General features: G+C 37.0%; 75 protein-coding genes, 5 pseudogenes and 1 riboswitch. Of the genes and pseudogenes, 24 read left to right on the forward strand and 56 right to left on the reverse strand.

The genetic code is table 11. The features are described from left to right. Nucleotides 1–272: 272 nt before the first annotated feature. On the reverse strand, nucleotides 273–914 hold the full coding sequence (locus tag AC1DVB_RS05195; protein ID WP_264639524.1) for an HAD hydrolase-like protein: 642 nt from the start codon (nucleotides 912–914) through the stop codon (nucleotides 273–275). Nucleotides 915–1,025: 111 nt separating this feature from the next. Beyond that, on the reverse strand, nucleotides 1,026–1,193 hold the full coding sequence (locus AC1DVB_RS05200) for a hypothetical protein (protein WP_156404357.1): 168 nt from the start codon (nucleotides 1,191–1,193) through the stop codon (nucleotides 1,026–1,028). Between the two features lie 370 nt (nucleotides 1,194–1,563). Here AC1DVB_RS05200 and AC1DVB_RS05205 point away from each other — a divergent pair, with 370 nt between their 5' ends. Continuing rightward, nucleotides 1,564–2,019, forward strand: a complete 456-nt coding sequence (locus AC1DVB_RS05205; RefSeq protein ID WP_063577605.1) for a YfmQ family protein — start codon at nucleotides 1,564–1,566, stop codon at nucleotides 2,017–2,019. A 304-nt stretch (nucleotides 2,020–2,323) separates the two neighbouring features. Here AC1DVB_RS05205 and AC1DVB_RS05210 read toward each other — a convergent pair whose 3' ends face one another. From AC1DVB_RS05210 to AC1DVB_RS05225, 4 genes are all read right to left on the reverse strand, one after another. Next, the gene (locus AC1DVB_RS05210) at nucleotides 2,324–3,292 is read right to left on the reverse strand and encodes a hypothetical protein (RefSeq protein WP_328098143.1); all 969 of its coding nucleotides are present in this window, start codon (nucleotides 3,290–3,292) and stop codon (nucleotides 2,324–2,326) included. A gap of 511 nt (nucleotides 3,293–3,803) precedes the next feature. Then, nucleotides 3,804–4,169 (reverse strand): cupin domain-containing protein, encoded by a 366-nt coding sequence (locus tag AC1DVB_RS05215; protein WP_477588481.1) that lies wholly within the window; start codon nucleotides 4,167–4,169, stop codon nucleotides 3,804–3,806. Nucleotides 4,170–5,228: 1,059 nt separating this feature from the next. Then, nucleotides 5,229–5,666, reverse strand: coding sequence for a VOC family protein (locus AC1DVB_RS05220; protein WP_063590018.1), 438 nt, complete (start codon nucleotides 5,664–5,666; stop codon nucleotides 5,229–5,231). 289 nt (nucleotides 5,667–5,955) lie between these two features. Next, nucleotides 5,956–6,315 (reverse strand): winged helix-turn-helix transcriptional regulator, encoded by a 360-nt coding sequence (locus AC1DVB_RS05225; protein WP_095680074.1) that lies wholly within the window; start codon nucleotides 6,313–6,315, stop codon nucleotides 5,956–5,958. A 244-nt stretch (nucleotides 6,316–6,559) separates the two neighbouring features. Here AC1DVB_RS05225 and AC1DVB_RS05230 point away from each other — a divergent pair, with 244 nt between their 5' ends. Further along, a complete protein-coding gene (locus tag AC1DVB_RS05230; RefSeq protein WP_095680073.1) occupies nucleotides 6,560–7,291 on the forward strand; it encodes an NADPH-dependent F420 reductase in 732 nt (243 codons plus the stop codon). Nucleotides 7,292–7,518: 227 nt separating this feature from the next. Here the strand turns inward: AC1DVB_RS05230 and AC1DVB_RS05235 are convergent, their stop codons facing one another. The 4 genes from AC1DVB_RS05235 to bla all read right to left on the reverse strand — a co-directional run bounded on the left by AC1DVB_RS05235 (nucleotide 7,519) and on the right by bla (nucleotide 10,084). Beyond that, the gene (locus AC1DVB_RS05235; protein WP_477588432.1) at nucleotides 7,519–7,725 is read right to left on the reverse strand and encodes a DUF6366 family protein; all 207 of its coding nucleotides are present in this window, start codon (nucleotides 7,723–7,725) and stop codon (nucleotides 7,519–7,521) included. A 219-nt stretch (nucleotides 7,726–7,944) separates the two neighbouring features. Further along, nucleotides 7,945–8,370 carry a hypothetical protein gene (locus AC1DVB_RS05240; RefSeq protein WP_239859381.1) on the reverse strand — a complete coding sequence of 142 codons (426 nt, stop codon included), beginning with the start codon at nucleotides 8,368–8,370 and terminating at the stop codon, nucleotides 7,945–7,947. Between the two features lie 142 nt (nucleotides 8,371–8,512). Next, a complete protein-coding gene (locus tag AC1DVB_RS05245) occupies nucleotides 8,513–8,914 on the reverse strand; it encodes a DUF6157 family protein (RefSeq protein ID WP_095680071.1) in 402 nt (133 codons plus the stop codon). 222 nt (nucleotides 8,915–9,136) lie between these two features. Beyond that, complete coding sequence (gene bla, locus AC1DVB_RS05250; RefSeq protein WP_440439944.1) at nucleotides 9,137–10,084, reverse strand: class A beta-lactamase; 948 nt, start codon at nucleotides 10,082–10,084, stop codon at nucleotides 9,137–9,139. 230 nt (nucleotides 10,085–10,314) lie between these two features. Between bla and AC1DVB_RS05255 the strand changes: the two genes are divergently transcribed. Both AC1DVB_RS05255 and blaI read left to right on the forward strand, forming a co-directional pair. Continuing rightward, nucleotides 10,315–12,126, forward strand: a complete 1,812-nt coding sequence (locus AC1DVB_RS05255) for a BlaR1 family beta-lactam sensor/signal transducer (RefSeq protein WP_477588435.1) — start codon at nucleotides 10,315–10,317, stop codon at nucleotides 12,124–12,126. Further along, nucleotides 12,107–12,487 (forward strand): penicillinase repressor BlaI, encoded by a 381-nt coding sequence (gene blaI / locus AC1DVB_RS05260; RefSeq protein ID WP_034304552.1) that lies wholly within the window; start codon nucleotides 12,107–12,109, stop codon nucleotides 12,485–12,487. Before AC1DVB_RS05255 ends, blaI begins: the two co-directional genes overlap by 20 nt. Nucleotides 12,488–12,601: 114 nt before the next feature. Here blaI and AC1DVB_RS05265 read toward each other — a convergent pair whose 3' ends face one another. From AC1DVB_RS05265 to AC1DVB_RS05285, 5 genes are all read right to left on the reverse strand, one after another. Then, nucleotides 12,602–12,982, reverse strand: coding sequence for a hypothetical protein (locus tag AC1DVB_RS05265; protein ID WP_477588437.1), 381 nt, complete (start codon nucleotides 12,980–12,982; stop codon nucleotides 12,602–12,604). Further along, complete coding sequence (locus tag AC1DVB_RS05270) at nucleotides 12,979–13,470, reverse strand: helix-turn-helix domain-containing protein (RefSeq protein ID WP_057277242.1); 492 nt, start codon at nucleotides 13,468–13,470, stop codon at nucleotides 12,979–12,981. Before AC1DVB_RS05270 ends, AC1DVB_RS05265 begins: the two co-directional genes overlap by 4 nt. 554 nt (nucleotides 13,471–14,024) lie before the next feature. Continuing rightward, on the reverse strand, nucleotides 14,025–14,339 hold the full coding sequence (locus AC1DVB_RS05275; RefSeq protein WP_098186656.1) for a hypothetical protein: 315 nt from the start codon (nucleotides 14,337–14,339) through the stop codon (nucleotides 14,025–14,027). A 241-nt stretch (nucleotides 14,340–14,580) separates the two neighbouring features. Then, a complete protein-coding gene (locus AC1DVB_RS05280) occupies nucleotides 14,581–15,327 on the reverse strand; it encodes a polysaccharide deacetylase family protein (protein ID WP_057277237.1) in 747 nt (248 codons plus the stop codon). A 234-nt stretch (nucleotides 15,328–15,561) separates the two neighbouring features. Beyond that, nucleotides 15,562–15,858: a hypothetical protein gene (locus AC1DVB_RS05285; protein ID WP_057277236.1), complete on the reverse strand. Its 297-nt coding sequence runs from the start codon at nucleotides 15,856–15,858 to the stop codon at nucleotides 15,562–15,564. A 772-nt stretch (nucleotides 15,859–16,630) separates the two neighbouring features. Between AC1DVB_RS05285 and AC1DVB_RS05290 the strand changes: the two genes are divergently transcribed. Beyond that, complete coding sequence (locus tag AC1DVB_RS05290; RefSeq protein WP_235568255.1) at nucleotides 16,631–17,638, forward strand: SMI1/KNR4 family protein; 1,008 nt, start codon at nucleotides 16,631–16,633, stop codon at nucleotides 17,636–17,638. A 540-nt stretch (nucleotides 17,639–18,178) separates the two neighbouring features. Here AC1DVB_RS05290 and AC1DVB_RS05295 read toward each other — a convergent pair. The 7 genes and pseudogenes from AC1DVB_RS05295 to AC1DVB_RS05325 form a co-directional block, all read right to left on the reverse strand. Next, nucleotides 18,179–19,144, reverse strand: coding sequence for a carbohydrate kinase family protein (locus tag AC1DVB_RS05295; protein WP_095679806.1), 966 nt, complete (start codon nucleotides 19,142–19,144; stop codon nucleotides 18,179–18,181). Between the two features lie 116 nt (nucleotides 19,145–19,260). Beyond that, complete coding sequence (locus tag AC1DVB_RS05300; RefSeq protein WP_477588483.1) at nucleotides 19,261–21,645, reverse strand: glycoside hydrolase family 32 protein; 2,385 nt, start codon at nucleotides 21,643–21,645, stop codon at nucleotides 19,261–19,263. 36 nt (nucleotides 21,646–21,681) lie between these two features. Further along, nucleotides 21,682–22,317, reverse strand: a pseudogene (locus tag AC1DVB_RS05305) (glycoside hydrolase family 32 protein); the annotation flags it as partial. A gap of 47 nt (nucleotides 22,318–22,364) precedes the next feature. Further along, the gene (locus AC1DVB_RS05310; protein ID WP_225988884.1) at nucleotides 22,365–23,267 is read right to left on the reverse strand and encodes an ABC transporter permease; all 903 of its coding nucleotides are present in this window, start codon (nucleotides 23,265–23,267) and stop codon (nucleotides 22,365–22,367) included. An 80-nt stretch (nucleotides 23,268–23,347) separates the two neighbouring features. After that, complete coding sequence (locus AC1DVB_RS05315) at nucleotides 23,348–24,913, reverse strand: sugar ABC transporter ATP-binding protein (RefSeq protein WP_057277232.1); 1,566 nt, start codon at nucleotides 24,911–24,913, stop codon at nucleotides 23,348–23,350. Nucleotides 24,914–24,993: 80 nt separating this feature from the next. Further along, nucleotides 24,994–25,974 (reverse strand): substrate-binding domain-containing protein, encoded by a 981-nt coding sequence (locus AC1DVB_RS05320; RefSeq protein ID WP_230134628.1) that lies wholly within the window; start codon nucleotides 25,972–25,974, stop codon nucleotides 24,994–24,996. A gap of 551 nt (nucleotides 25,975–26,525) precedes the next feature. Continuing rightward, on the reverse strand, nucleotides 26,526–27,278 hold the full coding sequence (locus tag AC1DVB_RS05325; protein ID WP_063575067.1) for a DeoR/GlpR family DNA-binding transcription regulator: 753 nt from the start codon (nucleotides 27,276–27,278) through the stop codon (nucleotides 26,526–26,528). A gap of 988 nt (nucleotides 27,279–28,266) precedes the next feature. Here AC1DVB_RS05325 and AC1DVB_RS05330 point away from each other — a divergent pair. Continuing rightward, nucleotides 28,267–28,758, forward strand: coding sequence for a hypothetical protein (locus AC1DVB_RS05330; RefSeq protein WP_057277227.1), 492 nt, complete (start codon nucleotides 28,267–28,269; stop codon nucleotides 28,756–28,758). Between the two features lie 222 nt (nucleotides 28,759–28,980). On the opposite strand, the gene AC1DVB_RS05335 is transcribed toward AC1DVB_RS05330, so the two are convergent. The 4 genes from AC1DVB_RS05335 to AC1DVB_RS05350 form a co-directional block, all read right to left on the reverse strand. Further along, nucleotides 28,981–29,655 carry a hypothetical protein gene (locus AC1DVB_RS05335; RefSeq protein ID WP_477588443.1) on the reverse strand — a complete coding sequence of 225 codons (675 nt, stop codon included), beginning with the start codon at nucleotides 29,653–29,655 and terminating at the stop codon, nucleotides 28,981–28,983. A 217-nt stretch (nucleotides 29,656–29,872) separates the two neighbouring features. Next, the gene (locus tag AC1DVB_RS05340) at nucleotides 29,873–30,121 is read right to left on the reverse strand and encodes a hypothetical protein (RefSeq protein ID WP_328129988.1); all 249 of its coding nucleotides are present in this window, start codon (nucleotides 30,119–30,121) and stop codon (nucleotides 29,873–29,875) included. Nucleotides 30,122–30,168: 47 nt separating this feature from the next. Next, the gene (locus AC1DVB_RS05345) at nucleotides 30,169–30,840 is read right to left on the reverse strand and encodes a hypothetical protein (protein WP_477588445.1); all 672 of its coding nucleotides are present in this window, start codon (nucleotides 30,838–30,840) and stop codon (nucleotides 30,169–30,171) included. 454 nt (nucleotides 30,841–31,294) lie between these two features. Then, on the reverse strand, nucleotides 31,295–31,828 hold the full coding sequence (locus tag AC1DVB_RS05350; RefSeq protein WP_057277133.1) for a DinB family protein: 534 nt from the start codon (nucleotides 31,826–31,828) through the stop codon (nucleotides 31,295–31,297). A gap of 294 nt (nucleotides 31,829–32,122) precedes the next feature. On the opposite strand from AC1DVB_RS05350, the gene AC1DVB_RS05355 reads away from it, so the two are divergent. Genes AC1DVB_RS05355 through AC1DVB_RS05365 form a run of 3 tightly spaced genes read left to right on the forward strand, consistent with a single transcriptional unit; the run spans nucleotide 32,123 to nucleotide 34,345 of the window. Further along, entirely contained in the window at nucleotides 32,123–32,665 is a 543-nt protein-coding gene (locus AC1DVB_RS05355; RefSeq protein WP_063575061.1) for a sigma-70 family RNA polymerase sigma factor, read from the forward strand. Then, on the forward strand, nucleotides 32,655–33,074 hold the full coding sequence (locus tag AC1DVB_RS05360; protein WP_413005295.1) for a PadR family transcriptional regulator: 420 nt from the start codon (nucleotides 32,655–32,657) through the stop codon (nucleotides 33,072–33,074). Before AC1DVB_RS05355 ends, AC1DVB_RS05360 begins: the two co-directional genes overlap by 11 nt. Next, nucleotides 33,071–34,345 carry an FtsW/RodA/SpoVE family cell cycle protein gene (locus AC1DVB_RS05365; RefSeq protein WP_454861798.1) on the forward strand — a complete coding sequence of 425 codons (1,275 nt, stop codon included), beginning with the start codon at nucleotides 33,071–33,073 and terminating at the stop codon, nucleotides 34,343–34,345. The genes AC1DVB_RS05360 and AC1DVB_RS05365 overlap by 4 nt, the downstream gene beginning before the upstream one ends. 356 nt (nucleotides 34,346–34,701) lie before the next feature. Here the strand turns inward: AC1DVB_RS05365 and AC1DVB_RS05370 are convergent, their stop codons facing one another. Beyond that, nucleotides 34,702–35,493: a phosphotransferase gene (locus AC1DVB_RS05370; protein ID WP_239859407.1), complete on the reverse strand. Its 792-nt coding sequence runs from the start codon at nucleotides 35,491–35,493 to the stop codon at nucleotides 34,702–34,704. A 200-nt stretch (nucleotides 35,494–35,693) separates the two neighbouring features. Here AC1DVB_RS05370 and AC1DVB_RS05375 point away from each other — a divergent pair, with 200 nt between their 5' ends. Then, nucleotides 35,694–36,113, forward strand: coding sequence for a hypothetical protein (locus AC1DVB_RS05375; RefSeq protein ID WP_141242763.1), 420 nt, complete (start codon nucleotides 35,694–35,696; stop codon nucleotides 36,111–36,113). Between the two features lie 740 nt (nucleotides 36,114–36,853). Here AC1DVB_RS05375 and AC1DVB_RS05380 read toward each other — a convergent pair. Genes AC1DVB_RS05380 through AC1DVB_RS05390 form a run of 3 tightly spaced genes read right to left on the reverse strand, consistent with a single transcriptional unit; the run spans nucleotide 36,854 to nucleotide 40,521 of the window. Next, nucleotides 36,854–37,942 (reverse strand): Ger(x)C family spore germination protein, encoded by a 1,089-nt coding sequence (locus tag AC1DVB_RS05380; RefSeq protein ID WP_095679800.1) that lies wholly within the window; start codon nucleotides 37,940–37,942, stop codon nucleotides 36,854–36,856. Next, nucleotides 37,939–39,024: a GerAB/ArcD/ProY family transporter gene (locus AC1DVB_RS05385; protein WP_239859413.1), complete on the reverse strand. Its 1,086-nt coding sequence runs from the start codon at nucleotides 39,022–39,024 to the stop codon at nucleotides 37,939–37,941. Before AC1DVB_RS05385 ends, AC1DVB_RS05380 begins: the two co-directional genes overlap by 4 nt. Nucleotides 39,025–39,045: 21 nt before the next feature. Further along, the gene (locus tag AC1DVB_RS05390) at nucleotides 39,046–40,521 is read right to left on the reverse strand and encodes a spore germination protein (protein WP_082609306.1); all 1,476 of its coding nucleotides are present in this window, start codon (nucleotides 40,519–40,521) and stop codon (nucleotides 39,046–39,048) included. A gap of 379 nt (nucleotides 40,522–40,900) precedes the next feature. Continuing rightward, nucleotides 40,901–41,079, forward strand: a riboswitch (Lysine riboswitch). Nucleotides 41,080–41,212: 133 nt separating this feature from the next. Between AC1DVB_RS05390 and dapA the strand changes: the two genes are divergently transcribed. Together dapA and AC1DVB_RS05400 are read left to right on the forward strand one after the other, a co-directional pair. Next, nucleotides 41,213–42,109, forward strand: a complete 897-nt coding sequence (gene dapA, locus AC1DVB_RS05395) for a 4-hydroxy-tetrahydrodipicolinate synthase (protein WP_095679798.1) — start codon at nucleotides 41,213–41,215, stop codon at nucleotides 42,107–42,109. A gap of 128 nt (nucleotides 42,110–42,237) precedes the next feature. Continuing rightward, nucleotides 42,238–43,200, forward strand: coding sequence for a D-2-hydroxyacid dehydrogenase (locus AC1DVB_RS05400; protein ID WP_477588450.1), 963 nt, complete (start codon nucleotides 42,238–42,240; stop codon nucleotides 43,198–43,200). A gap of 309 nt (nucleotides 43,201–43,509) precedes the next feature. On the opposite strand, the gene AC1DVB_RS05405 is transcribed toward AC1DVB_RS05400, so the two are convergent. From AC1DVB_RS05405 to uraD, 8 genes are all read right to left on the reverse strand, one after another. Next, nucleotides 43,510–44,268: a carbon-nitrogen hydrolase family protein gene (locus AC1DVB_RS05405; protein WP_477588452.1), complete on the reverse strand. Its 759-nt coding sequence runs from the start codon at nucleotides 44,266–44,268 to the stop codon at nucleotides 43,510–43,512. Nucleotides 44,269–44,491: 223 nt separating this feature from the next. Next, nucleotides 44,492–45,403, reverse strand: coding sequence for a VanW family protein (locus AC1DVB_RS05410; RefSeq protein WP_328118539.1), 912 nt, complete (start codon nucleotides 45,401–45,403; stop codon nucleotides 44,492–44,494). A 43-nt stretch (nucleotides 45,404–45,446) separates the two neighbouring features. Beyond that, nucleotides 45,447–46,301, reverse strand: a complete 855-nt coding sequence (locus tag AC1DVB_RS05415) for a hypothetical protein (protein ID WP_477588454.1) — start codon at nucleotides 46,299–46,301, stop codon at nucleotides 45,447–45,449. Nucleotides 46,302–46,578: 277 nt separating this feature from the next. Continuing rightward, complete coding sequence (locus AC1DVB_RS05420) at nucleotides 46,579–46,986, reverse strand: DUF1259 domain-containing protein (protein WP_377331581.1); 408 nt, start codon at nucleotides 46,984–46,986, stop codon at nucleotides 46,579–46,581. 613 nt (nucleotides 46,987–47,599) lie between these two features. After that, nucleotides 47,600–48,139 carry a thiol peroxidase gene (tpx, locus tag AC1DVB_RS05425; protein ID WP_063575047.1) on the reverse strand — a complete coding sequence of 180 codons (540 nt, stop codon included), beginning with the start codon at nucleotides 48,137–48,139 and terminating at the stop codon, nucleotides 47,600–47,602. A 30-nt stretch (nucleotides 48,140–48,169) separates the two neighbouring features. Next, on the reverse strand, nucleotides 48,170–48,529 hold the full coding sequence (gene uraH, locus AC1DVB_RS05430; protein ID WP_239859417.1) for a hydroxyisourate hydrolase: 360 nt from the start codon (nucleotides 48,527–48,529) through the stop codon (nucleotides 48,170–48,172). Next, entirely contained in the window at nucleotides 48,529–49,512 is a 984-nt protein-coding gene (gene pucL / locus AC1DVB_RS05435) for a factor-independent urate hydroxylase (RefSeq protein WP_053536436.1), read from the reverse strand. Before pucL ends, uraH begins: the two co-directional genes overlap by 1 nt. 13 nt (nucleotides 49,513–49,525) lie before the next feature. Further along, nucleotides 49,526–50,023, reverse strand: coding sequence for a 2-oxo-4-hydroxy-4-carboxy-5-ureidoimidazoline decarboxylase (uraD, locus tag AC1DVB_RS05440; protein WP_477588458.1), 498 nt, complete (start codon nucleotides 50,021–50,023; stop codon nucleotides 49,526–49,528). Between the two features lie 239 nt (nucleotides 50,024–50,262). On the opposite strand from uraD, the gene AC1DVB_RS05445 reads away from it, so the two are divergent. Beyond that, the gene (locus AC1DVB_RS05445) at nucleotides 50,263–51,453 is read left to right on the forward strand and encodes a PucR family transcriptional regulator (RefSeq protein ID WP_477588460.1); all 1,191 of its coding nucleotides are present in this window, start codon (nucleotides 50,263–50,265) and stop codon (nucleotides 51,451–51,453) included. Between the two features lie 96 nt (nucleotides 51,454–51,549). Here AC1DVB_RS05445 and AC1DVB_RS05450 read toward each other — a convergent pair whose 3' ends face one another. Further along, entirely contained in the window at nucleotides 51,550–52,737 is a 1,188-nt protein-coding gene (locus tag AC1DVB_RS05450; RefSeq protein WP_477588462.1) for a PucR family transcriptional regulator, read from the reverse strand. Between the two features lie 246 nt (nucleotides 52,738–52,983). Between AC1DVB_RS05450 and AC1DVB_RS05455 the strand changes: the two genes are divergently transcribed. Further along, the gene (locus tag AC1DVB_RS05455) at nucleotides 52,984–54,324 is read left to right on the forward strand and encodes a nucleobase:cation symporter-2 family protein (protein ID WP_057277118.1); all 1,341 of its coding nucleotides are present in this window, start codon (nucleotides 52,984–52,986) and stop codon (nucleotides 54,322–54,324) included. A 549-nt stretch (nucleotides 54,325–54,873) separates the two neighbouring features. Here AC1DVB_RS05455 and AC1DVB_RS05460 read toward each other — a convergent pair. After that, nucleotides 54,874–56,007: pseudogene (locus AC1DVB_RS05460) on the reverse strand (glycosyltransferase family 4 protein); the annotation flags it as partial. Then, on the reverse strand, nucleotides 56,004–57,104 hold the full coding sequence (locus tag AC1DVB_RS05465; protein ID WP_377331587.1) for a CotS family spore coat protein: 1,101 nt from the start codon (nucleotides 57,102–57,104) through the stop codon (nucleotides 56,004–56,006). The pseudogene AC1DVB_RS05460 and the gene AC1DVB_RS05465, both read right to left, overlap by 4 nt. 421 nt (nucleotides 57,105–57,525) lie before the next feature. On the opposite strand from AC1DVB_RS05465, the gene AC1DVB_RS05470 reads away from it, so the two are divergent. From AC1DVB_RS05470 to AC1DVB_RS05480, 3 genes are all read left to right on the forward strand, one after another. Continuing rightward, nucleotides 57,526–58,413, forward strand: coding sequence for a Vgb family protein (locus AC1DVB_RS05470; protein ID WP_290368918.1), 888 nt, complete (start codon nucleotides 57,526–57,528; stop codon nucleotides 58,411–58,413). A gap of 25 nt (nucleotides 58,414–58,438) precedes the next feature. After that, nucleotides 58,439–59,092 (forward strand): Vat family streptogramin A O-acetyltransferase, encoded by a 654-nt coding sequence (locus tag AC1DVB_RS05475; protein ID WP_230134696.1) that lies wholly within the window; start codon nucleotides 58,439–58,441, stop codon nucleotides 59,090–59,092. Nucleotides 59,093–59,528: 436 nt separating this feature from the next. After that, nucleotides 59,529–59,684: a hypothetical protein gene (locus AC1DVB_RS05480; RefSeq protein WP_477588465.1), complete on the forward strand. Its 156-nt coding sequence runs from the start codon at nucleotides 59,529–59,531 to the stop codon at nucleotides 59,682–59,684. A gap of 162 nt (nucleotides 59,685–59,846) precedes the next feature. Here AC1DVB_RS05480 and AC1DVB_RS05485 read toward each other — a convergent pair whose 3' ends face one another. Together AC1DVB_RS05485 and AC1DVB_RS05490 are read right to left on the reverse strand one after the other, a co-directional pair. Beyond that, nucleotides 59,847–60,230 carry a YkvA family protein gene (locus tag AC1DVB_RS05485; protein WP_239859423.1) on the reverse strand — a complete coding sequence of 128 codons (384 nt, stop codon included), beginning with the start codon at nucleotides 60,228–60,230 and terminating at the stop codon, nucleotides 59,847–59,849. Nucleotides 60,231–60,404: 174 nt separating this feature from the next. Then, the gene (locus AC1DVB_RS05490) at nucleotides 60,405–61,223 is read right to left on the reverse strand and encodes an alpha/beta fold hydrolase (RefSeq protein ID WP_454861808.1); all 819 of its coding nucleotides are present in this window, start codon (nucleotides 61,221–61,223) and stop codon (nucleotides 60,405–60,407) included. 274 nt (nucleotides 61,224–61,497) lie between these two features. Between AC1DVB_RS05490 and AC1DVB_RS05495 the strand changes: the two genes are divergently transcribed. Further along, nucleotides 61,498–62,007 carry a DoxX family membrane protein gene (locus tag AC1DVB_RS05495; RefSeq protein WP_057277111.1) on the forward strand — a complete coding sequence of 170 codons (510 nt, stop codon included), beginning with the start codon at nucleotides 61,498–61,500 and terminating at the stop codon, nucleotides 62,005–62,007. Between the two features lie 276 nt (nucleotides 62,008–62,283). On the opposite strand, the gene AC1DVB_RS05500 is transcribed toward AC1DVB_RS05495, so the two are convergent. The 5 genes from AC1DVB_RS05500 to AC1DVB_RS05520 form a co-directional block, all read right to left on the reverse strand. Continuing rightward, a complete protein-coding gene (locus AC1DVB_RS05500; protein ID WP_057277110.1) occupies nucleotides 62,284–62,766 on the reverse strand; it encodes a DinB family protein in 483 nt (160 codons plus the stop codon). Between the two features lie 441 nt (nucleotides 62,767–63,207). After that, on the reverse strand, nucleotides 63,208–63,774 hold the full coding sequence (locus AC1DVB_RS05505) for a hypothetical protein (RefSeq protein WP_057277109.1): 567 nt from the start codon (nucleotides 63,772–63,774) through the stop codon (nucleotides 63,208–63,210). Nucleotides 63,775–64,055: 281 nt separating this feature from the next. Beyond that, nucleotides 64,056–65,327 carry an MFS transporter gene (locus AC1DVB_RS05510; RefSeq protein WP_057277108.1) on the reverse strand — a complete coding sequence of 424 codons (1,272 nt, stop codon included), beginning with the start codon at nucleotides 65,325–65,327 and terminating at the stop codon, nucleotides 64,056–64,058. Nucleotides 65,328–65,412: 85 nt separating this feature from the next. Continuing rightward, on the reverse strand, nucleotides 65,413–66,168 hold the full coding sequence (locus AC1DVB_RS05515) for a class I SAM-dependent methyltransferase (RefSeq protein WP_477588469.1): 756 nt from the start codon (nucleotides 66,166–66,168) through the stop codon (nucleotides 65,413–65,415). Nucleotides 66,169–66,271: 103 nt separating this feature from the next. Continuing rightward, nucleotides 66,272–66,568 (reverse strand): TIGR04104 family putative zinc finger protein, encoded by a 297-nt coding sequence (locus tag AC1DVB_RS05520; protein WP_377331596.1) that lies wholly within the window; start codon nucleotides 66,566–66,568, stop codon nucleotides 66,272–66,274. A gap of 464 nt (nucleotides 66,569–67,032) precedes the next feature. Between AC1DVB_RS05520 and proC the strand changes: the two genes are divergently transcribed. From proC to AC1DVB_RS05535, 3 genes are all read left to right on the forward strand, one after another. Next, entirely contained in the window at nucleotides 67,033–67,932 is a 900-nt protein-coding gene (proC, locus tag AC1DVB_RS05525; RefSeq protein ID WP_477588471.1) for a pyrroline-5-carboxylate reductase, read from the forward strand. Nucleotides 67,933–68,059: 127 nt separating this feature from the next. Next, entirely contained in the window at nucleotides 68,060–69,118 is a 1,059-nt protein-coding gene (locus AC1DVB_RS05530) for a YkvI family membrane protein (protein ID WP_239859435.1), read from the forward strand. A 787-nt stretch (nucleotides 69,119–69,905) separates the two neighbouring features. Further along, nucleotides 69,906–71,180 carry an IS110 family RNA-guided transposase gene (locus AC1DVB_RS05535; protein ID WP_477588473.1) on the forward strand — a complete coding sequence of 425 codons (1,275 nt, stop codon included), beginning with the start codon at nucleotides 69,906–69,908 and terminating at the stop codon, nucleotides 71,178–71,180. 613 nt (nucleotides 71,181–71,793) lie between these two features. On the opposite strand, the pseudogene AC1DVB_RS05540 reads toward AC1DVB_RS05535, so the two are convergent. The 4 genes and pseudogenes from AC1DVB_RS05540 to AC1DVB_RS05555 all read right to left on the reverse strand — a co-directional run. Next, a pseudogene (locus tag AC1DVB_RS05540) lies at nucleotides 71,794–72,085 on the reverse strand (hypothetical protein); the annotation flags it as partial. A gap of 404 nt (nucleotides 72,086–72,489) precedes the next feature. Continuing rightward, on the reverse strand, nucleotides 72,490–73,599 hold the full coding sequence (locus AC1DVB_RS05545; RefSeq protein WP_477588475.1) for a Ger(x)C family spore germination protein: 1,110 nt from the start codon (nucleotides 73,597–73,599) through the stop codon (nucleotides 72,490–72,492). Next, nucleotides 73,596–74,696, reverse strand: coding sequence for a GerAB/ArcD/ProY family transporter (locus AC1DVB_RS05550; RefSeq protein ID WP_477588477.1), 1,101 nt, complete (start codon nucleotides 74,694–74,696; stop codon nucleotides 73,596–73,598). Before AC1DVB_RS05550 ends, AC1DVB_RS05545 begins: the two co-directional genes overlap by 4 nt. A 10-nt stretch (nucleotides 74,697–74,706) precedes the next feature. Beyond that, entirely contained in the window at nucleotides 74,707–76,281 is a 1,575-nt protein-coding gene (locus AC1DVB_RS05555) for a spore germination protein (RefSeq protein ID WP_328118561.1), read from the reverse strand. 690 nt (nucleotides 76,282–76,971) lie between these two features. Between AC1DVB_RS05555 and AC1DVB_RS05560 the strand changes: the two are divergent. After that, a pseudogene (locus AC1DVB_RS05560) lies at nucleotides 76,972–77,655 on the forward strand (MBL fold metallo-hydrolase). Nucleotides 77,656–77,692: 37 nt separating this feature from the next. After that, complete coding sequence (locus tag AC1DVB_RS05565; RefSeq protein WP_230137276.1) at nucleotides 77,693–77,881, forward strand: nuclear transport factor 2-like protein; 189 nt, start codon at nucleotides 77,693–77,695, stop codon at nucleotides 77,879–77,881. Nucleotides 77,882–78,814: 933 nt separating this feature from the next. Here the strand turns inward: AC1DVB_RS05565 and AC1DVB_RS05570 are convergent. From AC1DVB_RS05570 to AC1DVB_RS05585, 4 genes and pseudogenes are all read right to left on the reverse strand, one after another. Beyond that, nucleotides 78,815–79,021 (reverse strand): hypothetical protein, encoded by a 207-nt coding sequence (locus AC1DVB_RS05570; protein WP_057277101.1) that lies wholly within the window; start codon nucleotides 79,019–79,021, stop codon nucleotides 78,815–78,817. 49 nt (nucleotides 79,022–79,070) lie between these two features. Continuing rightward, nucleotides 79,071–79,274, reverse strand: a complete 204-nt coding sequence (locus AC1DVB_RS05575) for a helix-turn-helix transcriptional regulator (protein ID WP_034306678.1) — start codon at nucleotides 79,272–79,274, stop codon at nucleotides 79,071–79,073. A 12-nt stretch (nucleotides 79,275–79,286) separates the two neighbouring features. Beyond that, a complete protein-coding gene (locus tag AC1DVB_RS05580; RefSeq protein WP_057277100.1) occupies nucleotides 79,287–79,685 on the reverse strand; it encodes a hypothetical protein in 399 nt (132 codons plus the stop codon). Between the two features lie 193 nt (nucleotides 79,686–79,878). Next, a pseudogene (locus AC1DVB_RS05585) lies at nucleotides 79,879–80,447 on the reverse strand (recombinase family protein). 112 nt (nucleotides 80,448–80,559) lie between these two features. Here AC1DVB_RS05585 and AC1DVB_RS05590 point away from each other — a divergent pair. Further along, the gene (locus AC1DVB_RS05590) at nucleotides 80,560–80,817 is read left to right on the forward strand and encodes a DUF2533 family protein (RefSeq protein ID WP_057277283.1); all 258 of its coding nucleotides are present in this window, start codon (nucleotides 80,560–80,562) and stop codon (nucleotides 80,815–80,817) included. The last annotated feature ends 682 nt before the right edge of the window (nucleotides 80,818–81,499 follow it).

Genomic DNA, 81,499 nt, shown 5'->3' on the forward strand with positions numbered 1-81,499 from the left:
CTATTACACCACCATCCGGTTCTATTTTCCCACTTGTTAAAGCACAACTTAAACATTCGACTTCAACTGTTTTTCCATTAGACAAAGTAATTTCCCTCATAATTCCCTCCAATATATAAAATTATCTCTCTTAAAAAGATAAAAATAAACAAACCCTTGTTGAGCTATCCTGCCCCCGTTAGTTCATTAAAGGTAGTTTTTCACTGAATATGAAAGTATGATAATACTAAGAATAGTTTTTCAAAAGGCCTCCAATTGCACCCTTTTAGAATTTAAACTAACTCTAAGATTTCTTTGAAGTTATTCACTACAAAATCTGCTTGTTTTAATTCATCTTCTTGAGCAAAGTCAAAGTTCACACCAACTGCAATAAGTTCATTATCCTTAGCAGCAGATATATCTGAAGACCGGTCTCCGACAACGTAACCTTTTCCAATTTGATTTTTATTTTTCACCATTTGCACTAAATCTGATTTATTCCCAGATTTAATTAGTTGGATACTATATGTATCTTGTATAAACCTATCCAAATTATAAGTTTCTACAATTGCTTGTAAATATTCTATCTGACCATTGCTGGCAATAAATAAGGGATACTTTTTACTTAACTCATTTAATGTGCTTTCCACACCAGCATATAATGCACCTTTTTGTGCTTGGATTAGTTCTATAAGCTTTTTATGAAAAATCTCATTGCTCTTTACTCGTATTTCCAGTGAGTGGTTTGGGCAAAGTGTTTCCCATACAACCGGTAGTGGCACACCCATAATTCCCCTATATTGTTCAATCGGTGTTTTTTTATCCCATAAATTTTCTTTTCGTAGTACTTCAAATGTTGCTTCTAGGGCAGGTTCTAAAATTAAATTTGTTTGAAATAAGGTTCCATCCATATCAAAAATGATTGCTTTACTCATTGAAAATTCCCCCTCAAATTATCTCTCATTAAAACATTTTTAAAAAGCGCTGTCTTAAAGACAGTTCTGACCTTCAGCTAACGTCACCTGTTAGTTCATTAAAGCTAGTTTTTATTTGTGATTTTTTAATATTTGAACCTCTTCTTCTAGTTTTTCGATTTTTTGTTGAAGTTCTTTCTTAGGTTTTAAAATTCTTCGACCTAATATAACGAGGAATCCGGTAATAGCAATAACTCCCCCAGCTGAAGCTATAAACAAAATCAAGGCAATGTCAAACATAAAAACAACTCCTATTTTATTTTCTATACTGCAGGTAAGCCACTTAATCACTATAACCAGGTTAATTTTACCATTAAAAACCCATTCGTTCTTAAACGATCGTGCCCCGTTAGTGCCATAAAAAAAAGGCTGCCGCAGCAACCCTTGTAATTGAAATAAAGCACCCGTTATGAATACACTAATCTTCCCTTTTCAATATGAAAGGAGCTGCGGAAGCAACCCCCCTGACCGTTAGTTTATACCGCACGCCCCAAAAGGAAAACGTTGCGAGAATGGACATATTTTCGAAAGAAAAAATGGCCATTCTTTTGGTAATATAGAGGCAGCTACTTATCATGAGGCATTTATAACATACGGAGATGATGAAAAAATGACAGGACCCGTTTTGATTTTGACCATTATTATGACGATATTTAAACTAGTTGTTACCTGCCTTCCAACCGATGTCGTCAATTGGCTTTTGAATAAATTTAAGATGCATCCAACACTTAGTGACGAGAATACCGTGATCACGATGGACGGAAAACGATTGGAAGGGGAAGAGAAGAACCAAGTGATTCAGGATGTTAACCACGCGATGATTTTGAAGAAAAATCATATATTTCCTGGAAACGATTCCTTGTTTTTACATCCAGAGAGCGGTGTTAAGCCATTGGTCATCGATACGAAAAAAGGCAAAAAGGATATTCGGTTATTGGTGTTCGTGTACGGTGACCATGTGGATGTCGTAAAACAGGACAAGAAGAAGCTCGTGGCATATAGCATGCGTTCCGAAAGCCTCCAAGACCGTTCGATGATGAAGGGAATGGATGTAAAAGAAGCATAAAAGGAAGAAAAATGAAAACCACACCATGATGTGTGGTTTTTTGATTGGGAATTATTTATTTTCTGACACGACTTCTTCTCCTCTTATAAGGATGCCTTCATTTTTTGGCTCGCTCACCTAGATTGCGGTCTCATCAGTGACCATTTTCTAGTACGACGCACACTTTAGCTGAACAAGGGAATTTTTTTCTTGATTTTAATGTATGATAATGTAAAGAAACGTACATTTAAAAGGCCCTAAAATTGGGGGCCTTTTCATTTAATTTATTTTCTTTTTATAAATATATAAATCAATATTAGGAACGTTAGTTACTTCTAAAACTACGCATTGCTCTCCGGCGGTCGTGCAGTACCATCAGGATGATTATTCCCATCATCACTCCCAAGACGCTACCTAACTCGGTGGTTAGTACATATGCAAGCGGGTTCTCTAGAGCAGGTTGTGCATCGGGGCGAGTGGCGGCCAAGCGGTTAAAGAGGTTATAAGAGAACAGCATTCCCGACGAGATCCATGCTGCTGCCATAGGAGGGAGGAACCGCTTCGACCCGCGGCGAGTGGTCAATACCAACAAACCCCACGCCCCCGCTAAGGCCCACACACCGGTACTCAACGACAATAGGTGCCACCATAAATCGCGGTTATCCAACATGGCTGGGTTGATGCCAATAGTTCCGCCAACCGCCCAGAATAGCTTAATAAATCCAAGCAGGATACAGCCAGCCGCGACAAGCCTAGCCAAGGTGATATGCAGTTTCTGGCTGTTGCCCGGGAGTAATTCAATGTCGATTGGATCAGCAAATGCCTCTGGCCAACGCGCTTTAGCGTATCCAGCTAAGGCGAAAGGTAGGCAGATGCCGACTCCAACCAGTGAGACCATTACGAAGATCTGCTCATATACCCAAACGTTAGCAGCACCTGCCTTCTGATCGCGTATCATAGCAGCAGGACCAAGCACAGGTGCCAGCAACAGCATGGGAATAAGTAAACCAGTACCTACCCAGACGGGCAAGGCAACCAACCAGGCGGGCAGTCGCTCACCCCATGTCATGCTAAATGCCAATGCTAACAGGATACCAACTGCAGCTAGAACCATTGTTACTGCGTTTGCAGTGCGCCAACTTGGGTCGCCCATTTGTTCGGTCGGCATGAAGAGACCGAACGTCCAGGCTATTTTGATTAACAGATAAGGCATTACCGCTATAGCGGCACCATAACCCCAAAATCTACGCTTCTTCATCAAATGTGAAATTGGCTGCTTTTTCATTTCTGTCATGAGGTCACCTCGGCAGCCTGACCAGTGAGTTCGTAAATCTCTATCTCTACAATGAACAGAGCACTCCCAATTAAACTCTCATGTTTATTTCTATTTATAACTATAAATAAACACCCCTTAAGAATTATCATTTAAACTGTTTTAGTTTTAATGAATCATAGGACTTTTCTCGAAGATAATCATTTCCCCCATTTCGCTCACCATCAATATCCTGAAAACTGCTCTGCCCGCTTCAACTTTAACATAATATTCCAATTAGGAATCCCTTATTCTAAAAAAAATTGACACAAGAAGATTGTCTTCATTGACGACCTTCTTGTGTTAATTCTTCTATCCCGCCTCGATAGTTCAAGAAGAAAAAGCTGACTTAAAGACAGCTCCGATCTTCTGCTAACGCACCCATTAGTTCATTAAGAAAAGCGATTCTTATTAAGGAATCGCTCCCGTTGCGGAAAATATGTAACTTCCTTTTATATGTTGATCCAAAGATAGTAACTGGAAAATTATCGGGTTAAATCCATATATTATTTTCAGCAGTTAGTTTAAAATTAGTTTCACCAGTGTTGACTACACCTTTAGGCTCTACCAGCATTATATGGCATTCCTTTTCAGCATAAGGCTTATGCTCCACACCTTTTGGTATCACATACATTTCTCCTTTGGAAAGTTTAACCTCTCCATCGCGGAATGCGATGGACATCTCGCCGTCTATCACGATGAATGCCTCATCGGTGTCTTTATGATCGTGCCATACAAAATCCCCCAGAATCTTAACTAACTTAAACTGATATTCATTCATTTCACCAATGACTTTGGGCGACCAGTGTTCACTGAATTTGGACAGTTTCTCACTAAAATTAATAGCATTATAATTGATATAAATCCCCCCAGAACTATTCTTACCTTTATTTTACAACTTCCATAGATTAATTACTATTTTGATTAAGCCCACAAAAGTTTCTGCTGATTTTCCACAAAATGGTCCAATTGTTGAACAAAGACCAAACAACACTCTTGAATCAACCTGCCCCGTTAGTTCATTAAAAAAAAGAGTTGCAGCAGCAACCTACCTTATTTGCACCTAGTTAAAGATTGATATACTTGATGATGAATGATTCCTGCCAATGTCAAAGATAGGACTCAAACTTCCACTTTTTGCCTATCCGTAAAAAAATTTACAAAAAAAGACTTCCATACACAGTATGAAGTCTTTTTGAAGGCTCTTTTCGTAAAGATTGATGTTTTTAAAACGAAACTATTTAAGGTTGATTGGAGCGGAAGTGCGAGACTCCTGCGGGAGCAGCGGGACAGGTGAGACCCCACAGGCGTTTACGTCGAGGAGGCTCACCGCCCGCCCCGCGGAAAGCGAGCATCTGGAGGGGAAATCAACCACAACTCACTACCTGGTAAATAGCAACAAAGTATGTGAAAACAGCCTTTTGGAAAGAGAAGAGTATTACGGTTTTAAAACGACTTTTATACATTCATCCTCACGATTATTAAAAATTCGATAACCATGACTTGCTTCTTCAAGGGACGTATTGCAGAACAGAGCTTGAAGATACTTGAGTATGATGCCCACTATAAAACTAATGAAGAATCTTTTCTTTGCAATCCAACTATCCTGCCCTATAGTTCAACAAGAGAAATGAACAAAAAAAAGAACCCCTTTGCAATAAAGAAGTCCTTATTTATTCATTCAATTTCAGCTGCAAATTGAAACAATTCCGGGTGCTCTGCCAAGTCTTGCATCGCTTTTTCTCTTTGTTTTTTGGCTGTTTCAATGTCATCTTCATCTTTTTGAGGGTGGCTTTTTTATATCCAGTAAACAAAGTAATGTATAGCCCTTATTTTTCCAGCTGAAAAGTTTGGCATCTATTCGTTTTACCATTTATACATGATTTTATAAGCCCAACAACCATTAATTGCCCATAATTTATTTGATTTGCTCCGCCAACTCTAAAATAATTCCCTCTGGTCCACGACAGTAGCATAACTTATAACTATCTTCATATTGTTGTATCTCACTAAAGATTTCCGTACCTTTCTTTTTCAATTTGGCAACAAGGGCTTCAATATCTTCAACAGCAAATGCAATATGCCGGATGCCCAGCGTATTTGCAAAAGGTTGCTGACTATCTTTTTCATCTGACGGCGTATAAAATTTAATTAGCTCTATCCATGCCTGACCGTCTGGCTTCCCCAATCCTACACATGCTACTTTAACGTCATTAAGCCCACTCATCCGATCCATCAAATCTCCTTCCATTTCCCATTCCCCTTGCACTTCAAGTCCAAAATCGAGAAAAAACTCTTTAGCAGCAGAGAGATCATTTACGATTACACCTACATGATCTATTCTGTGGATCTTCATATTTCATACCTCCTTTGTTCCTGTTATTTTGCAATATCCTGTATTCTTACATTCTAATTCTCTAAAAACAGAAAATATCCTTCTTGTTGAAGAAAGGCAAAGAGCACTCTTCAATATCCTGCCCCGTTAGTGGTGCCATAAGAAAAAGAGCTTCTGATCAGCTATTTTTAGTCAAATTTTTATGGTAAAAGAAAAAGCTGCGTTAGAACGCTTTCCCTCCCGCAACTTTTACTTTATCTACCATTTCGTTTTTGAATTCTGGGGTTAACGATGGATGTGTTAGCTTTGGTTAGTCTACCTGCTCCCCAAACTTCTTCCCGAATTCTTCCATTAAATCAATAATAGGAATGAGTTCTTCCCCTTTTGAGGATAATGAATACTCAACACGAGGAGGAACCTCTGGATAAATTTTGCGATTAATTAAACCAGCTGTTTCTAGTTCTCGAAGTTGCTTTGTAAGAGAGCCTTGTGAAATATCCCCTAAAAAAGCTTTGATTTCACTATAACGGCGCACTTTGGACTTTATAAACCAAAGAATGAGATATTTCCAACGTCCAGATAGTATGTTTTGGGTATAGGCAATGCCATATACTTCTCTCTGTTCCTTTATACACTTTTTGTCAAATCCATCCTTGCATATTCTAGACACCCATTCACCTGCTTTCTACTGTTAGGTACAAAAAAATGTACTATGGCAATTTTTATTGCCTTCTTCAAAGAAATGAAAATTGGTTATATTCTAGTATATGTAATAAAAACAATCAATATTTTTAATATCTAATGAGATATGTTTACGGATTGATAAAGTGATGATATTGATTCAGATAAAAATATCATTGTTAACTTTAAGCAGAACAACTCTTTGATATACAAATTCTTTAGGAGGAGAAATGATGAAATTTGGAATTATAGGTGCTGGAACAATCGGGTCGATCATTTCTAAAAAATTAGTTAAGAATGGACATGATGTAAAAATTGCAGATGCACGAGGAATTGAACATTTAGAAGGAAAAGAGCTTGCTGGAACACCTGTCCTTATAGAAGATGTAATTACCAATATTGAAGTTCTTATAATATCTCTCCCTTTAACAGCACTGCCAAGCATTCGGAACATTATCGAGCAAGTTGGGGAGGAAGCAATCGTCGTAGATACTTCAAATTATTACCCTGGCAGAGACCAAAAAATTGCAGAAATTGAGAACGGGATGGTTGAAAGTGATTGGGTTTCCAATCAATTAGGTAAACCTATCATCAAAGCTTTCAACAACTTGTTAGCCCATACTTTAGAAAATGAGGGAACCCCCGAAGGTACTAGTGGACGCATTGCCATGGCGATTGCTGGTAATGACGTATCACAAAAACAAATAATCATGGACATAGTAAACCAGCTAGGCTTCGACACAGTGGATAGTGGTTCTTTAAGTGATTCGTGGAGACAACAGCCGGGAACTCCTGCATACTGCACAGAACTAACAAAAGAAGAACTAACAAAAGCATTGGAAAAAGCAAATAAAGAAAAAGCCCCATTCCTGCGGGATAAGGTAATAGAGAAGTTATCAGCTTCTAACTTCCCCCTCGCAAATAAAGATATCGTGAATATGAACAGAGAAATATATAATTCATAAAACAAAAAGGTGCACTCAGTTTAAAGTGTACCTTTTTGTATATTGCCACCAAACAATCCACAAAAGCCTTTCCAGTCCGATCTCGATTTTTCTAAAAACAGAATATTGTGTTTTAATTCCCTCTTCCCTATCCTGCCCCTTTGGTTCCATAAAAAAAGGAGCTGCTGATCAGCTCCTGATAATTGAAGTAAGCACCCGTTAGTTGAAGGAGGTTAAGTAAATTCTTTTTAAAAAAACAGTTTATAAATAAAATATCCAACTATTAAAACAACAATTAATATTCCCGTCCCTTTCCAACCTAAACTGCCAACTAAGTCTGCTAAATTTCCATTTCCATTAAATCCATCTTTTAATGTGCCTATCGGATTTTTTTTAAGCTCTTCTTGTCTTAACCTTTCTCTTTTTTCCTCAGGCGTTTCATGGTCATTGTTCAAACTAAGCACCCCCTACGAATTTACTGTATCTTGTAGTATTATTACCCGTACCCTTTGTTGCGTTTGTGAACGTGCTAGTCAATTCAGTTAGCTTCACTTCTTTTCTGAAAAAAAGGCAGCGGTGGAGCTCCATTTTAATGAATTATACAAAAATACCCATTTTAAAAGTTTCTTCATGATAAAAAGCTACCCATTAAGAGTGGGTAGCTTTTTATCATGTTATTTGAAAACAATTTGCAGTTTTCCAGATACTCTTCCAGAAGAGTATCCATCTTTAACATCTACATAAAATTTACCAATTCTCATATCTGTGAATATTGTCTTTCCACCAGCTAAGCTATGATAGCTTGTGCACTTTCCAGTACTGGCATTGCAGAGACGGGACCATAAGTTACTATAATTAGTCAACAACTTACTTCCAGAAGAAGTCTTTAAATAGATTGGGGAAACCAGTTCTACCTGTAAGTCACTACCTCTGTTAGGATTTCCAACTTCACCATCCCATTTTCCATCTTCTGTTTGAAAAGAATACTGAGGAACACTTGCTTGTGCAGAAGAATTGCCTAATACCATTCCACCTACCAGAACTAACACAAACATACTTAAGATTGAAAATAAGTTTTTTATGTTATTTCCTCCTCCCATTTTATCCCTTTTATAATATCAGAATAAACTGATTATTAAAATGATTAAAAATGACTATACCTTCTTAGCTTCAAACATGTTTTCGTTTCGTCATCTTCATCGCTTTACAGTTCCAGTCACTACGTTTTGAACGATCCTACATCTATTTTCTTTTGGAGCGCATGCCTTTAAGTTTTGTAATGTCATCTTGCTTAAGCAACTGGTTATACATTTCACTGTTAACATCATATATGGCAATTTTCCCTTGATTATTATAATGAATTCCCCAACCATAATTTTTCACTAAAGGAGAAGCCCTGAAACAAGCCTTGGATTTTGAAAAGAACTGTTCTCGAAGTTCAGCTGCATTTTCCGCTTCCATTTGATTTTTGATTAAATATGTTTTGAATTGTACGTCTTCTTGTGTAAATTTATAGGGGTTATTGTTAATCAAATCATGCTCGATATAAGCAATGGTCGGTTTTTCGTTTCTGATGACAGGGACCTTTGCTGAAGAAACTTTTGAATCCTCTGAAATGGTAATAAGTGTGTTCTTATAACTCATATAACAACCTCCTTAGTCTACATACCATATCATACCATTATTTCCCTCCTCCATCCTGCCCCTTTGGCTCTATAAAAAAGCGTCGCTTCGTTATGGCTTCATAGCAATACAGATGATGAAAGGCTTTCGTTCATTAAAGGGAGTTGAAGAAGGGCAATCATTATAGGAATTAATCCACCAAAAAAGGCTACTTAACGTAACCTTTTTTAGTACAATCTTATTCTATTTACCTTTGACTTTAAGGGCCTTAATTACTTCTTCTGTCGCCTCAGCAATAAGCTCGTCGTTATAATCAGCCTCTTTTTCATCACGACTTGAAAGTACAGCAAGAACAATAGGATCTCCTTTTGATGGCCAAATGATCGCAATATCATTTCGCGTACCATATGATCCTGCTCCAGTCTTATCAGCCACTGCCCAACCTTTCGGCACTCCAGCACGAATTAAAGCATCTCCAGTAGTATTTCTCTTCATCCAATCTATTAAAAGTTCACGTTTCTCAGTTGGAAGTGCATCTCCCAATGTAAAAGCCTGAAGACTAGTAGCAAGTGCTATTGGTGTACTCGTATCATGCGTTTCACCAGGATTAACTACATTTAAATCTGGCTCAATTCGCTCAGGGTTGGTAACATTATCTCCAATTCCCTCCAGTACTTTTTTAAATCCAGCCGGTCCCCCCAGTTGTTCAAGGATAAGGTTTCCAGCAGTATTGTCACTGTATCGAAGCGAAGCATCAGCAAGCTCCTTAAGGGTCATCCCCGTATCAACATGCTTTTCGGTAATCGGATTATAATTAACAAGATCCTCACTTGTATAGGTAATTCTTTGATTAAGGTCTTCTATTGATTTCTGGTGTAAAAGTGCCCCTACAGCCAGAGCCTTATGAGTAGATGTAAACGCAAATCGTTCGTTCTCATGAAATTCCACGGTTTTTTTCGTTCCTGTATCAATGGCATAGACCCCAAGCTTTGCATCATATTCCTTCTCAAGTTGTTCAAATTTCTTGATTGTGGCTTCTTTTGCCGTATTATTTTCCGATGTTTGGTTAGTTCCCCCGGTTTGTTCTGTTTCCGACTGTTGTACAACCTGTTTTTCCTCATCTGAGCAGCCTGCAACCATAAGCACCAAGCCTATTGGTGCCAGTATTTGATAAAACCATCTTTTGTTCATCATGTAAACCTCCTAATTATTTGATTAGACTCTTATGTACGAAATGAAAAAACAACCTCATGCAAGGAGTTTTAACAGATTACATTTGTAGTCTGATTACATCTGTAGTATAGTATTACATATGTAATCAAAGAAAGTCAATTCTTTATTTTTTTACCATCAAGCCACTATAAATTTGCTATAAACCTGTTTTATAAATTTAAAAGTCAAGAGAGGTGGTATTGAAGGGCATGTTTTTAACCTACTTTATAATAGGTCTATTGGTGTCTTCATTTTCCGTTACTGTTATCCTCCTTATACGAAAATGGTTTGGAAGACAATTAACAGCAAAATGGCACTATCATTTGTGGATGTTTCTTTTCATGGCTTTAGCACTTCCTTTCATACCTACTGATTTATATAATTTTAGTTCTCTCTTTAGCAGCGGGGATATAAATCAGATTAATGCACCCAGCTCTAATATGGAAAAAACCGGGACCGATATGATGCAGGGCCTACACCTCATACAAGACTTTTCTGTATCGGTCAATCGGCCGGACCTGTCCTTACTTAATAGGGGAGTGATGGGTTTATGGTTGTCAGGGATGCTTTTATTTACCTTTACTATGGTTCGTGGATGGCTCACAATCAGAAGGATTAAGAATTATTCTTCTCCGTTTTCCAATCAAGAAGTCCTCGTGCTTTTCGAAGAATGCAAGAAAAGACTGCAGATAAGAAAACCAATAGAGATTGTTATTTCGAATAAAGTCCAATCTCCAATGATATTCGGGCTTTTTCAAACATATATCGTCTTACCTTCTCAGCATGAAAACTGGCTTAGCTTGAAAAATTACGAGTACATCTTTCTTCATGAACTGAATCACTATAAAAACAAGGATTTGCTGACAAATTACGTGATATTGTTCTATCAAATCATTTATTGGTTTAATCCCCTTGTTTGGCTTGCTTTTAGAGAAATGAGATTGGATCGGGAAATAGCATGTGATACATCTGTTTTAAAGTTACTGGATGATCATTCCATTAGTGAATATGGAAATACTATCATTAATTTTTTGGATCTTTCAAAACGGTCAAGTAATCTACAGTTGGTGACACAACTAAACGGTTCGAAGCTTCAAATCAAAAAACGAATTGAACAAATTTCTGCCTATAAGCATTCCGCAAAAAAATCATTAAGAAAAAGCGTCTTCATTTATGTGTTGGCCAGTATCATTTTGACAATCCAATTACCTTTCGTTTCCGCATTTGCGACGGAAAACGACCGATACTATTTTAAAAATGACGGAGTAGTTTATGAGGATTTACAGCAATTCTTTAAAGGGTATGATGGAAGCTTTGTTTTATATGATCATAACGCACAGCAATATCGCATTTTTAATGAAGAGAAAAGCACTTTGCGGGTATCACCTGATTCCACATACAAAATCTATAGTGCCTTATTTGCTCTAGAATCAAATGTGATATCACCCGAAGAATCCAAACTTTCATGGGATGGGACGGAGCAACCCTATGAAGCTTGGAATATGGATCAGGATGTCTCATCTGCTTTACAAAAATCTGTAAACTGGTATTTCCAAGAATTAGATCGTCGAACAGGATTTGAAACAATTCAATCCAATCTACAAGAGATAAACTATGGGAATTCCGATGTATCTGGGGAATTTAGTGAATTCTGGAACGAATCCTCATTAAAAATTTCTCCAGTCGAACAAGTCCAACTGCTGCAAGCCTTTTATAACAATCAATTTGGATATAAGGAAAGGCATATCCAAGCCGTGAAGGAAGCACTGCTCTTAGAAAAGAATGAAGAAGCTCGCCTATCAGGAAAAACAGGCACAGGAGCAGTGAATGGAAAAAACATCAATGGTTGGTTTATCGGGTATGTAGAGACGAGGAACAACACTTATTTCTTTGCTACCAATATACAAAATGAAGATGATTCATCCGGAAGCAAAGCGGGAGAAATCACTTTATCAATTTTAAAAGATTTAGGAATCTATAATGAAAATGAAGGGGAGAAATATGGAGAAAAACATTCCTAGTATATCAGAATCAGAATGGGAAATCATGAACGTACTTTGGGATAAAGCCCCTCAAACAGCGAATGACATCATACTTTCCTTACAGGAAAGTACCGATTGGAAACCGAAAACCATAAGGACCCTTCTTGATCGATTGGTTCAAAAAGATGTAGTAGGTGTCAATAAAGATCAAAGAGTTTACACCTTTTACCCGCTTTATTCACAGGAAGAATGCCAGCGTGCCGAGACCGAATCATTTATCAAACGTATCTATGGAGGGACCATGAAATCCATGCTTGTCCAATTCATTCACGAAGATACCCTATCTGATGATGATATCAATGAACTGCGCACTATTTTAAATAAAAAACCTAAAAAGTAATCCTATTAAAAAAGTCGATATGGAAATTAAACACCTATAAGAATAAAGAAAGCCTACGATCCTTGTTATGTAAGGAAGGGGGCTTTCTTTTATTTCAGTTATTTTGACTTTTCTCTATTTTTCAAATGGAACTCGGGGACCTTCGTCTTTATATCGAGAATAGGTCGTGCCTGCGCTTTCCATTTCTGAGCATTGTTCATTACTGCAAGCAAACAGATAAGTTTGTATGTCAGTACGGACACTTACTCCAAAATAGTAGGGGAACTTTCCACCTTTATTTTTATCCATGTTTGCATCAATAGCGATAATATTCTCTTTTTCTGCTAACTTTTTATACTCTTTACTCTCAACTGTTTTCAGCACCATTTCACTTAAAATGACCTGTTCACTTTCGGACGGTTCATACGCTTGTTCAAAAATAAACCATCTGCCAAATAAAAACAAATTAAACCCTATACTGATTATCAATATTGTTATTAAAATCTTATTCTTCATATATCCATCCCTGTACCTTTGTCTATCTCGATAGTCCCCGCCTCCTGTAATTCATTTAAACGACTTAAACTCTCTTCTTTATTAAAAGAACTATGCCAACGATAATCATATTGATCCAATATACGGTAATGGTTACTAATCAAATTTTGTTGCAAACGAAAATCCTCTCTATACTCGATCTCTTTCCACCATATCTTACCGCCCATTGTTTTTTCTTTAGGCGTACCACCATTTTTGCTAGCAATTAACTGAACAAAATCTACTGGATTGTCACCTATCGATGATATCAACAATTCGCTATGATTAAACAAAGCACAAAATGCAACAACGGTGGTCCAATTGGCTTCTGTTCTTCTTTTTTCAATTTGAACTAGTGTTTTTTTTGAAATCCCTAGAATTTCAGACATCTTATCTTGAGAAAAACCTTGTTCAGTTCGGACAAGTTTCATTTTTTCTGATATTAAATGGATGAACTCTTCTTTTTCCATATACTAAATACTCCTTTTTAGTGTAATTTTACACTAAAAGTATTATTTTTCAATAAAAAATACCCTTTTTGAATAAAAAGCAACTTTAAAACACAAAGAAAAAAGCAAGAAATAACCTTGCTCTAACTAAGTTTGAAATGGAAATGCTTCTTAATTTAGGCTTGTTGAACTAAACTGCACCTATAGTGCCATAAGAAAAAGCTGCCTTAAAGACAGCTCCGATCTTCAGCTAACGCACCCGTTACTTGAATTAGAAATTTAATTAGCTTTTCTTGGTCCTCTTTAAAAATAAATAACCTAAAACACCTAAAATTAATGCTATACCTCCGAAAACAATAACTTGAAATATAATATCCCCTATAAACATAACCTGTTCCTCCTGTTTCTAAAAACCATTTTCCTAAATCTGTATACGAGATTTTTCCTAAAAAGGTTTCATCTGATAGTTTGATTCTAAAAGTCTTAAACTAAACTGCACCTTTAGTTCATTAAGAAGAAGAGCTCCAAAAGAAACACCATTATTGAAGTAAAACACCTGATACTTTAAGAATTTATTAGGCACTAATAATACTGTTTTTATTTTTCAAGTAAATAAACAAATTAAATATGCTTAACCCTAAAATTATAAGAAACATATATGAGGAAATAACGTCTCCTGCTAAATTTAATTCATCAGCTATGTACCCCATAATAATAAGATTAATACCAGAAACAATTATTGAAATTATCGAAGTAATACTAACTGTGAATCCATTAACTAGGTTACTTCGTTTCTTTTGAACCAATAAAATAATAGAAATTACAATTAAACTAATTATAAAAGTAATAAAAACTAATCTTAAAAAATCGTATATTTCCAACCCCTCCATAGTCACCCTCCCAATTATCCTTTTACTACTTATTTTACCACAAAAAACCATTAATCTTATTAAACTATCCTGCCCCGATAGTTGCATAAAGAAAAAGCCGTCTTAAAGACAGCTCCGAACTTCAACTATAGCACCCGATAGTTTAAGTAAAAAACTTCACATACTTTTTGCAGTTAAATAAACCCCATTGCTTATAAACAATATTAAGTACTTTTCCCTTGGTTCCAAAAAGAAAAAGCGTTTACCTGGTATAGGAACCGCCTTCAACTATCTTTGCAAAGTCATCAAGAGTAGTTGAATACTTGATATAAATTCGTGGTAAAAGATAAAGTTCGTCTTTAATGCCCTTCTCAGAAAATAGTTCAGGAGTTGTTGTAAGTCCAAATAAATAATATTTCTTCGTTTCTTCTACGACTTTGTCATTGAAATTTCCGTATGGATACGCAAGAGCATTAACTGGTTGGCCTGTTATTTTTTGAATTTTATCTTTGGACCCTTTCAGTTCATATTCATAATTTTTTATTTCCGTCAAATCAGGATGTGTAGCAGTATGAGACTGGATTGAGATTATACCCGAATCAGCCATCATTTTTAAATCCGATTTCGATAATCGGTTTGAACGTCCGATAAAGTCAGAAATAACAAAAATGGTACCACTTGGTTTAAAACGTTCGTTTTCAAGTTTTTGAAAGATAGCAAATGCATTCAGATTGTTTTTGTATCCGTCATCAAAGGTAATGAAAATGGGTTTATTTTCTTTATAAATGTCTTGCCAACGATCAAAAGTTAATAATGTGTAGCCATGGTCTTTTAAATAAATCATTTGTTTCTGGAAATTATCAGGAGTTACATATAGCTCCTTAGAACCCTGCCCAGTAAACTCGTCAATCGAATGATAAATTAAAATAGGTACTTTTCGTTGAGCAAAAACTTGTGATGGAAGAATTAAGATAAGAAGACATAGGAAAAACATTACAACCTTTTTCATAAAATTCCTCGCTTTGCATCCTTTTTATATCTTTTCAATTTATTGTGCCTCAAAAGCATAGTTCTATTATGATTTCTCCCATATTTGAATGGTGACTTTGATAATCCCAAATGAAAAACTAATTTCTTAAACACTAAGGAATCGGACAAACTGCCACATTAGCTCTATAAGAAAAAGAGCTGCCAAAGCAACTCCCTTAATGAAGTAAAGCGCCCTTTAGTGCAACAAGGATAATCACTTATTTGTTCTTAAAGGTAGTAAGTTAGAATGAACCCATTTAATGAATTTTTCTGTACACTCCTCGTCCGTTTGAGCATTAAAGAGAAAAACTCCTCCAACTTCATCTTTATAGTATTCTTTTGTTCCGAAGAGTAAGCCAAATTCTTCTTGACTCTGGAAATCATAAAACATAACATCCCAGCTTCCGTCTAACCGTTCCCAAGCAATCGCCTCTGCCCAAAAAGGTTCCCAATTATCTATATGAATATGGGGACCTTTGTAATTTTCTAGTTCAAAGTATCTTTTATCCATAAAAGTCGTCCTTTATAAGATATTTTGACTCTATCTTATCATAGTCCTTATTGAACTATCCTACCCCGATAGTTCCATAAGAAAAAGCTGCCTTAAAGACAGCTCCGATCTTCAGCTAACGCACTTGTTACTTCAATAAGGAAAAAGGGTATATCTTGTTAATGTATCACAATCAGTTCATTTATTTAATTTCATCTTAGACTTTAAATTTAAGATAAACTCGCACACAAAAGCTACTAACAATCCAGTCCAAAAAATTACAACGGAAGTAAATGGCTCAATTCCATATATTAGAAAGTAAATATAGTTTATAAATAATAGCAACATATATGTGTAAAAACCAAGTATTGCTCCTTTTTTCCAATTAATTGACTCTATTTTAGACATACTTCTGAAGAATTTCATTTAAACCTCCACAATATAAATTTACCCTTGCTGTTCCATTAATGCCCTTTAGTCACTCTACTAAATCTGAACATAATACCATTATTTTACCATAAAAATTATGATACCTTGATCAACTAACCTGCCCCGATAGTTCCATTAGGAAAGGGGTTGCTGCAACTCCTGTAATGAAGTAGAGAGCCTTTTAGCTAAAAAAGAGGCATTGGGAAGATTAATTGAAGGCTGTTTTCGAAAAAACTGTTGAAGAAAAAATAGGCTATTTATTTTTGTAGTATGATGTAAGAACGGTTTTTCAACAACCGAGGAAGTTTGTACAAGAAAGAGCCGGTAGATCAAATAATAATTAAACATTTATGAGGTGAACTTTTTGGTAAAAAGTATATGGGAAGAAAGTAATGACGAGTATATGTTACAACCATTAACAGACGAAATTGTAAAAAAGGCAGAAGAGTTATTTAATGTAACGTTACCAGACTCCTACATTGCTATTCTTAAGCAACAAAATGGTGGACAACCAATCTGTAATGCTCATCCGTCTCCTGTTCCTACCGTCTGGGGTGAATCTTTTGTTATAGTGGAACACATTAAAGGGATTGGTTCCGGAAACGGAATTCTTGAAAATGATTATTACATAAAAGAGTGGGAAGTGCCGGAAGGACTTATTTTATTCAATGGAGACGGTCATACTTGGCTCGCATTTGATTACCGCGATGCCACGTCTGCTCCCCCCATTGTTTATGTAGACGTTGATTTGGAACAAACCATACAAATCGCAGATAGCTTTGATGAATTTCTAAAAAACCTATACCTTGAAAATGAGGAATTTGATTTTGAGGGAATGGAGGTAAAGGTATACAGTAAACAGGACTTTGAAACGTTTATACAAGAAGATAATGTAGAGGAATTAACTTATGCTATACCGGACCTAGCACAAGGCGATGTGGATTTGAAGTGGTTTGGTAATCAACTTTTAACTTTAAGTAAGTATCACGACAGATTTATTAGATGTTGTGTTGCTAACAGTGTTTGGAATTCTCTTACACATAGATTAGATGAGGATATTCTACATTCATTGATAGAAAATTTTAAGAAGGATGTCGATAATGAAGTTCAAATGTATGCTGAACTTGCTCTTGAAAAAATGAACTATTCCTTCGAACAATTTAAAGAGGATGTATATAACGGTGAAAGGGTCAGTCTTGCTTTTCAAGATAAACTTTATCACGTTAGTGAAGAATCCAATCAATGGCATCTAGCGGACTATGAAACAGATACACAACAGTCGTTTGATTCAGCAGATGAATTATTAGAGAAATCCAGAATCGATGGGGAATCTTTACAAGAAGGATGGAGCCATATTAAAAAAGCTTATTAGGCTATTCGTTATCTGTTGGCTAAGTCTCTCTATCGAATTAGTCTTAAGTCACTGTGGTAAATGTTGATACTTGATCAAACAAAAAAGCTGTCCGGTTCCGGAGAGCTTTTTCTTATGGTTTATAATAAGTACATAATCATTAATAGAGCTTAAGAAATTGACCGAAATAAACAATTATTTTTGTAAGTCTTAATGAACTAAAGCACCGTTAGTTTAAGTACATTCCTTCACAATCTTTGTAAATTGAAGAAAATATCACTCCATTTAAATTAACCTTTTATTATCTAACAATTCCTCCTCATCACATTTTATATTGATGAATTTAATTAAAGACGCAGTTACATACTTACCTTTTCGGTAAATGAATACTGTTTTGACTTTTCCGTATAGATTCGGTATTGAATGTTGTCTAATGATTCCGTCTTGTATATGCTTTGTAATCACATGAGCATCAGTTCCTCTCCGAATACCTCTAAAAATCGCTATGCACCTAGACCTACTACCGCGATTTTTTCACAATCCGAAACAATACGATGTAGACTAAACCTTATATATATCTTCTTCGTTTGGTAGAGAAGAAATCGCTCCTACCTTCGTACACACGACGGCACCTACTTTATTTGCAAAAAGAATGATCTCTTTAAGTTTACTAAAATCACTAAGAATTGTGTCATAGGACTCAAGGTTTGCAAATTGAAATAAAGCAGCACCGACAAATGCATCACCAGCACCAGTTGAGTCAATTGAATTTACTTCGACACTGTTTATTACACTCATTCCACTTCCATTTGAAAGAAGAGTGCCTTCCCATCCAAGGGTAACAGCCACTATTTTTGCCCCTAAATGATGGAGCATTGCTATTCCATCATATTTATCCATTTTTCCCGTGATTAGTTCAAGCTCTACTTCGCTTACTTTTACAAAGTCAGCCATTGATATACCCTTTCTGGCTAAACTAATAAATTCAGCCACTCTATCTTTCCATAAATCCTGTCGGAAGTTAGGGTCAAACGATAGAAATATCCCCCTATTTTGTGCAAATTCCATTGCCTTTAAATAAGTTGTTTTAAAAGGGTTTTCCAGAAATGCAGTTGCAGATCCAAAGTGAATGATCTTTGCACCACTTAATCTATCTAGGTATAAGTTATCCTCCGTTAAATTTCGATCCGCTCCTCTATTGAATACAAAATCCCTTTCACCATTTGCTTGTAAAGAAACAAATGCTAAAGTAGTTGGTGCCAAATCATCAGTAACAATCATCGATGTATCAACCCCCACCTCTTTTATCGTTTCTATTAAAAATAATCCAAATGGGTCATTTCCTACTTTTCCAATAAGGCTTGCTTCCCCACCTAGCTTTGAAATAGCAGCTGCGACATTCGCTGGTGCACCCCCGGCTTTCTTTAGAAAATGATTACCTTCCATTAAATTAACATCAATATCTGTACAATAAAAATCGATCAAAAGCTCCCCAACGCATATGACTGCGCGGTTTGTTTTATTCATTTACATTACATCTCCATTCTTGTGATTTAGGTAAAATGAAAGGCTATCGATTATTTTCGACAGCCTTCATAAACTCTCACTATCAACCCATCTTTAATAAGATTGAAATGTAGTCTTTATCTTTTCCATATACTCTTTAAAGGGTATATTTTCAAAGACTTTAATGTAACTTCTCCACCCTTGCTATAAATTTGTAATCCTTTACTTGATGGATCCGGGAAAATTTGATCAGAAATAACCGTTTCACCTTTGTTTCCAAACACTTCTACAGCAGATCGGTCAATGAAAATATGCATTTTCACAGTCCCATTTAATGTATTTAACGGTCCGTCATGCTTACCGACTACATTGTTCCCATAATCAAAGCTTCCTGAATTTGAACGGTCTACGAATAATTGTTTGGTGGCAACATCATAGCCAATAGTCGTATATTCAGTTGCTCCTTTACGAACTTGAAAGCCGAATTCAGTTGCTTTTATATCATCTACATCAAACTCAGCTATCATTTCAAATGTATCTTCTGATAGTTTAGATAGGAGATTACTTTCACCAGATATGACTTTATTTTTATATGAAATTTTTTCACTCTTATCTCGAATGGTTTTTAAAGAAACTGGTGTTTGTTTTAAACGTAAACCTTCTTCTGTCTGAGTTAGCTCCATCTTTCTTGGCAATGTCGTTGAACTTCTCCAAGTCGAAGTTGGTGTATGATTTGCATATAGCCAATTACTCATCCAGCCAATCCAATATTTTTCGCCATTCTTCCCTTCAATTCCGCTCCAATCAACTGCGGCATAATAATCTGCCCCGTAGTCAGTCCATAACACTTGATCGGAAGGGTTTTCATTTTTAAACGTTTTCCCGTCAAAGGTACCTACAAAATATTGCATACCTGACCCGCCTGCAGGAGCGCCATCATTAATGCTTACCTGTAGTACCCATTTTGTTTTTGAAGGGTCACCATCAATTGGTAATTCGATGAGAGTAGGACATTCCCAAATCCCTCCGTTACTACCATGAGTAGAAGGTATCCACTCTCCAGAAACAGCAGACCAGTCTGTAAGGATGCCGCTTTCTTTCGAATCGCCTTTCTCAGGCTCTTTGGCAACTTGGTCTACTTCATTTGGCATGGCCCCTTCATTATAAACATTAACATCATCCATGTTTATATGACCCCAACCACCTGTAGCTTGGTCTGCAGCTTTAATATATAACACTTCTCCAATGTATTTAGACGCATCCCAGACGTATTTTTGATATTTTTCTTCTTTAAATTTGGTATTGGCTTGTCGAATTAATTCTTGATCATCAGAGGCTCTCACTAACGAAACATAGCGGGTGTTGATATCATTACCACCGCCCAACAGAAAGTTGATTTCTCCAGAACCACCTAGTTTAAAATATGAGGAGTGCAGTTCACCTGTTGCGTCATCTCCCTTTTGTAGATCAGTAAACCCCCATAGGTGGTAGTTTCCTTGGTGGCCGAAATCCCCTCCCCAGTAAGATGGTACATTTGTCACATGATCTTTTGTGAAAGCATTACCTTCGATTGTACTCCACCCAGTTAGATCACCTGTCTCAAAATCATGATTAGTAACTTCCTTCTCATTTGTCATGATGTTCTTACCAACTTGAACATCTTGGAATAACGTGGATGAATTCCAAACATTTAAGCCAAAATGTCCTGACGAAAAAGTTGAATCATTTACATCATGAATGAGATTACCATCTAAAAAAATTTTAATATTTTTTCCATGGGTGCTTGCTTTTAAATGGTACCTTTTATCTGTATCTAGATTTATTGTTTTTTCAGCTAGAATGGATATGTCTCCATTTTCGATTTTCATGATTTTTATTGTATCGTTTAAAGCATCGATATTCGCCATATAACCGTTTGTTGCATGAGGATCTGCACGAAAAACGAGCGAGCCAGCTCCATTGCCGCCCTTTTCCCCAGATATCTCAATGTTTGCTTCATAAAGAAAGTTATCCCCTGTTTGACCGCTCATTACAAAAGCATCCTCCGTAGAGGTTCCACTTTTTCCATCCATCGTGTTCTCCCAGCTGCCGTTTACATCTGTCCATTTTGATAAATTGGTTTCAAAGTTAGATGTATTCTTGAACTCCACATTTCGAAAGGCTGCCGTTGAATTCCTCGCTGACAATCCATAGTATCCATAATCGAATTCTATATCTGTTTTTTTTATAACGGATTGATCGTTTACAGAGACTTGAATTTGATCCCCATCTGTTTCTACCTTCACATGGTAGGTAGTTGAGGTTTTGAGGGTAAAAGGTTTTCTCGTAATTTCCTCGTTTGTTCCATCTACATTCTTACTTAATGTTATGACATCGTTTTTGGCATCTAAGCTAGCAACATAGCCGTTCTTTGCACTCCTGTCTGACCGAAAAACTAAACCGCCTGCCCCTTCTCTCCCATTCTTCTCATTAAGCGTAATATTTCCCTCATAGCTAAATGATTCACCTGTCTGGGATGACATGGCATAAGAAGTTCTGTCTAAGCTATTTGCTTGTATTCCACCATCTTCGCCGAATTCACTTGCATACTCCCACTCTTTTAAATTAGGTGAGGTATAAAACATGATCTTATCCTTAGCCGCTAACGACATAACCCATTGGTTTGATTCTACATGCCAAAATACTTTAGGATCGCGCCAATCTTGTAAAGGAGGGTCTGGCATTACGGGATTCCCTTTATACTTTTCCCAAGTTCTACCTTTATCTAAGCTATACGCTATACTTTGGACTTGCTTATCCCCTGAATGCGTAAAGATGGCAACCATTGCTTCTTTTCCAAAGCCAGCTGTATTGTTCCAATCAATAACAGCACTCCCCGAGAAAATCTGACCGTTTTCATCCGGCGATAAAGCAATCGGCAAATGCTCCCAATTAACAAGATCTTTACTGACAGCATGCCCCCAATGCATCGGTCCCCATGTCGTTCCATACGGATGATATTGATAAAACAAATGATATTCACCTTTATAAAAAACCATACCATTCGGATCATTCATCCAGTTGGCTTCAGGAGAAAAATGAAATTGATTACGGTATGGTTCATTATAATACCCAGGGTCTTCTGCATATGCACTATTAAGTGGTAAACAAGTGACAGTTGAACATATTAGTAAAGTACCAATAATCCTCTTCACCTTTATTTCACATCCCTTTTTTTAAAATCTAAAATGACATGTGATCGTTATGCTGGACTATTTCCGCGCAATCGATCTAATAGAACGGCTGCTACAATAACTCCACCTTTTACAACTAACTGCCAATAATAGTTGACATCCATTAGAGTTAACCCATTACTGATTACCCCCATAATTAAAACCCCAATAATTGTTCCTATTATTTTCCCTTTTCCACCTGTTAAACTTGTTCCTCCTAGAATAACAGCAGCAATTGCGTCTAACTCATACATTTGACCAGCAGTTGGCTGTCCAGAAAACAACCTTCCCGCTAAAACGACTCCTCCTAAACCAGCTAGTAAACCACTAATCGAATACACATTGATTAAAGACTTTTCAACCTTAATTCCAGTTAACCGAGCTGCCTCTTCATTGCCACCAATCGCATAAATATGACGACCGAACATCGTATATTTAAGAACAAAAAACATCACGACATATACTAAAGACATGATATAAATAGGAGTGGGGATTCCGAAAATACTTCCACCACCGATGAATTTAAATGTTTCGTTTTGTAAAACAATTGGATAACCGCCACTAATGACATAAGCGAGTCCACGAACATATGTGAAGCTGCCTAGTGTAACAATAAATGCTGGTAACTTTGCTTTGGCTGTAAGAAACCCATTAATCAGTCCTACTGCATACCCTACTAGTACGCCTGATAACATCGCAATTATAGGATTAACTCCTGCAGAAGAGACCATGACTGAGATAACGCCAGATAGAGCAACTGTTGCACCAACTGATAAATCAATACCACCAGTTAAAATAACGATTGTCATCCCAGCAGCTAAAATAGCAATAATGGAAACTTGTTTTAATACATTCAATAAATTGGCTGTATCTAAAAAATTTGGTGCTGTAAATGAAAGTACTACACACAATAATAATAAAATCATGATCATGCCAAGCCTATTCCATAAAGAATAAAGGACATTTCCAATATTTAGGCGTTGTGAATGTGTAATAGTTTGCGTATTCCCTCTCATTTCTCTCTTCCCCCTATGGTAGCTAATCGCATAATAGTTTCCTGTGTAGCTTCTTCCTTCGAAAGCTCGCCTGTTAACCTTCCTTCACTCATGACAAGTATTCGATCACTTACCCCCAATACTTCAGGAAGTTCAGATGATATCATTAAAACGGCCAATCCTTCATCTGCAAGCTTTGAAACAATCTTGTGGATTTCAGTCTTGGCACCTATATCAACCCCTCGTGTTGGCTCATCCAGTAGTAATACCTTTGGTGCAATTGATAGCCACCTAGCGATCACTACCTTTTGTTGATTCCCACCACTTAAGTTTGATACTTGCTGTTCTGGGGAAGCTATTTTTATATTTAAGTCTTCAATATATTGGTTAGCGCTTTCATTTGCTTGCTTCCAACTAACAATTCCTGCTTTAGCGTGTTTTTTCAATTCAGCCATTATGATGTTTTCTTTTACGGACATTGATAAAAATAACCCTTGTTCTTTCCTGCTTTCAGGTACATGTGCAATCCTATTAGCAATAGCATCTATTGAGGATTTGATTTTAACAGATTGACCATCAACCAATATTTCGCCACTTTTCAACTCGGACAAACCGAAAATGGCCCTAACCAATTCTGTTCTGCCAGCACCAACAAGCCCCGCTAAACCAACAATTTCACCTGGGTAAATTTTCAAAGATACATTCTTTACAATTGTGTTATCAGAAACATTTTTCAATTCAAGTACAGGTGAAACTTCCTTTGGATTTTTTGTGCCAAAGGCTTTTGACCGATTAAACAAGTCCTTTAAATCCCGTCCTACCATCAGCTTTACGAGATGATCAGGATTTGTCTCTTCAATCGGCCCACTTGCAATCCATTCGCCGTCACGTAATACAGTGAACCTATTAGAAATTTTAAAGATTTCTTCCATTCTGTGAGAGATATATACAATAGCAACTCCCTGCTTTTTCAAATCATCAATAATTTCAAACAGCTTTTTTATTTCTTTATCTGTTAAAGAGGCGGTTGGTTCATCCATTATGAGTACCTCTGCATTAAAGGATAATGCTCGGGCGATCTCGACCATTTGTTGTTGAGCAACACTTAAGGTTGAAACCAATTGGCGTGGATTTAGATTCGACCCCATTGAATCTAACACCTCTTGGGCACGTTCATGGACCTTATCCCATTTCACCATTCCTAAACCATTTCTAGGAAAGGTGGAGCCCATTAAGATATTTTCACTTATTGTTAAATTAGGAGAAAGGTTTAACTCCTGATGAATAACACTAATTCCTTTGTTCCTTGCATCAGTAGGGTCCTTCCATAAAATTGGTTGACCTTTCAAGTAGATTTTCCCACCATTGTCATCAGGTGTATGAATGCCTGCGAGGATTTTCATGAAAGTTGACTTTCCAGCGCCATTCTCTCCCATTAATGCATGTACTTCACCTGGATAAAGTTCAATTCTCACATTGTTCAATACGGTTACACTCGAGAACGTCTTACCAATCCCTTCCATATTCAACACTGGCTTTTTTAGACTTTGTAGGCCTTTAAGGGACATTTCATTCACAGCCATACCTTTATCTCACCCCTTATATTGATTTGAATAGGCTGATTAAAGGAGGAATCCTTATCAGCCTATTTATTGAAAGATTCTTACCAACCTTGGTAAGAATCTAATGTATCTTGAGTTACAATCTCAACTGGAACTTTAATAAGCTCCTCAACTTTTTCATCATTTTTAACTTTCATTCCGATTTCAACAGCTTTTTTGATCATGTTACTAGGTGACTGAGCTGAAGTAGCAGCAATTGTACTTCCTTCCTTTGCCATTGCTTCTGTAGCTTCAGGAGCACCGTCCACTCCGACAATGAAAAATTCATCTTTACGATTCGCTTGCTCTTGAGCAATTTCAACACCAATTGCTTCTGGATCATTAATCGCAAATACAGCGTCAATAGAGCCTGATGAATTAGCTTGTAAAATACTTTCCATCACCGTTAATGCCTTTTCGCGATTCCCTTCTCCATTTTGCTTCGCGATAACTTTAATTTTGGAATCCTTTATTGCATCTTCAAATCCTTGAATACGATCAGATACAGCCGAAACAGGAGGTCCATCAATAATGACTATTTTTCCTTTTCCATCTAATTTTTCAATCACATATTCTCCGGCCAGTTTACCAGCTTGATAGTTGTCTGAAGTAACAGTGGCATCGACACCACCTTCAGCATTGGTATCTACAGCAACTACTGGAATATCAGCCGCTTTGGCCTGTTGAACAGCTGCCGCAATTCCTTTTGTATCAACAGCATTTAAAAGAATGATATCTACTTTTTTCGTAATAAAGTTTTCAATTTGAGCTGCTTGTTTGGCTAAATCATATTCAGCGCTTTCAACTAGAACTTCAGCACCTAATTCTTTTCCTGCTTCTTCAGCACCTTTAGCCATGGAGACGAAGAAAGGGTTTGCTAAACTACCCACCGCTACACCGATCGTTAATTGTTTGTTACCTTTTTGTCCTTCGTTACCATCTGTTGATCCATTTGATGATTCACTAGCCCCACTACATGCCGTCATCGCGGCAATTACAAACGCCAAAACTAGCATTCCTATTACTTTTAAATATTTCACCATATTAGTCCCCCCTAGTTTTTGAAGATGAAAATAATTAGCTACTGAACGAGAAATTGTTAACGCTCCCAATCTCTTAAACTAGATCACCTCCTTAAATGAATATTTTTGGGAGAAATAATGGAAATATGGTTGATTTTGATAGTTTTTCACATTGACATCTAATTTATTGATAACGCTTTCATCCTTTGTAAAACAATATAATTACCCTTTACACATTAGAATTATAATTGATTGATTTTGGTTGTTTTTGATTGATTTTGATTATATTAGAGCTGTTTGTAATTGTCAACGGTTCCAATTATTACAAAAAGTATATTGATAACATAAAATATTAAACGTCTCAAATGGAATGTTTAATACATGGAGCAGATTTTCCCTCATTGTTAATTGGCCACATTACAATAAATCAAGCATTCTTTATTATATTGATAAAACAAAGAGGAAAATTTTCAATAAAATAATTTCAGAATCTTCAAAAAAAGCTGGTATTCAAAATGTCTGAATCAGACATTTTGAATACCAGCTTTCCTTCAACGATAGCAAATTTAGTTTTAGTCCCTCACAATAATTATCTCCGTTTTCTCCTTATATTTTCCTAGCGTTATTGTACCTTCTTCATTCGTAATAACTTTCGTCTGGTTTAAATCTGCAAACTTAGAAAATGATACTTCTCCAAATTTTGTATGATCTGCTAATACAAAGGCCTCACGTGACAAAAGGATGGCTCTTTCTTTTATTTGCGCCTCTTCTGGATCTGGGGTAGTCAATCCAAAATTATAATGAATAGCGTTCGCACCCATGAAACACTTATCAAATCTGTATTTTTTTATACTTTCGTATGCATAACGTCCAACTGTTGCTTTGGTAATCTTTTTAACAAACCCACCAATAAAATATGTACATATTTCATTTTCAAGTAATGCATCTAAATGATCAATTCCGTTTGTAATGACAACGATATCTTTTTGTCTTAAATGTTTGATCATTTGATACGTTGTTGTTCCAGCATCAAGATAAACACAGTCGCCGTCCAAAATTAGTTCTGCCGCATATTTTGCTATCTTAGCTTTTTCCTCAAGGTTCTGCGTTATCTTCTCAAACACACTTGGTTCGTCTCGTTTACTATGTAAAAGTGAAGCTCCACCATGTACACGTTTTAAGTAGTTCTGCTTTTCTAATTGATCTAGATCACGACGCAAAGTAGATTCTGAAGTATTTGTTAATTCTACTAGCTCATGAATCTTAACATTCCCCTTTTCTTTTAATAGCTTTAATATTAATTGATGCCGTTCCGTAATAAGCATGATATGATCCTCCTCGTATTACACTTCTATTTAAAGGTTCTTAGTTAATTTTAGTATATAGAATTTTGCAGTGACATGTGAGAACTATAGGGCATCCCCATAAGAAAAAGGAGCTGTTGTTCAGCTCCTGGTAATGAAGTACGCACCTGTTTGTTGAATAAACAATTTAAAGTCCGTTCCCCTGGAATATTATTCTCATTAATTCAACAGCCATAAAGTAAACGAAACCAACAAATATATTAAGACCTAAGGATGATTTTCTTCAAAGTCCTTTCTCGCTAAGAGAAAGATATAATGATTCCACATATCAGCATACACGAAAAGGTGTTACTCCAGGGTCAATCACTTGTGCTATATTTCCATAAAAGAAACAAATAACCAAGATAATTAAAGCACCCCCTTCTCCTCTAATTAATTTTACCAAATCTCGTTATATATGTATTTTTTTATTATCGGATTATCTTCCCACTTTAAATGCATAAAGAAAAAGCTGCCTTAAAAACAGCTCCGATCTTCAGCTAACGCACCCGTTAGTTTAAGTACATTACTTCACAATCTTTAGTTTTCGCGTTAAATAATCCTTTTACTTCTTCTCAACATATAATGTTGAGAACCTAACTAAAAGGAGTGAAATCACATGAGATATTTCCCACGCCAGGGGACAATGAGTCCACAATCCCCTCCTCCAACATTCATTCCACCAAAACCTTCTGTGTCCTATATCGTCGACTGTCTATATCAAAACACTTATGTATGGCTTATAAATGGCAGACAATTTTGGTTTTACCCTACTCGTGTGGAATATGGAGAAGTATCTGGATATAGATGGAACGGTGCTTTCTGGCAATTCTACGGTATTGACCCAAGACTTATAGATGCTGTTACCTGTCCTCCTATCCCTACATTATACTAAAATCCTAAAAAAGCCTTATCTCGAATAGTCTCAAAATAAAAGATCGCCCCTATCTTTTAATTTTGGAGGTATTGTATGACAACTTTTTATTCATTTCATGGAACTGTCACGGTGATTAGTGATTTTTTTACAGGTCAAAATGGTGAAAGAGAAGGTTGTTATAAATTATTTACAATAGAAAATGAATTGGGTTCAATAGTAAATTTCGTGGTTTCACCCTCAACTTACTTCGTTGACCATGAAATGGTCATAGTAGGAGATCGCGTGACAGGATATTATGATGGAGATTTACCTGCTATTCTTATTTACCCTCCACAATATCAAGCGCTTGTCATGGTAAAAGATAACCCAAATCAGAATGTAAAAGTTGATTATTTTAATAACCAATTGGTGAGTAGTGATGGACAATTACAATTAAAATTATCTCCCTATACCCAAATATTATTAACAAATGGGCAACTCTTTTCAAGATATCCAGCGAACCGAGATTTAATTGTTTTCTATGGACCTGCCACAAGAAGTATCCCTGCTCAAACCACACCCTATCGTATAATCGTTTTATGTTGAGCGCATTATTATTTCAACCAGCAATAAAAATAGGTATTTAAAACTCGTTCAGTTTTTGGCGAGTTTTTTATTATATTTTGTTCTTTCCATAACCCAATAAAATTAATATTCCTTTTTCAACTAAACTGCCCCTTTAGTTCCATAAGAAAAAGAGCTGCTGATCAGCTCTTGATAATGAAATAAAGCACCCGTTGGTACAACAAGGGTAGGAAAGGGAAAACACTATTCCCATTCATAATCAGTCACCAGCTCAACCTTTTCCGGCATTATTTTTTGAAGAGAGTCTATTGTTGAAAAGTTTTCATCATTTGAGAATGTGGCTATATAATCGCCATCATGCCCTACCCAAAACATAGTGGAACTCTCATTTAACGTTGCTATCAGGGTATTGGCTATCCATTTTAGTTTAATTAGTCTTGTTCGGTTATTTTTAGTCCTTTTTACGGGATAAGGTGACTCATGTTCCCTTTCCTCTAGTCTGAAGACATCCTGTTTTAAGGACCATAATGATAAGTTCAACATGCTCCCATTCCCGTGTAAATAAGGATAATATTGTTTGAATTGCTGTGGGCTGCGGATATTTGCCTTTACAAAGAACGAGTCTTTACTACTCCCCTTCATATAATTGAACTCTATATTTTGCTTCTTAAACAGCTCTTCGTACTCTTCTAGTTGAAAATCATAGAATTCCGCAAGTGAATAAATAGGGTAATAATTTGGGCTCTCCAGCCAATTGCAAAAGAATTCTTCATGGGCCTCTGCATAATCCCCATCTACATAACAAGAAAACTCTACAATATATTTGAACTCACCGGTTATATCAAAAGGATAAGTGGCTTCTGGGCCAGGCTTAGTTATTATTTCTTCTGGAGGGAAGTGGCTTATTTCTACCTTCATGTTATTCGCCTCTCTTAAAAGGTTCGGATAGTTACATTTTTATTATATACCACGTGAAAATGTTGTTTTCACTGGCTTATTAAAGTTTCAGTTGTTGAACTAACTTGCCCCTTTTGTTACATAAAGAAAAAGCTGCCTTAAAAACAGCTCCGATCTTCAGCTAACGCACCTTTAGTTTAATTGCATTTATTCACAATCACAAAGACTTAATAAGGGCTTATAACTTTTCAAATTCTATGGACTTGCAGGAAGGACATTGAACAGTAGACATATCGGTGTCATTATGAACCCATTTATCAGAACAAAGAGAGCAGTGTATAACAGTATGCTTTTCTTTAAATTCCATTGATTCTTTTCGGTATCGTTCATAATCCTCGGGGAACATATCCGCTAATGTGCGATACACAAAATTGCCCGTACATTCCTTTCCGTTCCAGTATTCCTTTCCATTTAAGTATTCAATCATATTTTATCTCCCCTAACAATTTATAATTAATCTATCATTTCAATCTTTTACCTTACTGATGACATATAGCGATTATATAGGTTAGAACATTCCTTCATACAATCCAAGTATATATTTCTTATTTCCTCATTCGGAGATAATTTCAGATAACTTTCACTTTTCAATAAGGAAATAAGAGGTTTCATTTCGTAATAGTATTCGTAATTTTCCTTCTGTTTTAAAAGTTTTTTATAACCTTCTAATATTTTAAAATAATAGCTATCCATCAAACGATATTTACACTTCGATAACTCCAAATAATAAAACCTGTTTATTTCCCCTGACATATATTTAGCAAGATACATTTCGTTATCTCCTAAATAGGCAGGACTGGCTTGTGAGTAGTAACGATACTCACCATCACCATACAGTTTTTTGGAAATGCGAAATTTATGCCATTTCATTACTTCCTCGTAACGAAATCCTAATGCGCAAGAGATACTTGAAACCATAACAGGTTTACGTTTCAATATGTAATCGATAATCGTAACAATCAAATCACTTTCATCAAGAATGGTAATCGAAGTCCAACAAATATAATTGTTGTCTAAACTGCCTATGATACACACTTCTTTATCAGGGCTAACATAAATATCAAAATATATTTCTTTATCATCTATTTTATAATTAGGTTTTTTACAATTATTTTGATTAACCAAATTATATTTTTCAATATCCAATACAAAAACCTTCCTTCTATTGAATTAAATATCAATATTTTTATTTCTAATTCATTATAAAGAATAACTTTTACTTATTAAAATTCACCTTTAGCTCCATAAGAAAAAAGAGCTGCCAAAGCAAATTCCGCCTATACCATGTGGTTTGAAATCCTACGAATACGCGATTTTCCGAGCATTATCTATTAAACTAGGGAGTTCTATAAGAGGTATTTATAACGTTAAGGAAAATTCCGATATTAAAAAGCCAATTTCTCAGCATTAAAATTGAGAAATTGGCTTTTTTCGTTACTCTTAACGGAATAATTCTATTCGTCATTCAACAGTTTCATAATCAACCTTCGTTGTAAACTGCTTGGTTTAACTTGAATGGCACCCTCTCAGCTCTTTGGAACTCCCTCACTGGGCTCCTGCTGATATCTCGACGGTCAAATAAATGCTTTAACAATAAAGATTACTTACTTACTTTTAAAAGAAACTGATCGATACGTTCTTTTTGACGGAAGTGGTGACGGAAGTGCATTTCGATTAGCTGAAAATATTCCTTTGCATTTAAATATCCCATTCTCCGGTGCTGGACTTTCTGACTGGCCGGAATGTCAGAGAGCCTTCTCTCGATCTCTTGCATTTTCTCAACGATTTGAAGCAGTCCTTCCTTTACTTCTTCTTTTCCTGTAGGATTTGGCGGTGTGAAATCCGGTGTATCCGGTCCTTTTAACCTGATTGGAGGAAACGTCCCTTCTTTGAAAATCGATTCGCCTATTTCTGTTTTTTCACCGCCATCGGAAGTAGTGCCATTAACACATTGCTCAATGGCTTTCAAATGGAGACTAAGGGTACTCTTTATTAAATGATTGTACATTTGTCCTAATGACCATTCATCCTCAGAAGGCTTCCTCGTAAACTCATCCAGCGAATATTTACTTAACTCTTCAATATAGTATGCAGCCACCTGTTCGAATCGCTTCAATACCTCTTTTGTATCCAATAGATCTCCCACTTCCTTTATAATTATTCTTTCTCCTTAATGTTATTAACTTCGACTCACTTACAAATAATCCCTTCTCTCCTATTCAAGAAAGTAGTGATTTCGATTTATCATGTTTATAAACGGTTTAACTTTTCTGATTGGATTTTGTCAGGGAAGAATGTTCTGATTCTTAAAATGTTTTCAGGTTTTTCAGTTGTACTCCATAGTAACAAAGGGATAATTTTTTAAAAAAAGAAAACCTTCATATAAGTACTATCGTCTATATATCTAGGGAAGGAAGTGTGAACTGTTTTGGAGGAGTTTGTGTTGAAATGGTCTCAAATGAAAGATGACGAATCCTTACTTGATGAAATGATGTCCCTTTATGGCCAGGATATTCTGCAATTGGTCTATTCCTATGTAAAAGATGCAGTTGTTGCAGAGGACCTGACACAGGAGATTTTCATCAAATGCTATAAGGCTCTGCCCACGTATAACCAACAATCAAATATAAGGACGTGGCTTTGGAGAATTGCTATTAACCATTGTAAGGATTATAGGAAAAGCTGGTACTTCCGAAAAGTTTCAACTGCGGAAGAAGAGCAGGAATGGACTTCTTCCGATAATGTGGAAGAAGAGGTCATTCAGCAGGATGAAGACAGGCAGCTTGCTGTTGCAGTTATGGAGCTGCCCATCCAGTATCGTGAGCTTATTTATCTCCATTATTTTCAGGAAATGAAGCTCAAGGAGATTTCTGAAATTACCGGGGTCAAACTTGGAACGGTGAAGACCAGGATGCGCCAGGCAAAAAGACGGTTAAAAACCTATTGGGAGGAATCCACCGATGGAAGATAAATTAGCGGGCTTGAAATCGGCTTTGAAAAAGCATACATTTCGTGATTTAAAATTCTCGGAAAACCATAGACACTCCATCCATAATGCTATAGAAAAGCAGGATGTGAGTAGGGAAGACATTTTGATTGGTATTTTTAGATCATTGGATGAGGAGAAAAGTGGCTATCAGATTAACGAATCTCTTTACCAGAAAGGCATCCGGAAATTTGAAAATAACGAAGGCTCCTTATATGCTGTCTTGCATGAGCTTGAGAAGGAAGGCTGGATCCAGTCTTTTTGGGAAACGGAAGAAAGAAAGCTCTATTCCTTGGATGAACGTGCAAAAAAGTGGTTAAAGAAAAAGGAATCTAAAAGTGGTTCCGCCTCTGCTCGTTGGCGGACAGCGTTTGAAGGAGGAGGAACCGATTGAGAAGCAATCATTTTTTAGATGAGGTTTCGTCATATATCCGATCAAAAGAAGCAAAAAAATATATAGAAGCTGAATTAAAAGCCCATTTGCATCAAGCTAAAATTGAACTGGTCAAAAAAGGATATACAGAAGATGAAGCAGAGGAACTGGCTGTCCGGAATATGGGTAGCCCCTCTGATATCGGGCTGAGGATGGACAAGCTGCACAGGCCGAAGATTGATTGGAAGCTAATGAGCATGTTTCTATTCATGTCAGCTGCGGGTCTGTTTTTGTTTTGGTTCTTATTTAAGAATGGTAATTCCTTTTCAGTGCTGAAGCAGGTATATTCTGTCGCAGGAAGTGTCATTTTGGCCTGTGTCCTTCTTTTTTTCGATTATCGGAAACTTCAGAGATGGGGCTGGGTTTTCTTTACGGTGGGATGTCTGATTCTTGTTCAATTCCAATTCTCCAATGTATTCGTGAACGGCAGTCCTCGAATTAATATTATGGGTCTGTTATCGGTCGATTCTATTGTGGTTCTGCCGCTTTTTCTGCTTGCCTGGGCCGGAATGCTGCAATCAAAAAAGATGAATGTTTATTTGGCTGCCATTTTATACATATGTTCTGCCTTTTTGTTTATGGTTACAGTCAACTTGCAGGCTGTGGCGCTTTATTCATTGATGGTCGCTGTCATGGTCTGGAAGAGCGGCCTAAATAAAAGGAAAATCCTTATCACTGCAGCGGTCCTGCTTACTGCATGTGTTTCACTTCTGCTTATATCCTTGAAAAATATAAGGGCCTATCAATTTGAAAGACTTTATGCGTTCGTTACGCCTGAAAGATTCAGTGAGACATCGGGGTATATGTATTTGAAACTAGAAAGGCTAATTGAGGATGCCGGATGGTTTGGCCATTTAGGTTCCCACAGGGAGATTGATTTTTCTAATGAAATGATGACTGATTTTATCTTTGTAACCATTACCTATACGCTTGGCTGGGCCGGGGCATTGCTCATTGGTTTACTGTTTTTATGGATAATCTGGCGAATTTCCCGTATATTCCAAACGGTGAAAGACCCTTTTGGAAAAATGCTTGTTTCCGGCAGTTTTGCCATATTCACTGCACAGGTAACTGTCAGTATCGGAATGTCTCTCGGCTTATTACCAATAATAAGCGTATCCCTGCCATTTATGAGTTATGGTGCTTTATCAGCGATGATCAACGCCTTCTTGTTTGGTCTGGTTTTAAGTGTGTATCACAAAAAAAATATTATACGGATGAAGAAAATATGAGAATATGGTTCTATAGCTCCTACTCTCTTTTCTGAAGAAACCAGGAAAGGGCAAAGGCATGAAGTTTTTTAAAGATGCGATGAATCATGAGGATAATTATCAGGTAAAAAATCCCCTAAGAGTTGAATATATAGGTGCTGATAAATGATCAGTAAGTCCATTTATAAAAATATAGAACTAATTAAGATCCATGTGTAATTTTAGAATCAAGACTGATCAAAATTCTCACCTGAACCACATATTAACGTTAATAAAAAGAATCCATTTTGAAAAAAGTTTGATCGAAATGGATTCTTTTCTTGTGATTAAAACCCTTATTGAAGTAAAGCACCCGTTAATTCAACAATAACCCACCCTTACATCCAATCCTTTCCATGTTCCCGAATGAAGTTAATATCGTTTTGATAATGTTCAAGATGCCCTTCCTCTATCATCTTTTGAAAAGCGATGTCCCCTTCACTGGATTTTCTTGTAATTGTTTTACATAACCCTTCTAACCGCAGCAATACCATTTCCAAATAGTCTGCTTCTATTCCTCCACCGTAAGATTCAAGAAACAATCTGATTCTTTGTTTTATACGGGTACCATGCTGTAATGAATGGTAATAAACTTTCTCATCTGCTTCAGAAAGATGAAATCTGCTTAAGGGAACGCAAGTATAAAGTGTGTAAGCTATGTCCCAAAGTCTTGGACCGGGTCCAGCAACATCAAAATCAATAATACCCATTGGTTTTTTACGGTTAAAAATAATGTTGTACATCGCAAAATCATTATGGCATAGCACCTCAGGTTGTTGGGGGGTGTTATCTATCGGTTGCCAGCTGTCATCAAATGAAAAGTCACTGACAGAATCATGATAAAGACGGAGCATTTTCGCTATTTCCATTAAGACATCATCTGACCACATGTATTCCTTTAAAGGATAATTACCAGCTTCTCCTTCAATAAAGGATAATATTTCTCTTCTTTTTTCATCAATACCTAAAAACTTTGGTGCATAACTGAAACCTTTATTCTCCAAATGCTTTAATAGCTTATGAATCTTGGGACTATCAGGCTTTAATTCCCGTCGCACAGTATCTCCTGAACGATAAACTTCAGAAACATTCCCTCCTGTTAGCATTTCTTCATTATCAAGGTTTGACATCCATGGATCCCTCCCTAATATGACTTTCTATAACACGTACAACAATTCCTGTTTGTAACTGCCTTATAGACAGTTACGATTCACGAAACATTACGTAGAAATATTCATGGACGGATACGATAAAGGCAGGGATTTTAGTAAATTTGTACAAGCATGTTTTGTTTTATCTCATATATATAGTAGAAAAGGAGTGATATTTTATGAATTTAAGTAATGATTTTTTATGCCGTCATAATCCATTCTGCGGTCATAGTTCATCCTGCCATGGTAAATCTTCCAGCCATGATAAGTCATCCTGCTGTGATAAGTCATCCTGCTGTGATAAAGCAAAAGACAAAGGGCATAAACAAAAAAGATTTTCGCCAATCGGACAAGCATGTCAGACCCGACAACAAATAAGTGAGTTTCTAAGGACTTCCATCATAGGTTCAATCATTGGATTCACTACAACCGCTGAACCATTTACACCTATATTTGTAGAGTTACGCAGTTTTGATGCTGTTACCGGACAAGTGATAGTTACTGACAGAGCAATGGGTAATTTCACTATTAGCCTTTCATCTATTTGTTCCGTTAAAACGATTTGTCCCGCTACAACGCAACCGATGTTTAATGCTTAAGGCTTTATAGAGGATTGGGAAAAAATTAAAAACTCCCCTAAGGGAGATGGGGGTCAGGAAGTTCTGAATGACTCCTTCATATTCATCTCTATTCCAAGCAGGGTATAAAAAGGCAATTAATTTATTAATTGTCTCAGACTGTAGACAAACCCGATGAAAATCGAGTTTGTCTATTTTTATGGCTTGTACAATTTGGACGTTGATTGGAACGTAGGGCACTCGCTTTCCGCGGGCGGTCGGCCCTCGGCTTTCGCCTGCGGGGTCTCYCCTAGACTCGCTTTTCTAAGCAGGAGTCTCGWACACCCGCTCCAATCAACTTTGTYTTAMCTYTTAGATAGAACACTTYTGCCTRGRGTCATTTTTGTTTTAAAATAGAAGTATTAAAACWTGAGGTGATGAGGATGCTTTCTAAACTTGATTCTATTTCAGCGAGATCAACTTGAAATGATTACTTTAGATAAACTGGTGCCACCGAACCATTTGGTTCGTAAAATGGAGGCTGCCATTGACTTCACTTTTAATACTCTAATTGCGTCTTACTTTATCAGCAAAATCTAGTGGTGGTTCAAGGAATTTTCAGATTAATTAGATACATAGACTGCAGATGGAAATTTATAAAATAATTTTCAGCACAAAAAAAAGCATCCTGTAAATGATGCTGATATTTTAAAAATCAACTCCCTATTAAGAAGAACTCCTGTCGCTTTATATTCCCTAATAAACCGCAACTCCGTTTACTCCTATTCCACAACGCCCGATTCTAAAATTTCAACTTTAGCATTCACATTTATCGGGATAGAAGTATAAATTTCATCCCATTTTTTCTTATCCCAGCTTCTAGTCCTCGTGCGTACTTGTTCGCCAATCCCCAGGGGATCAACATGTAGTTTTTGAAAATTCCTCAATAATTTTTCCGAGCGTTCCTTCACATCTTTGGACATTTTATCTTCTATAATTTTAATCATTTTAGGAGTTACTTCATCACCGGTATATTCTCGCAATAGTGCCTTTATCTCGAGATCGATCGTTATAGGAGTATCTGTCATCGGCTTTGAAATCTTATAAGACCTTTTTGTTTTTATATTGTTGACGGAAGCAAATTCTCTCCCTTCAATTTTTGTAGAGAACCCTTCCTTGCTTGTTGTATTTTCATATAGCATTTTGAAAATAACATTTTCACGGCTCGTAGTCTGATACACGTATTCCCCTTTACTATTAAACATGGCATTTCCTTTAATATAAACTTTCCCATCCAATGCTTTTACGATAGGTAAGAATGGGTCCATTCCTTCAGAGTAATGAGCATACAAAAAAAGATGGAGGTTAGTTCTAGGCAGCATACCCATTTTTATATTTTGCTCAATTGTATTAGATAAATAAATTCCTTTATCTATGTTGCCAAACTGGTGGCTTAACACATCCTTTGAACTTCCTTCGACAATGCCGAGTTTTAAAGTAGTTCCAATTGAAGGGTCTCTGATTAATGTATCGATTAGATAGAATATCCCTTGTTTCGCAAGCCTTTTTTCGTATAAGACCACCTCTAATTTCCCACTAAAGATGGGTCTTTCAGATTGCTGATTCATCTCATCTCGCACGTCTTTACTAAGTGATGATTTCGAACTATAGGTAATATTTTTAATGGTTTTATCAGGATAATAAAGAGGTGTTACAGCGATAGCTTCGAAATGAGTCTTATCGACATAATCATATCCGATGGCTGTTGCCAAATTTATTTCATCGAGAACTTTGCTATCCACCCCCATGCAGCCTGAGAGAACACTAATTAAAAGAAGTATCAGGGCCAATTTCGCGAATAAAATTCTCATTTTTTATCTTCCTTTTTATTTGACATGACAGTAGATAAACAAACCAGAAATAAAATATAAGGAATTTCCAAAATCAAACCTAAATTTGAAATGTAATCCACATATTGATTAATCATTCCCCTGCCTTTAATTAGATTTGTCATCACAACCAATAAAATTAATAGTAGAGCATAAATTGTTTTCTGCTTCATTTTAAAGTATTGTGAAATCCCCCTTGCCGAAACCCACATATAGAGACATACACTAGGTACTAAAACTAAGACCCATGTAGCGATTCCTATGTACTCAAACCGTTCAACGAAAGGCATTTGTACAATTCCCCAAAAGGACAAAGTTGCCCAAATATATCTACTGATTTGGTCTTCACTGTAAAACCCTATTGTCAGGATCGTTAGGCATAAATAAAGGAAAACAGAAGTAAGATTTCCTAGTTGCGCCCACTTTTGTGTACTTTTACGATGCTTAACTAATGGATAATACATCATTAAAGTGGAAACGCCTAAATAGCTATATGACATTTGCTTAGATGCAAGGGCCATGTCTTTAAGAGAATGATCCCAAATGGGTAATAGGTTGCGAAAATGTGTGAATTCCAGCGGGAAATAAAAAGTTAGAATTAAATAAGAAGGGATACTGATCCCTAAAAAGCAAATACCGGCGACCACTCTAAACCCACCTAAAACCACATAATAAATTAATAAAGCAAATATGGAGGTCACCATCCATGTGTTAATTTGGGGGAATACCCATGATTGAATGATTTCAAGATAGGATCTTAAAACAGAAATACCCACCATCAGCCAATACAGTATCCAGATGATATTTAGTAAACCGCCAAGCCACTTTCCAAAAAGTCGTTTCTGTATGCCTATTAAGTCCATATCGTGGCGATTTAATAGCTTGTACATCCCCCAAATACCCAATGAAAAGACTACACCACTTATAATGACCGCCATCCAAGCATCATGGCCAGCAGATTTAATAATTATCCTTTGAAATCCCAGGACCCCTACACCTATCTGAATTTTAACGATTAAAAAAAAGACTAGAAATGGTGAGATTTGATCACTTTTATCGTTCATGTAAGAAACCTCCACTCTCACTTAGTCTTTAGAATCTTCCTTGGGTTCTAACCGAACAGTGTCTTCCGTCTGAACCTCAATTGGACGTTTAGCCTGAAGAAAAAATGGTAAACGAATCAAGGCATCCCGCATATCATAAATCCTTGGCGGATATAATGGTTCAAGAAATGGCCTCCCTAAGGAACTTATCCTCAGTAAATGCACAAGCAAAAAACAAAAACTGATAGCTATACCAAACAATCCTAAAAAATAAGCCATGAGTAGGAGAGGAAATCGAATTAAGCGAATGGTATTACCCATTTGATAAACAGGTGTAGTAAAAGAACCAAGAGCCGACAATGCAACAAGAATTAATAATACATTACTCGTTAGCCCTGCTTCAACAGATGCCGTCCCAATTACAATACCACCTACGATACCTATTGTTTGACCTACTTTAGTCGGCAGTCTAGCTCCTGCCTCCCTGAGAAGTTCGATGGCTAATTCCAAGATTAATGCTTCTAAAATCGGTGGAAATGGAATTCCGCTACGAGAAATCACAAGCGTACTGACTAAATCCTTTGGGATCAACTCATAATGATAAGTGAGAACTGCGACATATATGGGGGTCATTAGGATGGAAAACAATACAGCAAAAAAACGAATAAGCCTAAAGAATGAGGCAATCGTCCAGTTGAGAAAATAATCTTCGAATGCCGCAAAGTATTCAAAGAATGTGGAGGGCCCAAGTAAGCCATGTGGAGCTCCATCCACCAAGATCACTACTTTGCCTTCTCCTAGTACCGCAGCCAATCGATCAGGTCGTTCCGTATCGATAAATTGAGGAAAAGGAGAATTTTTATTATCTTCAATCATTTGTGAAATATAGGAGCTATCAATTATTTGGTTAACCCTTAAATCAGATATGCGCTGTATGACGGTTTCTACATTCTCGCTATTTGCAATTCCTTCTATATGAAGCACAGCTACTCTTGTTTTGGATAACTTCCCAACAATAATTTCTTCAACAGCAAGTTCTGCAATTGGAAGCCGTTTTCGGATTAAATATAAATTCGTATCAAGTGATTCGACCAGTGCCTCTTTCGGACCGACAACACTGAACTCTACCTCTGGCAGTGTAACTTGCCTCGAAGTGTTATTTGCTGCTTTAACTAAAACTGCCTGATCAGATTGATTATTTAATGTTATGGCTATATAACCCATTAACAGCTGACTTTGTAGTTCAGCAGGATTTTTTGTAAAAACAAGCCCCTCTATTGGCAAGTTGTGTACAAGCTCCTCCAGAGTTGAAGAATTTGTATGTAAAAAAGGAAGGAGGTCTCTATGCATTATATCTTTATCAATTAATGTATCGAAAAAAGATACACAGTATATTTCATTTTCAAAATTGAGTGTAAAGCTTGTGAAGTCCTTGGACTTTTGCAGATGTTCGAGTACATCAGTGAAGTCTGTAGATTTGTGATTTTCTTGCTTTTTAAAGAATGAATATCTTTTCAATAGACTCCACTCCTTTGATTGTAAGATATGGATATTATTAACGAATGGTAGGATTTTATACGCACGAATACTTAGTTGAAATTACTGATTAAAATTAGCGGCCAACTGTAATTTTCAATAAATTTATTAGTGAGTTTTAATCGGATAAATGAAAAAGAATCATTAAAGGGAGTTAAAGGGAGTTGTATTGTCTACTGCTCCCTCGTCCATTGAATATTTATTCAGCCTATAACGAATAAAGATGAATCCACCCCAATACTCTAGCCATTTCCATAGATTTCCAGCATTCTTAAAAAACTTCATAATTAGGCTTGCAACAGAAGGGATTCCCTGTTATATTACAATCAATTAAATATTTTCTTACTTCAAATTTTTTTGAAGTGAGGATAGAGGAGCAAAGACCATTAGTACACATTTTGAGGAGAATGAGATCCTATGACTATTGTGGAAAGGGGAATTTGCCGAAGCGGAAAGAATCTCATGTTCTTGAAGCTGGTTCTGCTATTGAATAAATACAGGACTGTCATATAGGAAACTATATGGAGGGCTATCTTATGCGCGGAAACATTTTTTGGTAAATATTGTTTCTACTGCAGCAGCGAATCCTCGTTGTTGCTTTTTTGCGTTTACTCCTGAATGGCCCTAACCACCTCTGAATATTTTTAAAAACTATACAAAAGGGTGTGAAGTTATGAATTTTGGCCAAGTTTTAACCGCAATGGTTACCCCGTTCAATCATAATGAAGAGGTTGATTTTAATGCTACGAGAACTTTAGTAAACCATTTGATTGCTAATGGTTCTGATGGATTAGTAATAGCTGGTACAACTGGAGAGTCCCCTACCTTAACTCAAGAAGAGAAAATAGATTTATTCAAATTTGTTGTAGATGTTGTTGATGGAAGAGTTCCAGTCATAGCTGGAACCGGCTCAAATAACACGAGAGCTTCCATCAGCTTAACAAAGCAAGCAGAGGCAGCAGGAGTCGACGGAATCATGCTCGTCACCCCCTACTATAACAAGCCTTCTCAAGAAGGACTATTTCAGCACTTTAGCGCTATTGCCCATTCCACTTCATTACCGGTAATGCTTTATAATATTCCAGGTCGAAGTGTTGTAAACATGTCAGTGGAGACGATTGTCAGCCTCTCAAAAATCAACAATATCGTGGCAGTAAAAGAAGCAAGTGGTGACTTGGATGCCATGGCACAAATCATAAGCAAAACAACTAGTGATTTTACTTTGTACAGCGGCGATGATGGGTTGACATTACCGGTTTTAGCCATCGGTGGAACAGGCGTTGTTTCAGTTTCTTCACACATAATTGGTAATGAAATGCAAGAAATGATCAATAGCTTTAAAAATGGTGATGTCCTTGGCGCTGCCGCTGCACATCGTACACTTCTTCCAATCATGAAAGCATTATTTGCTGCACCAAGCCCGGGACCAGTAAAATCTGCATTAAATATGCGGGGGGTACATGTTGGAGGTGTCCGCTTACCATTGATCCCTTTAAACGATGAAGAAGAAAGAGCACTGCAAATAGTTCTACAGCCTAGTAACGCAGAAGCCATTTTATTAAATAAATAAAACTAATGATTCTGGAGAATTTTTAAAAAGCAGTGCATACTCGAAAGAAATGCACTGTTTTTTTATCCATGTACGACTCAGGAGAAAGAAATTATACTATATATAAAGAATCAATAAGGAGAGAGCCAATGGGGGGTACACACAAACCAAGCATTCTTGTATTTAGTCCTATTCAATCAGAGGTCGATGCTTATGCTGATCATATCCGAAATAGTGGGTTTATATCGGTAAAGACAGCGAAAACTTTGGAGGAAGCAGAAAAATATTTACCCGGCACTGAAGTTATTTTGGGATGGAATTTCCCGACGCAATTACTAAGTAAACCAGTTGCCTCATCTGTTCGCTGGTTTCAATCAATGGGAGCCGGGGTCAATGATTTGATTGCAGACAAATCGATACCTCAAAACATTACAATAACTCGAATTATTGACCAATTTGGTGCTTACATCTCTGAATATGTATTTTCGTTTCTCTTGGACATAGTGAAAGACGGTCCTCGGATGAGACAATCGCAATTGGAGCGGAGATGGGATCCTTTCATTTCTGAAACTCTAAAGGGGAAAACAATCGGGGTGGCTGGACTTGGATCGATTGGCGCTGAACTTGTACGTAAAGCCCGGGCATTTGATATGAATGTGCATGGGTTAAGCTTTAGGGGAAAACAAGCAACACTCGTGGATCTCCACTTTACTCCAGACCAATGGGGTGAATTTGTAACAGATCTGGATTATTTGGTCCTGACCCTTCCTTTAACGGATTCCACTTATCATATCATTAACCAGGACCTTCTTTTAGCGATGAAGTCCAACGCTTACCTTATCAACGTTGGCCGCGGAGCATTGATAGATGAAGGGGATTTACTTTCTGTCATGCGAGCAGGACATCTACAGGGAGCAGTCCTCGATGTATTTGAGACAGAACCGCTGCCAAAAGAACATGCCTTCTGGTCCATGCCCAATGTGTTTGTCACTTCCCACCTGTCAGGACCAAGTACGATTAACGAAGTGAGCAGCTTTTTCATAGAAAATTTAAAGCGATTTTCAAGTGAACAACCATTAAATGGAATGGTAGATCGGAACCGAGGGTATTAAACCCGTTTAGAATTGTTGTTATTTGCTTGCAATTAAATATTTATTGAAAAGGCCGCATTCTTCAACGGAGGAATGCGACCTACAAACTAAAAGTGAATAATTTGATTTTTTTCAAGGATTATTGAAAGTGGATTTTCATTTGTTTAGCTTTATCTCCCTCTTACAAATCAAAAACCCTCACAAGAGATAGGCTTTTTTCGATGGAATTACCGTGTGGCGATGTACCACCATCCATTTGTTATCTCCTCATGTATCGTTCCATAAGAAACTGGCGCACCCTTTATCAACAAGAGTTGGTGTATGTTCTCATTATATGTACTCGATGTCGAAATGAGTCGATAGTAAATCCATGCTTTGTAAATCCCATTCAAAGGTAAGTATGGCTGATTGTTTTGATTTATGAGTCAGGAGGGGTACACCATTTTTTATGATCATGCTTTCTGCATCCCAAAAACGGACCGTTTCGTCTTCGCCAGTACGATTACAGACTATTACGGGCAGCCCTGTTTCTAGTGACCTTTGTTCCCATTCTCCCTCCGGACCATGTAATCCGTGACCCCAAGAAGACGGTGCAAGTAATATTTCTGCTCCTTTTTCAGATAAGGTGCAAGCAATATCTTTGTTATATGCGTCTGCACAAATCATAATACCAACCTCAACATTGTCTGTTTTTATTGGCTCCAATACTTCCCCTGATGCTGACCAATCATCAATAACACTGATTTTTCTCTGTTTACCTATTAAATGACCTTTTTTATCTATGACAAACACAGAATTATACAACTCTCCGTCACTGCCTTTTTCAGGGCAGCCCAAAAATACAGTGCTTTTCAAATTCTTTAGTTTACTGCCCAAATTATTCATCCAAGCATCAGGTTGCTTGTTAATCCATCCAGTCCCAACCTTATGATTGAATTGAAGTCCGCTGACACATAGTTCGGGTGTTATAATCCATTCGGCATTTTTATTTGCTGCAATATGAATGGCTTGTTCAATCAGTTTTTGGTTATGCTCCACATCACCAGCGATGGGCAATAGGTGCAGTAAAGCTATTTTTATTTTCCCCATAGTGGTCTCCTAAACATCAACTTATATTATGGTCATGCTTGTAATGATTGTAGCATGGACATGAATTGGCTTGTTCAAGTAATCTGTCCCGATAAAGAAAAAGCTGTTTCCTCCCCATCTCTAAACAAGCCCTTGCTCTAATGAGCAAAGGCTGTTTTTTTACGAGTTTCTTCTATATATAAACCAAATTTGCCTAAGGTGCCCCCATTCGTATACGGTACTTTTACGAACGAATAATTTGTTCTTTGGATATCTGCTTTGAAGCATCGGGAATCTTTCGTATTTTATAATTGATCATATCTGAAGAGTAAACCTTGATACTCACCATTCCTCCTTGGATTGTAGCCCGGATCAGGATCGGTTGATTGTACTTGTTTTTAAAACTAAAATCAGGCCCATACCAGCTTACTGTAGCATCGCGGCCAGATGGAACATACGGAACGCTCCTTGTATGGGAATAGCGTTGAACCGTTTGCAACCCTGCATTGTCGATAGCATTAAACAATGTGGATGAAACCTGGCAAATCCCTCCGCCAATCCCTTCAGAAAACTCTCCTTTAACGATAACCCGAGCGAGCAAATATCCTTTTTCTACTGACCTCTTGCCAACAACTTGGTTAAAAGAAAAGACCTCTCCTGGAAACACGACATAATTATTAATGGCTTCAGCAGCAAGTGAGATATTATTTGAACGATTTTTATTGTTCACATTAAAATAGGTTCTATATTCACCTATCTTTTTTTCACGAATTTCCGCAAGCATTTCGCTGTCAACCTTTGGATGAATAGCAAGCAAAGGTACTTCTAGTTTGTATGATCTACTACTGTACAAAAAGGAATGAAATTGTTCTTTAAAGGCTTGATGGTATAGCTTGTAACCTACCCGCCCAGGTAGAATATTACCTTGCTTGTCCATTGTGGCATTTACAGGTTTTTGGTAAACTTGCCGGTCTATTTTTTCGACAAATTGATTGTATTTATCCACATCCAACATAGGAACATCCAGGTAGGGCATCGTAATATCAGCATGGTTGACACTGGCAATCGTTTGTCCTTGGTGGGTTACCAATAAGCTTTCTGAAATATTCACTGATTGAACGAATAGCAAAAGTCCGGCAATCCATGTTAATCTCATTGAATGCACCTCCTATGTTGGTTTCCTTGAACATTCACAATTTTCACCTCAAGTCTTCATAAATTGCATCTTGATCAATAAACCAACGATCAGGCAAACTCTCCTTGCGGATCATAAAATGCATAACCTTTATTTCTTTGCCTTCTTTCTTCTTATAAATAGCTACTTGAACGGGTACATCCACGAGAAATAGACCATTTAGCTGTTCAGGCGGTTGTCTTAAAGGGTCAACCACTCCAAAGTATGTAATATCTTTAACAAGTTTAGTGACATCGTTGGCTTGACTCGGATTAGATAAGGTCATTGCTAATAATTCCTGATTTCCTTGATTAATGGCAATGGTGAAAATACGAATAAGTTCATAAGGATTTACGGTTTGTATATAATCATCAAGCTTACCAGCGGCTTTCAATATCATTAATTTATGAGAAAGATCTTCGTTTTTCAAACGATGCGTAATACTTCCAGAGAAATGAACACAAAAATGACCTGAAAAACCATTTGGAAGAGCACCAGCACCATGTGGCATTCCGTGCATGGATGCAGCTATCATTTGATTATTGATTAATACAATAATGGCTCTTCTATTCCAACTCCATTTATTATTATAAATTTTCTTCATGATTTGAGTATCTTCTTTGGTTAATGGCTGTACATCGGCATGATGGCTGCCTGCCCTTCGTTGTACCTTAAATGATAAACCAGTTTCAATATCGATTATGGTGAAATTTGTTTTATCAGGAATAATGTTATTTACAATCTCCCAAGGTAACATCTCAATTTTAAAACTTATAGGTCCTTCTTCATCTTCCCATTCCATGGCATAGACCGACTGATCGACCATTAAGACAAATATAAAAATAGCGATAATTACTTGATATAATATATTGTTTTTCATTTGGCCACTCCTGCATTTTTTCTTATTATTTCAGGACATAATAAATTGAATACCTTTGAAAATTTGGAAATTCTTCAAATTAAGCTAAAAAGGCTCAGACATGCTAGTAATGATGTTCTAATATGTACTTTTGATATTCCTAATTCGGTAACTTAGAAACTGCACAAGATGCCATGCGGCCTGCTCCGAAGAAAAATAAAAGACATGATATACAAAAAAGAAAACATCAGTGGGATTGATAATCTCACTGATGTAAGGCTTGCCTCTTATAGTCTGACTACACTTTTAATACTCTAAATGCATCTCTAACTTTTTTAGCAAAATCTAGTTGTGGTTCAATCGATTCAAAGTGCATATACATTGCCCGAGGTTCTTCAAATAACCAGTGATTATGAATAGAAGTAACTAAAAGGTCCCTTTTTCTGAGTTCAGTTAATAACGGGTTAACTTCTTCTTGTAAAAGAACTGTTTCCCCTAAATTTAACGCATTCCCCCTACTATCAACATTTTCAAACGTAAAAAATTGCGGATTGACTAGTGGAGATTGCGTTCTGCGATCAAGTATTGTGAATCTAATATTACGAAACTTTTGCACCAAGCATACTCCTTCTGGAGTAATCATTCCGTCTCCGCCTAAAATTCTTGCATATTCCTGACATAATCTTCTTCGTTTTTCCGAACTCATGAAAAACTAAAGATGCTTACATTGATAAATTGGGAACAATGAAAGGCTCTCACCTTCAACAAGAAATAAAAGAAGGCAAGGGCTTTTTAACTTTTATTGAATTAAACCACGGATCTTTCTTAAGTGGGAATGGATATGACCAGAAGAGTAGTTTTAAAAAGGAAATAGTCCCTCGATAGATTTTACCATTCGCTGATGTAAAAAATATCATTGCAGGGGCTGTTTGTTGTATCATCAAGAAATTGAAGTGGCAGGAGCTGAGATGACGGGTTTCAGGAGTTTACACGTATACTTATTTCTATTTCAGGTGTTTCTAGCATTGTTATGTTAATAAGTAAGTGAAAACATAAAAAGGGCACTCCCTTGAATAAGGAAGCGCTTCCATATTATATAAAGCTATTGGACTTTCATTATAGCATGATTATCATTCAAATAAAAGGAATTAATGTTTAATTTTAGTAATTATATTTTGACATTAGAAAGAGACCTGAATAAGTCACTGGAAAACTACTAATTTAATTCAGTATCAACAAAAGACCGTCCAGCTTTTGAAAATCGGACGGCCTTGCGGATAATAGAATGTACTTTTACTATCCTTCGTGAGGGAAAATGTTTATTTAGCTGCACCAGCTTTATTTATCACTTCCTTCGCTACCTGTAATGCGGATTCATAATCTGCGTGATCCGTGACTTCCGGTACATATTCCACATACTTAATGGTTCCTTCTTGATTTATTACAAATACTGCCCTGCATTCCAATCGTTGTTCTTTCATATACGTTCCATATGCAGTACCAAAAGACAAATCAAAGTGATCGGAAAGAATGGTTATAGCTTCGACATTACTTTCTTTGCACCATCTTGCTTGAGCAAAGGGAAGGTCTGCGCTGATAGCCAACACCGCTACATCATCACCCATTTTGCTTGCTTCTTCATTTAAGAGCCTTGTTTGTAAGTCACATACACCAGTATCAAGCGAAGGAACAGTCGTGATGATGCATGTCTTATTTTTATAGTCTGTTAAATGTACTTTACGGCGGTCATTTGTTAATAGTGTGAAGTCAGGGGCCATATCCCCTACTCTTAGTTCAGGACCAATCAAGGTCACTGGATTCCCGCCTAAAGTCACTGCACCAGTACGCTCATGTGCCAATTTGAACCCTCCAACTCTCTTACTGATTTATTAGCTTCCTCGGTAGGTGCTATATCCTCCCGGAGCAACAAGCAGAGGAACATGATAATGTTCTTCATTACTTCCTATTCCAAAACGAAGTGGGACCTTATTTAAAAATGGCCTTATATTTGGATCATTCGCACCATCATTGAAATATTCCCCGACATAAAAGACAAGCTCATACTCACCTGGTTTGAGATCATCCCCTTGAAGAAGCGGATCATCCACTCGCCCATCTTTGTTTGTACAGACCTCTTTTATGAAAGAATGGTCTCCCTGTTCTGCTATGGCCCAAAGTTCTATCTTCATCCCTTTTGCCGGCAGACCTTTAGAGAGGTCTAAAACATGTGTGGTCAGCTTACTGTCCATTATCGGGAAGCCCCTACAGTTGAATCAGCTGCCTTTTTTTGTTTAACGTCTTCTTGTGTAACGACAAAGCCTTGGAAGCCAAACGGAGGACGTGGTTCCTGATAAACACTTCCTTCTGAATTCGGAATGGTTTCCACAACGGTTTCCCAGGTACGATTATTGGTTTTAAATTGAACATTCGCCAGCTGAGGGAAACGTTCCAGAATCCTAATGCCAATATGATAAATGAGCTGCTGTATCGAACGGTTATTCAGTTCATGGAACACTGTGTTTGCAATATCACAAATTTGTTCTGCTGCTACATATTTTTCTGGATCCGCTCCAGTGCCATCCTCCCAGCGGCTATATTCCCAATCGAAATCCAAGTAGATAAATAGTGGACGATCCTGAGCTTCTGGCAATGTGGTGTATTCATCTTGAATAAATCCATAAAAAGAGCTTCCTTTAACCTTGATTAAATGGACATCAACTATTCCACTTGAATGCTTAACGATTTTGCTTCCGGTAGGTGTCCTTTTGACTTCGATTGTAGTGGTAGCCCTTTCATTTCTGGAACATCGATAGACAACATCACTATTTTCATGTCCTTCCCCTTTTGGAACGAGTACATGATCGAAGGGAACTTCAGTTGCTGTCAGTTCCACTGCATCTATGTGGCTATACTTATCAAGGAAAACTTCACATATGAACTTTAAAAATCCTTCCGCCGTATTTCCTTGATAATTGGCCGCCTGGCGATGAATGATGTTTTTCATGGAATCCGTTGCAACCACCAAGCTATTATCTCCTTCCGTAAAAGAAGATAAAAAAGCTTCCCCTTTTAGAGAAATCTGGCAATTGAATCCGAAAATAGTATTATCTCTTTCTGTGAAACTTGATTCCGGTATTTTCCTCAAACCTGTAAGAGGCTGCACAAAAGTCCTGTATACAAATACATCCCCTTTACCGTAATACATCGTTCTGTTTTCATTTTGAGCTGTCATATTATTCCTCCTCCTAGTTTATAAAATCAGATAACCTGTGGCTGGCGATTAAGTGGATTTGCTTGATGGCTTCCTTAAGTTCATTTTCCTGATCCAAACCAATCCTTCTTTTCATCTCTGCCTTTATCACCGTTTTATCGCTGCCACGGACAGCGAATATGAACGGAAATCCAAACTTTTCTTTATACTGATTATTTAGCGCATGAAATTCTTCATATTCATCCGGAGAAAGCGAATTCAAACCGGCTGCGAATTGTTCTTTAACTGATGCTTCAGCCATATCAATCCGGGCTGCTAAGTCCGGGTGAGACTTGATTAATTGGAGCTGTTCCGATAATGAGGCATTTTGCACAACTATTTCCATTTTCTGTTTTAGGTCCTCTACGGAAATGAATGGCTTGTACTCCCATGAACGCTCTGCTATCCATGGAGAATGTTCATATACCCAACCTAACTTTTCGATGAATTCCGCCTTGTTCAACTCATTAATGCTATTAAGGTCAGATATCAATACGGGCCCTCCCTTCTTCCAATTATTTTTATAATTCAAAACATTCTTAACTTAATTGAATTATATACGTGCGTTCATTTATAGGTCATTAGCTGAAAAAGCTAATATTTTTCCAACCCCATTGTGCTTACCGCACTCACCTTTTAAAGAACAGGCCATCTTAATGGCTTAGATCCAGTTGCCAATATTCAAAAAATTAGTTAAATTAGAGAAAAAAGGCACAGCGAAGGGGACCTATCATGCATTTAACGATGACTGATGCATTAAAATTACCACAGATCAAACAATGCCAAGTGGCAGCTGGCATGCAGGGACTTAATAGAGAAATAGAATCCATCAATAGCTTTGATGCTCCTGATGTGCTTTCCTGGTTGAAGCCAAATGAATTGATTCTAACAACCGGATACTTATTTCAAGATAATCCGCAACAATTAGACCAATTCGTAATCGAATTGGCAAAAATGAATTGTTCAGGATTGTTCATCAAACTGGAAGAAATTCCGCAAACCACCATCAGCATTGCCAATATGGCCAATTTGCCTATTCTCAAAATCCCCCCTGAGTTTTCGCTATCAGATATCATGTCTCCCCTGCTTCGTGAAATAGTGACGAGACAGAATGAACAAAAAGGGCAAAGTTATAGCATGGAGGATATTTCCGGAGTTGGTGCCAAAAATTTAAGTTACGGGATTTTAGGAATGACGGAGGACAAATCCAGCTTCCAACAAATTACTGGGAGCTTCATATGTACGGTTTTACCTTTAACGCTGCAATGGAATCAAAGGAATGATTCCAATACTTATAAACAGCTTATCAAGACAATTGAAACATTAACCGAGCAATATAAAATCGATAAGCTCATAAGGAATATCAAGGGCAGTCTAGTTATCATTTATCTGGATACCATCCCCCTAGGGAACACCCGCTTTTATTCACAAGTCACCCAGATAAGCCAACAGATTATCTCTACTTTGTCTACACACCTGCCAATGGAACTTACACTGGGAGTCGGTAACTATCATACAGGTATTAATAACCTGGCCAATAGCTTACAGGAAGCTTTACAATCTATTGATTTGGGAAAACGATTGAACCCAGGAAAGGAAATTTACGGCTACAAAGAATTAATAACATTTAAAATTTTGCAGTATGCTCCAAAAAATGTGCTCATGGATATTGTTACAGGTAATTTAGCACCGCTTAAGGACCATGACGATGAAACCCAGTCTGATCTGATCAAAACCTTGGAGGCATATTTGCAATGCAATCTTCGACCTGCTGAAACGGCCAGAAAAATGGGAGTACACCGAAACACTATCCATTTTCGAATTAAAAGCATAAAAAAACTATTAGGAATGGAATTAAGCAATGATGATCTGTTCACTTTAAAACTTGCCCTATATGCCAAACGCCTGCTGGATAATCGATAAGAAATGGCCCATACAAATGAAAAACTGCCAGGGATCCTTCATTCCCTGGCAGTTTTTCATGGGCAGTAACAGTTGATTCCCGATTGCTTCCTTTACCTAGTCATGTAATAATAACTTCGCAGCCTTTATACTAAACTGCAATTTAAAAGCAATATCCCTCGATTTTAAATCAACTCCTAATAAGTCTTCAATTCTAGACAAACGGAACTTTACAGTATTTCGATGCACAAACAAAGCCCGTGCCGCATCTTCTATTCTCCCTCTTGAAAATAGATAGGTTTCCAGCGTTTTTAATAACTCCCCCTCATTTTCCCTATCATATACAATAAGCGGCTGAATCATGGATAGCACGTATTGAGTTATGGCATCCTTAGGGATTTGGTTTATTAGATCTTCAACTTCAACGCTTGCGTAATCATTGATATTAGTCGGGTTAAGCCTCGAGCCTAGTTGAATGGCCTTTTTAGCTTCAATAAACCCTTCTTTCATATTGTAGATTTCTTTTTTCACCTTGCTTAACCCAATGGATAGTGAAGTGCCAGGATTATCTTTGGATATAAGACCTTCTAAAAGGATGGCAATTCTTTGAGCCTGCATAAGCAGGTGTTCATCAGTCACCATCCCTTTCCCTTGCAGGATAATCAATTGACCATCGAAGTCGATATTCCAATACTTGAAATCTTCCCTTTCCGTTTGGCTTAATTTCTCCAACATTCTGCCAATTGGAAAGAATGAATCCCCTTCTTCTTTCGTTCCGTTTATTAAGAGCAGAATATATGGCCTATCGGGATTAAAGCCAAATTCCTGTAATTGGGGGATAAAAGATGAACTCCTATTTTCCCCATTCAAAAGAGAATGAAAAACTTCAACACTTCCTTTTCCATTGTGTTTCACTTTCTCCTTATTAACAAGTTCATATGTAAAGCTGAATAATAAGTCGGATAAAGGCATTTCATAAGGAATCTCCAGCAGTGGGAAATTGTACTTGTTCGCTTCTTCCACCATTCCAGGAGGAATCGTAGAAAGAAACCGCTTAATCTTGATAGCTAATCCAGCACTTCCTCTTTTCGACAATTCCCTAACAAGATTGATTTGAGCATTCAGGTCATCCTTAAACACATAACCGGTTGTCAGCAGGAGTTCCCCTCGTTTAATCCATGATATATCCGGATGATCCATTATACTTACTGAATTAATTACCCGAGTTAACCCTTGACTTCCTCCAATAACTTCCACTTGGTTTAGGGCAGGAAGTTTCAAAGCTTTTTCGATCGTTAAATACATATTTCTCCCCCTATTCTTCTTAATTATATACAGAATGAACTAGAATGAATATTCATATTTTTCCAAAAAATAGTCTTGATTTAGCATTATGGCGGTGATAATATAAAAATACACCGATTTTGTAAATAGCGTTTCTTAATAAGCAACAAAAAACCATCCATAAGGAAGTATTTACAAAATCACAAGGAGGCGATTTCGTTACATTCATATAATTGGAAAGTCGTGACTAATTAAAAGGGGGCAAACATGGAAAAATTGAGCAAACTAAACACGTTATTGTTAGGTTTACAGCATGTTTGTGTAATGTATGGAGGAGCGGTAGCTGTTCCACTAATCGTCGGTCCTGCAATCGGGTTGACACAAGAACAGATCATATACCTGATCTCGTTTGATTTACTCGCCTGCGGGATAGTCACCTTGCTTCAAGTTATTGGCGGTAAAGGATTTGGTATAAGATTACCTGCTTTAATGGCTGTTTCTTTTATCGTGGTCGAGCCAGTAATAGCCATAGGATCGGTCCATAGTATAACCGGGGTTTTAGGGGCAGTTATGGTATCCGGAATAATTGTTGCCCTTTTATCAGGAGTAATCGGTAAATTAATACCCTATTTCCCACCAATTGTTGCAGGGTCCGTCATATTAATCATAGGCGTGTCATTAATGCCAGTTGCCATGAAAAATGCAGCGGGCGGAGTCGGTTCCCCCACCTTTGGAGATCCTATGAATCTAATGCTAGCCTGTTTTACACTAGTGAGTTTCCTTTTATTGAATACACTTACCAAAGGTTTCTTGAAAGCGGTTTCAGTTCTTTTCGCCATGATTCTCGGCACTATATTGGCTGGTTTTTTAGGTATGGTCGATACCTCTGGCTTTACAGAGGCCAGCTGGTTTACAATGGTGACTCCTTTTTATTTTGGGGTACCTACCTTCGACCTTTCATCTATTATCACCATGACAATCATATCTTTAATCATAGCTGTGGAAAGTATAGGCGTCTTTTTGACACTCGGGGAAGTATGCGGGAAGGAAATAACCGAAAAAGATGTGGAAAAGGGCCTCCGTGCAGAAGGAATAGGGAGCTTCATAAGCGGTATCTTCAACTCTTTCAACCATTCTACCTTCTCACAAAATGTTGGCTTGGTCTTGCTGACAAAGGTAACTCAGCGCTCGGTAGTAGTCACGGCAGGTTGTATCCTAATCTTTCTAGCTTTTGTGCCTAAGGTTGCCGGTCTTACGACGATGATCCCTTTACCCGTTCTGGGCGGGGCCATGATACCAATGTTCGGCATGCTTCTATCTGCAGCTTTGGGGATGATAGCCAAAGCTGATTTAAGCAAACCTTCCAATCAATTGACGATTGCACTTGGGATAGGAGTCGGTCTGGCAGTCAAGGGGGTCCCGGAAGCATTCGATAAATTCCCGGAAACAGTCCAATTAATATGTGGAAACGGAGTCGTGATGGGTACAATAACACTGGTTGTGTTAAATGCCATTCTGAATGGAAAAACAAATCCATCCATTACACACCATCATTCCATACCCGAAATTCAACCAAGCATGAGCCAGAATATTAATATCCACCCTTAGAAAGTAGCGGACAAGGCAATTCTCTAAGGGTGTCTAGTTGGCTAGGTTCTCCAACACTTTTAATTATAACCTTATTCAGGGAATTTTCAAACAAATAATACAAGCACCTTGAACAGCCTATTTAATAGGTGAGCAGGGTGCTTTTTTTTACTCAATTATGGCTCTTCAACTTGTTTCATTTGAAAAGAGAGCGATTTAACCCTCCAAAGTTTGAAGTCAATCCCGAAATTCCCGACCTTTTTCGAATCTACATTCAAGGGGTCCCTTAAATTTTTTTTTCTACAAAGTCTGATTCCGTGGGGTGTCATCGACAAATTTTCCGCATAATAAAATTGAAATTCGGGGTGGTTCTGGAGAGCTTTAAGCTTAACTTTCTTAGCTTATTAGGGGGTAATGGAGGTAGGTCCTGCAAATGCATCATCGCCAATCATTTTGTTTTTCGTACCCTTTAGGAATGGTTCAAATGAATGTCATCCGTAACCCCTTCAGCACCAGTGACAAGTATATTTAAGCGCAATACACAACCGCTTTTGATTGGTTATACAGTTATTTTTTCCAAACTTCAAGTATTTCAGATCCTACTCGATCCCATTCATATAAGCTAAGGGCAAGTTCTCTGCCTCGTTCGCCCATTTTTTTCATTAGTGACCTGTTTGATAGAATTTCTGTAATCTTCTCTGTAAAACATCCAGGATCTTCTGGATTCTCTACTACAAGCCCATTCTCTCTTATACGAATGACCTCTGGATTTCCGCCTCTTGCAGTTGTTACGATTGGAAGCCCTGAAGCCATCGCTTCATAATGGACGCGCGCAAGCGGTTCTTGCCATATTGATGTACACACGAATAAATCGGCAGAAGCAAACCAATTTTGTATTTCACTAGGTGCGACAAAACCTGTTGAAACAACTGGGATAGGCAGCTTTTTTGCCAATGCTCTTACATAAGCTACATAATCGGTAACATCATTTTGGCTGAACCATTTACTTCCGACAATAACTAAAGCCAAATCCTTAAATTTACTTGAAAGCTCAGGCAGTGCCCGAATTAACCTATCTACACCTTTATTACTTGAAAGTCTTCCTGCAAATAATATGACCGTTTTGTTTTCAAGACCGTTTGCTTTACGTAATTCATTACGAATTTTTTGCATTTTCGAGTGACTGCCGGGCAGAAATCGATTGGTGTCAACACCAGAATAGATGGTGCGGATCTTTGATGAAGCTTGCGGATATAAACTTTTTATGACATTCCCTATATAATCACTGACAGTTACAATATTCGTAACTTCGTCTATGGCTGCTTTTGCTTCTTCCGGATTGATTTTCTCTGGATTAAACATATCATTATGCATGCTAAGGGTAATTTTTGAATGAGGGGCTGCTTTTCGGACAGGAAGGACTAGCCGAGGCCGATTGAAGATATGAATTAGATCGTAATGATTTGCTTCAAGATAGCTGACAACCTCTTCTCGATATACTTCGAATATTTTTCCAGGTACACGTACATAACGGTTTCCATCAATCGTCTCTTGATCAGGGAGTGATGGATCATTAATACCTAAAACCGTAATATCATGGGCTTTACTTAAATGCGGCAGGATGCCTGAGATATAGGTTTGAATGGCCCCGCCCAGTACCGGAGGAACAGGAAGCTTTTCGGTACAAATCATTAAAACTTTCATGCTTGTTCCATTCCCTTCCAATCATCTTTAATTTCTTCTAACACTGGCCATTTTGTTTGATCGGTATCAACGATTGTTTGAATCATCGTTGTTGTTTGATCAGTTAGAAATAATTCAGGTTCATATACTACTTCTTTAACATTCTTGTAAAATTCATTTGGTGCAGATAAATCGATCATTAAGAGATCATATAGTTGCGATGAAATTGGATTTGCTTCGTGATAGGACTTGATCATTTCCCTTACCCAAGTTGCATCCCATCTATATAAATCCGCCATGGTGCCGGTAATCAGTTTTCTTAAATCGCGAATAGGAAGGTCATAAGCAACACCGTCAAGATCAATAATCCACATTCCATTAGAGCCCATTTGACCATTTGACCAGCCATAATCTTGATGCACTAATCCCCAATATTCATTTCCTTGTTGCGCTAGCTCTAGATAGCTTGATTCATTTAATCTTTCTAAGCTTCTTTTTGCTTGTTCTTCAAATTCATTTAGAACATTCAGCAAATAGGGGCTTGCAGGCATTTCTTCATATGCATTAGCAATGTTTCGAAACCAATCCATCTTATTGATGACTTTTTCATAAGTCGCTGGCCATTTATATAACCGGGATGCAACTTCAGCTTGTTTAGGCGGAACATACCCTTTGCTTAAAAGGTGGAATTCGCCGAGAGCATTACAAAGATGTTTGGCTCCTTCCAAATCTTTTGATACAGGTGCCAATGATTCGATCCACTCAGCGACGAACCATAACTTCCCTCCAGCCTCAACATAATCCTTTCCATCTTTGGTTTTCACGATGGGCGGTACTCTTGCTTCCTTAACATTAACTAAATATTCTTGAGCTCCTAAACTAAACATGCTTCTTGTAGGTCTTCTGTGTAAAAGTTTTAAACTCTTTGGCCCTTGACTTGTTTCCATTTTCCATATAGAGCCGCCTTTATCTGGTTTTGTTGTAACAACTTGAATGTTCTGAACGGAGAAACCGTAATGTTCAAGAACTTCCAGTGCCATTTTTTCAATATATTCAGGAACAAAAAACTCATGAGTGAGTTCATCTTCTTCCCAAGGCACAATTATTGCTTTCTCCATGAAAACCCCTCCTGTGATATATATAAATGTATTTTCCGCCAAAATAAGGGCAAGGTCACGACAGATTCATTATGTTCTAATATCAGGCTGTATCCATATACATGCATAATTTTCTAATGTTGAATATTGTTCTTTATTAAATACCCATGATTAATCAACACCGCTGGAGTAACCATACTTTTAATAAACTATGTGGAAAAAAAACTTTTGTATCAGACAATTCACCCAAATTGTTAGGTAATTGGGTTCTGCTGCAAATATGACCAATTGGAAACATAGAATCTTAAATAACCTTTTCATCTATGAATTAAAATCTCTCCTTGGACAGACTTCACCCCATGTGCAAAAACTTTTTCGCAGGATTTCAATTATCTATAACGAATGACTAGAAGAATTTCATACAAAAAGGAGGAGGCATATAGTGGGGATAAAAATGGACGAATACGAACTTCTTGACAAAGATTCAGGCCCATATGGAATAACTGCCGGAAAAGATGGTGCGCTATGGTTTACACAACATAAAGCAAATCAAATTGGGCGAATGACCGTTAACGGTGAAGTTACTCCATTCATCGTTCCTACACCCAACGCCGGTGTGCTATCTATAATCTCCACAACTCAGGGAGATGTATGGTTTACGGAAAATAGGGCGAATAAAATTGGAAAACTGACAGGTACAGGTGAAATCATCGAATATACTCTCCCGAGTCCAAACTCAGCACCTTTTGGAATAACGGAAGGACACAATGGAGACATTTGGTTTACCGAGATGAATGGAAATAGGATAGGGCGAATTTTATCATCAGGTGAAATTATTCAGTATGATTTACCGAGTCCCGGCTCTTACCCCTCTTTCATTGTTGCTGGAACTGACGGTGCCATTTGGTTTACTGAGAATCAGAGTAATCAAATTGGGCGCATTACGATGCTTGGAGAAGTGACTAATTACACATTGCCAACAAAAAATGCTGGCCCTGTAGGGATTACAAGCGGCCCGGACGGTGCACTCTGGTTTGTGGAAATTAACGGAAATAAAATCGGGCGCATTACTACTTCTGGAACAATATGTGAATATACCATCCCTACTGCAGATGCCCGCCCACACGCAATAGTGACAGGTCCTGACTGTGCTTTATGGTTCACTGAATGGGGAAGTAATCAAATTGGGCGCATTACCATGCAAGGAGAAATTACGGAATATCCAATTCCTACACAAAATGCGGAGCCACATGGAATTGCATCAGGTCCTGATGGTGCCATTTGGTTCACTGAGGAATGCAATAAGATCGGACGGCTAAGTATATTATAAACACCCTGAAAGGCAGTGGATATGCATGGAATCTAATAAGCAACATGGACCAAATCCTCAAGATAAATATCCGATTAAAGGAAATCACGTCGTGCAATTCATTAAAAATACAATCACTAGACCAAACATTATTGCGGGTGAATATTCATATTACGATGCAAGAAATGGTGAGTCTTTTGAAGATCAAGTGTTATATCACTACGAATTCTTCGGTGACCGGCTTGTCATCGGGAAATTTTGCGCCATGGCACCTGGTGTAACGTTTATTATGAATGGAGCCAACCATAGAATGGATGGTTTTTCAACCTACCCCTTCAACATTTTCGGACACGGATGGGAAAAGTATACGCCAACGTTAGATCAGTTGCCGTTTAAAGGTGATACCATAATTGGAAATGATGTTTGGATAGGAATGGATACTGTCATCATGCCTGGAATAAAAATCGGGGATGGTGCAATTGTAGCCGCCAAATCGGTTATTACCAAAGATGTGGAACCTTACACCATCGTTGGAGGGAATCCCGAAAAGAAACTTAAAACCCGCTTCTCAAAAGAAATCATTAACGAACTGCTGGAAATTAAATGGTGGGATTTAGATATTGATATCATCTCTGCTCATATTGATGTGATAGTAAATGGGGATATGGAAAACCTAAGAATCTTAAAAAGTAAAAGATGACAATTCATCAACTTCAGAGAGTCCAATTCTTGTACCACAAATTAATGGAGGGAAAATCACTTTTAACAATGATTCCATTGACTATATTAAGATCGCTTTTTAACCATGGCTTTGTTAAAGATTTAATGTTGATTTTTGAACAAATAAAAGAGACCACCTATAAGTGGTCTCAGACTGTAGACAAACTCGRKGAAAATCGAGTTTGTCTATTTTTATGGCTTGTACAATTTGGACGTTGATTGGAACGTAGGGCACTCGCTTTCCGCGGGCGGTCGGCCCTCRGCTTTCGCCTGCGGGGTCTCCCCTAGACGCGCTTTTCCCGCAGGAGTCTCGAACACCCGCTCCAATCAACTTTGTCTTACCTTTTAGATAGAACACTTTTGCCTGGAGTCATTTTTGTTTTAAAATWGAAGTATTAAAACTTGAGGTTATGAGGATGCTTTCTAAACGAGATTTTATTCAGCGAGATCAACTTGAAATGATTACTTTAGATCAACTGGTGCCACCGAACCATTTGTTTCGTAAAATGGAGGCTGCCATTAATTTAAAGAAGATGGCCAATTGRACATGGCGAGGTCCAAAAATGGCCTAACATAKTGSGCTCGTAGAGCCCCACTCTCTTAACTTTAGGCGAAAATTCAAAGGGAATTTCAAAAAGGGTTCAGAATTTTTTAATTCCGAACCCCTTTTGTCTACAAACTGAGACCACCTATAAAGGTCTTCTTTAGTGCATCCTAGTGAAGTAAAGCAACCGTTAGTTCATTAAACGATAAATATATATAATTGCCCATATTATAATTAAGACCCAAATCATTACTATTAGTGAGCCGACTATCCAATTCTTCGGCTTACCCTTTTTCATCATTTCTTCTGCCTTAACTTCACAGTCGGTTAATACACTCTTTGGTATCATCTTTAATGCGATCATTATCCCTATAGGAACGAGAATTACATCGTCTAAGTAGCCAAGAATGGGTATAAAATCAGGTATTATGTCTATCGGACTGAATGCATAAGCCACAACACAAGCCGTAAATACCTTTGCATGCCAAGGCACCCGTTCATCTTTACAAGCAAAGTAAAGGATAAAAATTTGCCGTTTTAGACTCCTCGCCCAAATCTTAATTTTATCAAACATTTTTATCTCCTATAATTAAGCTTTTATTTCCATTATAACAATATAAGATTTACAAAGGATTGTCATTTCACTAACCTCCCCGTTCCATAAGAAATAACCGCCTTCGATCCTATGCTAAAGCAACCGTTAGTTTAAGCACTATTATTTCACAAACTTCAATTACTGCGTTAAGTATTAGTTTTGGAACTCTTCAATTCTATCCAACCATTCATTTAATAGAGTGCTAAAAAGTTGTGGTTGTTCAATTTGTAAATTGTGACCTGCCATATCCAATACAGCAAATGTTCCTCGCGGATACTTGTTTGCTATGTCAAGAGCATCTTTATATCCAACCGAAGAGTCTTGTCTTCCTAACAGGAATACACTCGGTTTAATAAAATCAGACTGGTCAATCTTAAAAGAAAACCCATATTTATTCTTAACCTTATTTAGAAACTTTTCATCTCCAATTTTACAACCACTTAGAATTTCTTTGTTGTACCTTAACCATGTGTACTCATCAAGTATAATGTTGTTATTTCTAAAATCTTCTAATTCACCCTTTGATAGGCTTTCAATAAACTTCTCATCCGTTCTCATTATTTTATGTATCTCAACTGTTCTATTTTCTAGAAGAGGAATAATAAGAGGACATATAAATGCTGCACCAAGTATTTGTTCTTGATGCTTTTCAATAATGCCCCTAGCTATATAGCCACCGTAAGATTCCCCAGCAATTACGTACTCTTGGTTAGGAATTACAGCTTGAATAAACTCTAAAACAGCATCCAGCATTTCATCAGAACTACTTATTTCGTTATATTCTTTTGTTAATCCCATCCCAGGCAGGTCGATATAAATACGTCGCCACCCCTCCCTATTGGTAAATATTGGTTCCATACAACCACTCATTAATCGATGGTCCGGAGAATAACCGTGTATCATTAAAATTGGTTTTCCTTCCCCTAAATCTTCATAATAAATTTCTGCTTGGCGAACTTTGCAATATGCCATATTAATCCTTCTTTCTATAAAAATCATTTTAACTAACAGTACCTATTCTCTTTTTGTTTCTTCAATTCCTTCTTCAACTATCCTCCCTCTATAAACATTGGAGTATCAACGGTTTGCACCACTCGGTATATTAGGGAATATATTTTTTTAACATATTCCATAGTTGTTTGGGCCTTTTTTTACATATTCTTCACATAAATGATAATGAAAATCATTTTCAGTTATGTTATTATATTTCTTATTACTTTTTATTTTGAACTATTGGGGGAAAAACATGATGATTGATGCTCTAAGACAAAACAAAAACATTTCTATACTCTTAGCTGTATTACGTGTATATATCGGATATACGTGGATTATGGCTGGTTGGGGGAAAATAGCAAGTGGACAGTTTGATGCTTCTGGCTTTTTACAGGGTGCGTTGGCCAACGCAACAGGAGAACATCCGGCAGTTCAAGAATGGTGGGTGGTATTTCTAAAAAATATAGCGATTCCTAATATAGAGGTATTTAACCTCTTAGTTCCTTGGGGAGAACTATTAGTAGGTCTAGGTCTATTAATCGGTTGTTTTACAAAAACAGCAGTGTTTTTTGGAATGGCGATGAACTTTTCTTATATGTTTAGTGGTACTACAAGTACAAACCCACAACTTGTTTTATTGTCAATGTTTATCCTAGTTTCTGCTATGAATGCAGGAAGATATGGGGTAGATGGCATAATTATGCCAACTCTTAAAGAAAAACTATTTGCTACCAAAACAAGAGAGATAAAAGATGCTGCTTAGTTTTTTAATACGTAGATTCGAAAGATCGCCAGTATAGGCGGTCTTTTTTGCAATCTTCTTGTTGAACAATCCTGCCCCTTTAGTTCATTAAGAAAAAGCTGCCTTAAAGACAGCTTTTTTCAGCTAACGCACCCGTTACTTTAAATACAATTCTTCACAAACTGATTTTGCTTAACAAAACTGACCAGCAGCAGAACATCGAAAAGGCGATTTCTAATTGAAGGATTTCACTCAATATTTATAGAAACCGACTAAATTAATATCCATTTGAATTATTTATATGGAATGAGAGGAAAGACCCCGACCTATAAGGTTTGCAGAAACAGGCTTTTTCCCTAATTCCCTTGCCCAAATTGATAATTGCCCTATATGGTGAATTTCGTGAGCAATAGTATGTCGCAATATTTCACCCCAAGTATCCGTCACAATTCTTCCATCTTGCAAGGTATCATAAAATAATTGATTTTCCATACTAGCATCCCAGTTGTTCACAAAGTTTTCCACTTCCAAATGAAATTCAGCGTCCAATTTTCGAACTTTGTTCAAGCTTTTATAACTATCAAAACTCTCCTGAAAGTCGGTTTTACCTTGTAAGAGACGTATCCAGCTCCATTCGACATCAACAATATGGAAAAGTGTATGCAATATACTTCCCATTCCACCCGTTCGGTTCCGCAGAAGTTCTTCTTCACTTAACTCTTCACACCAACGATACCAGTCTTCTCTTACCATCCAGTTATATCTAAAAAAAGTTTGCAAAAATGCCCCTCCCCATTTAGAAAATAATTTAACTGTTAAAATACCATTAGCGCGCAATGCCAAACATCGTTAAATATTACTATTTATACAAACATAGGTTGAATTCCTTTTTTCAACAATCCCTGCCCCTATACCAAATTGCTTTGCCTTGGTTCCCAAAATCAAAGCCACTAAAAATCCAATATCAAAATAAAAAATCGATATCCTTAAATCTATATTCGGTATCGATCTGCCGATATAAAAACCAGTATTGCAGCTATAACTAAACAACAGTCAATATCAAAGGTATTGCTTCTTGTTTTTTCAATTTTCTTGTATTTTCCAAAACTTCACCCCTCCCCTCACAATATCAAAATTCACCTAAATGAAAAAGAAACAATTTTTATACTTGGAATAATAAAAATAAAAAGCCCTTCTCACACGAGAGGGGCTTTTTTGTTATTAATATTCACTTACAGAATAGCTTTTGTATGTTAACTTGTTGTTTTCAAAAACCGTATAAAAATCTGTGTCATTAGTGTCACTGTAACGGCTCCAGGTATAATCTTTTTGGGTAATGCCGCCATATGTATATGTTGAATCTAATTTCATATATTCACCTGTGATAGATACCGTTTGATTATAAGTCATTCCTTTTTTTACATTTGTATATTCATTGTAAGTTATACCATTTTTAATAGGAGTAAAGAAATATCCTTTGGCTGTTTTTGTATACTTGACCCACTTTGTTCCTACTTTATCATAATCTACAAATGTTACTGTAGCATATGAAAAGTTTTTATTTGTTGCATATGGAGTTAACGTTACAGCTTTAGTTGTTTTTGCATTAATTGTATTACCTTTATAATCTTGAACCTTATAGGTAGTACCTACTAAGGCGCTCTTATAGAAAGTTGAACCGATCGGCTTTGTTACTGTTGCAGCTTCTCCTTTATTTGCTCCAACTCCTGCCAGTAATCCTAGAGCTAATACTCCTACGGTTAATGCCTTTGCTAGTTTTTTCATCATAATTTCTCCCCCAACCCGTTAGTTCTTATGAATTTATAGTACATTTGTAGTATTCCTATTATTATTATAATCTACAGATTGCTCAACAATCAATGCTGCAATAATTATGAGGTGGTAAACTTTATTCATTTCCCCAATGCTATTGCACAAAACAGAGCAACCCTTCGAGGATGGAGGGGATTTTTTGTTTGGCAAAAAAGGGGCAAACGTTTCAAAATGACCTTCAAAAGCCGTTTCCTGTAGATAGGAAATGACTCTTTTTACTTATTATATGGCTTTTTTTATTTTTCACTTCCCCTAGACCAGATGACCACTGGAATCAATAATAAAGATAATAACCCTCCAATAAATGATAATGCTGTATAACTTGAACCGGCCACAATCATTCCAGATAAGGCTCCACCAGAGGCTCCTGATAATGCAATTAAAACATCCACCGTACCTTGGGTTTTAGCCCGATTCGAAGTGTCGGTTGAATCAACAATAAGAGCCGTCCCACTTATTAAACCGAAATTCCATCCTAATCCAAGTAAAGAAAGGGCAATAACTAGGAGAATCATAGAATCTCCTGGTGCAATCGCCGATATTAAACCGGCCAGAAGCAGCGTAGCTCCAGAGGCAATAGCCATTGCAGTACGGCCAAACTTATCAACAAGGACACCTGTAACCAGTGAAGGAAGATACATGGCAGCTATATGAAATCCTATAACGAGACCTATTTCACCCAAGTCATGTCCATGATGTCTCATATGAACTGGCGTCATGGTCATAATGGCCACCATTACAATTTGAGTAAGAACCATAATTGCCGCACCAACAATAATTCCTCTTTTGTTTACCATTTGTTCAGTATCAGCCGAATATCCCAATCGATTACTTTCTTGTTTGGACGCTTCTATTGTTCTTGCTATAACTAATGGGTCTGGGCGAAGTAAAACGAAAAGGACAAGACCTGCCAAGATAAATGCTGCCGCTGATAAAATGAAAGGACCAGCGAGTGAAGGAACGCCAATAGAAAGAGCAAAATCCCCCATTACATTCACTAAATTCGGACCGGCAACTGCACCAAATGTCGTAAACACCATGGTAATACTGATGGCAGTTGCTCGCTGTTTATTGTTAGCCAAGTCCGTACCAGCGTAGCGAGCTTGTAAATTTGTCGCTGTTCCTGCACCATAGATGAGCAGGGAAGCAAATAAAAGGAAAACGCTATTTATGATGGCTGCCGTTATGACTCCTATCGCTCCAAGCCCACCTATCAAAAAACCAGCTGTTAGACCTGTACGGCGGCCGTAACGTTGAGAAAGTCTCCCCACGATTAAAGCAGCCCCGGCAGATCCTAAAGTAAATAAACCCGATGGAACTCCAGCAAATGCATCTGTGCCAAGCATTTGTTGTGCAAGAAGTGCCCCCACCGTAACTCCAGCCGCTAACCCGGCACCGCCAAAAATTTGTGAAATACTTATAATAATTAATGTACGTTTGTATAACATTTTTTGTTTTTCTTGAGAATCAGCATAACTCTGGTTCATTTGATATGTTTTACTGGACATTTGCTAAGACCTCATTCATCATTCTGTAATTTCCCCCCACCGTGTACACCTTCCTCTAGTTGATTTTATAATATTTTTATAACCTTTACTTTTTTAGTTTAAAAACTATAAAATCAGCACATCTGAAATCTTCTTCAAATGAAGGATATTTTTCTAATATCTCTTTTGATGGCTTAGGTTCTATTATGCTTTCTAAAATAAAACCTGTTTTGATTAAAGTGTTTATATAACTTGTTAATGTTCTATGAAAGAATAGCATTTTTTCTTTATCACCTAAACGTTGTTCATACACACCTTCATAAAAATATTTATCTACGTTCCAATGCAGTTTTTTACCGTCCTTTGTTTTTTCCCAACCACTTTCTGGAGTAACAAAACAAGGATGTAAAATCGAAAATATAAAACAGCCTCCATCTACCAATAGACGATACATTTCCTGAAATGCTTTTTCGTAATCTGCAAGATCTTGAATGACCATATTGGATACTATTAAATCGAAACTTTTGTCCTCTAAACAATTCAAGTCCTCACAATTAGCCTGCCTATAATCAATCAACAAATCATTCCGGGTTCTTTCTTTAGCAATTTCTATCATCCGTGATGAATAATCCACAGCCGTTACAGTCGCTTCGGACCTCGCTAACATTCGACTTAAATACCCCTCACCACACCCGGCATCTAAAACATTTTTATTCCTTACCGTTTTCATAAGTGATAATATAGTTGGATTTAAAAAAACTTCTTTATGAAGATCTCCTTGCTCGGTATGATTTGCAGAATATGTATCCGCGAAACTATCCCACCTTTTAATCGCTTCTTCTGTACCAATATTCTGATTCATGTTAACTTCTCCCTGTTCTTTTGCTTTAAATTCATTCCCCTGCCCTGATAGTTCCAAAAAAAAGCTGCCTTAAAGACAGCTCCGATCTTTTGTTAATGCATGACTACCACATCTTTTCGTCCTTGTTACTTAGCTTATATATAAATGGCATCAAAATAATCACTAAAGCATACGCAACTATTTCAAAAGCTAAGACATAACCTTTAGGTACACCATATGACATTAACGGTACAATCAATAAAGATATAAATATAAATAGGCTTAATAGCATTCTTGTTTTCTTGGAAACGTATTGGGATGAATCACAGGATGAACATCTTAACTTCTTTTTAAAGGTAAACATTTTAAAAAAGGCCTCTATCCAACCCCATTTATTGCCACATTGCTGACAGGTTGGCATATGCAGCAAACTCCTTTCAATTAAATCAATATTACAAATTATATCATTTATTCCTAAACTATCCTGACTAGTTTGTTGTATAAAGAAAAAGCTGCCTTAGAGACAGCTCCGATCTTTTGCTAACACACCCGTTAATTAAGTACAATCCTTCACAAAATAACTTTGGAATAGGAAAAAGAGGTGCCGCAGTTACCTGCATTGTTCAACTCAGCTCCATATAGTTCAATAATTTTATTACGTTTTTCTTCCTAATATATCCGCAAATACCCCGATTACAGCCGATTATCCTTGATTAAATGACCTGACTGGCATGTAAGCCCCAAATGATAACGCTTCCCTTCATTATCTCGGCCTTTTCCTTGTGAATGTCCTCTCTTCCCTTGAATCTAAATCTCAGCATGTTACGATAACAAGGTTAAAAAATACGAACGGAATTACGAACAATGAACTTTTAGGAGGGCATAATGTTGAGAGATAAAACTGTTGCATTTTTAGGAGCCGGTTCGATGGCAGAGTCGATGATTTCAGGAATTGTGCAGATTGGGAGCATACCAGCAGATAGAATTTATGTGACAAATCGCAGCAATCAATTACGACTCGAGGAAATGAATCACGTGTATGGAGTCCATGCGGTCCATCAGGATGCATTGCCATATGAAGAAGTTGATTTTTTCATTTTGGCAATGAAGCCCCAGGGAGCAGCAGATGCTCTTGATGCACTCAAAGATAAAATAAGAGTGGATCAAGTTGTAATTTCTGTTTTAGCGGGCATTTCCACTGAATTCATGGAAAATCATCTACAGCTTGGACAGCAGGTTGTGCGGTTGATGCCGAATACGTCTAGCATGATCCGGGAGTCGGCAACTGCGTTATGTCCGGGAAGATATACAGCCATGGACAATGTGATAGCAGTGAAAGAACTGTTAGGCTGTATGGGAAAAGTGTTCTTAATTGAAGAAGAGCATATGGATATTTTTACAGGAATTGCAGGAAGCGGACCTGCTTACTTCTATTATTTAATGGAGCATATGGAACACGCTGGCGTTAAAAAGGGGATGGATGAAGCGATGGTCCGTGAGATTGTCGCCCAAACGATTTTAGGCGCAGCCAAGATGATTATGGTGAACGACGAGACACCGGCAAGCCTCAGGGAGAAAGTTACTTCACCAAATGGAACGACAGCATCCGGACTTGATGCGTTACGGAAAAATAATGGCGGCAGAGCCATTTCACAGGCGATTCATCATGCAGCGAAACGTTCGAAAGAGCTGAATGAAGAGATGGCAGTAGCGTACGGGAAATCGACTAATCCCCCGAGAGTACTGGGGAACTTCAGTACCATGAAAGGACGGTGTCTAAGTTAATCATCTCCATAAATACACCATGGAGCCTCCTTAGGAAATTATATGTATCAAAAGATGTGGTTATCAAATAACACTCCTATCAAATAGTTAAGAAAAAAATATAAACGTAAGAAAAACGGAGGACAACATGAAGAGAATCCTTAAGATCGCTAGCGCTTTTATCGGAATTCTAGTCGGAGCAGGGTTCGCCTCAGGACAAGAAACCATGCTTTATTTTGTAAGCTTCGGGAACTTGGGCACAATTGGAGCTATCATTTCAGTCGCTATTTTTGCATACCTTGGAATGATTCTGATGAAGCTTGGCAGTCGTACACAAACAGATTCGCATCAGGAAGTGATTTATAAGATTTGTGGTCGCTTTCTCGGCTGTATCATTGATTATGTTCTGAATGCCATCCTATTTGGTATAGGAATTGTCATGATTGCGGGGTCAGGCTCGATCTTTGATCAGCAATTCGGATTACCTTCCTTTATAGGAACCATTCTTATGACTGTTCTTGTTATGATAACAGTTATGCTGAAAGTCGACCGTGTGATTAAGGTAATTGCATCCGTCACACCATTTCTGATTCTTGTCGTACTTTTTCTATTCATTTATAGTATGTTTACAATGAATTCATCGTTTACGTCACTAGAACCACATGCGCTGGAACAAAATTCAGCTGCGGGACATTGGCTTATATCTGCAATAAACTATATTTCAATAACCATTGCAATGGGGGCTTCCATGACACTTGTTATGGGTGGAAATGAACCCGATGAAAGAATATCATCCATTGGAGGGCTTACAGGAGGGATCGTTTTAGGTCTACTTCTTATAATTAGTCACCTTACTATTTTCTCAAATATTAATACTGTATCGGACTTGGATATGCCCATGCTGGGAATCGCCAACAGTATTTCACCTCTCCTAGGTATTCTGTACTCTCTCGTTCTGTTCGCTATGATTTTCAATACGGCAGTCAGCATGTTCTACTCATTTGGAACACGCTTTTCAGATCCGCAGACCACAAAATTTAAAGTGATTGTTATTTCATCACTGTTGATAGGATTTATAGCAAGCTTCTTTGGCTTCACTAAACTTGTTTCCTCTCTCTATCCAATCTTTGGCTATATGGGAATTGTCCTTATTATCGTTCTCATCATTACTCCATTCCGAATGAGTCGATTAACGAAAGAAAATTAAATTACGGATTGTTTAACCGGCCTTTCTACTCATGTGTAGAAAGGTTTTTTTGAGGTAATTCTTGTATTACCTCTCTTGTTTTATCAATATATAATTCTTCCTTATTCGCGAGGTATGATAACCTCTGATAAAAACATTTTTTAAATTAAAATTGTTTGTCGCTGTTCTGATGGCATCTTGCTAACCAATCATCCCAGAAATCCGATTCTTAAAAAAAATCACTTTACCTTCTTGCAAAGGGATTTCTTCTTCATATTTTGGGAAAATGAAGGTTGTATGAAAAACAATAGAATAAAGGTAATCGTATATCACGGAAAATCGCTGACCAATTAGAAAAGATAAATTAGGAAGATGCAATTGGAATTGGAAGTAGTGCAAGAAACCCCTACATAAGAAGTACGGCAGGCATATAAAAACAAGTTAAGCTATGTTTTTTCTTGTTGAACTCCCATGAAAATTTAAAAAGCTCAAAATCTAGAAAAGACCACAAAAAATAGAGCCAGTAAAAACGCTTTTTTAAAAGGCTGAGCCTTATGAGTAATCTGATTGAGTTTGGTCAATCGTTAAACAAAAACCTCCAATCATAGCATATTAAGTAGAGGCTAGCGCGACGACAAAAAAAGGATTAATCTCCCATGAGTGCTACCCATAAAGGGCGCGACAAAACTAACGGGACAGGTTAGCATTCCTGTAGTTCGTTATTTTTCAGCTTTGAAAAAAATAGGGCTCCTCAGTAAGATATGAGTAAGACACCACTCTAACTCAGATTCTTAGGAGGAACCCTAATATGAAGTTTAAAATGCAAGATAAACAAAATCAACTAATAGAAAGAATTTCCGATAAACACCTTGTTGTTGGAGTGGATATTGCCCAACAATTACATGTGGCTAGAGCAGTGAATTTCCGTGGAATTGTAGTCGGAGATCCACTTACATTTGAAAATAATGAAGATGGATTTGCTAGTTTATTAAAATGGATGGATAAGCTTCAAAGATTAAATAAACTGGAGGTAGCGATCGTGGGAATGGAACCTACAGGACATTACTGGATTAATCTTTCAAAATGGCTGTTTAAACAAGGAATTGAGGTAGTAACGGTAAACCCTCACTTAGTAAAAAGGAATAAAGAAAACCGTGACAATACTCAGTCGAAAAGTGATAAGAAAGATGCCTTGGTCATCGCTGATATGGTGAAGAACGGTTACTACGCCTTTGTCAGGAACACTTCAGAATCATTTGAAATACTTAGGGTCCTTATGTCTAACCGTGATGTGGTAGTTAAACGACTCGTTAGCACGATTAATCAATTAAACCGTTGGGTGGATATCGTCTTTCCCGAACTCAGGCAAGTATTTAAAGACATTACTGCTAAAGGGGCAATCGCCACACTTCGTTTATTTCCATCTCCAATGGAACTGCGTTCCCTGAAACCTGATGATGTTGTTTCAGGATGGAAATCAATAATGAAGAGGCAGCCTGGATTAAAGAAAGCTCAATTACTTCTTCAGTTAGCTAAGAAATCTGTCGGCACAAGACAAGCACTTGAAGCGTATAAATTTCATTTGGAACAATTATTAGAGGAGTATGATCTCGCAGTCTTACAACTCGAAAGAGTGGAACAAGAGGTTAAGGATGTATTAAAACAAATACCTTTTGCCAAGAAGCTGCTTGCCATTAAGGGAATTAGTGAAATTTCTTTAGCCGGAATATTAGGTGAAGCAGGAGATCTAAGTGGTTTTTCACACGGTAATTCTTTACTTCGGCACGCTGGGTTGCATCTGGCTGAAGCAAGCTCTGGTAAGTGGAAAGGTCAAATTATCATCTCTAAGAGAGGGAGATCCAGGCTAAGACGTTTCCTTTACTTAGCCACCATGAGCCTTGTGATGAATAACACGGAATTTCGAGCTATTCACTCCCATAATGTTAAGGTTAAAAAAATGAAGAAAATGAAATCTATTATGAAATTGGTAGGTAAGCTAGCCAGGATATTTGTTGGAATAGCACGCAGAAACGAGGCTTATTGTGCAGATAAAGTTCAACCTATTACTGAACTGGTTGCGTAGTTTTAAAGGGGATTTTTTAATTAGGTTCTCGAAGAGAACCTTCATAAACTAATTTTCATAGACTATTTCTTTTTACGAATGCTGACTTATTCGTAGGATTTCAAATATGTACGGAGTACCAGATTTCTTAAACAAAAGGGCACTGACCCATCAGGTTAGCATAACTGGCCTCCACCCCTTGGATAGGCATGACGAAGGAATTATAGGGCAATTGACCCGTTGAGACATGGGAGGGAAAGCCTCCAGGGGCGGTGTGGAGAATGTGCATTATATGGTAAAATGTGGGTTATTGTACAACTCCTTTATTTAACTATGTCTTCACGAAATCTCCATGTCCTTAAATCACTCCATTTAAACGTGACCTTACAATCAAGGGTTATGAAATCCTGCGAATAAGTGAGCATTCGAGAGATATTCGCATCAAACTGAGGGAGTTTAACAAACAGTTAGAGTCCAATATGTGATCCAACCTAATGCACTAAACCTGCTTTTTTTGATTGAATGATTGATTTAATTTTTAAGGGCACATTTTAATATAATGTTGTTTGATTTTTAAAATAATAATAATATATATTTTTTAAAAATCAAAATATATTTTAAATAAAACAACAGATTAACCCAAAAAATATTGAGCGATGATGTTGATTTTTATTATTTTTGACTTATTTATGGCCAAAAAAAGACTATTTCTCGCCTCATCGAGCTTAGCATTTGTATATAACGTATCGATATCATCAAAACTTCCGCTTTTATAAAACTTCGTTAAGTTAAACTGTGATTAACGGCAGGAATCGAGTTTGTTAAGATAGTTAAGTTTTTTTATCATGTATATAGTCCAATATCTACATGGTGGTCGTTCCAATTTCAATTGCGATAATATCATTATCTTCTACCAATTTACTTGCCGTAAATGTACGGTTATTTCTAGAAGCATTTCCTTCCATTACTTACTTATCAAGTTGCATTTCTTTTTTCAATCGGTCCACAAAATGATCATTGATATAATCCCGAATAAAATTATCCTTTTTCTCCAAATTGATGTCTTTTCAAAAAAACCACCCTCTTAAAGCGTTGATTCTCAGGCAAGTTTGTCCATACCTGGTTCGCTTTCTCTTCCAGTGAACTTTCAATCTTTCTCTAGATCACCATCGCTTGAAAGCTTTGGTTCTTTCTTTCTTTCTTTCTTCTTTTACCTGGAATCTGTTATTTTTGATTACACAAAATAAGCTTGCAGATTTAATCCCTAAAAGGGACCTTTTCCTATAAACCGGGATCGGTTCTCTGCATCCCCATTATGAAAGCTTTTGTCCTATTGATGATTCGATGATCCTATGCCCTTAATTTTTGTTTTTACATGTATGTTTATTTTTGATTTTGCCAGAGTGTTCCCCCAGTCTTCTTGTACTTTTTTCCATTCTTGATAAGTGTAAGCTCTTGCATACAGACCAAGCCCTAAAGGATCAATTTGAGACTTTTGTATTTTTTGAATTAATTGATTGGTTTCATTCTCAAGCTCATTTGTAATGCTTTTTTCAAGCTTTGCATAATCTTTTTGGACATCGAATGGAAAGAGTTGTTCGGATATCGAGATTTGTAAATCTACATTAATATCAAATACAAAGCGTCCATTGAACTTTACTTTCTTCTTTACTTTCAAATCTGAAATGGAGAAGCTGATGTATGGTTTGCCTCTACTGGCGGATTCCAAAGAAACCGGAATAGTTATGGAATAATCACCTTTTTGTTTACCTTCTAAAATATTTAATAATTGATTTTCTTCAGGTGTTATTGTTATTTTATACTGGCCGGACTGAGCCAGCAGTGCGGAACCTGTTAGCTCGATTCTTTTTTTCTTTTTGATTTGGGTGATCCACGCCGTTCTCCCTTTGTCCTTCATTTGTCTGTGAAAATCCTGGAGGGTCGTTTCTTTCACAATATTCCTCTTGGCGGCAGCATCAATTAAACTTGTTAAATATAGAGATAGTCGTGGTTTATCTGTTGGTTTATTGAATATAACATCTGCAACAGATCCATCTACAGCGACAACACGCGCGGTTACTGTATTTTTAGGATCTCTGAAGAAAGGATCGAGATAGTCAAACCAATCCTTCTTTTTAAGCAATCGTTTTCCCACCAAAAACAATTCAGTTTTACTTCCTGATGTTAATCCTATTACCCTCGCATCAAATTTTTCTCTTGAATGTCGGAGGGTGTATGATTTAACTTCATACACTTCTTCCTTTTCTTTTGCCTCTTTACTGAATATCGGGCTTGACATATACACTAATAAATTATCCTCTTCATCTAAATCGAGGCCTAAAATAAGTGAGATGCTAACTTCCTCTATTGGTGTAGCATCCATACACCCAGAGAGTATCATTACAAGGATTAAAAGACACAATCCTATTTTTCGACTCATGAAAATCTCCTCCGTGAAAATTTCTCATATCCCCAACTGTAAATCCATAAAAAAACGGGAAACACATATGCTACCGCAATCCCGGCATTCGAAGCCCATTTTTGCCAAGTTGTAACTTGCATCCATGTTGGTTGAACAAAAAATGTGCCCACGACGAGTAAACCTAACAAAACGGGCACATATAAACTATGATCCTGCTTATTCATTAATTGACTGAAGCTAAAGACCGTACAGTACATGTACAAGATCCAGGATCTTGAGGAAAAAAGGATCAAAATATTCAATATAACCACGTCAAGACGCTCAATAAACGGGAATTTAATCACTTTGAGCATACTTAGGACAGGCTGATTAAAATCGGTAATGCTATCCGGACTAAAGAACACAAAACAGCTAATGGTTACAAAGAGATAAAAGAACATCGATAGGGTGTTGGCAATAATAATTCCATGAATGGCATATTGCTTTTTCTTTAAGAAAGGATAAAAGAAAAAGACAAGCTCAAACCCTAGGAACGAATAAATGACCGGCGGCAGGGTAGCTGAAATTGACTTCCAACCAACTTTAAACAATGGAAGTAAATTCAAGAAACTTCCATCTTTTAATGGAAACAAAAGAACTACCGGGAGCCACATCGTCATATAGAAAATCAATTCATTGTATCTTCCAATAACACGGAGACCATTCCTGACTATAAATAATACCGGGATTGAAAATAACAACACAATTAAGTAATCAGGTGTATTGGGAAGAAACCATGCTTTTATATAAAGAAAAGTGTTAATAAATATGATCAAAGAAAAGCTTAAAGTGTATCCAAGAATAATGAAAATAGCCACTTTACCTAGTATTTTTCCGAAAAATCGGATAAGAAGATCGTAAAGCGTGTCATTTGGGTACTTCTCAGCCGTTTTCACCATAATAATACTGGCAGCAACACTTAATATCCAACCAATGATGAGGCCCATCCAGCCGTCTGTTCCACCCTTTTCGGCAACAACTCTAGGAAGCGACAAAAAACCGACCCCCATTTGGGTCCCAACAATTAAAAAAATATATTGCAGGATGGTGATTTCATTATGAGTGTATTTTTTCATTTTCCTCACCTTATCTTTTAGGCTTTCCCTGACGATTGGATTGAATGGTCCTTACACTTTTTGGTCTTGTAATCATTTTCCATAAGGGAAAACGAATAAATGAGTCCTTCATATCAGCAAACCGGAAAGGAGCTAATGGGCTTGCATACGGAGTTCCCAGCGATTCAAGACTAATTAAATGCGCAATCAACGTCATGGCACCAATCATGATTCCGGTACTTCCAAACATGACTGCTAATAACATCATTGGAAATCGCAGCATTCGGATAGCCGTCCCCATGTCATAACTTGGAATGATAAATGAGCCGATTGCCGTTGCAGAAACGATAATCACCATAATATTGCTTACTATACCTGCCTGAACAGCTGCCTGTCCGATCACAATTCCTCCCACAATACCAACCGTTTGACCTATTGGAGCCGGAAGACGAACGCCTGCTTCTCTCATCATTTCAATGGTAACCTCCATCAGAAGTGCTTCTATGATTGGTGGAAAGGGCACAACCACCCGTGATTCGGCTATGGATAAAAAAAGCTTTAACGGAATGACTTCATAATTATAGGATATAATGGCTACATATGTTGAAGGTAGAAATAATGTGATCATAAAAGCGAAAAAGCGCAGCAATCGTATCAATGATGCAGCTAACCAGCGTGTGCTGTAATCATCAATACTCTGAAGAAAAGACATTACTGTTACCGGAGCAATTAAAACAGATGGCGAACGATCGACGATAACGGCAAATCGACCTTGAAGAATTTGTGAAGCTGCTGCGTCCGGCCTTTCGGTTAATATAAACTGAGGAAACGGGGAATATGGGTTATCTTCAATGAGTTCAGATAGTTCACCAGTATTAATTATCACGTCCATTTGAATTTGTTTGATTCTGTCTTCAAGTTCCTGCAGTACTTCTTCACTAGCAACATCTCCCAAATAAACGATAAAGACCTTTGACTTTCCGCGAACACCTACTGTAAGTTCCTTTATGATCAATTCTCGGTTAGGAATATACCTTCGCAACATTGCTACATTCTGACTTCCGGTCTCTACAAATCCCTGGTGGGCACCTTTCAGTGATGTTTCTAACTTCGGATCGTCAATCGCTCTTTGAGGCCATCCTTTTGTATCCAAAAGAAATGCTTTAGTTTCCCCTTGGATGAATAAGGCACTGTCACCTGCAAAAAGTGCATGTTCAATGGATTTCCATGAATGGACGTCTTCAACATCCCCTACAGTTGTAGGCAATCCCTTCTTTGGGTCGAAAGAGGATTGCATCAGGGCACTTAGAACGTTATTGCTTATTGAATTTTTATCTGTTAAACCATCTACGTATACTAGAACTGCCTTTGTTCCCTTTCCGGCGAATTCGAAGTGGCGAATCACCAAATCCGGAGCATGGTGAAACATCTGCTGAAGTACTTGTATATTCATCGATAAATCAGGATACAGCGGATAATGATCTATCGAACTAAGTTTTTCTGAATAAACATTTTGGTTTGTTTGCTGGTATTTTGAATAACGTTTCCTTTTAAATAAACCGGAGAAAAAAATATGAAACGCCCCCCTTTCTCTCAGATTTATCATTTCTCGCATAAGAAGAAATATACTCTATGCTGTAAAAAATAAACTAAGATGCTGCAGAAGGAGACGATCACCCTCTTTACGACCTATACCTGCCGTGCCAACTCTCTCTCTTATTTGTCCTCAATACATCACAAAAGCCATTAAAGAGAGTGGATTGCCTTTTTTGAAGTTTCGTTCCTCTTCCATTGGTCCTCATACATTCAGGCATGCTTTTTCCATCATTTCTCACTTAAATGGAGTTATGTTTATCAGATTATGAAGAGTTTTGGCCACGAGCAGCTATCCACAACAGAAATTTATTTTTGAAAAGGTTTTCGAAAAAGAACGCCATGCGATTCTTTTGTGGAAAACAGATGTGGGGAGTATATATAAATAGAACTAAGTCGTCCTATTCAAAGTTTTTGCTGAATTTTTGGATTCTAATTGACTTAAAAGACCATTTCTAAAATGGTTTAAAGATTGAAGATATGAAAAAAGGTCGAGATTTTAATAAAAGATATTTCCACACCTACATCTAATTCATGTATGTTTACTTACCTCCCTCTTTTTGAATACCTTAGATAGGCATGACGAAGGAATGATAGGGCATGGGAGGGAAAGCCTCCAGGGGCGGCGTTGGAAAATGTTTATAACATGGTAAAAAATGGAGTTGAATTGTTCTTTTATTTCAAGATACCTTAAAAAGGGACTATGCCGCCTTATGGAACTGGTGTTGGTTTACCCCCTGCGCCAAGAGAAGACCAAAATAATCCTTTGGTAAGCTTACCGACATCCATTGACGATATTATATCTAATATTGATGCTGTCATTGTCACTCATCTGCATACTGACCATTGGGATGAGGCTGCTAAAGAAGCATTGCCCAAAAGATATTAAAATTTTCGCTCAAAATGATAACGATGCGACAGAAATTAGAAGCGCTGGTTTCAAAAATATTTTAAAAGAGAATACAGTTTTTGAAGGGATTCAATTGATTAAAACAAAAGGCGAGCATGGCAGAGGCGAAATCTTACAGCATGCTGGTCAAGTGTGTGGCGTTATCTTCAAACACTCAAAGGAGAAAACACTATATTTTACTGGTGATACAGTATGGTATGAAGCAGTTCAAGAAACCATTGATACACATAAACCGGAAATCATTGTGGTTAATGCGAGATAATCAATTCCTTGTGGGTGGTTCTCTTATCATGGGGAAAGAAGATTTATATGAATTGTACAAGGCTGGCTGCCCCTGATGCAAAAATCATTGCTGTTCACATGGAGGCTGTAAACCATTGGGGACTATCTAGAGAAGAATTAAAAAGCTTTATTAACGAAAAAGGAATCTCGTCTAATGTGTCAGTCTCTGATGGTGGAAAATCTTATTCATTTTAAGGTGTAAACCGTGTAAGAAACTTAAGGAGGATTATTGATGTCAGTTGAAGCAAACAAAGACTTAGTTCTCCGTTTTTTTGAAACGATTGAAGAAGAGAATTATGATGAACTTAAAGATTTCTGCCATCAAGACTTTGTGTTTTATCCGCAACTTGATAAGCCATATCCTGGTGTGGAAGGTCTTAAAAAAGGGCTTCATATAAGGCTTTTGCCAAGCTTTCATTAAATAATATTAAATGAGGCAAATAAAAGAAGAGGACAAAATCACCTTTCGTTTTGCCCATTTTTACTATACTTAACATCAATTTAAAGATAAAATAATCCCTTTTTGGCTTTTCAGCTGTCAAATTTATTTAAACATTTCTTCTTTCTTTATATGAAGATAAAGATCTTTCTATTTATTTCGTAAGAAAAATTATAAAAAGGAGACTTAATAAGTAGAATAAAAAAAGTCACTTATTTATAAAGGGTTCCGGTTTGAAGTGCATTTCCGAAATTACGAACCAAAATGACAGATGTTTTGCTTTTTTATAGAGCTATCCGGTTCCTTATGCAACTAAACTACCCCGTTACTTGAAGAAGAACATGTATATAAAACTACCACAGTGCATTTCCCAACAAAATCATGCCATTAAATCCATATACAACAGTAACTCCCAAACCATACAAAAATAAGTTATCCTTTTTAAAAAGTCTGATCAGTTCAAAGAAAGAAATGACAATCCGTATAACCAACAACAGTCCAAATATACTTAATAATGACATTCCAATATAAATCCACAAAAATGACCTCAATATCAATGTAAAGAATAAAATGTAATAACGATGAACAGTAGGTGCCAAAGAAGAATCCACAGACGTTATCCATTTTATAAAATACTGGATAAATAACCTACATGAAAAAATAGGATGTAACCACACAAATATAAAATCTGATTCTTCGTCCTTTCCAAATTTCATTTTAATTATATTTGATTCGCTTTTCTTCTTTTTCTTCCTTTTCATCTTCAACAACCAATCTAATAGTCATAGTATAATTCGGTAGTTGCAAAAAGAAAAAGCTGCCTAGAGACAGCTCCGATCTTCAGATAAAGAACCCGTTTGTTTAAGTGATTTTATTCACAACATTTCAGTGTAAAAATAAAATTCTTATTTATTACTACTTTACAAAAAATGCAATAACTCCTAGGATTATGCACAAAACCCCACCCGAAAATTGTCCTAATCCTGATGCTTCTCCCATTAGTAATAAATTAAATATATTCTTACTTTTTTGATTTTTTCCGAATAAACCATCGTCAGTTTTCATACGATAAATACCCCAAACTATTAAAACTGCCCCAAAAATAAATAATATAATCTGCATTTAAAATCCTCCGTTGTTTGGTTTAATATGTGCATCTTTTTAAAATGGATTATTTGTCATCCTCATCAAAAATAAAAGTTTCTTCAATTGATAAATTAAAAACTGAAGCTATTTTATACGCAAGTAGCACAGATGGATTATACTGTTGTTTTTCTAATGAGATGATTGTTCTAGAAGATACACTTACTTTATCAGCTAATTCTTGTTGTGTTATTTCATGTTCTATTCGTAATTCTTTTACTCTATTTTTCATAAATCCCCCTAATTAAAGGACATGATTATAATATTTTCTAGCCCAAAATTCACTAATTATTAATGATACTAAGACAACAAACAATACAGTATTTGTTGCGATTACCACAAAATTAGTTAAAAACATAAGAATAAAGATTTCGTATATCAGAATTTGCAAAGAAAAGCGAGCAACTTTTCCATCAATTAAAGCGTCTCTTTCATCATATTCCTTTGCTAATTCCTTTTCTAGAGATTTATTCTTTCGGGATTTAATATAAGAAATTGTTGAGGAAACCAAGATTATTCCCCCTAAGAATAATATGAAATACCCAAAATTAAATCCTACTGATTTATCGAGAGTTATTTGAATGATTCCCAATACAATTATCAAAATTGAAACAAAAAAGCGCTGTTTGAATAGATTTTTCAAACATACCTCTCCTAACCAATTTAAATTCTCCTGAAGTGAAGTTTATTTCACGTGAAGTTCTCTTCACATGAAGTTGACTTCATGTTAATCATTCTCAAAGCAAAAGTCAATAAGTAAATGTTGATTATAAATCATTTTAGTTTTCATTGTGTTGAACTAACCTGCCCCTTTAGTTCATTAAGAAAAAAGACGATTAGCTATTGTTAGTCATCTCTTTCACTTTAGCATAAATAGTGGAACGTGGGACTCCTGTCATTTGGGCTATATCATTAACGCTTAAACCGTTAGATTCTCTTTCATCATACAGCCTTAAAGCCTTCTTAACGTCCTTCTCGTCCTTTCCTTTACGTCCCATATGGAGTTCCTTTAGCTTTTGCCCTTTCACGTCCCTCAGTGTCCTATCTTTGATTAAATCACGTTCAAACTCAGCCCCCAGCATAGTAAACATTAGCTTTCCAGATGGTGTACTAAAATCAATCTGTTCTTTGATGAATACTAAAGCTATTCTCCGTTCTCTAGTTCCTTAGCAATCTTTTGTAAATCAAATGTACTCCTAGCTAGTCTGTCTATTTTGTAAACAACCAGCTTGTCTCCTTCCCTTAAAAAGTCTAACGCCTTAATCAGTTCCTCACGATCACTTTTAGCACCACTTTGTTTCTCCATGAATATCTTCTCACAGCCATATTCTTTTAACTTCTCTTCCTGTAAATCTAATGATTGATCAATGGTACTTACTCGTCCGTATTCATAATCACATCCGATGCGTGAAACAACTACCTTTTGGATTTATCTTTTATAGTTTTTACTATTGCTAAAAAAATGATGATGTTAATATAGAAGTAGCTATTAGAAAAAATTATAGGAGTGAAGGACAATGAGTGTACATAAAGCCCTTACGTTACATGCTCAAAAACAAAATCAACTTTTTACTAAATTTTCCCTATTAGACCAACAACGTGAAGATTATATTCAAGGAGCTATAGAATTATGTAAGGCTGAAAAGGATTTTACAACAGACCATATTAATCAAATCACTATGCAAATCAATGTTCTTGCAAACCAAAGGCTAATACCTACTCGTAAATTAGTTACCCCAGAAATGGTTCATTCATATGTGGAGTCATTAAAGTAAAATAATTCACTGATCTCTTAGTCGTAAGAAAAAGCACCGAATATCGGTGTTAACCCTCGACCTCCTGACACTCATTTTATAGATGAGTGTTTTTTTATGCTAAAATCTCCAAAAATACTCGTTAGTTCTACAAAAAGAAAAATATAGAAAGCTAGTTTACCTTTATCCTGCATATATTCAAATATGGACAAGATAAAGGGTGAATAATTGATGACTAAACAAACTCTTTTTAAAGGAACTATGATTTTAACAGTTGCCGCATTCATTACAAAGATATTGGGATTCGCTAACTTTCCTAAAAAGATGAAAAAAACACATATATATTTATTACACAGTACGAATACACTACGCTTATAGAACTAACCTCCCTCTATAAACATTGATGTATCAACGGTTTGCACCACTCGGTATATTAGGGAATTTATTTTTTTAWTCTACTTTTAAACAGAGTATTGAAATTCTGGTTTTTATTAGTAAATTGAGCGTACGCTTCGCTAAAACTAATGGAAATCATTAGCTATTTTCTCCACTATGTGATGCACAATAGATCTCTGCGAAACTTATGATGACGTACCCTCCCATGTCTCTTAGCGTCATTTGCGCTTACATTCCTTCGTTCGGTCTATTCATAAGGCAGAGGCCTGCTAAGCTGCCCCGGGGACTCTTGGTCTTAGTTTAGTAA

This window comes from Peribacillus sp. P4_D6 (genome assembly GCF_056401795.1).

Bases quoted from the DNA above. Each gene is read 5' to 3' on its own strand.
- AC1DVB_RS05295 (WP_095679806.1), bottom strand. From the start codon at position 19,144: ATGAATAAAACAAACCGCGCAGTCATATGCGTTGGGGAGCTTTTGATC.
- bla (WP_440439944.1), bottom strand. From the start codon at position 10,084: ATGAACAAAAGATGGTTTTATCAAATACTGGCACCAATAGGCTTGGTG.
- AC1DVB_RS05310 (WP_225988884.1), bottom strand. From the start codon at position 23,267: ATGATCATGATTTTATTATTATTGTGTGTAGTACTTTCATTTACAGCA.
- AC1DVB_RS05510 (WP_057277108.1), bottom strand. From the start codon at position 65,327: ATGTCCAGTAAAACATATCAAATGAACCAGAGTTATGCTGATTCTCAA.
- AC1DVB_RS05240 (WP_239859381.1), bottom strand. From the start codon at position 8,370: ATGGGAGGAGGAAATAACATAAAAAACTTATTTTCAATCTTAAGTATG.
- AC1DVB_RS05380 (WP_095679800.1), bottom strand. From the start codon at position 37,942: ATGAGAATTTTATTCGCGAAATTGGCCCTGATACTTCTTTTAATTAGT.
- AC1DVB_RS05570 (WP_057277101.1), bottom strand. From the start codon at position 79,021: ATGCAGATTATATTATTTATTTTTGGGGCAGTTTTAATAGTTTGGGGT.
- uraH (WP_239859417.1), bottom strand. From the start codon at position 48,529: ATGGACAGTAAGCTGACCACACATGTTTTAGACCTCTCTAAAGGTCTG.
- pucL (WP_053536436.1), bottom strand. From the start codon at position 49,512: ATGACAGCTCAAAATGAAAACAGAACGATGTATTACGGTAAAGGGGAT.
- AC1DVB_RS05325 (WP_063575067.1), bottom strand. From the start codon at position 27,278: ATGCTTATTACGGAACGGCATCAATTAATATTAAAGCTATTAAAAGAA.
- AC1DVB_RS05265 (WP_477588437.1), bottom strand. From the start codon at position 12,982: ATGAAGAATAAGATTTTAATAACAATATTGATAATCAGTATAGGGTTT.
- dapA (WP_095679798.1), top strand. From the start codon at position 41,213: ATGAATTTTGGCCAAGTTTTAACCGCAATGGTTACCCCGTTCAATCAT.
- AC1DVB_RS05485 (WP_239859423.1), bottom strand. From the start codon at position 60,230: ATGTTTGATAAAATTAAGATTTGGGCGAGGAGTCTAAAACGGCAAATT.
- AC1DVB_RS05220 (WP_063590018.1), bottom strand. From the start codon at position 5,666: ATGAAGATCCACAGAATAGATCATGTAGGTGTAATCGTAAATGATCTC.
- AC1DVB_RS05360 (WP_413005295.1), top strand. From the start codon at position 32,655: ATGGAAGATAAATTAGCGGGCTTGAAATCGGCTTTGAAAAAGCATACA.
- AC1DVB_RS05320 (WP_230134628.1), bottom strand. From the start codon at position 25,974: ATGGTGAAATATTTAAAAGTAATAGGAATGCTAGTTTTGGCGTTTGTA.
- AC1DVB_RS05275 (WP_098186656.1), bottom strand. From the start codon at position 14,339: ATGGAGGGGTTGGAAATATACGATTTTTTAAGATTAGTTTTTATTACT.
- AC1DVB_RS05465 (WP_377331587.1), bottom strand. From the start codon at position 57,104: ATGGAGAAAGCAATAATTGTGCCTTGGGAAGAAGATGAACTCACTCAT.
- AC1DVB_RS05455 (WP_057277118.1), top strand. From the start codon at position 52,984: ATGGAAAAATTGAGCAAACTAAACACGTTATTGTTAGGTTTACAGCAT.
- AC1DVB_RS05330 (WP_057277227.1), top strand. From the start codon at position 28,267: ATGACAACTTTTTATTCATTTCATGGAACTGTCACGGTGATTAGTGAT.
- AC1DVB_RS05545 (WP_477588475.1), bottom strand. From the start codon at position 73,599: ATGAGTCGAAAAATAGGATTGTGTCTTTTAATCCTTGTAATGATACTC.
- AC1DVB_RS05520 (WP_377331596.1), bottom strand. From the start codon at position 66,568: ATGCCAACCTGTCAGCAATGTGGCAATAAATGGGGTTGGATAGAGGCC.
- AC1DVB_RS05195 (WP_264639524.1), bottom strand. From the start codon at position 914: ATGAGTAAAGCAATCATTTTTGATATGGATGGAACCTTATTTCAAACA.
- AC1DVB_RS05555 (WP_328118561.1), bottom strand. From the start codon at position 76,281: ATGATAAATCTGAGAGAAAGGGGGGCGTTTCATATTTTTTTCTCCGGT.
- AC1DVB_RS05280 (WP_057277237.1), bottom strand. From the start codon at position 15,327: ATGAAAAAGGTTGTAATGTTTTTCCTATGTCTTCTTATCTTAATTCTT.
- AC1DVB_RS05375 (WP_141242763.1), top strand. From the start codon at position 35,694: ATGAATTTAAGTAATGATTTTTTATGCCGTCATAATCCATTCTGCGGT.
- AC1DVB_RS05335 (WP_477588443.1), bottom strand. From the start codon at position 29,655: ATGAAGGTAGAAATAAGCCACTTCCCTCCAGAAGAAATAATAACTAAG.
- AC1DVB_RS05200 (WP_156404357.1), bottom strand. From the start codon at position 1,193: ATGTTTGACATTGCCTTGATTTTGTTTATAGCTTCAGCTGGGGGAGTT.
- AC1DVB_RS05420 (WP_377331581.1), bottom strand. From the start codon at position 46,986: ATGAGTTCGGAAAAACGAAGAAGATTATGTCAGGAATATGCAAGAATT.
- AC1DVB_RS05475 (WP_230134696.1), top strand. From the start codon at position 58,439: ATGGAATCTAATAAGCAACATGGACCAAATCCTCAAGATAAATATCCG.
- proC (WP_477588471.1), top strand. From the start codon at position 67,033: ATGTTGAGAGATAAAACTGTTGCATTTTTAGGAGCCGGTTCGATGGCA.
- AC1DVB_RS05410 (WP_328118539.1), bottom strand. From the start codon at position 45,403: ATGAGATTAACATGGATTGCCGGACTTTTGCTATTCGTTCAATCAGTG.
- AC1DVB_RS05385 (WP_239859413.1), bottom strand. From the start codon at position 39,024: ATGAACGATAAAAGTGATCAAATCTCACCATTTCTAGTCTTTTTTTTA.
- AC1DVB_RS05565 (WP_230137276.1), top strand. From the start codon at position 77,693: ATGTCAGTTGAAGCAAACAAAGACTTAGTTCTCCGTTTTTTTGAAACG.
- AC1DVB_RS05340 (WP_328129988.1), bottom strand. From the start codon at position 30,121: ATGATTGAATACTTAAATGGAAAGGAATACTGGAACGGAAAGGAATGT.
- AC1DVB_RS05515 (WP_477588469.1), bottom strand. From the start codon at position 66,168: ATGAATCAGAATATTGGTACAGAAGAAGCGATTAAAAGGTGGGATAGT.
- AC1DVB_RS05210 (WP_328098143.1), bottom strand. From the start codon at position 3,292: ATGACAGAAATGAAAAAGCAGCCAATTTCACATTTGATGAAGAAGCGT.
- AC1DVB_RS05575 (WP_034306678.1), bottom strand. From the start codon at position 79,274: ATGAAAAATAGAGTAAAAGAATTACGAATAGAACATGAAATAACACAA.
- blaI (WP_034304552.1), top strand. From the start codon at position 12,107: ATGGAGAAAAACATTCCTAGTATATCAGAATCAGAATGGGAAATCATG.
- AC1DVB_RS05505 (WP_057277109.1), bottom strand. From the start codon at position 63,774: ATGATGAAAAAACTAGCAAAGGCATTAACCGTAGGAGTATTAGCTCTA.
- AC1DVB_RS05450 (WP_477588462.1), bottom strand. From the start codon at position 52,737: ATGTATTTAACGATCGAAAAAGCTTTGAAACTTCCTGCCCTAAACCAA.
- AC1DVB_RS05255 (WP_477588435.1), top strand. From the start codon at position 10,315: ATGTTTTTAACCTACTTTATAATAGGTCTATTGGTGTCTTCATTTTCC.
- AC1DVB_RS05550 (WP_477588477.1), bottom strand. From the start codon at position 74,696: ATGAAAAAATACACTCATAATGAAATCACCATCCTGCAATATATTTTT.
- AC1DVB_RS05445 (WP_477588460.1), top strand. From the start codon at position 50,263: ATGCATTTAACGATGACTGATGCATTAAAATTACCACAGATCAAACAA.
- AC1DVB_RS05415 (WP_477588454.1), bottom strand. From the start codon at position 46,301: ATGAAAAACAATATATTATATCAAGTAATTATCGCTATTTTTATATTT.
- AC1DVB_RS05230 (WP_095680073.1), top strand. From the start codon at position 6,560: ATGAAATTTGGAATTATAGGTGCTGGAACAATCGGGTCGATCATTTCT.
- AC1DVB_RS05315 (WP_057277232.1), bottom strand. From the start codon at position 24,913: ATGGCTGTGAATGAAATGTCCCTTAAAGGCCTACAAAGTCTAAAAAAG.
- AC1DVB_RS05590 (WP_057277283.1), top strand. From the start codon at position 80,560: ATGAGTGTACATAAAGCCCTTACGTTACATGCTCAAAAACAAAATCAA.
- AC1DVB_RS05205 (WP_063577605.1), top strand. From the start codon at position 1,564: ATGACAGGACCCGTTTTGATTTTGACCATTATTATGACGATATTTAAA.
- AC1DVB_RS05405 (WP_477588452.1), bottom strand. From the start codon at position 44,268: ATGGGGAAAATAAAAATAGCTTTACTGCACCTATTGCCCATCGCTGGT.
- AC1DVB_RS05270 (WP_057277242.1), bottom strand. From the start codon at position 13,470: ATGGAAAAAGAAGAGTTCATCCATTTAATATCAGAAAAAATGAAACTT.
- AC1DVB_RS05300 (WP_477588483.1), bottom strand. From the start codon at position 21,645: ATGTCATCCCAGACAGGTGAATCATTTAGCTATGAGGGAAATATTACG.
- AC1DVB_RS05495 (WP_057277111.1), top strand. From the start codon at position 61,498: ATGATGATTGATGCTCTAAGACAAAACAAAAACATTTCTATACTCTTA.
- AC1DVB_RS05535 (WP_477588473.1), top strand. From the start codon at position 69,906: ATGAAGTTTAAAATGCAAGATAAACAAAATCAACTAATAGAAAGAATT.
- AC1DVB_RS05530 (WP_239859435.1), top strand. From the start codon at position 68,060: ATGAAGAGAATCCTTAAGATCGCTAGCGCTTTTATCGGAATTCTAGTC.
- AC1DVB_RS05400 (WP_477588450.1), top strand. From the start codon at position 42,238: ATGGGGGGTACACACAAACCAAGCATTCTTGTATTTAGTCCTATTCAA.
- AC1DVB_RS05490 (WP_454861808.1), bottom strand. From the start codon at position 61,223: ATGGCATATTGCAAAGTTCGCCAAGCAGAAATTTATTATGAAGATTTA.
- AC1DVB_RS05285 (WP_057277236.1), bottom strand. From the start codon at position 15,858: ATGGATAAAAGATACTTTGAACTAGAAAATTACAAAGGTCCCCATATT.
- AC1DVB_RS05245 (WP_095680071.1), bottom strand. From the start codon at position 8,914: ATGAGTTATAAGAACACACTTATTACCATTTCAGAGGATTCAAAAGTT.
- AC1DVB_RS05370 (WP_239859407.1), bottom strand. From the start codon at position 35,493: ATGTCAAACCTTGATAATGAAGAAATGCTAACAGGAGGGAATGTTTCT.